Here is an 83,831-nt window from a genome sequence, read left to right as displayed (position 1 = left end):
TCGAATTTTCTTCTTGCCATAATAAACCTTTCCACGATTTCTCTTAACTTTGTGTCTAGTTTATTATAACCTTTCCATTATAACACACAATTTTCTGTCCACTTTTATAGTATAGCTCCAATATAGGTCATGTCTCCCAGCCATACTTTATTAGGAGCTGTTGCTTTAAAGATCTGATTAATTAAATTGGGTCTTGAAAGCGAAGCTCCTTTTCTGTTGTAATGTTTATATTTATAACGGCTTCCCTTAGCATAAAGTCCCATCAAGTGCATCAGTTTTCCAACACGTTTCGTGTTGGTCAAAATACCAGTATTCAGAGAGGATTTCTCGTTCCACTTGTTGTTTTGAAGGACGACGATGCATGTATTCATAGAAACCTGAGCGAGAAACCTTAAGAACTTTTACTGCATGCTTAATTTTTATCTTCCCATGATGTTTCAAGAGAAATTCAAAACGTTTTACTTGCTTCGCTTCAAGAAGACCCGGAACTTTTTTAGAAGTTCAAGTTCCTCCTGAAGATAACGATTTTCTTTCTCTAACAATTTAATCTTATGTTGGGCATCAGCTAGGGCTGTCCCATTGCCTGGAAAAGCACTTTCTCCATATTCTTCAACTTCTTGAACCCAGCGATAAAGACTATTGGCATGAACCTCAAGCTCTTGGCTGACTTCTTTAACAGAGTAACCCTCTTCAAGAATGAGTTTTACTGCAGAATTTTTAAATTGTTTATCGAATTTTCTTCTTGCCATAATAAACCTTTCCACGATTTCTCTTAACTTTGTGTCTAGTTTATTATAACCTTTCCAATTTCTACTTGGATAAAAAGTCTAACTTTTGGGGTGCACATCAAGTAACGGTTTTTTTATTTTTTTCTATTACAAAAACTTCTTTCTAACCAAATGCTCAGTTGCTGAAAAACGCTATTTTTGGTAAAAAAAGTATTTTTTAGGTATAATAGTCAGTAATAGTCAAAGATTATTTAGAAAATGGATAAAAGAAAGGATGGATCGATGGCAGGTCAAAAAAACACATCAGATATTATTGAAGCTTATCTGAGACAACTCCTAGAAGAAGCACAGGTTATTGAAATAAAACGGGCTGATTTAGCTAATCAATTTGACGTAGTTCCAAGTCAGATTAATTATGTTATTAAAACTCGTTTTACAGCCTCTAAAGGTTTTGATGTAGAATCAAAACGTGGTGGCGGTGGTTACATCAAAATTGTAAAATATCAATATTCCGCTCGTCATGAATTTTTAACGGCCCTTTATCAAAAGGTTCCAGCAAATCTCTCAAGTAAGGCTGCTCATGACATCGTTCAACTTCTTTTTGATGAAAAAGTACTGACAGAACGTGAAGGGAATTTACTATTGCTCGTAATCACTGACGGAGCCATCAGTCCCTTTACTCGTGGTATAATGATGAAAAGTATAATAAACAGATTGGATCGTGACGATGAAATTTGAAAATGTAAAATATACACCAACGCTGGACCGAATTTTCGAGAAAGCAGCAGAATATGCCCACCAATATCAATACGGTACGATTGAAAGTGCTCATTTATTGGCAGCAATGGCTACTACTTCAGGCTCAATTGCTTACAGTATTCTTGCTGGAATGAATGTTGATTCTTCAGACTTACTGATTGATTTGGAAGATTTATCTAGCCATGTCAAAGTGAAACGTTCTGAATTACGTTTCTCTCCTCGCGCAGAAGAAGTGGTTACTGTAGCTAGCTTTTTGGCAGTTCATAATAATGCAGAAGCAGTAGGAACAGAGCACTTGCTTTATGCATTACTTCAAGTCGAAGATGGTTTTGGTCTTCAACTTTTGAAGTTACAAAAAATCAACATTGTTTCTTTGCGAAAAGAAATTGAAAAAAGAACAGGACTTAAAGTTCCAGAAAACAAAAAAGCTGTAACACCAATGTCCAAACGTAAGATGGCAAAAGGGGTAGCAGAGAATTCAAGTACACCAACTTTGGATTCAGTTTCTTCAGATTTAACTGAAGCTGCTCGTTCAGGAAAGCTTGACCCAATGATTGGTCGGGAAGCAGAAGTTGACCGTTTGATTCATATTCTTAGTCGTAGAACAAAAAATAACCCTGTTTTAGTTGGTGAACCTGGTGTTGGTAAATCAGCAATAATCGAGGGATTGGCTCAAAGAATTGTCAACGGCCAAGTACCTATCGGTTTGATGAATAGCCGGATTATGGCCCTAAATATGGCAACTGTTGTTGCTGGTACAAAATTTAGAGGTGAATTTGAAGACCGCTTGACAGCAATTGTTGAAGAAGTAAGTGCTGACCCAGATGTCATCATTTTCATTGATGAATTGCATACAATTATTGGTGCTGGCGGGGGCATGGACTCGGTCAATGATGCAGCAAATATTTTAAAACCAGCCCTTGCACGTGGTGATTTTCAAATGGTTGGGGCAACGACTTATCATGAATACCAAAAATACATTGAAAAAGATGAAGCATTAGAACGTCGTTTGGCAAGAATCAATGTTGATGAGCCAAGCCCAGATGAAGCGATTGCTATCTTACAAGGGTTACGTGAAAAATTTGAAGATTATCATCAAGTAAAATTTACTGACCAAGCGATTAAAAGCGCTGTGACACTTAGTGTTCGGTACATGACCAGCCGCAAATTGCCTGATAAAGCCATCGACTTGCTTGATGAAGCAGCGGCAGCAGTTAAAATTTCTGTTAAAAACCAAGAAACAAAACGTCTTGAATTAGAGAAAGACTTAGTTAAAGCTCAAGAAGAGCTAGCGGAAGCTGTCATTAAACTTGATGTTAAAGCCTCTCGCATCAAAGAAAAAGCTGTTGAAAAAATTTCTGACAAAATTTATAAATTCTCAATAAAAGAGGAAAAACGTCAAGAAGTTACTGACCAAGCTGTTATTGCTGTTGCCTCAACGCTGACAGGTGTTCCAATTACTCAAATGACTAAATCTGAAAGCGACCGTTTGATTAATCTTGAAAAAGAATTGCACAAACGGGTCGTTGGTCAAGAAGAAGCAATTTCTGCGGTTTCAAGAGCCATTCGTCGGGCACGTTCTGGTGTGGCTGATAGTCGCCGTCCAATGGGTTCATTTATGTTTCTTGGACCAACTGGTGTTGGGAAAACCGAGCTAGCTAAGGCCTTAGCTGATAGCGTTTTTGGTAGTGAAGACAACATGATTCGAGTGGATATGAGTGAATTTATGGAAAAACACTCTACTTCACGATTGATTGGAGCACCTCCAGGATATGTTGGTTATGATGAAGGTGGTCAATTGACTGAACGTGTTCGTAATAAACCTTATTCTGTGGTTCTTTTAGATGAAGTTGAGAAAGCTCATCCAGACGTTTTCAATATCATGCTCCAAATTTTAGACGATGGATTTGTGACAGATACTAAAGGCCGCAAAGTTGATTTTAGAAATACAATTATTATCATGACTTCAAACTTGGGTGCAACGGCTCTTCGTGATGATAAAACAGTTGGTTTTGGTGCAAAAAATATCACGGCTGACTACTCAGCTATGCAATCAAGAATTTTGGAAGAACTTAAACGTCATTATCGTCCAGAGTTTCTCAATCGTATTGATGAAAACATTGTTTTCCATTCATTGGAAAGTCAAGAAATTGAACAAATTGTTAAGATTATGAGCAAATCTTTGATTAAACGTTTGGCGGAACAAGATATTCATGTGAAACTTACGCCATCAGCAATAAAACTAATCGCTGAAGTAGGATTTGACCCAGAATATGGGGCACGTCCATTGCGTAAAGCACTCCAAAAAGAAGTTGAAGATCTTTTAAGTGAACAATTGCTCTCGGGTGAGATTAAAGCAGGAAATCATATTTCCATTGGTGCTTCTAATAAAAAAATTAAAATCGCTCAAATTGTTTGAGATGAAAGCTGTTTCATGTTATAATTAAATTAGAAATAAAGGAAAGGACAGTTCGAAAAGATTCAGAAGTCCTGAAAATTCCAAAAGTTTAAGGGCTTCATTGAAACAAAAAGAACTGTTGAAGAGGTACTCTTATGATCAAATTTAATATCCGTGGCGAAAACGTCGAAGTGACTGATGCAATCCGCGCTTATGTTGAAGATAAAATCGGAAAACTTGATAAATATTTCAACGATGGTCATGAAGTAACAGCCTATGTTAATCTTAAAGTTTACACTGAAAAACGAGCTAAAGTTGAAGTAACTCTTCCAGCCAAAAATGTAACTCTACGTGCAGAAGACACTTCACAAGATATGTACTCATCAATTGATTTTGTTGAAGAAAAACTCGAACGTCAAATTCGTAAATACAAGACACGTATGAACCGTAAACCACGCAATGCTGTCCCAACTGGACAAGTTTTTGGTGATGAATTTGCTCCATTAGATAAAACTGATGAAGTTGCTGAGGATCACGTAGATATTGTACGGACTAAACATGTTGCTTTAAAACCGATGGATGCTGAAGAAGCAGTACTTCAAATGGATATGTTGGGACATGATTTCTATGTCTTTACTGATGCTGACAGTAATGGAACACATGTCGTTTACCGTCGTACAGATGGTCGTTATGGCTTAATTGAAACAGAATAAAAATTAAGGATAGATTTTTTCTATCCTTTTTCATTATTATTCAAATGATAAAATTTCAAAATGTAAGCGCAAAACCTTTTGAAGTTTAGGTTTGCGAAGATTTTCACTTGAAAAATCTTTCAAAAAATAGTAAAATCAAAGATGTATTAAGAGTGCAGACGCACTTAAAAATAATAAGGAGACTAAAATGTCAATTATTACTGATATTTATGCTCGCGAAGTCCTTGACTCACGCGGTAACCCAACACTTGAAGTTGAAGTTTACACTGAAGACGGTGCATTCGGTCGCGGTATGGTACCTTCAGGTGCTTCTACTGGTGAACACGAAGCGGTTGAACTTCGTGATGGCGACAAATCTCGCTACAACGGACTTGGTACTCAAAAAGCTGTTGACAACGTAAACAACATCATCGCTGAAGCTATCATCGGTTATGAAGTTACTGACCAACAAGCTATTGACCGTGCAATGATCGCTCTTGACGGTACTGAAAACAAAGGTAAATTGGGAGCTAACGCTATTCTTGGTGTTTCTATCGCTGCTGCTCGTGCTGCTGCTGATGAACTTGGTGTTCCACTTTACAACTACCTTGGCGGATTCAACGCTAAAGTATTGCCAACTCCAATGATGAACATCATCAATGGTGGTTCTCACTCAGACGCTCCAATCGCTTTCCAAGAATTCATGATCGTACCAGTTGGTGCACCTACATTCAAAGAAGCGCTTCGTTGGGGTGCTGAAATCTTCCACGCTCTTAAGAAAATTCTTAAAGCTCGTGGACTTGAAACAGCTGTCGGTGACGAAGGTGGATTCGCTCCTAAATTCGACGGAACTGAAGACGGTGTAGAAACTATCCTTAAAGCAATCGAAGCAGCTGGTTACAAAGCTGGTGAAGATGGCGTTATGATCGGTTTCGACTGTGCATCATCAGAATTCTACGAAAACGGTGTTTACGACTACACTAAATTCGAAGGCGAAGGCGGTAAAAAACTTTCAGCTTCTGAACAAGTTGACTACCTTGAAGAACTCGTTTCTAAATACCCAATCATCACTATTGAAGATGGTATGGACGAAAATGACTGGGATGGATGGAAAATCCTTACAGAACGTCTTGGTAAAAAAGTTCAACTCGTTGGTGACGACTTCTTCGTTACAAACACTAAATACCTTGAACGTGGTATCCGTGAAAATGCTTCAAACGCTATCTTGATCAAAGTTAACCAAATCGGTACTTTGACAGAAACTTTCGAAGCTATTGAAATGGCTAAAGAAGCTGGTTTCACAGCAATCGTATCTCACCGTTCAGGTGAAACTGAAGATTCAACAATCTCAGATATCGCTGTTGCAACTAACGCTGGTCAAATCAAAACTGGTTCACTTTCACGTACTGACCGTATGGCTAAATACAACCAATTGCTTCGTATCGAAGACCAATTGGCTGAAGTGGCTCAATACAAAGGTCTTAAAGCATTCTACAACCTTAAAAAATAAGGTTTAGATGGTTTTGATTATCAATATCAGAATTTAATAAATGTCTTTTCTATGTTTAATTATTAACGTAGAAAAGGCATTTTTTTACTTTATAAAAGGGAATCAAAAGAATATGTGTGAGAGATAATTTGAAAGAAGTGTTCAATAAGAACGATTGAATTGAAGAAAAATAGATAATAAAATTTTTTGAATTTTACATGGATAAAGATAGACTAGCTGATAATAATAGGTCATACTTTAAAAATTTAGATGATAAGTAAAAAAGGCGCTAGTCACTATGACTATGGCCTTTTTTATTTATTTATTTAAAATTTTAGAAAATCTTTCGTATATTTGCTTGTAGTTATTAATGACTACAAAAATGAAAAATGTTATAAAAAATATGATCAGACCATATATTATATTATCTCTAAGAAGGGAAGAAGTAGAGACAGTACTGTATTTATTACTTAATCCAAGATTTCCTGACAAACTGTACGAGGTGAAGAGAGCCGCAACAATGGAAATTGGAAGACGCAGATTGGGAAAGAGTATATAATTCCCACGTTCTTCTAAGCTTAATTTATTATAGAAAAATCGAGAACTAAAATAAATTGTAAATGTAAGCATAATGGTGATAACAACAAGAATTAACCAATAAAGACCAGAGTCAAATCTAGAAAACAAAGAGGAATCATAAACTCCATAATTTTGCTTATGAAAAATTGCATCAAATAAATCTAATAAATTTGTCTTGATTAATTCCAATCCAAATATAAATCCGATCAAAGATATTATTGCAGTAAACACTTGGCCGAATATTATCCCAGAAAAAAGTCCAACAAAATAATAGAAGATTGCCACTATGAGAAGACATAAATGATAAAAAATTATTTTGTTCAATGGGTAGTTGATATAATGCAATGGGATACTAGAATAGAGTATTGTTATATTAATACCAATGGCAATAATAGACAAAACTATTAATGGAACTAACGATGTCAATATACTACTTTTTAAAATATCACTTCTACGATAACCGGAAGAAAATAAGAGCAAAACAAAATTAGTCTTATAATCTAGGAAACTAATCAAAAATCCAACTATTAAAAATATTAAACTTATTAATGATAGTCCTCTATAGATATTGGTTGTACTAACGATATAGCCAGAATTAATCAAATTAGCAAGACCGTGATTATGGAAAAGTTTTGTACGAATATATCCATAAAAACTTTTAAAACTTTCATACTCAATTGAAAATTTTCCTGTTCTTTTATCAAAATGAATGAGTTGAGCTCCGTTATTATATCCATAATCAGAGGCCTTTTGATAATCTTTAGATGATTGATATTTTGTGTTAATTTTTTCTTCTAATGTCTTTTGTTCTTGAACAAATAAATTATAATTTTCTTTTGCTTTATTTGAGTGAATAAAGTTTTGATCTTTGTGCCAATTATTAGTTGAGTTATATCCAACGAAAACTGAAACGACCATTAAAAGTAAGCCTAAGCTTAAAATAATTGGTCTGGCTCTTTTCCAAGTGAGTTGATTTAATTTTTTTATGTCGATTCCTTGCTTACTCTCTTTCATTAATTGTTATTTGAAAATTTACTGATAAAAATATCTTCCAATGTTAAAGGTAACTCTTCTACTAATAGTGGTTCATAGCTAAGTAAGTGCTGTTTAATTTCTTCGGTATAGTTTTCAAATATTACAGTACTTACTCGACCCTCACTGTTAATATATTTAGCTTCCTCTTTTATAAATTGTGGTAACTCGAAATCTTTAAATGCCATTTGAATTTTACGTATTGACATTTTTACTGTCGAAAGGTTTATTGTCGAAATAATCGAATGGTCTTTTAGAAATGCGACTTGATCTGCAAGCTTTTCTAATTCATTTAGGTTATGCGAAGCTAAAATGATGCTCCGTTCTTGTTCACTGATAGCATCGATCATTAAATCAATCACTTGTTTACGTACAATGACATCAAGACCATCAAGCGGCTCATCTAAGATAATGTAGGAACAATTCGAGCAAAGAGCAAGAATCACCAGAATTAGGCATTGCATTCCTTTAGAATGCTTTTGAAATTGAGTATCAGGCAATTGATGTTCATTAATCAACTCCCAATATCTCGCTTTATCAAAAAGTGGATAAATTAAAGAGAAGTAGTTTTCAATTGTTTGCAAGGTCATTCTATTCAAGGGTTGGTATTGAATATCAAGATAAAAAATATCATTTTTAAGATGGGTTATTTTATTAATGTTCTGATTATCGATATGAATAGTTCCGCTGTCCATTAGATAATGACTGGCTATTGTACGAAATAGTGTCGTTTTACCAGAACCGTTTCTTCCTACAATTCCAAAGATGCTTCCTTTGGGAATTGATAGATTAATATCTTTTAATATGACAGCACCATCAATAGATTTACTTAAATTTTGAATTTCCAATTTTAATACTCCTCTTCCTTTATCCATTCATAAATTATATCTTTAGGTATCTTAGCGTAGCGTGCTTCTACCAACCATGATTGGAGTTCTTTTTTTAATTTTTTTTGAGTTTGAATATCAATTTCTGTATCTGATTCCTCAAATCTCTTAACGAAAGATCCTCTTCCTTTAATTGTCACGATTACATTTTGATACTCTAATTCTTTATAGGCTTTGGCAACTGTATTAGGATTAACTCCTAGTTTTTTTGACATTTCTCTAACCGATAAAATTTTATCCTCAGGACTGAGAATCCCTTGAAGGATATCTTTTTTTATATTGAATACAATTTGTTCATAGATTGCATCTTTATTATTGGGATCTATATACATAAGTCTCCTTTGTTATATGTGTACTATTATACACCATACACTTAAAATGTCAAATGTTTTATAAAACATAAAATTTAAAATGAAAGGTGAATAATTTTTGTATTATACAAGAGGTTCTTTATGCAATGGTTTAGTATATAATCGTGAGATATAAAAATACTTTAATTTTTATCTATAAAATTTCTTGTAATACTCATCCTTAATCATAAGTATTAAGGATAATTGTATGAAAAACATTTGTTCGCGAGGGATTCTTTAGAGTCGTTAGTGACTCGCTAAAAAAACAAAAACACCAACTCGACGTTAGTTGATGCTTTTATATTTTTATTTTTTACTTTGCTAAATAATTATTAATCTAAGTGAGAATTTAAACTTATTGAATAAAGAAAAATTGAAGAATAGAACAATAGGTGAATCTAGCTTATGAAAACATTCAGATATAAATATTAAGAGATTAGTTTCATTCAAATCTTAGGCAGATAGGAGTTTCATCAACAGGATCTTTTCCCATGAAAGCTTGAACATCAAAAAGTTCTTTTAAAATTTCTGCTTTCATAATGTCATTTGGAGTTCCATGATAGTGGACAGATCCAGACTTCATCCCGATCATATAATCAGAAAATCTTGCTGCTAAGTTTAGATCATGCAATACCATCACAATGGTTATCCCCTTGTTTATATTTAAATCTTTTAATAGATTCAATATTTCTATCTGATGTCCTAAGTCTAAATAGGTTGTGGGTTCATCTAATAAGATTATGTCTGTCTGTTGGCATAAAGCCATTGCAATCCAGACTCTTTGCTTTTGTCCACCAGATAATGTTTGAACACGCTCACCTGCAAGTGATGTTAAGCCGGTTTCATCTAAAACTTTATCAATAATATTCTCGCCCTCATCTGTTCTTTTCTGAAATATTCCTTGATAGGGATAACGTCCAAGACTGACAACCTCTCTAACGGTTGAATCTTCTGGGGATAGGGAGTTTTGAGGTAGAAAAGCTAACTGTTTAGCAATTTCTTTTGTAGATAGTTCGAGGATATTTTTATGATTTAGTAGTATTTCACCATCATGTTTTAAAACTCTTCCAAGTCCTTTTAGCAGAGTTGACTTTCCACATCCATTTGGACCTACAATAACTGACACCCGATGTTTTAAAAAAGAAATATCTAAAGAACTTACAACTATCTTTTTTTGATAGCTTAAGGTCAAATGATGTGTTATTAACGCTTCATCTTTCAACTTTATTCCCTCCTAAAACTTCAGAGGGAGCATTGGAGAACCAACGAAGATAGCGGCTTATCACTGTAAAAACAACAGACATGTGATTTTCATGTTTGATGGTATTATATTCGCATGCGTCAATGATAGAGTATGAAGTAATTAAATCAAAGGCATGATGTGATAGGTTTACCATATCCCCCTCATCAGAACCAACACTTATAATTGCTCTTTTATGAAGTGTTTTAGAATTATCAAAGGTGATAAGTTTATTAAAGTATTCTTCTTGATCCCACCATAATGAAGGACTAACTGCTAAAAAATCAGTTAAAAAATCTAGCTCATCTCTCAACATAGATTCTAACACACATAATCCACCTAATGAATGGCCAAAAATTCCGATATGATTTTTATCAATGGGAAAATCATCTATGATTAATTGGTGCATCTTAGCAAACATAACTAAAAATTGATCAATCCCTCCACCTTTAGGCATACCAAATCTGAAATCATTAGGATTATCTTCATGTATTTTTGTTGGTGTAAAATCAATAAATCTTTTTTTCTTATTAAAAGGGGAAGAATTATGATATCCGATACCAACAATAATCATTGGTTCAACACCAGTTTTGCGTGAATTCCTTGTTTGTAATTTAACAGCTTCTGAAATTGTTAATGCAAAAGCGTCACCATCTAAAACATACAAAACTGGCAGCTTACTTCTATCCGATATGTCAGGAGGGGAGTAGATATCTAAATAATACTCTCCTATTTTTTTAATAATTTGTTGCATTGTTTTTCTTCCTCACTTTGTTAGAGTTAGTAATAAAAATTAAAAATAGATAAGGAATACCGACTAATCCTATTATTGAATTTAGAGGTAATTCATTTGGTGCAAAGATATTTCTTACAAAAGTATCACATAAAGTGACTAAACTTATTCCGTTAATAAATATAGCAGGAATAAGCCATTTGGAACCATGATTAAAAAATTTCAGAGAGAGGTATGGAATAATGAGACCCACAAATGCTACGTTGCCAGCAGCTATGACACTAGAACATACCAGAATAGCCGCGAGTAGTATAAATAAGAGTCGCCAATAACTCATTGAAAATCCTATATTCTTCAATTGTGAATCTGAGTAACGTAGTAAGTTCAAATGTTTTTGAAATATCAATATTAAAGGAAAGGTGATTAATACCCAGGGGAAAATTTGGTTGATTGATATCCAATTCGCTTGACTGATTGATCCTTGTAACCAAGTATTGACACGTGAATAGTCATCATTATTTATTTTTAATGAAAAGTAAGTTGTCAGGGCCGAAAAACCAATATTGATTCCAATTCCATTTAAAATAAATCTAGACATATTTAACCCTGAAGTATTTAAAGATAGTGAAAAATTTAAAAGAAGTGCAAACAAAGCACCTAAAATACCAAAGATAATTAAGAATATACTTTGTATTTGGTTAGCTTCAGTATAGTAACTTCCAACAATAAAGTAATAAAGTACACTTCCAAATGCGGATCCAGAGTTTATTCCTAACAATCCAGCATCAGCAATAGGATTTCTAGTTAATGTTTGTAGAATATATCCAGCGATAGCTAAAGATCCACCGACTAGTGCAGATAGTATTAATCGAGGGATTCTAAATTCCCATAAAATCAACCAAGCTTGTGAGTTTACATTGTGCTCAAATAATATATTTATTAATTGAGAATTTGTAAGATTATAAGTTCCTGAAACAAGTGAATAGTAGCAAGAAATGAATAAAATAAATACAGTGGCAAAGAATAAGAGAGATTTTTTCATTCTAATGAGTTGTTGCTCCTTTCCGAATTAGATAGAGAAATATTGGGACCCCTATTAAAGCAATAACAACTCCTATTGGTGTTTCGAAAGGATAGTTTAGATACCTTGAAAAATAATCACTTATAACTACAAATATTCCTCCAGCGACTGGAACAAAAAGTACTGAGGAAGCATATTTTTTACCAATTGTTAATTTGACTATATGTGGAATTATCAGTCCTACAAAGGCAATTCGACCTACAATACCCACGCTTATACCTGTTAATGCTACAACACTTATACTAAAGAATTTTCCCCACTGTAAACGATTCATCCCGACAGAAGTTGCCAGCGAATGACCGAAAGCATAAACGTCCATCTGTTTTCTGAATAAAATTGTTAGGATTATTAGAAATGATAATACTGGCAAAAAGTAAATAACATCAGAAATAGAAACACGGTAAAGGCGGCTATTATACCAAGAATTTACTGACTGCGCTATATTATAATAGCTGACTAAAGATGTAGTTATACTATTCAAGAGCATGCTAATTACAATGCCGATTAGAGGAAAAGTTAGATAAGATTTCCTAAAAAAAAGTATTTTGTAAGTCCAAGATATCATTTTGTAGGCCAAAAATGAACCAATAATGGAGAAAATAATTCGTTCCAACATTGTTAAATTTGGAAAAAATATCATTCCTATGACTATAGAGAGTGCTGACCCATCACTTACACCCATCAAAGTAGGATCTGCTAGATCATTTTGATATTGTAATTGCATGATAAAGCCCCCAAGGGCTAAACTTGCACCGGCAAGAAGAGCGACTAAGACACGAGCGAGGTGTGAAATGAGGATGATGTGACTTTGATTGGTATTACTGTAATTAAATATCACTTCTACGAAAACTGATAGTGGATTTTTTAATTCAAAAGTAAGAGAAAGAAAGCTAAAGATTAAAAATAACATTAAAGCAACCATACTCCAAAATACATACTTAAACTTCATTGAATACTATCTTTCTATTTAAATACTTTTTCGTTTAGCGCTCTCAGCATTACTTCTTTACTAAGGTATGTTCCACCTTGATACCCTCCGTCAACAACATTATAAAATACCTTATGATTGGCTACTGCGGGTATATTTTTCCAAATTGTGTCATTTTTTAAATCATTTAAAGCATTTGGGAATGCTTTGTTTTCTGAGGTCATAAATTGAATAAGGATGATGTCACTCTCAATTTTTGAAAGCTGCTCTTTTGAAATCGTTGTTTGGCCTTTGACAGTTGAAAGTTCTTTAGGCATTGAAAAGCTTAAATCTTTATAAAGCATAGGATTGTAATAGAAGTCTTCACCATAAAGGCAAAGTTCACCTTCTCTTATTCGAATAATCATAATTTTTTTGTCATTAATTTGGGGATTATCTTTTTTGAAAAATTTAACATCATTCTCATAACTTGAAATAAGATTTTTGGCTTTTTCAATATGACCTGATAATGTTCCCATCAACAGTAAATTTTTATCCCAATCATTAGATTTGTGAGAAACATTAATGGTTGGTGCGATTTTTCTTAAATTGTTAGTGACTGAGTCATCAAACTTTGTACTCCCCAAGATAATATCAGGTTTTAATGAAGCAACTGATTCAACATTTGGGCCAAATTTGTCTCCAATATTAATGATATTGTTTCCTAACTTATTTTTAAGATAACTTGGCATTTCGCCAGATACTGTTACTCCTCCGATAGGGTGGATATTAAGTGCAACCGCATCTTCCATTGATTCAAAACTAGCTGTAATAATTTTTGAAGTCGGAAATTTAACCTTATAGGTTTTATTTAGATACTCAATATTACTTTTATTGATAGGCTTTGATTGAGAAGGGTTTTCAGATTCACTTGTAGAATTTCTGGTCGGAGAACAGCCAGATAAAAAAAGTGTGGGTAATAAAATACTAATTACTAAAAAAAATTTTTTCAAAGAAACCTCCTAATGTTTCCAATTTTGCAACTATTTAGTAGACAATAAGCTTACTAAGGAAAGCTGAATAGTTGATGAGAAGTGTGATGGTTGTAGGTAAGTGCAAATAATAAAAAAATTTAAGATGTGAAAAATGTTTTAATTTTATCATACTTCCCACATGATATTATTATATCTATTTAAGTATAGCTATTTTTTCGGAAAATGTAAATAGTTTTTTACATTTTGGCATAGAGCTAATAGTAATTTTGTTTATTAACAAGTAAAATATTAAATAATTATAATTAGATACTTATTGAAAGTTATAAAACTTGCAAAAAAGATCAAAATATTCTATTATATGACTTATCAATTATTGATTGGTCAAATGTTGTTTATATCATTTGGTTGATCAAAAAAGTAATATTAGTTTTAAAAAGGAATAAAAATTATGATTATTGTTAATGCTAAATTTTACATCAAAGAAGATAAAAAATTTCAATTTTTAAATGAAATCCAAGAATTGATATCTTCTTCAAAAAAAGAAGCAGGATGTATTGAGTACTCTCTTTATGAATCTATAAATGTTCAGAATGAATTTGTGATGATTGAAAATTGGGAATCTATGGAAACTATTGAGAAGCATAATTCTAATCCTCTTTTAGTGAAATTTGCCCAAAATATCGGTGATTATAGTTTGAAAAAACCAGTTTTACATATCGTAGAGATGAAAGAAGACTGAGTTTTTATCTAATTTAATTTAGTTTGCGTTATTTTAAATTGGATAAAAAGCTAAACAGATACTTATAATAGATCTTTAGAGGTATTCGTAAACTCTACTTTATTTTTTGGAGGCTACAGGTAAATAATAATAATTGGGGAATTTTAAAAGATGAAAATTTATATGGGCGAATAACTATAAAGATTCCTAATACTATTCCATAATAGCGGCTATTCTAATTGTAAAACAAGGACATAAAATACTCTGCAATCACAAAAAGGACTTCATTATAGATAACCTCAATAAAAAAACACTCTATATTTTTAAGTACAGAGCGTTTTTTTATTTTTGACATTATTTATTATATGAAAAAATCACTCACTTCCTAGTAGTTTTTTCTGTAATATTAAACTTTTGATAAGAGTCCATCTTCAATCTGATAGACGCTGTCACTATTTTTAATCATTCTTTGGTCATGGGTTACCATAATTGTCGCTTTATTCTTTAGATGAGCCTCCTGTCTTAATAATTCAACCACTTGATAAGCGTGTTCAGTATCCAAACTTGCTGTCGGTTCATCAGCTAATATTAGATTGGGTTCATTAAATAATGCACGGGCAATGGCTGCTCTTTGTCGTTCACCACCAGAAAGGTCACTAGGATACTTATTTTTTAAATCCAAAATATCAAGTGAGTCGAGAAGTTCAAGCCCTTTTTTAGAAGCTAACTTTTCATGATTAATTTTATCAATTAAAAGAAATTGTTCCTCAAGCGTCAAATATGGAATTAAGTTTGAACTTTGTAAGATAAATCCTATTTCTTTGAATCTGAGTTTAGAACGTTTTTTCTCTGAAAGTGGTGTAAAATCTAACCCATTAATCGTTATATTTCCAGAAGTAGGACTCTGTAATCCTCCTGCTATTGTAAGGAAAGTGCTTTTCCCAGAACCAGAAGGACCAATAATTGAAACAAATTCTCCTTGGTTCACTTCTAAGTTGATTCCTTTTAGAGCTTGAATCTTATTATGGCCACTCCCAAAGGATTTTGTAATATTATCCATTTTAAGTATTGCTTTCATTTTAACCTCCAATTGCTTTTGTTGGGTCAATCTTGCGAATTGTAATGATTGAAAAAAGTGACCCAATAATTGATACGATGATGAGAATGAGAGAGTAAAGTAACCAGTTTGTTATGCTAACTTCAAAAGGCATCGCTTCGGGTAGGATAAAGCTGGTACCATAGCTCGCAACAAAGGCAACTAAAACACCCAATAAGCTAAGAATGAAAGTTTGACCAAGTAAGGAGTTCATGATTGTAGTATTTGAAATTCCTTGTGCTTTCATGATTCCAAAAATTGGTACTTTTTGTAAGGTAATCACATACATAAATACTCCGATGATTAGTAGAACGATGAGGAATAAGAAATAAATCATAGCGCTTAGCGTCATATTTTGCGCAGAGTATCCAGGAATGTCGTTTATTAATTCAGGAATAGAAATTACTTTATATTGATTTGAAATTGCTGAATTGATATCAATTTTTCCTGATTTGACAACTAGAGCATTCACAGAAAAAGGTGTCTTACTATTCTTGCCATATTTTATTTGATTGAGGGCAGAAAAAGAGGTGTAAACGGTTGGGCTTGCAGAATACGAAGATGTTTTAGAAATACCGACAATTTTTAGCTTAATATTGTTATTACCAATGGAAACTTCTTGACCAATCTTATATCCTTGATTAGCCAATTTTTTCGAGATAATAATATCTAAACTATTGTCAGCAAATTTTTTCCCATCAAGGACTTTTGGCATGATATTTGAATCGCTTGGTAAAGCCATCACTGTGATATTGCTTCGTTCACTATTTGTCTTACGCATTGAAGTGGAAAACAATGATAATTCTGAGCCATTTTCCACCTTAATTTTTTCTAAATCACTAGAAGAAATTTGCGAAGCAGAAATAATATTGTTTGAACTGGTTGATAGAATTATTTTCTCGGCATTCCAATCAATAACCGACTGTTTAAATTGATTGGCAAGTCCAACGGAAAGGCCAGACAGTATAAAAACTACATAAGCGATTAAAAAAATAATGGCTCCGATTAAAGTGTAGCGAGCCTTATTATAACGAATTTCTCTAAGTGCTAAAAACATAAAATTCCTTTCTATTTTTTGCTTTCAGTAACATAATTAAGCAAGCCCTCTGTGAGCAATTTGATTTCTTTATCGTAAGTTTCAATAAACTTTTGTTCATTCCAATTTTCACTAAACATGCGATAAACTAGATTGTGAATGACTGATTTTAATACTTGGGAAATAGGATTATCAAGTTCACGAGCGGGAACAGTTACCTCGCCTTTAGGCTTCCAATCTCTTTCTAATTCATAAGTCCAATCTAAAAATCGATATTTATAAAGATTATATTGGGGCGAATTTACTAAATTTTCAAGAAGAAGATACTTGTATTTATTAAGAGAAACTTCTAGAGGATATTCTTTTAGTAAATTAAAAAATAAATCATGAATCTCGACAGTTTCCTGTGACAAGATATAATAATATGAATCCTTCAAATCTTCAAAGTATTGATAAAAACTTCCTCTTGGGATATCAAGTGCTTTTACGATGTGCATGATTTTAGCTTCATGGAAAGAGTGCGTTTGAAATTCTAGTAAACAGGCATCATAGACACGTTTTCGTTTTTCGTCAGAAAGACTAAAATAGGTTGATTTTGGCATTTTTTCTCCAATCATTCAATTTATGACACTGTGTCATTTATTTAATTCTAACAAATAAAATTCTTAACTTCAATAATTTGAATTTATATTGAAAAAACTACTGACAGACCTGTCAGTAGTTTTACTTTTAAGTTTTTTGATAAATTAATTTACTGACAGATTAGTCAGCAAAATATTTAGGATAATTTATTTGGCTAAGTCTCTTTCAAGAGCTAATCTTTGAACTTTCATTGTTGCAGTACGTGGAATTTCATCGTAAGCCATGAGAATAGGTTCATTTAAAAATGGTAAGTCAACAATTGAAGCCCACCAAGCTGACCAATCCATTTCCGCATTGTCAGCCAAGGCTAAGATAGGTTGTGGTTTTCCAGATTTATCGCGAATAATCACAACTTCATCTAAAAAATCATGTTGATCTAAAAGGAGGTCTTCAATTGCTAAATTTGATTCAATTTTATCAATTAAATCGACTTGACGGTCATGGAGGAAAAGATTTCCTTCTTCATTCATTAGGCCCCAATCGCCAGTATCCCACCAGTCGCCATAGACTTCTTTGTTGAAACGATCCTCTTCTTTGTAGTAAGTCAAAGCACGTCCTTTAGAAAGGAAATGAATTCTTCCAGGAATACCTGCAGGGCATTCATTTCCATTTTCGTCAGCAATACGTGCTTTAGAAAGACCAGGCATACCAATTCCCATTTCACGAGCATCAGTATCTGCTAGGGTTGATAAACGGTGCTTTTTCCAAATCATTGGGCCGCATTCTGACTGACCATAGATTTGTAAAAAGACTGGATTGTCGTGTTTAGAGGCTGATAAGAAAGTATGCATTGTTTCTTTATTAATCGCATCAAAAGTTGAATGAAGATAGCGAATCGAAGAAAAAATTTCAGGTTCCTGCTTCGCAAGATTCGCCAAGCGAACAAAGTCATTAGGGTGAGTTTCAAAAGCATAAGGCTGATGTTTAGAAAATAGATTGACAAGATTAGTTCTTGATAAATCATTAAGTGGCATTAGGCCAAAACCAAAGGTCATAGCAGATGAAACGCCAATATTGAAACGAGAATGAACGGGCGAAATGTGGAAAGCCAAAATTTCTTCCTTATCGGGCATCCAATCCATGACCGTTCTTTGAAGCACCCAACGCCAACCCATAGAATTGGCAGAGTGGGCAATCAATTTCGGAACACCAGTTGTTCCAGAAGTATGAGTGAGATAAGCAATCTCGTCATTATCCAGTTGCTGACTGTCAATAAGATGACTTGGTTTTTGCGAAGCAAATTCGCTGACAGAAAGTTTTTTAGAATTCTTAAGATTTTTCATCTCTGTCACAGTTTTGTCAGTCACTTGGTCATAAATGAGCCAAGGGTCATCTAAACGGCCAGCCAAAATATCCATTGTTTCAGCAGGGAGATGATAAGAAATCATTGCTGGAACAGCACCTAGATAAGATACAGCAACAGCTAAGAGATAGGTGTCAAAAGCGCTTGATTTAAAAATAATGACTTTGTCAGATTTTTTGATTCCTAGTTCCGATAAAAGACTTGCCTTATCAACAATTGCTTGATGGGTCTTTTGGTAAGTTGTTTCCAGAGCTAATTCAGGGAAGGCACCAACAGTTTGGTCAAAAATAATTGGGCTATCAGGAAATTGTTCCGCTGATTTTTTAAAGTTTAGATACAGGTTTAGGGGTTCATGTTTGAATTTCAAAAAAAGTCTCCTCAAGTTAATAAGTTTATTATATCACAAAGTATTATTTAGACCAACTTCCTTCAAAAAACTTTTCGTTAAGGCTTTGAAATAAAATAATGAGAAAAAAATAGGAAAATCTGCTACAATTAGAAGGAGAAGAAGAGGATTTAAATCCTTTTTTATTGGGAAAAGAAGGGATAGATAGGCCGATATGATAAAAAATTATGAACTATCCAATGAAAAAAAATTGATCTCAACTTCTGAGATGAAGAATTTCACTTATGTCCTCAATCCAACACGTGAAGAAATTGGGAATATCTCAGAACACTATGATTTTCCTTTTGACTATCTATCTGGAATTTTAGATGACTATGAAAATGCCCGTTTTGAAACAGATGATAATGACAACAATCTGATTCTTTTGCAATATCCCGCCTTGTCCAACTATGGAGAAGTGGCCACTTTTCCATATTCTTTGGTTTGGACTAAGAATGAATCGGTTATTTTGGCCCTTAACCATGAAATTGATAATGGTCTCATTTTTGAACGAGAATATGATTATAAACGCTATAAACACCAACTAATTTTTCAAGTGATGTACCAAATGACTCATACTTTTCATGATTATTTGAGAGACTTTAGAACAAGGCGCCGCCGGCTTGAAGTTGGTATCAAAAATTCAACAAAAAATGACCAAATTGTTGACTTAATTGCCATTCAAGCAAGTTTGATTTATTTTGAAGATGCGCTGCACAATAATATGCAAGTTCTTCAAAATTTTATTGATTACTTACGAGAAGATGATGAAGATGGTTTTGCCGAAAAAATCTATGATATTTTTGTCGAAACAGACCAAGCTTATACAGAAACCAAGATTCAGCTCAAGTTACTAGAAAATCTCCGAGATTTGTTCTCAAACATTGTCTCTAATAATTTGAATATCGTCATGAAAATTATGACCTCAGCAACATTTGTTCTAGGTATTCCGGCGGTTATTGTCGGCTTTTATGGAATGAATGTTCCGATTCCTGGTCAAAATTTTAATTGGATGGTCTGGCTCATTTTGGTGCTTGGAATTTTATTATGTGTTTGGGTTACTTGGTGGCTACACAAAAAAGATATGTTATGAATGGAGAAAATTTCTCCATTTTTTTCATCTTTGTGAAAAAATTAATTAGTGATAATAAATCATGAAGTTAGCAATGTTTGTCAAAGTTATTTTGTGAATTAATTATGAAAACGTTTTAAAAAAGTATAACAGATATTAAAATAATTGAAACTGTATTAGTAAAGAATCTGTAATTTCTCTTGAATTCTGTTTGCTATTATCAAACTGTATGATATAATGAAGTTGTAATTTGAAACAGAAAGAACAAAGGAGATTTCAAAATGAAAACCGAAGTTACGGAAAATATCTTTGAACAAGCTTGGGATGGTTTTAAAGGAACCAACTGGCGTGATAAAGCAAGCGTTACTCGCTTTGTACAAGAAAACTACAAACCATATGATGGTGATGAAAGCTTTCTTGCTGGGCCAACAGAACGTACACTTAAAGTAAAGAAAATTATTGAAGATACAAAAAATCACTACGAAGAAGTAGGATTTCCCTTTGATACTGACCGCGTAACCTCTATCGATAAAATTCCTGCTGGATATATTGATGCTAATGATAAAGAACTTGAACTCATCTATGGGATGCAAAATAGCGAACTTTTCCGCTTAAACTTCATGCCAAGAGGTGGTCTTCGTGTTGCTGAAAAGATTTTGACAGAACACGGTCTTTCAGTTGACCCAGGTTTGCATGATGTTTTGTCACAAACAATGACTTCTGTAAATGATGGAATCTTCCGTGCTTATACTTCAGCAATTCGTAAAGCACGTCACGCTCACACTGTAACAGGTTTGCCTGATGCATACTCTCGTGGACGTATCATCGGGGTATATGCACGTCTTGCTCTTTATGGAGCTGACTACCTTATGAAGGAAAAAGCAAAAGAATGGGATGCAATCACTGAAATTAATGATGATAACATTCGTCTTAAAGAAGAAATTAACATGCAATACCAAGCTTTGCAAGAAGTTGTAAACTTTGGTGCTTTGTATGGTCTTGACGTTTCTCGTCCAGCGATGAACGTAAAAGAAGCAATCCAATGGGTTAATATTGCATACATGGCAGTTTGTCGTGTTATCAATGGTGCTGCAACTTCACTTGGACGTGTGCCAATCGTTCTTGACATCTTTGCAGAACGTGACCTTGCTCGTGGAACATTTACTGAACAAGAAATCCAAGAATTTGTTGATGATTTCGTTTTGAAACTTCGTACAATGAAATTTGCTCGTGCTGCTGCTTATGATGAACTTTATTCTGGTGACCCAACGTTTATCACAACATCTATGGCTGGTATGGGTAATGACGGACGTCACCGTGTCACTAAAATGGACTACCGTTTCTTGAACACACTTGATACAATCGGAAATGCTCCAGAACCAAACTTGACAGTTCTTTGGGATTCTAAACTCCCATATTCATTCAAACGTTATTCAATGTCTATGAGTCACAAACACTCATCTATCCAATATGAAGGTGTTGAAACAATGGCTAAAGATGGATATGGCGAAATGTCATGTATCTCTTGTTGTGTCTCACCACTTGACCCAGAAAATGAAGAAGGACGTCATAATCTCCAATACTTTGGTGCGCGTGTAAACGTCTTGAAAGCAATGTTGACTGGTTTGAACGGTGGTTACGATGACGTTCATAAAGATTATAAAGTATTCGATATTGAACCTGTTCGTGATGAAATTCTTGACTATGATACAGTTATGGAAAACTTCGACAAATCACTCAACTGGTTGACAGATACTTATGTTGATGCAATGAATATCATTCACTACATGACTGACAAATATAACTATGAAGCAGTTCAAATGGCCTTCTTGCCTACTAAAGTTCGTGCTAACATGGGATTTGGTATCTGTGGTTTCGCAAATACAGTTGATTCACTTTCAGCAATTAAATATGCTAAAGTTAAAACTTTGCGTGATGAAAATGGCTACATCTACGATTATGAAGTAGAAGGTGACTTCCCACGTTATGGTGAAGATGATGACCGTGCTGATGATATCGCTAAACTTGTCATGAAAATGTATCATGAAAAATTAGCTTCACACAAACTTTACAAAAATGCTGAAGCTACTGTTTCACTTTTGACAATCACATCTAACGTTGCTTACTCTAAACAAACTGGTAACTCTCCAGTTCATAAAGGAGTATTCCTCAATGAAGATGGTACAGTCAACAAATCTAAACTTGAATTCTTCTCACCAGGTGCTAACCCATCTAACAAAGCTAAAGGTGGATGGTTGCAAAATCTTCGTTCATTAGCCAAATTGGAATTCAAAGATGCAAATGACGGTATTTCATTAACTACTCAAGTTTCTCCTCGTGCACTTGGTAAAACTCGTGATGAACAAGTAGATAACTTGGTTCAAATTCTTGATGGATACTTCACACCAGGAGCTTTGATTAACGGTACTGAATTTGCAGGTCAACACGTTAACTTGAACGTTATGGACCTTAAAGATGTTTACGATAAAATCATGCGTGGTGAAGATGTTATCGTTCGTATCTCTGGATACTGTGTTAACACTAAATACCTCACACCTGAACAAAAACAAGAATTGACTGAACGTGTCTTCCATGAAGTACTTTCAAACGATGATGAAGAAGTAATGCACACTTCAAATATCTAATTCTTAGTGTTAAAAAATATAAAGTCTGTCAGTTCTACTGACAGACTTTTTTTCTATAAATTAAAAATAATAGTTAAAAACTATTATTTTTAGTTTAAGAAAAATAAAATTTGTGCTAAAATAGATGAATGATAAAGGTAATTGGATTAACAGGCGGAATTGCGAGTGGGAAATCAACGGTGGTTGATTTTTTGATTTCTGAAGGTTATCAAGTAATTGATGCTGACAAAGTTGTCCGTCAGTTGCAAGAACCTGATGGGAAACTTTTTAATGCAATAATGGAAACTTTCGGTTCAGATTTTACTGATGAAAATGGGAAATTAAACCGAGCAAAATTGAGTGCTTTAGTTTTTTCTGACCCAAATCAACGTCAAAAATTGTCGAATTTACAAGACGAGATTATTCGTAAAGAATTATATGCTAGACGGGACCAGCTGATAAAAGAGCTCAGTGAAAAGTCTGTCAGTAACAGCTTTGATACGGAAGCGCAACCAAAAAATTCGTCAGTAAATCAAATCATATTTATGGATATTCCATTATTATTAGAATATCATTATGAAGGTTTTGATGAAATTTGGTTAGTTGCGATACCTGAAAATTTACAAATTGAAAGATTAATGGCAAGAAATAGCTTTACAGAAGAAGAAGCTAAAAAACGAATTTCTTCACAAATGTCATTGTCAGAAAAGAAAAAATATGCAGATATAATTTTAGATAATTCTGGAACTATTGATACACTAAAGAAACAAATCCAGCAAGAATTGGCTAGGATAATCAAAGAGAAATAGGGGTGAATCACACGAAAACAGTTAATTGGAAAAGGAATTTATTTATAACATGGATTGGCTGCTTTTTTGTAGGCTCTTCATTTTCATTAGTGATGCCCTTTTTGCCTTTGTACATACAAGGATTGGGCGTAAGTGGTGGGAATGTTGAACTTTACTCAGGGTTAGCTTTTTCTTTGCCAGCATTAGCTTCTGGTCTAGTTGCCCCGATTTGGGGACGTTTAGCTGATGAACATGGTCGTAAAGTGATGATGGTCAGAGCTAGTATCGTTATGACTTTGACCATGGGAGGAATCGCATTTGTTCCCAATGTTTGGTGGTTACTTGGCCTTCGCCTACTGATGGGGTTTTTCTCAGGCTATATTCCTAACTCGACTGCCATGATTGCCTCACAAGCTCCAAAAGATAAATCAGGCTATGCACTTGGAACCTTAGCTACTGCAATGGTTTCTGGAACATTGATTGGACCATCACTTGGTGGATTATTAGCCGAGTGGTTTGGAATGGCAAATGTCTTTTTGATTGTAGGGGCTTTATTAGCACTAGCAACTTTACTGACCATCTTTTTTGTTCATGAAAACTTTGAGCCGATTGCAAAAGGTGAAATGTTGTCTAGCAGGGAAATTATCAATAAAGTAAGTAATAAACAAATTCTTTTTGGTTTATTGGTTACAACATTTATTATTCAAATCACCTCACAATCTATTGAACCATTTGTTACTTTATATATTAAAACGCTGACAACAAGCACTAATAATCTGATGTTTATTTCAGGTCTAATTGTCTCTGCAGTGGGCTTATCAGCAATGATGTCCTCAAGTTTTTTGGGTCGTTTAGGTGATAAATATGGGTCACATCGATTGATCTTGATTGGTTTGGTTTTCACATTTGTTATTTACTTGCCAATGGCTTTTGTGCAAAGTCCATTACAACTTGGAATTTTAAGATTCCTTCTTGGCTTTGGTACGGGGGCTTTGATGCCATCAGTAAATTCTCTACTTTCAAAAATTACGCCAAAAGAAGGAGTTAGTCGAATTTTTGCTTATGCACAAATGTGCTCAAATCTCGGAATGGTCACCGGTCCCTTGGTTGGTTCAGCCATTGCTGGGTACATTAGTTATCGAGCAGCTATTGTCGGGACAAGCCTATTTGTCATTGTCAATATCATCTGGTCATTTATTAACTTCCGAAAATATTTACGGAAACGGAGTATTATGGAATGAGAGTTAAAATTACATTAATTTGTAGTTCTTGTGGAAATAAAAACTATATTAGCAGCAAAAATAAGGCCACACATCCAGAAAAAGTGGAAACTATGAAATTTTGTCCGAAAGAACGAATTGTTACACTTCATCGAGAAGGCTAAAAAGCAAGATATTTCTTGCTTTTTTTGTTTAAAATAAGCTTTAAGTATATACAGTCATTAAGAATTGTGATAATATTATATAATAAACTAAACAATATTTCATTAGAGGTATTTTATGCAAAAAAAGACATCTCTCCTTTTTATTCCTTTTAATAGTAGCTAAAAAGATTACCAGTAAATATATTTATTATAATTTTGTGACACTATCCAACAGAGTCACTGACAGAGCTGTAAATTAATAAATTTCCTCATACAAAAAAATAGAGTAAATGATAGTAAAAATTTCTCTTGCTGGTCATTAACTTATGGTAGCTTTGAATATCTTTATAAATTATTCAACTCATGCTATAATAATATGAATGAGGAAAAAAAGATAATGAATTTGAATAAGAATAATTTTTTAAACTACTCTATATTAATTCCATACCTAATTCTTGCAGGAATTGGGATAGTAATGGTATTTTCAACTACGGTTCCTGACCAATTGCAAAAAGGCTTAAATCCTTATAAATTAGTAATTAACCAAACGGCATTTGTACTGTTGAGTATTATTATGATTGCAGTGATTTACCGTCTGAAACTTAGGGCGCTCAAAAATAGAAAAATGATAGGAATAATTATGATTATTTTAATTCTGTCATTAATTTTCTGTAGAATAATGCCCTCGAGTTTTGCACTGACAGCTCCCGTTAATGGAGCCAGAGGCTGGATTCATATTCCAGGAATTGGGACGGTACAGCCGGCAGAATTTGCCAAGGTTTTCATTATTTGGTATTTAGCGTCAGTTTTTTCAACAAAGCAAGAAGAAATCGAAAAAAATGATATTAATGAAATTTTTAAAGGAAAAGCTCTAACTCAAAAGCTTTTTGGGGGTTGGAGATTACCAGTTGTTGCAATATTGCTAGTCGACCTTATTATGCCTGACCTCGGGAACACTATGATTATTGGTGCGGTTGCATTGATAATGATCGGTGCAAGTGGGATTTCTTGGCGTTGGTATTCTGGCTATTCCAGATTAATTTTATCTCTGATGGTCATTTTCCTAGGTTTTCTTTTTATTGTAGGTGGGGATATTATTCCTAGTTTTTTACCAATTGCCTATATCAATAAACGATTTGAAGCCTTTGTTAATCCCTTTACTGATTTGGCCAATTCAGGTCACCAGTTAGCTAATTCCTATTACGCTGTTGTAAATGGTGGTTGGACAGGACGTGGTCTAGGAAATTCGATTCAAAAAAATGGATTTTTACCAGAAGCTCAAACCGACTTTATTTTTCCAATTGTAGTAGAAGAATTGGGAATTATTGGTGGAATAATTATATTAGCAATTCTATTTTTCTTGATAAGCCGAATGTTAATCGTTGGAATCAAAGCCAAAAGTGCCTTTAATTCACTGATTATGATTGGCGTTTCTGGATTATTGCTAATTCAAGTTTTTGTCAATGTTGGTGGCGCGATTGGGATTATTCCAGAAACAGGGGTAACTTTCCCCTTCTTATCACAGGGAGGCTCCTCCTTCTTGGTCCTCTCGCTTGGGATTGCTTTTGCCTTGAATATCTCAGCTGATGAGAAACGTCGAGAAGTTTCTGAGCTTTCTAATCACTATAGTAGCAGTGTCCCAAATTATGAAAACGATTGACAAATGTCAGTCGTTTAAAAGTGTATAAAAGATTTTTATAATATATGGAAGAGTGAAAGGAATTAATAATTACCTTTCCAAACAAGCCTCATTAAGGAGTCAAAATGAAAAAACTACTCGTCGCCAATCGTGGAGAAATCGCCGTTCGTGTCTTTCGTGCCTGTAATGAACTCGGACTTTCTACAGTAGCCGTCTATGCAAGAGAAGATGAATATTCCGTTCATCGCTTTAAAGCAGATGAATCTTACCTTATCGGTCAAGGTAAAAAACCAATTGATGCTTATTTGGATATTGATGATATTATTCGTGTTGCTCTTGAATCAGGAGCAGATGCCATTCATCCAGGTTATGGTCTCTTATCTGAAAATCTTGAATTTGCTACAAAAGTTCGGGCAGCAGGCTTAGTTTTTGTTGGTCCGGAGCTTCATCACTTGGATATATTTGGTGATAAAATAAAAGCAAAAGCTGCGGCTGATGAAGCTCAAGTTCCCGGAATTCCCGGAACAAATGGTGCAGTAGATATTGACGGAGCTCTTGAATTTGCTCAAACTTACGGATATCCAGTCATGATTAAGGCAGCATTGGGCGGCGGCGGTCGTGGAATGCGTGTTGCGCGTAATGACGCTGAAATGCACGACGGATATGCTCGTGCGAAATCAGAAGCTATCGGTGCCTTTGGTTCTGGAGAAATCTATGTTGAAAAATACATTGAAAATCCTAAGCATATTGAAGTTCAAATTCTTGGGGATAGTCATGGAAATATTGTCCATTTGCACGAACGTGATTGCTCTGTCCAACGCCGAAATCAAAAAGTCATTGAAATTGCCCCAGCCGTAGGACTCTCACCAGAGTTCCGTAATGAAATTTGTGAAGCAGCAGTTAAACTTTGTAAAAATGTTGGCTATGTTAATGCTGGGACGGTTGAATTTTTAGTCAAAGATGATAAGTTCTACTTTATCGAAGTCAACCCACGTGTTCAAGTTGAACACACAATTACCGAGCTTATTACAGGTGTAGATATTGTTCAAGCACAAATTTTGATTGCTCAAGGCAAAGATTTACATACAGAAATTGGTCTCCCGGCACAAGCTGAAATACCACTTTTGGGCTCAGCCATTCAATGTCGAATTACTACAGAAGACCCGCAAAATGGCTTCTTGCCAGATACAGGTAAAATCGATACCTACCGCTCGCCCGGTGGTTTTGGCATTCGTTTGGACGTCGGAAATGCCTATGCTGGTTATGAAGTGACTCCCTATTTTGACTCGCTTTTAGTAAAAGTTTGTACCTTTGCTAATGAATTTAGCGATAGTGTACGTAAAATGGATCGTGTGCTTCATGAATTCCGTATTCGTGGGGTGAAAACTAATATTCCATTTTTGATTAATGTTATTGCCAATGAAAACTTTACGAGCGGACAAGCAACAACAACCTTTATTGACAATACTCCAAGTCTTTTCAATTTCCCACGCTTACGTGACCGTGGAACAAAGACCTTGCACTACTTATCAATGATTACAGTCAATGGTTTCCCAGGGATTGAAAATACAGAAAAACGCCATTTTGAAGAACCTCGTCAACCTCTACTTAACATTGAAAAGAAAAAGACAGCTAAAAATATCTTAGATGAACAAGGGGCTGATGCGGTAGTTGAATATGTGAAAAATACAAAAGAAGTATTATTGACAGATACAACTTTACGTGATGCTCACCAGTCTCTTCTTGCCACTCGTTTGCGCTTGCAAGATATGAAAGGAATTGCTCAAGCCATTGATCAAGGACTTCCAGAACTTTTCTCAGCTGAAATGTGGGGTGGGGCAACCTTTGATGTCGCTTATCGTTTCTTGAATGAGTCGCCTTGGTATCGTCTGCGTAAATTACGTAAACTCATGCCAAATACCATGTTCCAAATGCTTTTCCGTGGTTCAAATGCAGTTGGATATCAAAACTATCCTGATAATGTTATTGAAGAATTTATCCGCGTAGCTGCACATGAAGGAATCGATGTCTTTCGTATCTTTGATAGCCTCAACTGGTTACCACAAATGGAAAAATCAATCCAAGCAGTGCGTGACAATGGAAAAATTGCCGAAGCAACCATTTGTTATACAGGAGATATCCTTGACCCAAGTCGACCAAAATATAATATCCAATATTACAAAGATTTGGCAAAAGAGTTAGAAGCTACTGGGGCTCATATACTTGCCGTTAAAGATATGGCGGGCTTGTTGAAACCTCAAGCGGCATATCGCTTGATTTCAGAATTAAAAGATACGGTTGACTTACCAATTCACTTGCATACACATGATACTTCAGGAAATGGTATTATTACCTATTCTGGTGCAACTCAAGCAGGAGTAGATATTATTGATGTGGCAACTGCCAGTCTTGCTGGTGGAACTTCTCAACCTTCAATGCAATCAATTTATTATGCCCTTGAACATGGTCCCCGTCATGCTTCAATTAATGTGAAAAATGCAGAGCAAATTGACCACTATTGGGAAGATGTGCGTAAATATTATGCACCTTTTGAGGCAGGAATTACGAGCCCACAAACTGAAGTTTACATGCATGAAATGCCTGGCGGACAATATACTAACTTGAAATCTCAAGCAGCAGCTGTTGGACTTGGACATCGTTTTGATGAAATCAAACAAATGTATCGTAAAGTAAACATGATGTTTGGCGATATCATTAAAGTAACTCCTTCATCAAAAGTAATTGGTGATATGGCCCTATTTATGATTCAAAACGAATTGACAGAAGAAGAGGTCTATGCGCGAGGAAATGAGCTCAACTTCCCTGAATCAGTAGTTTCATTCTTCCGTGGTGATTTAGGTCAGCCTGTTGGCGGCTTTCCAGAAGAATTACAAAAAATTATTGTAAAAGACAAATCGGTCATTACGGATCGTCCAGGATTACATGCCGAAAAAGTTGATTTTGCAACTGTAAAAGCTGACTTGGAACAAAAAATTGGTTATGAACCAGGTGATCATGAAGTTATCTCTTACATTATGTATCCACAAGTTTTCCTTGATTATCAAAAAATGCAAAGAGAATTTGGAGCTGTCACACTACTTGATACGCCAACTTTCTTACACGGAATGCGTCTCAACGAAAAAATTGAAGTCCAAATTGAAAAAGGTAAAACGCTCAGCATTCGTTTAGATGAAATAGGAGAACCTGACCTCGCTGGAAATCGTGTGCTCTTCTTTAACTTGAACGGTCAGCGTCGTGAAGTTGTTATTAATGACCAATCCGTGCAAACTCAAATTGTAGCTAAACGTAAGGCCGAAACAGGTAATCCAAACCAAATTGGAGCAACTATGCCCGGTTCTGTTCTTGAAATCCTAGTTAAAGCTGGAGATAAAGTTAAAAAAGGACAAGCTTTGATGGTTACTGAAGCCATGAAGATGGAAACGACCATTGAAGCACCATTTGATGGTGAAATTGTTGCCCTTCATGTTGTCAAAGGTGAAGCCATTCAAACACAAGACTTATTGATTGAAATTGACTAACTTTAAATTAACCCTACCATTATGGTAGGATTTTTTATTTTCTAAAAAAAAAAGTAATTTTAATTTTCAGAAAATATATAATTTTCGGAATAAAAAGTGTATAATAATGAAATAGATGGAGGTATTTATGAATTTAATGAATAAAGAAGAAAAAATGATTAAAAATTCACAAATTCCTAGTGAATTTTACAAAAAGTACAACGTTAAAAAAGGTTTAAGAGATATTAATGGAAAAGGTGTTTTAGCGGGATTAACTAATATATCTGCGATCCATTCTTTTGATAAGGAAGGGAATCAAATTCCTGGTGTCTTAGAATATCGAGCCTATAATATTAAAGATATCGTTAGTGACTTGAGAAGTAAAAATCGTTTTGGCTTTGAAGAGATGACCTACCTTTTATTATTTGGAGAGTTACCTTCGGCAAATGAACTTCAAGAATTTCAAATTCTGTTAGCTAGCAAAAGAACTTTACCCGAGTTTTTTGTTCGCGAAACAATACTGACCAATCCTTCAAGTGATGTAATGAATTCTATGAGTCGCTGCCTACTTGCACTTGCTAGTTATGATAAAAAAGCTTCGGATATTTCAATTAAGAATGTCTTAGAGCAGTCACTAGCACTCATTGCAGATTTTCCTCTTCTTGCGATTTATAGTTATCAAGCTTATATTCATTATTTTAAGAAAGAAAGTCTTTATATTCATTTCCCAGATCCTGAATTGACAACGGCCGAAAATATTTTGCGTATGCTACGACCAGATTGTCATTATTCAGATATGGAAGCAAAAGTATTAGACATTGCTCTAATTCTACACATGGAACATGGCGGAGGGAATAATTCGACATTTACGACTCATGTGGTTACTTCCAGTGGAACAGATACTTATGCTACGATAGCTGCTGCTCTTTCGAGTTTAAAAGGGCCAAAACATGGTGGAGCAAACATCAAAGCGGCAAAAATGCTAGAAAATATTAAAGAAAATATCTCTGATTACAATAATGATGAAGAAATAAAAAAATATCTTCATCAAATATTAAATAAAGAAGTTTTTGATAAGCAAGGATTGATTTATGGCATTGGCCATGCAATCTATAGTGTGAGTGATCCACGTTTTGAGGTTTTTAAATCCTATGTTGAAAGTCTAGCAAAAGAAAAAGGATTAGAAGAAGAATTTAAACTTTATGAAAAAGTTGCTTTCCTTGCTCCTAAAGTGATATCCGAAAATAGAAAAATTTATAAAACAATTTGTCCAAATGTTGACTTTTATTCAGGCTTTGTCTATAAAATACTGGAAATCCCACAAGAATTATTTACTCCTTTATTTGCCATCGCTAGAATTGTAGGTTGGTTGGCTCATAGAATGGAAGAATTAATTAATATGAATAAAATCATAAGGCCTGCTTATGAGAGTATTTTAGAGTCTAAAGCTTATACAAGATTGGAGGAAAGATGAAAACTTTAAAAATTAATGATAAAGAGTATCACTATTTTGATATTAGTGAGACTGAGAGAATTGAAGACTTTCCATATAGTTTAAGAGTTCTTTTAGAGAGTTTGATTAGGCAGAAAAATGATAAAAATATTGATCAAGCTTATATTCAAGCCATTAAAGATTATTTAAAAAGAGAAGTCGGTCAAGAAACCGTTTTTTTACCAAGTCGTGTGGTTCTTCAAGATTTTACAGGAGTTCCAGCCATTGTTGATTTGGCAGCAATGCGTGATGCGATGCTTAAATTAGGAAAAAATCCTGAGTTAATTAACCCAGAAATTCCAGTAGATTTAGTTATTGACCATTCTGTTCAAGTAGATTTTCAAGGAAATGAACAAGCCTTCTTATTAAATTCAAAAAAAGAGTTTGAACGTAATCGTGAACGCTACGAATTTTTAAAATGGGCAGAGCAATCTTTTGAAAATTTTAGAGTGGTTCCTCCAGCAACAGGTATCATTCATCAAGTTAATATTGAATATTTAAGCGAAGTAATTAGCGAAAAAGATGGACTTTTATATCCAGATAGTGTTTTTGGTACAGATAGTCATACAACAATGATTAATGCTTTAGGCGTTCTGGGTTGGGGAGTCGGAGGGATTGAAGCTGAGGCTGTAATGTTAGGGGAGCCTAGCTCATTAACTGTTCCAGAAGTAGTAGGAGTAAGACTAATAGGAAAACTTGGAGTATTTGCAACCGCGACAGATTTAGCTTTAACAGTCACGAAAATTTTACGAGATGAAAAAGTGGTAGGGAAATTCGTTGAATTTTTTGGGGAAGGATTAAAAAATTTAAGTTTAGCCGATCGAGCAACAATTGCAAATATGGCTCCTGAGTATGGTGCCACCTGTGGATATTTTCCTATTGATAATGAAACATTGAAGTATCTTCGGGCGACAAATCGTTCTGAGGAAATAGTTGCGCGAGTAGAAGCATATGCAAAGGCAAATAAACTATTTTATGATGATAGTTACCAACCACACTATAGCAAAGTCATTGATATTAATTTAGAAAAAGTAGAAACACGACTATCAGGACCTTCACGCCCGCAAGATATGCTGGAATTAGGAGATTTATCTCATAATTTTGAAAAGTTCGTTGAACAACAAAAAAAATTGAAAGAAGAAGATGGGAAAATTGCTATTGCAGCTATTACGAGCTGTACCAATACGAGTAATCCCCATGTAATGATGATGGCAGGATTACTCGCAAAAAATGCAGTAGAACAAGGTCTTGAAGTTCCTAGCTGGGTCAAAACATCATTAGCTCCAGGTTCAAAGGTCGTTAGCTCTTACCTAGACAAGGCAGGTCTTCTTCCTTATCTTGAAACTTTAGGATTTAATGTAATTGGATATGGTTGTACAACATGTATTGGTAATTCAGGACCACTTTTAAGAGAAATGGAAAAAGAAATTACTGATAAGGAACTAGTTGCAACCAGTGTTTTAAGTGGAAATAGAAATTTTGAAGGAAGAATTCATCCATTGGTAAAAGCAAATTATCTTGCAAGCCCCCCTTTAATAGTTGCTTATGCACTAGCTGGTTCCGTTAGAAAAAATCTAACTAAAAATCCATTAGGTACGAATCTTAAAGGTGAAAAAGTATATCTGAAAGACATTTTACCTCCTTCTGATGAAGTGGACGATTTAGTTCAAAAGTATGTGACTAAAGATTTGTATGCCAAAACTTATGCAAAAATTTTTGATGAAAATACAATTTGGAACGATATTCAAACGAAAAAAAGTCAAGTCTACAATTGGGAAACTGACTCTACTTATATTTCTAATCCCCCTTATTTTGATGATATGACATTAGTAGCTACTAATAAAAATATCCTTTCAAGTTTGCAGGTTTTAGCAAAATTTGGAGATTCTATCACAACTGATCATATTAGTCCTGCCGGTAATATTCCTTTGAAGTCACCTGCTGGTGATTATTTAAGAAATTCAGGAATAACTTATAAAGACTTTAATAGTTTTGGTTCAAGACGAGGGAACGACAAAGTGATGACTCGAGGAACTTTTGCAAATATTCGTATCAAAAATCAACTTGTTGCACCACTTGAAGGTGGATATTCTAAATTTGCTGATGAAATTTTACCCATATATGAGGTAGCACAAAAATATAAAGAAAAAGGAGCAGGATTGATTGTTCTTGCTGGAAAAGATTATGGAATGGGTTCAAGTCGGGACTGGGCAGCTAAGGGAACAAAATTACTTGGAGTTAAGGCCGTAATTGCTGAAAGTTTTGAACGTATTCACCGGAGTAATCTTGTCATGATGGGGATTCTTCCTTTACAGTTTTTAGATGATCAAAATGCGAAAAGTCTTGGATTGACTGGAGATGAAGTTTTTTCTATCGATTTACCAGGCCATCCTAAAATTCATGAGAAAATCACAGTTCAGGCTGATGAGAAGAAGTTTCAAGTTCTCTTACGCTTTGATTCACAGGTAGATTTGGATTACTACACTAATGATGGAATCATGCCTTATGTGATTCGTAAAAAATAAAAATTAGGTGAAAATTATTATGAAAATTGAAATGAAGAACGGGAAATTAATTGTACCAGATTATCCAACAATTGGTTACATAAGAGGAGATGGTGTTGGTGAGGACATTTTTCCACAAGCTAAGCGTGTTTTTGATGCTGCTGTTCTAAAAATCTTTGGCGAAAAAAAAAAATAGATTGGCAAAAATTATTGGCAGGCGGAGAAGCTTTCGCAAGTAGGGGTGAATATCTTCCTGATGAAACACTTGAGCAGATTAAAGAAAATATGATCGCAATTAAGGGACCGTTAATGACTCCAGTTGGTGAGAGTTTTCGTTCTATTAATGTCACTTTGAGACAAAAGCTAGATTTGTATGCTTGCGTAAGACCTGTAGAATACTTTACAGGGATAAAATCTCCCGTAAGAGCACCAGAGAAAGTCAATATGACAATTTTTAGGGAAAATACAGAGGATATTTATGCAGGAATTGAATTTTCTTCTTCGTCAAAAGAATCTAAAAAGTTAATAAATTTTTTGGAAAGAGAGCTGTCTGTCCATTCGATTCGCTTTGCAGAAACTTCTGCGATTGGAATCAAACCCGTTAGCCCTGATGGAAGCAAACGTCTGGTTAGCGCAGCCTTTGATTATGCTATAAAGATGAATAAGAAGCGCGTGACATTTGTTCATAAGGGAAATATCATGAAATTTACAGAAGGAGGATTTAGAAAATGGGGCTATGAGGTAGCTAAAAATTATCCAACTTTTACAAAACTAGAATACGATAAGATAAAAGAAGAAAAAGGCACTGAACAGGCTGAAAAAGAGAAAAATATTGCACTAAAATCAGGTAAAATTTATGTTGATGATGTGATTGCTGATAATTTTCTTCAACAGATTATCCTTAATCCTGATAATTTTGAGGTTGTTGCCACTCTTAATTTAAATGGGGATTATATTTCTGATGCCCTTGCTGCCCAAGTTGGAGGTATTGGAATCGCACCTGGAGCAAATATTAACTATGAAAGTGGCCATGCTATTTTTGAAGCAACTCATGGAACAGCTCCGGATATCGCTGGTTTGAATCTTGCCAATCCCTCTAGCCTTTTATTATCAGGAGTCATGATGTTTGAATATATTGGATGGCAAGATGTGGCAAATATTATTAGAAGAGCTTTAGTTTCTACTTTTAAACTAAAAAAATACACTTCTGATTTAGGTGGGAATCTTTCAACATCTTCTTTTGGAGATCTTCTTATAGCTTATATTGAGAATGATTAAATAAAAAAAGCCCTAGCTTTACTAGGACTTTATTGCGTATTATTTTAATGAATTATTTTCCATAATTTCATCAATGAAACCATATTCTAAAGTTTCTTTGGCATCCATCCAATGGTCACGTTCAGCATCTTTGTGAATTTGTTCAAGTGAGCGATTAGAATTATCAGCAAGGATTTGTTCCAAACGTTTACGTGTTTTCAAAAGTTGTTCGGCGACGATTGCCATATCAGTTTGTTGAGTACCTTGACCTGCACCACCCATTGGTTGGTGAATGAGGTATTCAGCATTTGGTAACATGAATCGTTTACCCTTAGTACCGCTTGAGGCGATGATTGTTCCCATAGAAGCAGCCATTCCCATAACGATAGTTTGGACATCCGATTTGATAAAGTTCATTGTATCCACGATAGCGAGCCCAGCTGATACAGAACCACCAGGTGTGTTTACATAGAGATAAATGTCTTTAGTATTATCTTGTGCATCCAAGAAAAGAAGTTGGGCAATGATAGAATTTGCCATACCATCTTCAACAGGTCCTGTCAGCATGATAATACGGTCTTTTAAAAGTCGTGAATAAATATCATAAGCACGTTCACCACGGCTTGATTGTTCAATAACGGTAGGTACTAAATAACCCATAGAATGAATCTCCTTTATAAATAAGATATGGACTTAATTTAGGAATAAATTAAGTTCAATTGTTTATTTTTCTATATTATAACTCATTGGTCAAAAAAGGTCAAAGAAAATTGTTTTTTTTAGCAACTTTTACTAAAATTATTAAAAAAAGAGTTTAAACTTTCTTAACGCTTTCAAATTTGTTATAATTATGGCATGAATACAGAACTTATTATTGCGATGATTTTTGGCCTGATTATCGGCGCATGGTTGATGATTGCAGGCATCTACATTTATAAAATTTATGACGAAAATCGTTATAAGAAACGATTAACTATTGAAAAATTACTGCGTGAAATTGAGGTTCGAAACACACTTAATCAAAAAGTGATTGAGATTCTTAATCGTCCAATTACTGGGAATGATAAGGAATTGATTAATCCTCAGAGTGATGTAAAAGTCCCTTTTTATGATTATAATTTTTTGAAGAACTATACCTCAATGTATAATTTATACATTCCAACTTATTTTTTGAATACTTTTTTCAAAAAATTGTCACATCATTTAGCAGTATTTGACGATGAACAAGATTTGAAAAACGGCGGATATATTTTCAAAGAATCACGAACAATCTTTGAAAATTTTTCTGTTGAAATTACAGATGATATTGAAGCCAAAAAACGAGAGTTACAAAAGGCAAAAAATGTTTATCCTTCAATGTTGAAAAAGCAACATTATAATATTTAAGATGATAAAAAAAGCCACTATTTTAGGTGACTTTTTTTACTTTTGCTGTTTGAAAAAATTTGTGAAAAAACTTTGAAAAGGTCTTTTTTTAAGTCTATAAATATGGTATAATTGTACAATCATTGATGTTTAATACTATTAGATAAATAAATATACACGAAGGAGAGACGATGATCACAATCTATACAGCACCCTCTTGTACAAGCTGTAAGAAAGCTAAGACATGGCTTTCATATCACCATATCCCATTTAACGAAAGAAATCTCATCGCGGATCCTTTATCAACCACAGAGATTAGCCAAATTTTACAAAAATGTGATGATGGTGTTGAAGGATTGATTTCAAGCAGAAACCGTTTTGTGAAAACTTTAGGTGTTGATTTTGAAGACATTTCACTTTCACAAGCAATTAAAATTATTTCTGAAAATCCACAAATTATGCGTCGTCCAATAATCATGGACGAAAAACGTCTTCATGTAGGTTATAACGAAGAAGAAATTCGTGCATTTTTACCTCGTACCGTTCGTGTTTTAGAAAATGGTGGAGCTCGATTGCGTTCAGCAATTTAATAAAATATTCATTTTTGGAATTTTTATAGACGCGTTTGCGTCTTTTTTTTTTGTGAAAGATTGACCACAATCCATAATAAAAAGTAGATGTTCCGAAACGTAACTAATGTAATACATAGTGATGATATGTAATGAAATTATAAAAAAACACATATATATTTAATGTTTGTCAGAAAATATGATAATATAAAGTAAGCGAGTTCAAAGGAGAGGAACAATGGCAAGATATAGTATTGGATTGGATATTGGGATTGCTTCATGTGGTTGGAGCATTGTCGATATTGACACAAAAGAGATTGTGGATTTGGGCAGTCGGATTTTTCCGTCAGGAAATGCGGCTGGAAATCAAGACAGACGGGGATTTCGTGGGACACGGCGCTTAATTAGACGGCGTAAAAATCGTTTGTCAGATTTAATGAAGTTATTGGCGGAGAATAATTTTCCTGTCAAATTTGACGAGGATAAAAATCGGTATGTTTTGATTACTGAATTTAATAATGTTTATGAATTGCGTGTAAATGGATTGACTAAGCCGTTGTCAAAAGAAGAATTGGTGGCAGTGCTTTATCATGTTCTCAAACGGCGTGGGATTTCTCACAAACTGCATGATGTATCAGATACGGATAGCAAGGATACTGACTATGGTAAACGTGTAAAACAAAATATTCCAGAATTGCAAAAGGGTAAAACCGTCGGTCAAATTCAGCATGAACGACTGAGTGAATATGGACAAGTTCGTGGACAGGTCAAGGTTGATGATGAAACGACCTTACTCAATGTTTTTCCTGCGTCTGCTTATGCCGACGAGGCTCGCCAGATTTTGACAAAACAACAAGAATTTTATCCTGAAATTACTGATGAATTCATTGATAAAATATGTAAAAAGGATGATGAAAATCCTGAAAATAATGGATTAATTGTCCGCAAACGTGAATATTTCCATGGTCCAGGAAGTGAAAAATCGCCAACACCCTATGGACGTTTTCGTATAAAAAATGGGAAAGTAGAAAAAATTGGTGAAAATCTTTATGAAGCGCTTATTGGTACTGATAAAATCAATGGAAAAAAACGCGCGCCTGCTTCTAGCTATACCGCTCAGATGTATAATCTGCTTAATGATTTGAATAATTTGACCGTACTTGAACCTAATGATAAAACGGATGAAAATGGGAAGTTGACAAAACAGTCAAAAGAAGAAATCATAGCTTTAATTAAACCAAAAGATAAAGTTGGGGCTTCGGATATTATCAGATACATCTTTGGAACGACTTTAAAAAATGAAAATCTTGACGCTTATATTACTGGCTTTCGTGTTAAGCAAGTAAAAGAAAAATCAGAGAAAATTATTCACACACTCAAAGGTTATCGTAATATTAGGGATGCACTAAAAAAGCTTGATATAGAGATGAAAGACTTACCAGAGACATATTTTGAGGTCAACGGTTTCTTTGATAAACTTGCCTATTTTATCACGTTAAACAGTGAAACTGCCGAAGTTAGAAAACAACTTGAAAGAAATACAGAATTCAAGGATTATCAAGATTTTCTGAAATCTGGTAAAGTAGTGCTTGACGAAGAAACGGGAGAGGAAAAATTTGTCAGTGTACTTGATATTTTCGCTAAAGAAAGCAAAAAATTATTAGTCGATGGGAATGCAAAATGGCATAGTTTTTCCTATTCTACTTTGGATGAAATGAATAAGGAACTTCTGGAGTCCCCTCGTAATCAAATGCAAATTTTGCATGAGTCGGGCAAATCTGAACTTTCAACTTATGATTTTAAAAATAAGCGTAAAATACCTGTTAATGAAGTGATAAAAGACATTTATAATCCAGTTGTTGCTGCGAGTGTAAAAGAAAGCCTTAAAATTTTTAATAAAATTATTTCAAAATACAAAGTTAAAGATGAAAGCGGAAATATTATAGATACCATTACTCCTGATAAAATCAGTAATATTGTCATTGAACTTCCAAGAGATGAGGATATTGAAAGTTTTTATACAACCAAAAAAGGAGAAAGAATAACACTTACTGCTGAAAAAGCTAAGAAAAGACGTGTTGGCCAATATAATGACATTCAAGCAAAAATCAACAGCGAAAAGCAAATTGTAAAAGAAGAATTTGGCATTGAATATCATCACAATGTTACTTTAAAGGAACGGCTGTGGTACGAGCAAAAGGGAATTTGTCCTTACTGTGGTAAAAATATTCCTAAAAATGAGCAATCAAGACGTTTTGCTGGTTATGAAATAGACCATATCATTCCAATAAGTATTAGTGCTGATGATAGCAAATCAAATAAGGTGCTTGTCCATAGTATTTGTAATCAGGAGAAAAAAACACGCACGCCATTTGGTTGGGGAATGTTCTGGAGTTGGCAAAACTTTGAAAACTATATCAAAACAAATGAAAGATTTTCAAGGAGTAAAAAGAATAATTTACTAAGTAAAGTGGATTTGAACAGTATTGATACTCGGAAGCGTTTCGTTGCCCGTAATCTCAATGATACGCGTTATGCGTCAAAAGTTGTTTTGAATATTTTTGATGAATGGATTAGGCAAAATAACTTAGAAACAAAGCGCCCAAAAGTCGTTCGTGGTGGATGGACACATCAAATGAGAACAAAATGGAATGCGTTTGATGAAAATGCTGGAGAATATATTTTAAATAAAACTCGAGATACACATCATCATCATGCGATTGATGCGAGTATTATCGCAAGTTTTCCGCTTGTTCATGCTTTTTCAGATTATGTAACGGTGGTTGACAACGCTGACGAAGAAACTGGTGAAATAGGAGTTTCGACTGCTGAATGGAAAAATTTTGTTATTTCTAATGATGAATTTAAGGCAAAAATTGGCGAGTTAAAGAAATCAATGAAACGTTTTTCAGAACAACTTTATCTGGCAAATGATATTGGACATTTTGAAGTTGATAAAGGTGGTAAGAAGAAATTTATTGAGGACTCTGAAAAAATAAAGAATAATCCTATTAAAATTAGTCATCGTGTGGATAAAAAAACCAATCAAAAAATGGCGGATGCAACTATCTACTCTTCGAAAAAATTTAGTAAAGATGGCACGGTAAAATTTCTTGACGCCTCTTCTCAGGAAATTATTACTAAAAGTGAAGAAGGATTTTATACAATCAGCAAAATTGATATCTATGCTGAAGATAGTAAGAAGACAGCACCTAATACAGTCGGTTTTAAGGAATTTAAACAAATCGTTGAAGATGAGCAACAAAGTGGTATTTTACCACGATATTCTCGAATTTTGATGAAGCGAAATGATGAAAAAACATTTAAGAAACTTTTGGAAATTATGAATAATCCTGATTTTATAGCTTATGATAAAGATGGAAAGAAAACGAATACTTCTCCATTCCAAAAATTTAAAGAGGAATATGGCTATATTACCAAGTACACAAAAAAAGACAATGGTTTACTAGGAAAAGGACCAAAAGTTATTACTTTAAAATATCTATCTGGAAGTAAAGCTCTTGATAAATCAATCAAACTAGATGTTTCGAAAAAACAAAACAGTGAGGAAAAATTTGTTTATCTTGAAGGTTTAAATCATTGGCGAACAGATTTATATATCAATGAGAATGGTAAATATGAGTTTTTATATTTACGTTATTCAGATATAAAAGTCGATAAGAACGGTGAACGTATAGCAAAAAATATATATGAGGAGCGTAAAAAAGCAGGAAAAGTAAATGATAATTCACAATTTATCATGAGCTTGTATAAAAATGATATTGTGGAACTTGCGTTTAGTAAAGACACAACGAATAAACGTTTGAATTTTAGATTTTCTTCTGGTAGATTGGATGGGAGATTTGAATTAAAACCAGTTCACAAAGATAGTTTTGAAAAAGGAGAGATTGTTGGAGTTAATAAAGCAACACCACAATTTCTTGTATCGCCTAGCCAAATGGAAAATATTGTTAAAATCAACACCGACATCCTCGGCAATCCATATTACACCGAAAAAGAATCGGACCATCCAAAATTAAATTTATAAATAAAGAAAAGGCTTACGTAAAGCTTGCAGTATTTCAATATTTTTGCTACAATAAAAAGGTAGTCGACGGACTGCTATGCTTGACGGAGCATACTTCAATCTTTTTATTGATAGGAAAATGATTGAGAATCTGCAAAGATAAGGCTTTATGCCGAAATCATTACTCGCCTTTGGGCGAGTTTTTTTGTTTTATCAGGAGAAATAAAATGACTTGGAGAAATGTGATGATAAAAGATGGAGATTATCTTCGTCTGAAATTAGATAATTTAGAAATTGAGAAGGCAGGACAAAAATTTAGTATTCCGCTGACAGATATTGCGACAATCACGTTAGAAGGTAATATTTTAACCTTGACAACGAAATTAATGGCAAAATTGGCACAGCATAATATTGCAGTAATTATTTGTGATAATAAATATGTTCCTTGTGGAATTTTCATGGGATTTGGTCAATATCACAGAACTGCCAAAAGAAATATCGAGCAAGTAGCTTGGGAAGAAGAATTACGTCAGAAAGTTTGGAGTGAGATTATTCGTCAGAAATTGATGAATCAAAAATCGGTTCTTCTTGCACGGTGTATGGAGCAAGAACGTGTTGATAAAATACAAGAATTAATTGAAAATATCCAGCCGGGAGATGCAACGAATCGTGAAGGACATGCTGCAAAAGTGTATTTTAATAGTCTTTATGGGATGAAATTTACTCGTGAGCAGGATTCTCTGGAAAATGGTGCGATGAATTATGGTTATACGATTATTCGCGCTTATATGGCAAGATTGGTCACGAGTTTGGGGTTGATACCAACGCTCGGTGTTTTTCATCGTAATGAGTTTAATTCATTTAATTTGGTGGATGATTTGATGGAGCCTTTTCGTCCGTTGATGGATTGGTATATTTTGGAAAATATTTTGTCGCAAAATCCAAAATATCTGAGTTGGGAGCTTCGTTGTCAATTAATTGATTTCTTGAATCAGCCTTATATTCATAGCGGAAAGAAAACAACGCTTGACTTGGTGATGCTGGATTATGTTAATTCTTTTATTAAAACAATGCAAGAAAATGGTAATTTATTGGAGATAACGTTGGAGGGAATGCGAGGTGTATGAGAAATTGCGTTTGATGTGTTTTTTTGATTTGCCAATGGAAACAAAAAAGGAGCAGAAGTATTATCGTGTTTTTCGAAAAAAACTGATCGAGCTTGGTTTTGTGATGGTACAAGAATCAGTCTATGTTCGTACATTGCCCAATCGGAGTCAGCTTGCAAAATACGAGGAACAGCTTAAGCGGGTCACACCTTACAATGGTTTGGTTGAGCTGATGTACGTGTCTGAAAAGCAATTTAATGACAGACGGTTTTTGACGGGTGAAAAAGCACCGCAGGAAGTGGCGGTGGGCAATAAGAAAATGGTTATTATATGAAAATAGAAATTGAAGAGAATCAGTTTATTGAGTTTGACGAAAGGGCACGGTTATTCTTTTATGGTCCAAATCAGAAAGTGGCACACGAACTTGTTCGTAGTTTGAAACGATTTGCAAATAAGAAGAGTTTAAATGATTTAGAAGAAGTGGTTTATGGTGAGAACGGAATTGAGATATATCGAAATGAGCAGCGACTCAATGCCAAAAATATTGACTTTCATTTTTTACAAGATAATTTTTCATTATATAAAGAGGTAAGTTTTGATAAAAATAGTTTAATGACAGATTTTTTGTCAGTACTGACAGAAAATGTAGCCGTTACTCAAGAACTAGAAGCCATCAAAAATCATTTACTCAAGATTGAACTTTTATTTAATGATGAATTTCGACAAGTTTCAAATAATATTTTGTCAAATTTAACAGCGCTATCATTTGATGATTTGCTGAAAAATCATTTGTTTTTGTCCTACGCAGCGGAAAATCACGATTTCCCTTTGGAAATGATGGATGCCAATGAATTTGTGGATGAATATTTGGCACTGCTCAGTAAGAAATTGGAACATCAGCCTAAAGAAAGTTGGATTATTTTGGTCAATCCAGAGAGTTTTTTGACGTCTGAACGTCTTCAGTACTTGCTGACAGGGCTGTCAGTACTGACAGAAAAATCGGGACTTCTAAAAACGCTTATCATTAGCCAGAAGGCTTTGGGCTTGACTTATTGTCGCGAAGACATTCCGAGTACCATCATTTTGATGGATGAAAGTTGTCAGATGCCAGATTTTAATAGTTTTAGAAAAAGCATTGAAAATCATTATCCGACTTCTCTCAAACTAAAGGACGATGTACTCATTGAGAATTTCTATGAAATCGTTTCAAACATTGGCAGTAAGTCAAGAGTGGCTGGGAAATCTTATCAAAACATGTTATTATTGAAGGTATTAAATGAGATTTTAGGTTTTGAGACGCCAGAGTTTTCTAATAATTTTGATGAACTCTCCGAACTTGAACGCCTTTATCTCAATTCCTGAATACTGACGAATTTTCAGGAATGCCGAAAATTTACAGAAGCAAAAATCAAATTTTTTTAATTTGAGGTTTTTGCACTCTCAACATTTTCCTATCAGTAAAACTGAATATTTGATTTTGGTAAAAATCGAGGAGTTTTTGCACTCTCAACATTTTCCTATCAGTAAAACATGCAATCAAAACAGGGGCTACTGACTTAAGTTTTTGCACTCTCAACATTTTCCTATCAGTAAAACAGTGTGCTATTTAACATAATTTTTATTATAGTTTTTGCACTCTCAACATTTTCCTATCAGTAAAACTTTTCTGTCATAGAGTAGTGTACCTATGTTGTTTTTGTGTAAATGCTTTTTATAATCCAAATAATCAAAAACCCTTGCTTGTATATGACGAATTATTAGATGAATCTAATTTTAATTATTGATCTAAAATTTTTATATTAGGATTATATAAAAACTACTGTTTAATTATACAGTAGTTTTTATTTCATAATTTACTAATTTTTTTCTAAAATATTGAACAATTTCTATGTCGGTTTATTTTCAAGTTCAAAATCATCAAGAGTCGTTGCTGAAATAAAAATTGTGGGCAAGTATGGATCAACTGCGGAAACCGCAGCAAGTGAAAGGAGCAGTAAGCTTTTAAATTCCATGATGAACCTCCAGCAAAATTATATTTGTAAAAAGATTATAACACAATATTCAGAAAATTCAACCTTTTGATTTGTACCCTAAAAACTTAGAGTTTATCATTTTTGAAAAAGTCTTACTTTCCATTCACTTTCTTCTTGAACAACTCCTCTGAGCGAGTTGATAAACATAACGAGCCAGGTGAACGATATTGCAAAAGCAATGATTTCAAAGACTGTTAATGAGAGATAATGAATGCTCATAAAAGCGAAGGCAGACACAATTAGAGCAATCAACGCGGCCCATGATAAGGTAAGAAACTCTTTGGAAATAGAAGGAACTAACCATTTTAAAAAGATAATCATGAGAAGTACAACTCCTACTAAACCAAATGCGGAATTGTTATGAATAGGCATTGTCCAAGACTGAGCAGGAAATATCCCTACAAAGGCAATCAAGATTGAGATGATAATATAAAAAATACGAATTATTTTAAATTTATAATTGTAGAGCTTGCTTTTAGAAAATTCCGCAAAGAGAAAATCTGTGATAGTAAGAAGAATAAGAGCAGAGAAAATTAAAGTAATATTGAACTGCCAACGTTGTGTGGCTTCTCCAGTCCCTAAAAAGCTAAAATTATGTTGCCACCAATCTTTTTGATTATTAGTGGCCATTGAAACAAGAATACCTCCGATAAAGGTAGTAAAAAGTAGCAAAATAAGATTTGATAAAGTGACAGAAACAGCTGCTGAAATAAGAAAATAAAGGACTATCCCGACAAATACTAAAACAAGAAATCCAGCTGTGAAAGGGTCAAAAGTCACTCCGCTAAAAGTTTTACCGATAATATACCAGAAAATAATCTGAACGGCAAATGCAATACTGGTGTAGGCTACTGATAATGTTAAGCTTTCTCTAAAGATTTTAAATTTAGATTTTGATAAATCACAGCTTTTCTTTAAGTAAATCCATAAGAAACCAAAAAAACCTAATAATGTCGAGAGGATTATACTTAAACTTGCTACTGACAGGTGCCGACTTCCAGTAAATGCAATTTGAGAATGTTTAGCAAATAAAAAAATAACCATGGCAACTATGCCGGATAAAAGACTAGGGACGATAAAATAATGTAATGCTAGCGTCTGTTTATTAGGATGGGAGGCATCTGGATTTTCTAATAATATTCGCTGATTTTCCAAGCGTATTGATAATTGGTCATTTTGTGCATAATCACTTAATTTATTAAAAAGTTCATCGGGAATTTCCAAGTAATTTTTAGTCATGATATTCTTCCTAGTTTTAATATAGTGAATAAATTAAATTTATACAATAGATACTTTAATCTATTTACTCTGATTATATTTTACCATTTAAGTCCTTCGACTGTATACTAGAACGTAGTTCTTAGCCATAAAGAGTGGGTAAAAGAAATTATTTAAGAATCAAAAAATTATAAAATAGATTGACTTATTGTGAAAATCATGTTAGAATTAAGTTAATAAAATAAACGACTAGGTTGGGCGCAAGCTTCAAGACATTATCTCCAAGGGTGAGGAGATTGTTTTGAAGTTTGCGTCTTTTTTTGTCGTTTTTAATAGAAAGGGATGTTATGAAATTTTATCAACAATCCAAAGAAAAAATATTGAATAACTATAATGTCAAGATAAGCCAAGGTTTATCGGAAACTCAAGTTATTGCCAATCGTGAAAGATATGGTGAAAATAAACTTCCAGAAGAAAAAGAAGATAGCTATCTAAAAGTCTTTTTGAAAAGTTTTAAGGAACCAATAATTATTGTTTTGATGGGAGCAGTCGCTTTATCATTTTTTAGTTCATTTTATTCATTTCAAATCGTTGGAGATAGAAAACATGGTTTGGAATCATTATATGAAGCAATTGCCATTGCAATTTTGATTATTATAAATGCATTTTTAGGATTTTGGCAAGAAATTAGCGCCCGTAAAAATTTAAATTCATTAAAAGAAATGAATAATCGTTTTGTTTCTGTACTTAGAAATGGGAACTTAGAAAAAATCGCCTCAAATGAGTTAGTAGTTGGTGATATAGTAAAAGTAACAGTTGGTGACTTTGTAGAGGCAGATGTAAGATGGCTTCAACTCGATGAACTCCAATTAATTGAATCACATTTGACCGGGGAAGCTGATGCAGTAATTAAAACATCAGAGATAATTTCTGAGAAAGTTGAAATAGGTGATCAAAGGAATATGGGCTTTTCTGGTTCGGTTGTTTCAAGTGGACAAGGTACTGGAATCGTTGTTGCAACAGGAGAAAATACCGAGCTAGGGAAAATCTCTCAACTGATGAAAGAAGAAGGCGTAAGACAGTCTCCTTTACAAAAAACAGTTCAAAAATTGACTAAAACATTGATGAAAATATCAGCAGGAATTGTGGTCCTGACCTTTGTGTTTGGTCTCATAAGTTCTGGAGAGTTTTCAATCAATTCGATTACCTCAGTTTTCTCTACCTCTATTGCATTAGCGGTAGCTTCTATTCCGGATGCATTGCCAGTTGTTTTATCTATCGTTTTAACAATTGGGGCGGTTAAAATGTCAAAAAATAAAGGACTGATTAAAACGCTAAGTAGTGTAGAAACCTTGGGGAGTACTTCTTATATTTGTTCAGATAAAACTGGAACATTGACTCAAAATGAGATGACTGTTACAAAATTTTATGCTAATGGTCAATTATACACCGTGGAAGGGTTGGGTTACGATATTAAAGGTGGAGTCTCTTTAATCTCTCAAGAAAATAAAGAGAAGAACTTTGAGCAATTCATGGAAAGCATTGTATTATGTAATGACTCAAGCCTAAAGGAAGTTGAAGGTCAAATTAAGACTTTTGGTAATCCAACAGAAATTGCTCTCACAGTTCTTGGAGCCAAAACGGGTTACAAGAAAGATGATTTGTTAGAGAAGGTGAGGGTGGTACGCACGCTTCCCTTTAGCAGTAGCAGGAAAATGATGAGTGTTATTATCGAGAATGACAGGGGATATTTTCTCTACACTAAAGGGGCTCCTGATGTGTTGATAGAAAGATGTTCGGGTTTTCTAATTAATAATCAGATAGATAAATCCGAAAAAGAAAAAGATAATTTTGTCAAGATAGTTGATACTTATGCTGAAGAAGCACTCAGAACTTTGGCAGTAGCATACAAGAAGATTGATGAAAATGAAGCTCTTAATGGAAATACAGAAGAGTTAGAAAAAGATTTTATTTTGACTGGAGTAGCTGGTATCATTGACCCTCCTCGGGAAGAAGTAAAAGAGTCCATTAGACAACTTCATGAAGCGAATATTAATGTTATTATGATAACGGGAGATCATGAAAAAACGGCCCGAGCAATTGCTTATGATTTAGGAATTGTTAAATCCAAGGATGCTAAGGTACTAAAAGGAATAGACCTTGAAGAAATGTCAGACCAAGAACTTTATGAGGAAGTTAGAAATATAAATGTTTACGCAAGAGTTTCACCAGAACATAAACAACGCATTGTAAAACAACTCCAAAGTCATAAGCAAGTAGTAGCGATGACGGGAGATGGGGTAAATGATGCTCCAGCGTTAAGAGCTGCTGATATTGGGGTAGCAATGGGAATTACGGGTACGGAAGTAACCAAAGATTCGGCAGACCTCATTTTATTAGATGATAAATTTACAACTATTGAGAAGTCTGTTTATAGTGGTCGGACGATTTATGCTAATATAAAAAATTTCATGCGCCATGAGTTGACCACAAATGTTGCAGAGGTTTTAGCACTGATTTTAGGTTTAGTTTTATTCAGAAAAGCAGTGGGTGATGTAGCCGCAATGACTCCAACGTTGACTGCTTTGATGGTATTGTGGGTGAATATGGTAAGTGATGCTATTCCTTCTTTCTCGTTAGGATATGATGTTGCCGAAACAGATCTTATGAAGGAGAAACCACGGGATTCGAATCAATCCATTCTTGCTAATTATACTTGGTCAAGAGTTTTAATTAGAGGAACAATAATGGGAGGAATGGTATATTTAAGCTTTTTACTAGCAGCTCAAAATGGTTTAAGTGCTAGTGAAGCTCAAACGGTTGCTTTTCTAACGTTAGTCTATGGACAATTATGGCACGTATTTGATGCAAGAAGTTCACGGACCTTGTTTAGAAGAAATCCATTTGGGAATTTGAGACTTGTTGGAGCGGTCGTTTTTGCAGGAGTTTCTTCATTTTTGGTGACACTAATTCCTTTCTTTAATAGTGTCATGGGAACTGCTCAACTTACACTTCCTATTTATTTGATGGTTATATTTATTCCGGCTCTACCTACGTTAATCTTATCAGGAGTTAAAGAGATATTTAAAGTTAAAATATGGTAAATAAAGTACTGTCTAAAGAAAGTTCTTCAAAAATAAAAGGAGGGACTTTCTAAAATATTTAAAACCAGCAAGGGAATGTATGTTACGTATTACAACGTAATGTGTATAAAAAATATCTATGATTTCAAAAAAGAGTGTTACCTACTTTCTTATTTATAGATGAATAACCAACGAAAGCGATAAAAACTATGTTTTGTTGCTTTTTTATATTTTTTCGCCATATTAAAAAAAGAACTAAAATTACTGTTTTTTATAAAATAAATGAATTTTTGTAAGCTATATATTACATTATTTCTTTTTGTTATGTTATACTGTATAAAATCAGAGTTAAGAAATAAAATTTTAACATAATTTGCTTTATTAAGAGTTTTCAAACATCAGAATAAGGTTAAAGTGATGTTTTTGAAACTTTAAAGTTCCTAAAGAAATTATTTTGTATTATGATGATAAGCCAATTTTTCAAACAAAAGAAAGGATTTATGGTGGATAATATATTTTCCATTATGGATATGAAAAAATGAAACGTAATTCGTCAATAGATTTAATGAAAAGCAGCGCAATATTTTTTGTTGTCTCTGTTCATTTCTTATTAAATTCAGGATTTTATGATATGACAATTCATTCAACTTTAGGAATAATCTGGATTGGAATGAGAACAATCTTAATCACTTGTGTTCCTTTGTTCTTAGTGGCAACTGGATTTTTAATGAACCGTAAACAACTCAGTGCTCAATATGTACTGGGGATAGTGCCTGTGATTGTTTCATATTTAGGAATTTCTTTGTTGGTATGGGGGACTTTATCGGCAGTTGGAAAGGGAAGTGATTTTTCTACTGCAATCAATGGTATTTTTGATTACTCAACCGATTCTTATTCTTGGTATGTTGAAATGTATTTAGGACTGTATCTCTTTATTCCCTTGTTGAATATTATTTGGAATTATAAAAAAGAGATTAAAAATTATCATTTATATATTGTCTTTATTTCTAGCTTACTGACTTTTCTTCCCTCATTATTGAATAGTTTCGGGAAAGTTATTCCTGATTATTGGCAAATTTGCTATCCTGTTAGTTATTATTTTATTGGTGCTTATCTCTATACTTATCAAGAAGAAATAAAGAAAATTTCTAACATTAAAATTATCTCGCTTTTTACATTGGCACTTGCAACTTTCACTCTGACAGATACATTGGCAGGTTGGAATCGAGAATTCCAATGGTTAGATCACAAAGATTATTTCGGATATCAGACGGCAATAATGACTGTATTAATAATAATTATTATATGGAAAATTCCTGTTCCTAAGTGGAGTCAGAGACTATTGAAAAGTCTCTCAACGGCTACTTTAAGTATATATTTAATTTCTGATTTAACTGATCAGTTTGTATATGGCTTTTTTAAACATGAAATTCCTAATTTAAGTCAACGGGTGATGGCTGGGCCAATGATTATACCAGTCGCTTTTAGCAGCGCAGCTTTGGTAGGGATATTAGTCGGGAAAATTTTAGGCCTTCCTTTTAAAAAGAAGGAAAATAGAGGAAGTTAAAATTATGATTATTTCAAAAATGGTAGATATTTATGCTGTTTATTATCCAATTGTTTTATCATTTATTTGGGCAAGTGGTGCTTTCTTATCTCGCTGGAAAGATAAAAGTAGAGCTAGGGGATTAAGTGATAGAGAAAAAATTAGTATAGTCGTTTCTGCATATAATGAAGAAGAAACGATAGAAGAAGTATTATTATCTTTGAGAAATTTAAATTATCCTGCACTTGAAATTTTCGTTGTTGATGATAAGAGCAGTGACCGAACATTACAAAAACTTCATGCGTTCAAAAAGCGTTTCAATAATTGGGAAGCTTTAACAATTTTAGAGCAAAAAGAAAATAAAGGGAAAGCGACGGCCCTAAATGTTGCTTTGAATCAGGTTACGAGTAAATATATGCTTGTTATTGATGCAGATTCTTATCTTTCTGCGGATGCTTTAGATTATTTATTAGCAGAATTAGTTTCTGATTCTCGTAATGGTGCGGTTACAGGTCGTCCAATTGTGCGAAATAGAACCACTTTACTTGGTAAACTACAGACCGTAGAATATTTGAGTGTAATTGATGCAATTAAGCGGGCGCAAAGTCTATTTTTAGGTGCTATTATGACTGTATCTGGCGTTATTGTCATGTATCGTGTTGAAGCTTTGAAAGAAATAGGTGGTTTTGATACTGAGGTAATGACAGAGGACATTGATGTAACTTGGCGATTACACAAGCAAAATTGGAAGGTAAAATATGTTCCCAAAGCCTTGAGCTATATCCTTGTGCCAGAAAATTTAAAATCACTTGTGAAACAACGCCGAAGATGGGCAGTTGGAGGAGTAGAAGTTTTGATTTCAAATTTTTCTTGGGTCTTTAAAAGAGGGGATTTTAAACATCGATTTCTTTTATTTGAAATGATTTGTAGTCATATTTGGAGTTGGTTCTTTCTTATAGAGTCTTACCAATACTTTTTACAGATGCTATTAAATCAAGAATTTAAAGTATCAGGACAGATTATAGTAATTTTTGTTTTGATTTCGTTTGCTGTTTTCTTTTTGGGTTTGAACAACGATAGAGGTGAGAGTAAATTGTCTTTATCTGACAAAATGATTTTACCAGTCTATCTTGTTGCTTATTGGATTTTGAATCTTGTCAGCGCAATCTCGGCTGAAATTGTTGTCTTAAGTAATCGGACTAACAAAGGAAAATGGGAAAGTCCAGATAGGGGAATATAAAATGGAATTAGTTATACGTAAGAAAAAGAAAAAAAGACATTTTTTTGAATTTATGGCTGTCTTCATGTGTTGGGTCTTTATTTTAAGTATTTTTATATTCTTAGCACTTTCTATATTAGGAATCTATAGTGATGGAATTATCTCTATTTTCGTAATCATTGGTTTTCCAATAACAAATTGGGAAGATGTGATTTATTCATTATTTTGTATGCTTTCAATACTTACGATTCCATCTCTGTATATCCTAACAAAGGAGGACTAGAAGCAGATGAAATATAAGAAAAAAAATATTATTTTGCTAGTCATGTTTTTAATCATAGGGTTTTTAGTAATCATGTCTACTCGTGAAACAGAAGAATATGTGAAAGAGAGCAAAAAAGAACAACCTGATTTCGTTTATGAGAGTTTACTTCAGGATAATGATGGAATTATTGTCCTTTGTTATCATCGTGTTCTCAAAGACACACCTATCACAAGCTTTGCTTCAACAATTTCTCAAAATTCGCAGTTACATGAATACAATGTTTTTTTAGAGGATTTTGAAAAACAAATGGAATTTTTGAAAGAAAATCACATCTCGGTTTTAACATCTGAACAACTCATCTCTAAAATTAATAAAAAAGAGGTAATAGGCAAAGCGGTTGTCATTACTTTTGATGATATCGATAAATCTCTGCCAGAAAATGCTTATCCAGTAATGAAAGAGTTTGACTTACCTTTTACCCAATTTATTATTACCGGAAAAGTTGGTCAAACGATTGATGGTTCACAAATGTCTTCGTGGAAAGAAATAAAGGAGATGGATGAAAATCCTTTGGTGATATCTGGTTTGCACACAAACGACTTACATTATCAGGAAAATCTTGAACCAGTTTTATCGACAAATATTTCGAAAAAAGTAGTCCAAAAAGATTATTTAAAAAGTCAAAAAACTTTTCAAGAAGAATTAAATAAAAAGGGGAATGTTTTTGCTTATCCTTATGGGGCTCAAAATAAAGATTTAGAAAATTATATGCTCAAAGACGGAATCAGTGGAATATTTACGCTTTCCCCAGGAGTGGTTACTAATGAAACTAAGTATAGTAATATCCCTAGACTGATTGTTACGAAGGAAAATTGGAAAACGATTGAGCATTGGCTTGTAAAGAAATGAAAGATACATCACTAAATATAAAATAACTTCTTAGAAGTGCGGTCTTTAAAAATAAATAAAAGAGCTCCTAAATATTAGAAGCTCTTTTATTTATTTGTGATTCTTTTTAAAAAGTGGACTAAACAACCGATTATAAATCCAAGGACTGCTGGGAGAATCCAGCCCATTCCAAGAGAGAAGAAGGGGAGAGAGTCTTTGGCAAAATTGAGAATGGCCGCGATAGGCTTAAGTGATTTTAGCGGAGTTGGAAGTGCATTGAGTCCGTCGGCGATAGCAGCCAAAAGTGTGAAGGCGGTGGTTATTTGATAGACAAGTTTAGAATGTTGAAAAACTGGACTTAATAAGGCTAAAAGGATAAGTGTGATTGCTAATGGATATAAAAACATAAGCACTGGAACAGAAAGTTCTATGATTTTTGTTAAACCGATATTTGCAAAAATACAAGGGAGGATACTAACGATCATTAAGTAAAAGCGATATTCTCTTTTTGGAAATAATTCTACGAAGGTTTCAGAGAAGGCAGACATCAACCCAACAGCAGTTTTTAAACAGGCAATGATAACAATCAAAGCCAAGATAATCATTCCAAAAGTTCCAAGATAGTAATTGGAAATTTGGGCAAGGGTAATTCCACCATTTTCACTTATCGCAAATTTTCCTACGCTCATGGCTCCTAAGTAAGAGAGGCAAGTATAAATTATAGCCATAAGTCCTACGCTAATCAAACCGGCTTTAATGGTTTCCTTAGCAATAATTTTTGGATTTTTAACTCCCCGCTGACGAATCGTTGTGATAATAATAATTCCGAAAGCTAAGGCTGCTAATGCGTCAAGTGTATTGTAGCCCTGAGTAAAACCATTCATAAAAGCAGAACTTTGATAAAGTTTACCAACCTCTGCTTGGTGAACGGATCCAAGAGGGTGACTAAAAGCGATGATTAAGATTAATCCTAACAAGACTAGAAAGAGTGGATTTAAAAATTTGCCAATATAATCCAATAGTTTTGTGGGTTTTCTAGATAAAAACCAAGCAGTGCCAAAGAATAGGATACTAAAGAGTGCTAAAAGTGGGGTTTGAAGTTTGTTAGATAAAAATGGAGAAATTCCAATTTCGAACGAAGTTGTTGCTAGACGTGGCAGTGCAAAAAAGGGACCAATGACCAAATAAAGTAAAATCGTAAAGATATAGGCATAAATACGATTGACTCGGGTAGCTAACTCAAAGACGCCATTACTTTGTGATATTCCTAATGCAATAATTCCTAAAAATGGAAATCCAACTGCTGTAACTAAAAAACCAAAATTGGCTTGAGAGATAGCAGCACCTGCTTCTTGACCCATATGGATAGGGAAAATTAAATTTCCAGCACCGAAAAAAAGTCCAAATAACATTGATCCAATAAAAAGATAGTCTTTACCAGCTAGTTTCTCCTTCATAAGTTCTCCCTAATAATTTCATTTTCTATTTTGTGAATAAAATAATAAGTCATTATAGCAAAATAATTGTGAACTTACAACACAATTTAAGAATTTTTAATCAAAAATTAGTCTAAAAATAACAAAAAATTTAGAAAAATGGATAGAACTTTTACATAGAAGTAGTAAAAAAAAAGACCTTGATAGAGGCCTTAAGATTCATATTTCATCAATACTTTTATTTTAAAATATCAGTAAGTTCTTCTTTATGTTTTCTAAAATACTCGGCTGCATAGGGGCAAGTTGCACCCAATTTAATATTTTCATGTCGAGCTTTTTCAATTCCGGCAAGAACTAATTTTTCTGCCAAGCCTTGGCCTCGATAATCAAGTGCTACGCCTGTATGAGTGATAATTATTGAATTTTTCATATTCATATAATTCATTTCTCCGATGACTTCCCCATTATCTGAAAGTAGTTCGAATAAATTTTGCTTTTCGATAATTTCCATTTATTATTTCTCCTTGATTAGATATTTTAGGGCACCAGAAGGGCATCTATTGATTACTGTTTGATTAGAAGGGGTATCGCCATTGTCTGGAATAATCCAAGGTTTACGTCCAACCTCAAATACTAGCGGATTACCTCGGACACACTCACCTGCATGTTCACAAATTGTTGCATTATAATAAATATCCATGTTTTCACCATGATATTTACGATAATCATTTTTCAATAGCTCTTCTTCAGTTGCAACGTCGTCAAATAACTTTGAATTGTCCATCTTATTCCTCTTGTTTACAATTGTAAATCTTTAGATGACATTTGTCAAGAAGCTGCTAGGGAGTGTAATTTATGGAAATTAAGAAAGAGATTTTTAAGGATATAAGCAATAAAATTTTACTGACAGTGGTTTATAATTTAATTTGATAAAGTTAAAGGTTGCTGACAAGTTTTTTAGAGAATGAAATAAGAAAGCAATTTGAAAAAGTAATGAAAGAGCCTTACAGATATGATATAATATAAATGCCTATGGCTTCTTTTATTTTAAAAATGAGAAGAAGAATGATTTGATTTAAAAATTTACTGACAGAAGATATTTTCTTGTGAAAAGGAATAGGTCAGAACGAGTGCAATTTAAAAATATGAAAAGTGAAATTGGGAAAATAGAAGATTTTGTAATTTTAACGGATTAATGATTGATTTTTAAATAGTACATACAAGGATAGATAATAAAATGATAGAGATTTTTGATACACATACGCATCTTAATACTATTGAATTTGAAGGACGTGTCAAAGAAGAAATAAGTAAAGCTCAATCCTTTGGCGTCACAAAAATAAATAATGTAGGAAGTAATTATCAGTTAAACGATGCTGCGCTTTTATTGGCTGATAAATTTGAATCAGCTTATGCAACAATTGGTTGGCATCCTGATGATGCTGCTGAATTTGATACTGCTGCTGAGGAATATTTACTGACAAAAGGAAGAAGCAAAAAAGTAATTGCTGTTGGTGAAATTGGTTTGGACTATCATTGGATGGTCTCTCCTAAAGAGGTTCAGGAACGAGTTTTTAGAAGACAAATTCAAATCTCAAAAGAATTAGGAATTCCTTTTCAAGTTCATACACGGGATGCTCTTTCTGATACTTATGAAATTATTAAATCAGAAGGTGTCGGGACTGCTGGTGCGATTATGCATTCATTCTCAGGAACAGCTGAAGAAGCACTCAAGTTTGTTGAACTTGGCATGAATATTTCATTCTCAGGTGTGGTAACTTTCAAAAAAGCGTTGGATGTTCAAGAAGCGGCTCGTTTACTTCCGTTGGATAAGATTTTAGTTGAAACAGATGCTCCTTATTTGACACCAACTCCTTATCGGGGCAAAGAAAACACACCAGGATATACGAAGTATGTTGTTGAAAAAATAGCTGATTTACGTGGGATTTCAATGGAAGAAGTTGCTGAGGCAACAAACGAAAATGCTTTGAAAATTTTTGACCTGAAAAAGTAGAGTAATTACTTAGTTTTGCTAGGAGCTATTTTTATGAAAATTATTATTATCGGTAGTTCAGGTAGCGGAAAATCGACTTTAGCAAGAGAATTAGCAAAAAAGACGGATTATCCCGTCTTACACTTGGATAAAGTATTCCATAAATATCCAAGTGATCTTGGTAGAATAAAACTGCGTGAAGCCACAAGAGATTTCATTTCTCAAAATGAAAATGGAATTATTGACGGTAATTATGGTTCAAGTTTATCTGAACGACTCCCTTATATAGACGAGATTGTTTGGTTAAAAAGTTCAAGATTTAAGACTGTCTTTCGAGTCATAAAACGTTCAATTCTCGTGCGATTATTTCATAAAAATCGATCAGATATGGCTGAAGAGTTCAGAGAAAAATGGGATAAAGACTATCTGGAGTTTTTAAACTTTGTTTGGACTTTTCCAGAAAAAGAATTTCCTCAAATTGAGCAGAAAATAAGTGAATTTGATGTTTGGGACAAAGTTATTATCCTTAAAAATCGGAAAGATAAAGAGAAGTATTTAATAAAATATGATAGAAAAACCAAAAATTAATGAAGTGATTGTGGTGGAAGGGCGAGATGATACGGCAAATCTTAAACGTTATTTTGACTGCGATACCTATGAAACAGGGGGCTCTTCTATTGATGACAGAGATTTAGAACGTTTGAAAGTACTTGAAGAAAAACGGGGGATTATTGTATTTACTGACCCAGATTTTCAAGGAGAACGGATTCGAAAAATTATTATGCAAGCAATCCCGCAAGCTGGTCATGCATTTCTAAATCGTGAGGAAGCAAAACCCAAAGGAAAAGGCTCACTTGGTGTTGAACATGCAAATTTTGCGGCACTCAATCAAGCTTTGTCAGAGGTTTTTGGTGAAAAATCATCACTGACAGATTCGTCAGCAGATTTGACCCAAACTGATTTAATGAGATTTGGTTTAATTATGGCTGCTGACAGTAGAAAGCGTCGAGAATTTCTATGTGAACAATTAAGGATTGGCTATGCTAATGGTAAACAAATTAAGAAACGACTTAATATGTTTAAAATTACAATAGAACAGATTGAAAAAGTAATGAAAAATTACTGATGAAAATAACCATTTAAAGAAACAAAATACGATTATTAAGGCTGAACCTTAAATTAGTCAATTATAGATTACTTTCATTTCTAGACAGATTTGTCAGTAAAAAATTAGATATAAATAAAAGAAAGAAAAAATGACAGAAAATAATATAGACCGCATCTCAAATATCATTCGTACTCAAGACATTCTACGTCGTCATGATTTTAATTTTAAGAAAAAATTTGGTCAAAATTTCCTGACCGATCATAATATTTTGACCAAAATTACGGAGACGGCTGACTTGTCCAAAGAAGTGAATGTCATCGAAATTGGACCCGGAATTGGTTCATTAACACAGTATCTTTTAGAAGAAGCCGCTGAGGTTATGGCTTTTGAAATTGACAAATCTTTGATTCCAATTTTAGAAGAAACGATGGCGCCTTACGATAATTTTACTTTGGTATCGGCAGATATTTTGAAAGTTGATTTGCTTTCTGAAATTCAAAAATTTAAAAATCCAAATTTACCAATTAAAGTGGTTGCGAATTTGCCCTACTACATCACTACTCCGATTTTGATGCATTTGATTGAAAGCAAAATTCCTTTTTCTGAATTCGTTGTGATGATGCAAAAAGAAGTGGCAGACCGAATTGCTGCAAGACCTAAAACCAAGGCTTACGGCTCATTATCAATTGCCGTTCAATATTATATGGAGGCAAGTGTCGCCTTTATCGTCCCACGAACAGTCTTTATTCCTGCCCCAAATGTCGATTCGGCTATTTTGAAAATGGTTCGACGTGAAGAACCTTTAGTTGAAGTAGAAGATGAAGAATGGTTCTTTAAAACGATGCACAGTAGCTTTGTTCACCGTCGTAAAACCTTGATGAATAACATGCAAGCAGCATTTGGAAAAGAAAGTAAACCAGAAATAGAAAAATTATTGGCACAAGCAGAAATCTCGCCAACGATACGTGGAGAAGCTTTGTCCATTGAGGAATTCGCTAAATTGGCTGATGCGCTTTTACCTCTTAAAAAGTAAATAAAAATTAAAAGAAAACGTTAACTCATGTTAGCGTTTTTGTGTTATCATGGAAGAAAATGATGAGGTCATTCGATCATTTAATTTTATATTTAAAGGAGAGCAAAATGAGAATTGAAAAATTAAAAGCAAAAATGCTGACAGAAAATATTGATAGTTTATTGATTACTGATATGAAAAATATTTTTTATTTGACAGGATTTTCTGGAACCGCGGGTACAGTTTTTTTGACCCAAAAGCGCAATATTTTTATGACAGACAGTCGTTACAGTGAGATGGCGCGTGGCTTAATCAAAAATTTTGAAATTATTGAGACGAGAGACCCTATCAGTTTACTGACAGAATTATCAGCAAGTGAATCAGTTAAAAATATGGCTTTTGAGGAAACAGTCGATTATGCTTTCTTTAAAAGGTTATCCAAAGCGGCCACAAAATTAGACCTTTTTTCTACAAGCAATTTTGTTTTGGAACTTCGCCAAATCAAAGACGAATCAGAAATAAGTTTGATAAAAAAAGCCTGTGAAATTGCTGACGAAGCCTTTATGTCAGCTCTAAGATTTATTGAACCAGGCCGAACTGAAATCGAAGTTGCTAATTTTCTTGATTTTAAAATGCGTGATTTAGAGGCGAGCGGAATTTCTTTTGAAACCATTGTTGCCTCAGGCAAGAGAAGTAGCTTGCCTCATGGCGTTGCGACCAGTAAAATGATTCAATTTGGTGATCCAGTGACCATTGATTTTGGTTGTTATTATGAACATTATGCTAGCGATATGACCAGAACAATTTTCGTGGGTTCTGTCGATGACAAAATGCGAACAATTTATGAAACCGTGCGTAAGGCTAATGAAGCACTTATCAAAGAAGTCAAAGCGGGAATGACTTATGCCGAATATGATAAGGTTCCGCGTACCGTCATTGAAGAAGCCGATTTTGGGCAATATTTTACGCATGGAATTGGTCATGGTCTTGGTTTAGATGTTCATGAAATTCCTTATTTTAATCAGTCGATGACCGAAAACCAACTAAAATCCGGAATGGTAATTACTGATGAGCCGGGAATATATCTTCCTGAATTTGGGGGAGTTAGAATTGAAGATGACTTATTAGTGACAGAAAATGGCTGTGAAGTCCTGACAAAAGCGCCAAAAGAGCTTATCGTTATTTGAAAAAAGCAATAACTTATGATAAAATAAGATGTTAAATCCTGTCATTTCACTTCTTTTGTGTACAGAAAATTACTGACAAAAAGAAAAAAGGCAGAATATCTAAATTTATAAATACTAGGAGAAACATAAACATGGTTTTAGCAAAAGACCTTAAATCAGGCATGACATTTTTGAATGGGGAAAAACTTCTCCGCGTTATGGAAGCAAGTCATCACAAACCAGGTAAAGGAAATACAATCATGCGTATGAAGCTTAAAGACGTACGCTCAGGTTCAACATTTGATGACACTTACCGTCCTGAAGATAAGTTTGAACAAGCTGTGATTGAAACAGTGACAGCTCAATACCTTTATTCAATGGATGATATTGCTAACTTCATGAACAATGAAACTTACGAACAATATGAAATTCCAGTAGAACAAGTTAAAGATGAACTTCTTTACGTTCTTGAAAATACAGATGTTAAAATCCAATTTTACGGTACAGAAGTAATTGGTATTCAACTTCCAACAACAGTTGTTCTTGAAGTTACTGAAACACAACCATCAATTAAAGGTGCAACAGTAACAGGTTCAGGTAAACCAGCTACTATGGAAACAGGTCTTGTTGTTAACGTTCCTGACTTCGTTGAAGTTGGAACAAAACTTGAAATCAACACACAAACAGGTGAATACTTAAAACGTGCTTAAGTCAGCACGATTACTGAAAAAAGTTACTGACAGCGTTTTGTCAGTAACTTTATGAAGTTTTAAGACTTCGTCAGTAAAGAAAATTCATTTTGTAAGTGAAATTTTTCTAATTAGAAAAATTTGCAAAGACAAAAGGAGAAAGCAAAATGGCAGAAAAAACTGTACATTCTGAAGAACTTGGGGATATCGTCATTGCCCCTGAAGTTCTTGAAGTGATTATCGGTATCACAACAGCCAAAATTGAAGGCGTACATGCGCTTCGTAATAAACGTTTTTCAGACCGTTTAGGGAAGAAAAATGAAGGACGGGGCGTTTATATTGACTCAAAAGATGATAAAGTAGCAGTTGATATCTACGTTTATCTCACTTATGGTGTGAGCCTACCAGCGGTTGCTACAAAAATCCAAAAAGAAGTGAAAGAAGCAGTTGCTCAAGCTACTGAAATTGTTGTTGATGAAGTCAATATCCATGTTGTAGGAATTATGACTGAAAAACAACCAAAACCAGCGCTTGAAGACTTGTTTGATGAGGGATTTTTTGATGCCTAAAACGCTCACGCAACACCAAATTCGTCAACGAGCGGTCCAAGTATTGTTTTCTTACGCTGTACAAAAGGAAATGGCAACCAGTGTCGTAAGTTCTTTTCGTGAAAATGTTGAGAAGATAGAAACAGAACTTTCTCAAACGATTCGTTTTGACGTTGATTTTCGTGATGAACGAATTACTGTTCGTAAGTTTCCTAAGGGACTATCTCAACCTTTAGAAGCAATCTACGAAATTTACGAGATTCTCGGTGTTAAAGATATCGAAAAAACAAATGTCGCTAAAGCACTTGCTTTCATGCGTGATTTCGGTGGCTACGCTAAGAAAATGAATGAATACGAAGCAACAAATTTATTTTCAGGAATTATGGCTAACCTCAAACTTATTCGTTTGTTCCAAATTGAGCTTGATGAAGAGCCAGTTGCACCAAAAGTATTAGAATTTTTCAAAAATCTGCCAGAAAATGCAACAACCGAGCAGACTTTTGAAACTTTCCAAAAAACCTTCTCTTTCCTTCATGAAAATATTCTTGAAAAGTACACAAGCGATTTATTTGTTCCAAATACCTTAAAAGAAGAGCTTGATGAGCAGTTACAGCAGGCTGAAACGACTGCCGAATCTCACTTATCAGATCTTTTAAAAGAAACAAAACATTTCGTACTTAACTACGACAATGATAGAGCAGAAGACTTGGAAGCTCCAGAATATTTTACTCAACTTGTTGATGGAGTCTTAGAGAAAAAAGAAGATTTAGAAATAAATATTTCTAAATATCTAGCAAAAAATTGGTCGTTTTCACGATTAACACTTGTTGAACAAGCCATTCTTCAAGTTTCTACTTATGAAATATTATTTACAGATACACCAAATGTCGTGGCAGTCAATGAAGCTATCGAGCTTTCAAAAGACTTTAGCGATGAAAAATCTAGTCGATTTATTAATGGTGTCTTGACCAACTTCTTGAAAGAAGATTAATAAAAAAAGTTATTGGTAAATCCGCCAATAGCTTTTTTATTATACTCTTTATGTTTCTCTGTAATCAAAATAAAACAAATTATTAATATTAAGATTTTTTCATATTAATTTTCTGAAAAATCACACTAAATAGTGGTATATTTATTTTAAAAGATATATAATAAAAGAAAACGTTTTCTTTATTTTTTCTAAATCAATTTCAAAGAATTTAAGGAGCAAGAAAAGATGGTAACTAACAAATTTTCAATTGAACCCTATGGAGAAAAAGCTTACCATACCGGAATAGCAGTCCCAGTTTTTTCTCTTAGAACAGAAAACTCTAGTGGAGTAGGCCAGTTCTCAGACCTTAAGAAATTGGCTGATTTTACCTATCGCTCTGGCATGGATGTCATCCAATTACTACCAATTAATGACACGACGACTTTTATGGATTGGCGAGATTCCTATCCTTATCGGGCAATTTCCGTTTTTGCTTTGCATCCACTCTATTTAGATATTCATGAATTTTGGAAATCTTACACAAAAGAGCAACAAGAAAAACTTTTGATTTTAGAATCAGAATTAAATTCTTTAGAAAAGATAGATTATGAAAGATGTCTGGCACTAAAGTGGGAATATGCGCAAATTATTTATCAAAATTCAGCCGTAAAATATCAAAAAACCAAGGCTTATCAACAATTTTATAACCAAAATGAAGAATGGTTGAAGGCCTATGCCTGTTTTTCCTATCTGAGAGATATTAATAAGAGTGCTAACTTTTTAGCTTGGGGAAAAAATGCGAATTATGATAAAAATTTATTTGACAAATTAAAAAAAGAGACTAGCCAGTTAGATTTATATATTTTTGTGCAATATCTTCTCCATTCTCAACTTACTGAAGCAGTAGATTATTGTCATCAATTAGGAATTGCTTTAAAAGGAGACATAGCGATTGGAATTGCTCACGATTCTGTAGATGCGTGGACTCATCCCGAACTTTTCCATCTTGATAAACAAGCTGGTGCGCCTCCTGATGTTTTTGCCGTAAATGGACAAAACTGGGGATTCCCAACTTATAATTGGGGAAAGATGGCTGAAGATGGCTATGATTGGTGGAAAAAACGTCTAACCGCTATGTCAAATTACTTTGATGCTTATCGCCTCGATCATATTCTTGGATTCTTTAGAATATGGCAAATGCCAGAAAATTCGGTAAGAGGATTGCTAGGTCAATTTTCACCCGCACTGGCTTTGTCAGCAGAAGAAATTGAAAATAATTATGGAGTTCCATTCCGACAATGGGGGATTGAGCGCTTCATCTTACCTTTCATCAAAGATTGGGTGATAGACGAAGTTTTTGGTCGAGATAATCGTGATTGGATTATTCAAACATTTTTAGACTATATTGGTACTGGTAACTATCGTTTTAAAGCAGAATTCAACAACCAAAAAGCGATAGAGAATACTCAAATGGAGAACTGGGTTCGCGAAGGACTTTATAAATTACAAGAAAATGTAATTTTTTTAAAGGATGATGAAAATAGTGAAAAGTATCATCCACGAATTGGTCTACTATCCACAATAAGTTTTCGAGAATTTGGTAATGACTACAAAGGACGATTAGAGCGGCTTTACAATGACTATTTTTATGGTCGAAATTATGATTTTTGGAAAGAAAAAGCCTATGAAAAATTGCCAGCCTTAAAAAATGCGACCAAGATGTTGGCATGTGGTGAGGACTTAGGGATGGTGCCAGATAATGTGCCAGATGTGATGTATCATCTTGATATCTTACGACTGATTATTGAACGAATGCCTGCTGATGAACGTTTTGTCAGCTCATTAAATGAGGTTCCATATTTATCAGTAGTAACCACATCTAGCCATGATACCAGCCCTTTAAGAGCTTGGTGGGAAGAAAACCATGATTTAACTCAGCGTTATTACAACGAAGTTATGGGTTGGTATGGAGAAGCGCCAAACTATGCGAGTGTGGAAATTATCCAAGAAATAATTAAGAGAAATTTAAATTCTAATGCCAGGATGGTTATCTTACCTATTCAAGATTGGTTAGCGATGAGTGACCGTTTTAGAAAAGAAAATGCAAAATCTGAACAAATTAATATCCCTGCAAATCCTTATCATTACTGGAATTATCGACTCCATTGTAATCTTGAAGCATTGATTGAAAATCAAGAATGGACCGATTTTCTAAAAAACTTTATTAAAGAAAGCAAGCGAGCTTATTAAGTTTCAAAGTAAATCATTTTGAATTAGAAAGCATAAATTATAAAATAATAACAAATAAATAAAAAAACAAAAATTTTGTGAAAAAAATGGAGGTTCCATTATGGCAATTGAAATGCTTGGTCTTATCCTTGCTGGTGGTCAAGGTACACGTTTAGGAAAACTGACAAAAGATGTCGCTAAACCTGCGGTTCCTTTTGGCGGTCGCTATCGCATCATTGATTTTGCACTCTCTAACTGTGCAAATTCAAATGTAAAAAATGTTGGGGTCATTACACAATATCAACCCTTAACGCTGAATGCTCATATTGGAAACGGAGCGCCGTGGGGATTAAATGGGATAAATAGTGGCGTGACGATTCTTCAACCTTATTCTTCGCAAGAAGGTTCAAAGTGGTTTGAAGGGACTTCTCATGCTGTTTATCAAAACATTTCATACATTGATCAGCAAAATCCAGAGTATGTTTTAATTCTTTCAGGAGACCATATTTATAAAATGGATTATGAGGCAATGTTAGAAAGCCATAAGGAACGTGAAGCCAGTTTAACTGTTTCTGTAATGGAAGTTCCGCTTGAAGAAGCAAGTCGTTTCGGAATCATGAATACTGATGACAATGACCGAATCATTGAATTTGAAGAAAAACCTAAAGAACCAAAATCAAATCTCGCCTCAATGGGAATCTATATTTTCAATTGGAAGAGACTTCGTGAAGTTCTTGTGAATGGTTATTCTAAAGGAAATCCAATGGAAGATTTTGGCGGTGATGTTATTCCAGCTTATATTGAAGCTGGTGAAAATGTTTTTGCTTATCGTTTCAAAGGTTATTGGAAAGACGTTGGAACCATCGATTCCCTCCATCAATCTAGTATGGAATTTCTTGACTTAAATAATGAATTAAATATTACTGATAAGTCATGGCGAATTTATTCACATAATGATATTTCAGCTCCTCAATTTATTACCGAAAAATCAAAGGTGAAAAATGCTCTTGTTGGTGATGGTTGTTATGTTGATGGAACAGTCATTCACTCTATTTTGTCACAAAATGTTCATGTTCAGGAAGGAACAACTATCGAAGACAGTTTTATCATGTCGGGAACTTTTATCGGTGAAAATGTCACGATAAAAAATGCAATCATTGGTGAGAATGCGAAGATTGGTGATAATGTTGAAATTATCGGTGAAGATGAAGTCGCAGTGATTGGTCACGGAGAAATAAAAGGAGAAAATAAAAATGAACAATAGTAATAAAATGGCAGCCATCCTTTCTAATGTTTCTTCTAGTAAAAATTTAAAACCTTTAACAGATGTCCGCCCAATCGCTACTCTTCCTTTTGATTGTAAATATCGTTTGATTGATTTTCCACTTTCTTCGCTCTCGAATGCTCATGTGGATAATATTTTTATGACTTTTAATGAAGGAGAAACACAGTCCGTTTTTGATCATCTGGGTTCAGGAGGAGAATGGGGCTTAGATGGATTTAATAGTCGTTATTTTGTTTATATCCAACAGGATTTTGATCGTTTAAAGGAGCTAGGAAAAGATTATTTTGCTCAACAACTAAATTTTTTGCGCAAATCAAAAGCTCCTTATACAGTTCTGTTGGGAAGTAAATTTATTTGCAATGTAGATTTGACCGCTGTACTCAAAATTCACAAATTGGCCGGTAAAGAGATCACCACAGTTTATAAAAAGGTTTCTCCAGATTTAGCAAGTGAATATGATACAATTCTTCGTTTTGATGAAACAGGTAAAATGAGTAATTGCTATGTTAATCAATTAGAGGACCCACAAGAAAGAGAAGCACTTTGTTTAAATTTATTTATTGTTAATACTGATTGGTTGATTAATTTTATAAAAGAAATGCAAGATTTAGGAGAGTTGGCATCAATCGCTCGTTTGATTCGAGTTTATATGAAAAATTATGATGTGAACACTTATGAATATACTGGTTATATGAGCAATATCACAAATATTAAATCTTTTTATGATGCTAATATGGTTATGCTTGACCCCCAAAATTTCACTTCTCTTTTATACAGTAGTCAGCCAGTCTATACAAAGATAAAAAATGAAGTTCCAACTTATTTTTCGGAAAATAGTAAGGTCGAAAACTGTCAATTAGGTTCTGGTTGTATCATTAATGGACGAGTAAAAAATTCTCTTATTTCTCGGGGAGTCAAGATTCAAGATGATGCATTAATTGAAGAATCATTAATTTTTACAAATTCTGAGATAAAAAGTGGAGCTCAAGTAAAGTTTGCTATCATCGATAAAGGGGTAGTGGTTGAAAACAATGTTAAAATTATTGGTAGCTCAGAAAAACCAATAGTTATCCCTAAAGGCACCGTTGTGACTGCAGATATTTTATAAATATAAAAATAGCGCTGATATTCTTTATCGGCGCTCTTGAGTAAACGTAAAAAATGGCAATTAGAGAAATGAAAAGAGAAAAAATGAAAGTTTTATTTGCGTCAAGTGAGTGTGCTCCCTTTTTCAAAACGGGAGGACTTGGTGATGTAGCGGGAGCACTTCCAAAAGAGTTGGCTAAGAAAAGTGAGATTTCTTCAGTTGGTGTGATTTTACCTTATTTCAAAAATGAAATGAAAGAAGAATATCGTTCGCTACTCGTCGATGAATTTTATGATTTTGTTGATGTAGGTTGGCGGCATGAATATGTTGGAGTTAAATCTTTAGTAAAAGATAATGTTAAATATTATTTTTTAGATAATGAGCATTATTTTGGTCGAGGGCAGCTTTACGGTTATGGTGATGATGGAGAACGTTTTGCCTTTTTCGATTTAGCCGTTTGTCAGCTCTTAGAAAAATTAGATTTTATTCCTGACATTTTACATGTAAACGACTGGCAAACAGCCATGATTCCATTTTTACTTAAAGAAAAATATAAGTGGATTAACGCTTATTCCGATATACAGTCAGTTTTGACTATTCATAATATAGAATTTCAAGGTGTGATGCAAGGAGAGGTCCTGACAGAACTATTCGGAATGGGAATGGAACGGTATTTTGAAGGGGTTGTTCGCCATAATGGAATGCTAAATATGTTGAAAACAGGTATTTTGTATGCAGACCGGGTTAACACTGTCTCGCCTACGTATGCAAAGGAAATTCAAACGTCAGAATTTGGTGGTGGATTGGAAGGCGTTTTGCAATATGTGAAAGGAAAGATTTCAGGGATTTTAAATGGGATTGATTATGAGATTTATGACCCAGAAAAAGATAAACAAATCTCATATCATTTCAATTCACTGGACCTTACAGGCAAAGCAAAGATGAAGGCAGAATTACAAAAAAGAGCATTTTTACCGACAAATCCTGATATTCCAGTAATTGGTATGGTTTCACGATTAACCAATCAAAAAGGATTTGATTTAGTGTTAAGCCAATTGGAAGAGCTTTTGAAAGAAGAGGTTCAAATTGTCTTACTAGGAACAGGTTTTCTGGAAATAGAAGAAGGATTTAAATATTTCGCACAAAAGTATCCTGATAAACTGTCGGCGAATATTGCTTTTGATTTGCAATTTGCTCAAGAAATATATGCGGGTTCAGATTTATTTTTGATGCCATCGGCTTTTGAACCCTGTGGTTTATCTCAAATGATTGCTATGAGATATGGAACTTTACCGATTGTCCACGAGATTGGTGGACTAAGAGATACCGTGATCCCGTTCAATCCTGTTACGAAAGAGGGGACTGGTTTCGGTTTTATAGATTTTGATAGAGATATTTTATTAGAAACGATTAAACGTGCACTGGAAGTTTATGAAAAGGAGCCAAAGACTTTAAACCGGATAATTGTATCCGCCATGGAGCAAGATTTTTCATGGGAAACGAAAGCACAGCAATATATTGAACTTTATCAAACAATATTAAAATAACGCAAGCGTTTGCGTTAAATGTTAAAGTGTGATAAAATTCTTTTTAAAATAAATGATGTTTGATTTTAAAAAAGGAGCGACTAGTGAAACTTTCTAAAAAACAATTTAAGCAGGATTTCGAAGAGCGTCTAACTTCAAAATTTGCGACTGACCTGACTAAAGCAGGTTATCAGGAAATTTATGATACATTAGCATCTGTTGTGAAACACTACTATGCTAATATCTGGGTTTCCGATAATCAATATAAGGATGAAACTGGGAAAAAACAAGCTTATTATTTTTCAATTGAGTTTTTACCGGGGAAAATGCTTAAATCCAATTTACTTAATTTAGGTATTTTAAAAACCGTTCGCGAAGGTTTGGAAGATTTTGGTATTGAACTTGATGAAGTAGCCAAAATTGAACCAGACATGGCGATTGGGAATGGTGGTTTAGGGCGCTTGGCAAGTTGTTTTATGGATTCCTTAGCGTCTACGGGCCTACCAGGTAATGGAAATGGAATTCGTTATCGCTATGGACTGTTCAAACAAAAAATTATTGATGGCTATCAAGTAGAATTACCTGATTCTTGGCTGAATAATGGAAATCCTTGGGAAGTTCGCAGAGCTGACAAAGCGGTTGAGGTAACTTTTGGTGGTGACGTTTGGTTAGAAGATGATGGTAAGGGAAATCTCATTCCTCATTATAAAAATCAGGAACGTGTTTTAGCCGTACCTTATGACACACCAATGATAGGTTATGAAAATACTACAGTCAACAATATGTGTCTGTGGCGCTCAGAAGTTCCAGAAGAGTTAGATCCCAAATTTCAAAACTTAGAATATATGCGTCAAACCTCAATGTTATCAGCTGAACTTTATCCAGATGATTCAAATTATGATGGACGCCTCTTACGTTTGAAGCAGGAATATTTCTTTGTTTCCGCTGGTCTACAAAGGATTTTACACCATTACAAAGGAACACAAAAAAAAGATATTCGAAGAATTAGTGATTATATTGCAGTTCATATAAATGATACTCATCCTGCCCTTTGTGTACCAGAATTCATGCGACTTTTAGTTGATGATTATGGGGTAGGTTGGAATCGTGCTTGGGAGACAACGGTTAAGGTGATGTCATATACCAATCATACGATTTTATCTGAAGCTTTAGAAAAGTGGCCTGAGGAAATGGTGAAACAATTATTGCCTCGTATTTATCAAATTATTGTCGAGATTGACCGTCGACGTACGGCAGAGTTACTCCCTAAAATTGGAGCAAGCCTTGTTCATAACACGAGAATTATTAAAGATGGACAAATCCATATGGCAAATTTATCAATCATCGGTTCACACTCAACAAATGGTGTAGCCAAGTTACATTCTGATTTGTTAAAAGATGTTGAACTTCATGATTTTTATGAAATTTACCCTGAACGTTTTAATAACAAAACGAATGGAATTGCTGACCGTCGTTGGATTCAGATTGCAAATGAACGCTTATCAGGTATTATTGACGAGACAATTGGTAAATCATGGCGTCATGATTTGGATGAATTAAAATTGTTAAAAAATTTCAAGGATGATGAAAAAACGCTTGAAAAACTGCAAAAGGCCAAATATGATGATAAGCTTAGATTAGCAGCCTTAATCAAAGAGAAAAATGGGATTATTGTTAATCCTGATGCTATTTTTGATGTTCAGGTAAAAAGATTGCATGCTTATAAGCGTCAGTTGCTAAATGCTCTACATATTCTTAAATTGTATTTCGATTTAAAAGATAATCCAGAATTAGATAGGCTTCCAAGAGTATTTATCTTTGGGGCAAAAGCGGCACCTTCTTATCATTACGCGAAGTCCATTATCAAATGTATTAATGAAATCGCGAATATGATTAATAATGACAAAACAATTAATGAGAAGCTTAAAGTTGTTTTTATGGAAAACTATAATGTAAGTCTAGCAGAAATGATTATACCAGCAGCCAATGTAGGAGAACAAATTTCATTGGCTTCTAAGGAAGCCTCGGGGACTTCAAATATGAAATTTATGCTAAATGGTGCTCTAACAATTGGAACACTAGATGGGGCTAATATTGAAATTTTTGAAGCTGCCGGTGATGGGAATAACTTTGTTTTTGGTCTAACTAAAGATGAAGTTTATGAATACTATCGCAATGGTAATTATAATGCGCGTGATATTTTTGAGCAAAATCCAGTAGTTAATCGTATTTTGAATGCTCTAATTGATGGGACGATTCCCAATATAAAAAGTGAAGGACGCGAAATCTTTGGTTCACTGACCGTTTATAATGACGAATATTTTGTACTACGTGATTTTAATGATTATGTTCGAGCGCAAGCTGATCTTGAAAAACTTTATCGAGATCCTAAAGCATGGGCTCAAGCAAGTTTGATGAACATTGCAAATGTGGGGCGTTTTAGTTCTGACCGGACGGTAAAAGAATACGCCGACGATATTTGGTATATTAAAGCTAAAAAAGAATGATCAGATTTGCTGACAGAGCTGTCAGTAAATTAAGAAATCTTATAGTGAATAAAAAGTTCGCTCTATAGGATTGAGTAAGCCTTCTTAGATAGAGTAGTTTCAATGATTTACTGACAAACTTGTCGTTGGTCAAAAAACTCCTGACCGTTTGTGACAGGAGTTCTTGTTTTAATAGAAAGAACTCTCTAATTTTCTATCTTAAACTACTAAAAAATGAAATGAGAATCAGATGTATTACTATAATCCATGGAATTTAGATTATAAGCAACCTTTTGGTGCAGTAAAAGTAGGGCAAGCCATTTTATTGAAATTTGACGCAAATCAAACTCAAGTAGAAGTGAAGTGCATTATTCGACGTGATTTTGGAAAAAGATATGAATTCCTTATGAGCAAGGATGAGTCAGGTTTTTTTACAGTCACTATCCCATTTGATGAAAATGCTGGTCTTTATTTTTACTATTTTGAAATTTTGGAGGGCTCAGATTGGGAACAAAACAAGCGTTTTTATGGGAGTTCTGGAATAGGTGGGGAAGGGCTGCTCTATACTAACGAAAATGATATTAAACCCTATCAGCTGACAGTTTTTGAAAAAGAAGACAAGGCACCAGCTTGGTATCGTGACGCTGTTTTTTACCAGATTTTTCCTGATCGTTTCCATAATGGAAATGAGAATGGGCAAGTCAGCCATCCAAAACCGAATTCTTTTATTTATGGAACTAAATCTGATACCCCTTTTTATGTGAAAGAGGAAAATGGTGATATTGCTCGTTGGGATTTCTTTGGTGGAAACCTAAGAGGAATCATTAACAAAATTCCATATTTAAAAGAACTTGGAATCAATGCCATTTATCTTAATCCAGTTTTTTCTGGGACAAGTAACCATCGTTATGACACCAACGATTATCTAAAAATAGATTCCATGTTAGGAACTCAAGAAGATTTTCAAGAATTAATCAATTTACTTCATCAAGAACAAATGCATTTAGTTTTGGACGGTGTCTTTTCGCATGTAGGTAAAAATTCACTTTACTTCAATATCAATGGAGATTATGGAGATGATGAAGGAGCGGCGAAAAATCCTGACTCCCCTTATTTTGATTGGTTCAAGTTTGAAAATTATCCTTTTGATTATAAATCTTGGTGGGGAATTAAAGATTTACCTGAAATTGATAAAGATAATGAATCCTTTCGTGATTTTATTTATGGTAGGAAAAACTCTGTTTTATCAAAGTGGAATGACTTGGGAATAGATGGTTGGCGACTAGATGTTGCTGATGAATTGCCTGATTCATTTATTAAAGGGATTCGTGAGAATCTTGACCGTTATTCAGAAAAAATTCTAATAGGAGAAATTTGGGAGGATGCTTCTAATAAGATTTCTTATGGAACAAGACGCAAATATATTCTTGGCGGGAGCTTACAAGCTTGTATGAACTATCCGTTTCGTGAGTTAATCATCAATTTATTAAACGGAAATCGCTCATGTCAGGATGTAGCTCATCAATTGATGACTTTGCAGGAAAACTATCCCAAAGATATTTTTTATAATAACTTAAATAATTTGGGAACCCATGATACGGAACGTATTTTAACAATGGTCGGAAAAGAAAATCTGCCATTAGCTGTTTCACTCTTATTTGTTTTACCAGGAATCCCTTGTATTTATTATGGTGACGAAGCGGGACTTTCTGGAGGAAAGGATCCAGAAAATCGTAAATATTTTCCTTGGGATGATATTTCACCAGAAATATATGATTATTATAAGAGTTGGACGAAAAAGCGTCTATTAGAAAATAGTTTGAAAGAAGGAGAATTTTCTAGCTTTTATAGTGACAGACTACTAGGAATTTTGCGCTATACAGATTCAGAAGTTTTTGTCGAGGTGATTAATCCCAGTGAAGATGAAATCAGGATAGATTATTCAAAAATTACTTTTTTACAGAAGTTTGATTTTATACCAAAACTAAAACATTTACTGACAGAGCAAGTGATTAGTGGAAAATCAAACTTAGATTTGAAAATAGAAAGATAAAAATCTGCTTTAGCAGATTTTTTGATTTACTGAAAAGTCTGTCAGTGAAAAATAAAAAAAGCATAAGATTTAAGATAAATCTAATTTTTCACCATGATATAGAATAATATAATACATCGAAAAGTTTGTTATTGTCCCTCTTTTTCCCGCGTTTTTCAAAGAATCTGTATAGGCAAAATTGTTTGACAACTTGACAAGTTGTATAGAAAACTTTATAATATAATCTATGCAAAACTTAAACAAAACAGAAAAAACATTTTTCGGTCAACCTCGCGGCCTATTGACGCTTTTTCAGACTGAGTTCTGGGAGCGTTTTTCTTACTATGGGATGCGTGCCATTCTGGTTTATTACCTCTATGCATTGACAACTGCTGATAACGCAGGTCTAGGACTTCCTAAAGCTCAGGCAATGGCGATTGTAAGTATTTATGGTGCACTTGTCTATCTTTCAACGATTGTTGGGGGATGGGTTGCTGACCGTTTGTTGGGTGCTTCGCGCACAATCTTCTTGGGTGGTATTTTAATCACTTTAGGACACGTCGCTTTAGCAACACCATTTGGTTTATCTTCACTCTTCGTGGCATTATTCTTGATTATCTTAGGAACAGGGATGCTTAAACCCAATATTTCTAACATGGTTGGACATCTATATTCAAAAGATGACTCACGTCGTGATACTGGATTTAATATCTTTGTAGTCGGAATTAATATGGGTTCTCTGATTGCTCCATTGATTGTTGGGACAGTTGGACAAGGTGTGAACTACCACTTAGGTTTCTCACTTGCCGCAATCGGAATGATTTTTGCATTATTTGCTTATTGGTATGGACGTCTTCGTCATTTCCCAGAAATTGGACGTGAACCATCTAATCCAATGGATGCAAAAGCAAAACGTAATTTCATTATTACATTAACGATTGTTCTTATTGTTGCTCTAATCGGATTTTTCTTAATTTATCAAGCAAGTCCTGCGAATTTCATCAATAATTTCATTAACGTTTTATCAATTATCGGTATTGTTGTTCCAATTATTTATTTCGTAATGATGTTTACCTCTAAAAAGGTAGAATCAGACGAACGTCGTAAATTAACAGCTTATATTCCTTTGTTCCTTTCTGCGATTGTCTTTTGGGCAATTGAAGAACAAAGTTCTACGATTATTGCGGTTTGGGGAGAATCACGTTCTAACTTAAATCCTACTTGGTTTGGATTTACTTTCCATATTGACCCGTCTTGGTACCAATTGTTGAACCCACTCTTCATCGTTCTCTTGTCACCTATCTTTGTACGAATTTGGAACAAATTAGGAGATCGTCAACCATCAACCATCGTTAAATTTGGTCTTGGATTGATGTTGACCGGAGCTTCTTATTTGATTATGACACTTCCTGGACTCTTGAATGGGACTTCTGGACGTGCGAGTGCTCTTTGGTTAGTATTGATGTTTGCTGTTCAAATGGCAGGTGAATTACTTGTTTCACCAGTTGGTTTATCAGTTTCAACAAAATTAGCGCCAGTCGCATTCCAATCTCAAATGATGGCAATGTGGTTCTTGGCAGACTCAACTTCACAAGCGATTAATGCTCAAATTACACCAATCTTTAAAGCAGCAACAGAAGTTCACTTCTTTGCAATTACAGGGATTATCGGTATTATCGTCGGAATCATCCTCCTTATTATCAAAAAACCTATTTTGAAATTAATGGGAGATGTTCGTTAATTAGTAAAGGAATGAAACCTATCTTGAAAGATAGGTTTTTTGTATCTTAAAAACAACAAAAGTGTCTTTAAGACTACTATCATTAAAGTAAATTTACAAATCAATCGTTTTTATTCGCGCTTACATTGTGATAGAATGAAGTGTAACGTGGTTTTAAATTATTTGCAGATGTTAGTGCCTTTGTCCAAATGTTCAAAGACATTCACAAATGCCAACATAAATTTTAAAAATCACTTAGTAATTAGATAGAATAGAGGTGAAGCCTATTTTATTTGAGTTTTTTAACTAGTTTTATGAAATTGAAAAGCACGAATCTTCAAGAATGAATATGAATGAATCCTTAGAGAAAGTATAAAAAATCTCTAGGTCTTTTGGTTTTTGACTGCTTAATTAATAGACTAGTGGATAGAACTCAAGATGAAAATGATAAAGTTAATGAATAATTTGATAGGTGTGATAAAATTCTCAGGCTTTTAATTAAAACTGACATTGTTGATTATTAATTATTAATAAAAGGTCTAATAAATTTTATAAACTCTCTTATTTTATTTATTAATAATATCTAAATATTTTCAGAAATGGAAAATATTTTTAAAATAAGATTATATCTATTTGATATATATAGTAAATAAAAAATAAGGAGATAAACAATGCTAACCATTGAAAATCTCGCACGCTTTCAGTTTGCGATGACTACAATCTTCCACTTTTTCTTTGTACCGCTTTCTGTCGGAATGGTTCTCATGACGGCAATCATGGAGACAATCTATGTAAAAACTGGTGATGAAAAATGGAAAAAACGCACGAAATTTTTTGGATCTATTATGCTCTTATCCTTTGCAGTAGGGGTAGTAACCGGTATTATTCAAGAATTTCAATTTGGAATGAACTGGTCGGAATATTCTCGTTACGTTGGGGATATTTTTGGCGCGCCTTTGGCTGTTGAAGCCCTTCTGGCCTTCTTTTTGGAATCTACCTTCCTTGGAGTCTGGATGTTCGGTTGGGATAAGTTAGGAAAGAAACTGCATAATGCAACGCTATGGATTGTATTTGTTGGGACTTTCTTGTCTTCACTTTGGATTTTGGCAGCAAACTCATGGATGCAAAATCCAGTGGGTTATGAAGTAAAAGGTGGACGAGCAACTTTAACGAGTTTCTCGGCTCTTTTGACAAATCCTCAAACAATTTTAGAATTTAGTCACGTGGCAACAGGCTTCCTTGTAACTGGTGGTTTTGTTGTTGCTGGGATTGCAGCTTATCAAATTCTTAAAAATCGAGAAATTGATATGTTTAAACCAGTTTTGCGTTTAGGACTTTTGGTTGCTTTAATTGGTGCCGTAGGTAACTTTGTGGCTGGTGACCAACAAATGATTGAAGTTAAAAATTCTCAACCAATGAAATTTGCCGCAACTGAAGGTGTCTATGAAACGACTCCTGACCCTGCGGCTTGGGATATGGTTGCTTTCTTTAATGAAGCTGACCATAAAGAAGTGTTTGGAATTCAAATTCCTTATATGCTTTCAATTCTAACTTATCACCGTCCTAGTGGTTCTGTTGAAGGGATGAATGAAATTAATGCTCAACTTCAGAAGAAATATCCTGATGTAGCTAAAGAAATTGGAGGGAATTTCTTCCCACCAGTGACTGTACTTTTCTGGACTTTCCGGATTATGGCCGGTCTGTCAATGTTAATGATTCTACTTTCGGCACTGGGTCTCTTTTGGACAAGGAAGAAAAAACCAAGTCTATATAAAAATAAATTTGGTTTACAAGTGTATCGTTGGATGTTATTTGCACCATTTCTTGCGATTACCTCAGGTTGGTTAGTGACCGAACTTGGACGCTATCCTTGGACGGTGTATGGATTGTTCACGATGAAAGATTCAGTTTCACCAAATGTTTCTGTAGGTTCACTCTTGTTCTCAAACATCGTCTATTTCTTCCTTTTCTGCTTCCTTGGGGCTGTGATGGTCTACTTTACTCTTCAACGAATGAGAGAAGGAGTAGAAGGTGCGGAAACAGCTTATGTTTCTTTAGATTCATTTAGTCAAGAAAATTTTGATTCTTCATCTAAAGAAGAAAATGAAATTCAAAAAGAAACTAAAGAGAAAGGAGTGGATGAATAATGACTGGATTACAACTTTTTTGGTTTATTATTGTTGGAGTATTATTTAGTGGCTTTTTCTTCCTTGAAGGTTTTGACTACGGAGTAGGAATGAGTGCAATTACGGTTGCAAAGGATAAACGTGAAGTCGAGCAAGCTATAGGATCAATTGGTCCAGTTTGGGACTTGAATGAAGTTTGGCTTTTGACAGCCGGTGGAGCAATGTTTGCTTCATTTCCTTATTGGTATGCCTCTTTATTCTCAGGTTTCTATCTGATTCTATTCTTAATTTTGGTAGGTTTGATTTTCCGGGGAGTAACCTTTGAGTTTCGTCATCACTCACACACAGAAAAAGGGAAAATGATTTGGACCAAGGTCTTAGGAGTAGCTAGCTTTGCAATCCCATTTCTCTTTGGTTTGATGTTTACGGGTATGATTCAAGGCGTTCCAATGGATGCTAAAGGAAATGTAACTGCGACTTTTACCACTTATGTAAACTTCTTGTCAGTTGTGGGTGGTGTTGCCGTAATGCTCTTGGCTTGGCTTCATGGTTTAAACTATTTAGCTTTGAAAACAGAAGGAGATTTGCGTAAAAGAGCTGCAAAAGTAGCAAACTTCCTCTACTTTGTCCTCTATGCTGGAGAAGTAGTTTTTGCAATCTTACTGGCCGTCTTCACTGATTTCTTTGAAAAACATTTCATTGGAACTTTGCTTTTACTTGCTTTGATTGTGATTTTGACTCTTGTCGCTCATTTATCTGTTCGTTCAGGTAAAGAAATGTCAGCTTTCTTGGCGTCAGGATTGACTTTCATCGCTTTAGTTGCTCTAATCTTCCAAGGAATATTCCCACGAGTGATGATTGCAACCAATCCTGCTCATAGTATTTTGATAAAAAATGCTAGTTCAACAGGTTATACTTTGAAAACAATGACAATCATTACCTTAGCAATCTTGCCTTTTGTTCTTATTTACATGGGCTGGACCTATTATATTTTCAGAAAAAGAATTCAAAAATAAATTATGAGAATAACTGGTTAAGCCAGTTATTTTCAGATTAGTTTTTTAATTGATATAATTAATTAGAGGTAACCATTTATTCTGGTCAGAAAATTTTTCTGACCTAAATTTTTTAGAAAGGAACTGATGCTCTGTTTTTTTTACTGACAGAAATTTTCTTCAATTATTTTTAGATTTTTTCTGTTTGAACAATAAAAAATGTGCTTATCAGTAACTTTAAATATGATTGATAAATCACTTTTTGAACTGCCAGGAGTAAGAAAGATGTTTCCAATTCTTGGAATGTTGGCAGTTCTTCAGTTTATTGCTATCGCTGGGCAAGCCTTGTTTTTGGCTACTGCAATTACTAAACTTTGGCAAGGGCAATTATTTTCTCATGTTATTCCTTGGGTCATGGGCTTTTTAGTCTGCTTTTTGAGCCGAGAAATTATTAATTTTATACGTGCAAAATCTTTGGATAAACTTGCTTACAATTTAGCAACAAAATTGCGCGGAGATATGTTGGATAAATTTTTCCGTTTGGGACCTGTAGCTATTGCAAATCTTGGTTCTGGCTCTGCTGCGACGACAGTTATCACAGGAATTGACCAAGTTGAAAATTATATTAAACTGGTCTTATCTAAGGTTTTAAATATGATGATTGTCCCAATGTTAATTCTGATTCCAGTTTATTTTCTAGATTGGCAAAGTGGAATCGTGCTAACTTTAACTTTTCCTTTTGCAATCATTTTTATGATTTTATTGGGTTATGCTGCACAAGGGAGAGCCGAGCGTCAGTACAAAACATTCCAATATTTATCAAATCATTTCTTAGACTCATTACGTGGAATTTCTACTTTAAAATATTTTGGTCTGTCTAAAGATTATTCTAATTCAATTTATAAAACGTCTGAGGATTTTCGGAAAGAAACAATGGGAGCATTAAGAGTTGCTATGCTTTCAACTTTTGCTCTTGATTTCTTTGCCAGTCTTTCTGTTGCAATAGTTGCACTTTTTTTAGGCTTAAGATTGATGAGTGGAGATATTTTATTATTTCCAGCCCTCGCAGCTTTAATTTTAGCACCTGAGTATTTCTTACCTTTACGTGATTTTGCTAGCGATTATCATGCAACGCTTAACGGGAAAAATGCTTTGGCTGCAGTAAATGAAGTTCTTTCAACTGACGAAAATACCCTATCAGTGCTAAAAGACAGAGTGACTTGGACAGAGGATTCTAGCCTCCAACTGACAGATTTAGCAAAAATTTACGATACTGGACGCGGAATTTCAGAAGTGAATTTGACAGTAAAAGGATTTAAAAAAGTTGCCTTAGTTGGAAGTTCTGGCTCTGGTAAGTCAACCCTTCTTTCTATGTTAGCAGGATTTTTAGAACCTACAGCTGGAAAATTTAAGCTTAATGACCAAACATTGACAAGTTTGACTGATGAAAAGTATCGACAATCTGTTCAATTTATTCCTCAAAAAACTTACATTTTTGCAGGGACTTTTCGTCAAAACTTGGCCTTTTATGAGCCCGAATCAACTGACGAACAAATCAATCAAGCTGCAGAACTTGCTGGTCTAGGAAGTTTACTGAATGAGATTGGGCTTGATGGGCAAATTGGTGCTAGTGGACGGACAATTTCTGGAGGTCAGGCACAGCGTGTGGCTTTGGCTAGAGCTTTTTTGAGTCGCACACGTAATATTTTATTTCTTGATGAGCCAACGGCTCATTTAGATATTGAAACGGAATTAGAAATCAAGGCAAACATTTTACCTTTGCTTGAGAATAAACTCGTTTTTATTGCTACACATCGACTCCATTGGCTTTCATCAATGGATTTGGTCATCGTACTCAATGAAGGCCAAGTTGAAGGAATTGGCACCCATGAACAGCTATTGGCTGAGAATAGTTACTATCAAAAATTGCTCAGTCAAATGCGAGGTGTTGATGATGATAAAAAATTACTGACAGAAAATGGAGGCCATGAATAATGAAATTAAAAAACATTTTATTTGGAAATGATTGGATTTCTCCATTCTTGAAAAAAAATCGTTCGGGGTTTATATTGTCTATTTTCTTAGGAACGATTACAATTTCAATGGCAGGACTTTTAATGTTTAGTTCTGGTTATGTTATTTCAAAATCAGCGACAAAACCAGAAAATATCTTGATGATTTACGTTCCAGTTCTCTTTGTTCGGATTTTTGGGATTGGACGCCCTGTCATGCATTATGTGGAAAGACTAACTTCACATAATTGGATTTTAAAAATCACAAGTCTGCTGCGTAAAAAACTTTATTTACGATTGGAAAAAACAGCAGTGACCTTAGCAGACCGCTATCGTTTGGGAGATTTATTGGGGGTTCTAAATGAAGATATTGGAAACTTACAAGACCTTTTCTTAAGAACCTTGTTCCCAGTTTTGATTGCGGGGAGTCTATCAGTTGCTTTAATTATTGCCGGCGGATTTTTATCTCTGTGGTTTGCCTTTGGTTTAGCAATTTTTCTAGGTTTCTTGATTGTAATTCTTCCTTTAATTTCTCTAAAATTTACTGTAAAACTAGATGAAGAACTTAAAATTTATCGGAATCAACTTTTTTCTCATTTGACTGATGATATTTTAGGATTACAAGACTGGGTCCTTTCTGGTCGAAAAGAAGATTTTTTAACGACCTATCGGGGATCAGAATTATCTGCCAGAAAGATTCAAGCTAAATTATTAGCTTTTGGGCGAAGACGAAATCTCTTTTTACAAGTTGTTTATGGGGCTTTAGTAATATATTTGATGATTTGGTCTTCTGGAATTTTAAAATTAGGGGATGCTCCCAATTATATTGCAGCGGTTAGTTTAGCGGCCTTTCCACTATTTGATGCCTTTTCTCCTTTGTCTGATGCAGTGGTTGAAACAAATCGCTATGGTGATTCAATTAATCGCTTAAATGCACTACCAGACCAAGATGAAGAAATTAGGAGTGAGGAAATCACTAGGACTGATTTGGTCATCAATAATCTACAATTTTATTTTGAAAAAAATAAAAAAATATTCAATGATTTTGATTTAGAGGTTAAAAAGGGTGAACATATTGCGATTCTAGGTCGTTCAGGAGTTGGAAAATCAACCCTTGCCTCTTTGATTCGAGGAGATTTAATTCCGCAAAAGGGAGAAATTACATTTTCAGGTGTAGAACCTTCAAAAGCAAAAAATGTTGAAGAAAAGATAGGTGTGATTAACCAATCTCCATATCTCTTTGCAACAACGGTTCGTTCTAATTTAACTTTGGCAAAACTAGATGCTACTGATGAAGAAATCTGGGAGGCGCTTGAATTAGTCGGACTCCGTAAAATGGTTGAATCGTTGCCACAAAAATTGTTAACGCCAGTTGACGAAGCAGGAGAACGTTTTTCTGGAGGAGAGCGACAACGTTTAGCACTCGCAAGAGTTTTACTGTCAGATGTGGATGTGGTTATTCTTGATGAACCTACCGTCTCGCTTGATCCAATTACTGAAAATCAATTATTAACACTCTTTTTTGAAAGGTTAAGAGATAAATCAATTATCTTTATCACTCACCATTTATTAGGAGTTCACCAAATGGACCGTGTTCTATTTTTAGAAAATGGTTCGATTAAATTTGATGGAAAACCAGCAGTATTGCTGGAAAGTAACCCGACATTTAAGCAACTTTATCAGCTTGATTTAGGAAATGAATAAAATAAAAAATCAGTCTTTGGGCTGATTTTTTTAATTTAGTTAGTTTTATTGTTGACAAAACTAATTAAATGATTTATAATCATTTTTGTTAGTTAATAAATAAATAAACTAACTAATTTTAAAAATCTCTCTCTAAAATAAAAGTTCACTAAACAATAATAAGGGAACTTTTAAAGAGAATAAAAATCTTAAAGGAGAACCAATGCTTAAGATGATAAAAAAATTAATTCAGAAATTCAATTGGTTCATCAGGCTGATTGAACAACCAGATGCGTTACTCGTCTACGCTTTTGATGAACAACTACAACCAATCTAAACTAAGGAGAACAAATTATGTCAGAACAAACAAATAACTTATTAAATTTATTTTCAAAACTATTGCACAATCCAAGCGTTCTATTTGCTTTGCGAGCAGACGGAATTTCAAAACAGATGAAAAATCGAGGAAATCGTAATGGTGCCCAAGGATTACTTGTCGAATTATGGAACAAAGATGGCTTAACAAATGCTGAGATTGCTGAACTGCTTGATATTAAGCCTTCGAGTGTAACGGCTCAAGTTAAACAATTGGAAGAAGCAGAAATGGTTATTCGTAAACAAGATGAAAATGATAAACGGGTCAATCGTATCTTTTTAACAGAAAAAGGACGGGAAGCCCAAGAAACACGAGATACAATGCACAATGATATTTCCGAAACAATTTTTGGTAATTTGACAGATGAAGAACAAGAACAACTGGCAAATCTAATGGAAAAATTAGTAGAAATGAATGATGCACATGAAGATCGAGATTTCCAAAAAATGACACAATTTTTCGGAAACCCATTTATGGAAAATATGATGAATGCTCATGATCGTCATGCTTTTGGAAATCATATGCGCCGTGAAATGCAAAATTGGCAACGTGAAATGCGTCGTTCCTCTCAAGAAATGAAACGTGGTCAAAATCGGATGCGTCGTGATGATCGTTCACAAGCACCATTTGGTGAAGACTGGAAAATTTTTGGAAAACAAATAAAAGAAAATTTCCGCAATAGCTTTGGTAAACGAGATGAAGCAGAGTTTAATGAACATTGGGAACATTTCTCAGATGAAATGAAAAATCGTTTTGGTGATTTTGATGGACATCATCGTCCAGAATTTGATGAATTTGACCCTAGAGCAGGACACTCTGATAAACATGCAGAACCTAAAAAGCCAGAAAACTGGGATGATTTCTAAACAGTAAATAGATTAGGAAGTGAAAGATGAATACACTCATCGCCTACGCTGGAAAAACGGGAAATACAGCAAAATGTGCAAGAAGGTTAGCAATTCGTTTAAAAAATGTGACCCTTGTTGACTTGAATGTTGAAGAAGTTAGTCCCAAGGATTTTGATGCAGTCATTGTTGCTAGTCCAGTATATAGCCATAAATTCGAGCGCTCAGTTCAAATTTTTCTAAGAACTTATCAAAATATCTTAGAAAATAAACTTTTCGCTGTTTTTGTAACGATGGTAGAGTATGGTACTTTTAATAAAGTCATTGCAAAAGAAATTGCTGGACCTTTACGTAAAAATGCAGTAGCGATTGCAAATTTTGGTGGAGAAGTTAATAATTTAACTCCATTTGGTTGGCATGATAAAATCGTTGCAAAATCAATGATTAAGTTAGAATCTAAAAAACACCCCATTGAATTTTTACCAGGAGCTCCTCAAAAATTTATTGAAGAATTAAAAAAAGTAAATTGGGACTAAAAGGAGAAAAGGAAAATGTCAGAAGAAACTAAAGCACTTACGTTAAACCCTCAACTTGAAGCATTTCAAGAAAAACTCCTTGCCCAATATGACAAAGAAAATCTGTCAGCAAAAGAAGGTCAGACTTTATTTGTTGGTTCTTCACTGATGGAAATATTTCCTATTGAAAAGTGGGAAGAAGAGGGAAAGGTCAGATTTTCAAAATACATTTATAATCGTGCAGTTCGCGCTACCACGACCGCATTTTTATTAAAACATCTGGAGAGTCAGATTATTAACCTTGAGCCGTCAAAAATTTTTATCAATATTGGAACGAATGATATCGGATTTGAAGTCCCAGAAGCTGAATTTATGAGCAACTACAATGAAATTTTGACACAAATTGGGGAAAAATTACCGCAAGCACAAGTTTATGTCATGCGCTATTACCCAATCAATACCCTTGATTTTGGGCAAGATTCAGATGAAAAAACTTTGTTTGAAACGAGAAGTAATGAAAAATTTCAAAAAGCATCAGACAAAATTGAAAAACTTGCTCAAAAACATCATTTTCACTTTATTGATGTCAATGATGGCTTATCCGATAAAGATGGCAATTTAAAGAAAGAACTCACTTTCGATGGCGCTCATCTTAATCCAGCTGGTTATAGCATTGTGTTGGAAAACCTCAAAGTTTATTTGGAAGAATGAAAAATAAAAACTGATTTAAGGATAAAAGTGATTGAATTAAGTTCTTTTAGTCTTGAATTTCAATAATTAGAAAAAAGGAAGTAAACAAACAATGGAAAGAGGTCCACAAATGGCCAATCGCGTTGAAGGAAAAGCGGTTGACAAAACATCCATTAAACATTTCGTCAAATTAATTCGTGCAGCAAAACCACGTTATCTCTTCTTTGTGATTGGGATTGTGGCTGGTATCATTGGCACACTCATTCAATTGCAAGTTCCTAAAATGGTTCAGCCACTGGTTAATAGTTTTGGTCATGGTGTAAATGGCGGGAAAGTTGCTTTAGTCATTGCTCTTTATATTGGTTCAGCAGCCGTTTCAGCTATTGCGGCCATCGTTCTGGGGATATTTGGTGAGTCGGTCGTCAAAAATTTGCGAACTCGTGTCTGGGATAAAATGATTCATTTACCAGTAAAATATTTTGATGAAGTTAAAACAGGTGAAATGAGTTCTCGCTTAGCTAACGATACCACGCAAGTTAAAAACTTAATCGCAAATAGTATTCCTCAAGCTTTTACCTCTATTTTACTCTTGGTAGGTTCAATCGTATTCATGCTGCAAATGCAATGGCGTTTAACCCTTGCCATGATTATTGCGGTTCCGATTGTCATGCTTATC

Annotated in this window: 66 protein-coding genes, 2 pseudogenes, 1 CRISPR repeat array and 1 other annotated feature (1 of these 70 only partly in view); of the genes and pseudogenes, 49 read left to right on the top strand and 19 right to left on the bottom strand. The window is 34.1% G+C overall.

All coding sequences use genetic code 11. The features are described 5' to 3' along the window. Nucleotides 1–119: 119 nt before the first annotated feature. Nucleotides 120–749 (bottom strand): annotated as a pseudogene (locus tag RSC39_RS03520) (transposase); the annotation flags it as partial. Nucleotides 750–1,010: 261 nt separating this feature from the next. On the opposite strand from RSC39_RS03520, the gene RSC39_RS03515 reads away from it, so the two are divergent. From RSC39_RS03515 to eno, 4 genes are all read left to right on the top strand, one after another. After that, nucleotides 1,011–1,466: a CtsR family transcriptional regulator gene (locus RSC39_RS03515; protein ID WP_011834627.1), complete on the top strand. Its 456-nt coding sequence runs from the start codon at nt 1,011–1,013 to the stop codon at nt 1,464–1,466. Next, a complete protein-coding gene (locus RSC39_RS03510; RefSeq protein WP_063281437.1) occupies nt 1,456–3,906 on the top strand; it encodes an ATP-dependent Clp protease ATP-binding subunit in 2,451 nt (816 codons plus the stop codon). Before RSC39_RS03515 ends, RSC39_RS03510 begins: the two co-directional genes overlap by 11 nt. A gap of 134 nt (nt 3,907–4,040) precedes the next feature. Next, entirely contained in the window at nt 4,041–4,598 is a 558-nt protein-coding gene (gene raiA / locus RSC39_RS03505; RefSeq protein WP_063281436.1) for a ribosome-associated translation inhibitor RaiA, read from the top strand. 187 nt (nt 4,599–4,785) lie between these two features. After that, the gene (gene eno / locus RSC39_RS03500; protein ID WP_010905473.1) at nt 4,786–6,087 is read left to right on the top strand and encodes a surface-displayed alpha-enolase; all 1,302 of its coding nucleotides are present in this window, start codon (nt 4,786–4,788) and stop codon (nt 6,085–6,087) included. A 297-nt stretch (nt 6,088–6,384) separates the two neighbouring features. On the opposite strand, the gene RSC39_RS03495 is transcribed toward eno, so the two are convergent. From RSC39_RS03495 to RSC39_RS03460, 8 genes are all read right to left on the bottom strand, one after another. Then, the gene (locus tag RSC39_RS03495) at nt 6,385–7,659 is read right to left on the bottom strand and encodes a hypothetical protein (protein WP_332535130.1); all 1,275 of its coding nucleotides are present in this window, start codon (nt 7,657–7,659) and stop codon (nt 6,385–6,387) included. Continuing rightward, nucleotides 7,659–8,552 (bottom strand): ABC transporter ATP-binding protein, encoded by an 894-nt coding sequence (locus RSC39_RS03490; RefSeq protein WP_231105809.1) that lies wholly within the window; start codon nt 8,550–8,552, stop codon nt 7,659–7,661. The genes RSC39_RS03495 and RSC39_RS03490 overlap by 1 nt, the downstream gene beginning before the upstream one ends. Further along, nucleotides 8,528–8,896, bottom strand: coding sequence for a GntR family transcriptional regulator (locus RSC39_RS03485; protein ID WP_332535127.1), 369 nt, complete (start codon nt 8,894–8,896; stop codon nt 8,528–8,530). The genes RSC39_RS03490 and RSC39_RS03485 overlap by 25 nt, the downstream gene beginning before the upstream one ends. A 460-nt stretch (nt 8,897–9,356) precedes the next feature. Further along, a complete protein-coding gene (locus tag RSC39_RS03480) occupies nt 9,357–10,136 on the bottom strand; it encodes an ABC transporter ATP-binding protein (protein WP_063281432.1) in 780 nt (259 codons plus the stop codon). Beyond that, nucleotides 10,126–10,908: an alpha/beta hydrolase-fold protein gene (locus tag RSC39_RS03475; protein ID WP_332535124.1), complete on the bottom strand. Its 783-nt coding sequence runs from the start codon at nt 10,906–10,908 to the stop codon at nt 10,126–10,128. The genes RSC39_RS03480 and RSC39_RS03475 overlap by 11 nt, the downstream gene beginning before the upstream one ends. Further along, nucleotides 10,892–11,929 (bottom strand): iron ABC transporter permease, encoded by a 1,038-nt coding sequence (locus tag RSC39_RS03470; protein WP_063281430.1) that lies wholly within the window; start codon nt 11,927–11,929, stop codon nt 10,892–10,894. The genes RSC39_RS03475 and RSC39_RS03470 overlap by 17 nt, the downstream gene beginning before the upstream one ends. A gap of 1 nt (nt 11,930) precedes the next feature. Further along, on the bottom strand, nt 11,931–12,917 hold the full coding sequence (locus tag RSC39_RS03465; protein ID WP_332535122.1) for an iron ABC transporter permease: 987 nt from the start codon (nt 12,915–12,917) through the stop codon (nt 11,931–11,933). Nucleotides 12,918–12,931: 14 nt separating this feature from the next. After that, nucleotides 12,932–13,888, bottom strand: coding sequence for an ABC transporter substrate-binding protein (locus tag RSC39_RS03460; protein WP_063281428.1), 957 nt, complete (start codon nt 13,886–13,888; stop codon nt 12,932–12,934). A gap of 430 nt (nt 13,889–14,318) precedes the next feature. On the opposite strand from RSC39_RS03460, the gene RSC39_RS03455 reads away from it, so the two are divergent. Next, nucleotides 14,319–14,609: a putative quinol monooxygenase gene (locus tag RSC39_RS03455; protein ID WP_332535117.1), complete on the top strand. Its 291-nt coding sequence runs from the start codon at nt 14,319–14,321 to the stop codon at nt 14,607–14,609. 385 nt (nt 14,610–14,994) lie between these two features. On the opposite strand, the gene RSC39_RS03450 is transcribed toward RSC39_RS03455, so the two are convergent. The 4 genes from RSC39_RS03450 to RSC39_RS03435 all read right to left on the bottom strand — a co-directional run bounded on the left by RSC39_RS03450 (nt 14,995) and on the right by RSC39_RS03435 (nt 19,032). Further along, a complete protein-coding gene (locus RSC39_RS03450) occupies nt 14,995–15,666 on the bottom strand; it encodes an ABC transporter ATP-binding protein (RefSeq protein ID WP_063281426.1) in 672 nt (223 codons plus the stop codon). A 1-nt stretch (nt 15,667) separates the two neighbouring features. Continuing rightward, nucleotides 15,668–16,741 carry an ABC transporter permease gene (locus RSC39_RS03445; RefSeq protein WP_043736024.1) on the bottom strand — a complete coding sequence of 358 codons (1,074 nt, stop codon included), beginning with the start codon at nt 16,739–16,741 and terminating at the stop codon, nt 15,668–15,670. 11 nt (nt 16,742–16,752) lie between these two features. Next, nucleotides 16,753–17,322, bottom strand: coding sequence for a TetR/AcrR family transcriptional regulator (locus RSC39_RS03440; protein WP_063281424.1), 570 nt, complete (start codon nt 17,320–17,322; stop codon nt 16,753–16,755). A 186-nt stretch (nt 17,323–17,508) separates the two neighbouring features. After that, nucleotides 17,509–19,032, bottom strand: coding sequence for an acyl-CoA synthetase (locus tag RSC39_RS03435; RefSeq protein WP_332535111.1), 1,524 nt, complete (start codon nt 19,030–19,032; stop codon nt 17,509–17,511). A gap of 193 nt (nt 19,033–19,225) precedes the next feature. Between RSC39_RS03435 and RSC39_RS03430 the strand changes: the two genes are divergently transcribed. The 10 genes and pseudogenes from RSC39_RS03430 to icd all read left to right on the top strand — a co-directional run bounded on the left by RSC39_RS03430 (nt 19,226) and on the right by icd (nt 35,328). Further along, nucleotides 19,226–20,143, top strand: a complete 918-nt coding sequence (locus RSC39_RS03430; RefSeq protein ID WP_021036846.1) for a magnesium transporter CorA family protein — start codon at nt 19,226–19,228, stop codon at nt 20,141–20,143. Between the two features lie 260 nt (nt 20,144–20,403). Next, nucleotides 20,404–22,767 (top strand): formate C-acetyltransferase, encoded by a 2,364-nt coding sequence (gene pflB / locus RSC39_RS03425; protein WP_021036847.1) that lies wholly within the window; start codon nt 20,404–20,406, stop codon nt 22,765–22,767. 128 nt (nt 22,768–22,895) lie between these two features. Next, nucleotides 22,896–23,555, top strand: a complete 660-nt coding sequence (gene coaE, locus RSC39_RS03420) for a dephospho-CoA kinase (protein ID WP_332535108.1) — start codon at nt 22,896–22,898, stop codon at nt 23,553–23,555. A gap of 2 nt (nt 23,556–23,557) precedes the next feature. After that, complete coding sequence (locus RSC39_RS03415; RefSeq protein ID WP_021036849.1) at nt 23,558–24,775, top strand: multidrug efflux MFS transporter; 1,218 nt, start codon at nt 23,558–23,560, stop codon at nt 24,773–24,775. Next, nucleotides 24,772–24,918, top strand: coding sequence for a 50S ribosomal protein L33 (gene rpmG, locus RSC39_RS03410; protein WP_003129585.1), 147 nt, complete (start codon nt 24,772–24,774; stop codon nt 24,916–24,918). The genes RSC39_RS03415 and rpmG overlap by 4 nt, the downstream gene beginning before the upstream one ends. 376 nt (nt 24,919–25,294) lie before the next feature. Then, nucleotides 25,295–26,557 carry an FtsW/RodA/SpoVE family cell cycle protein gene (locus RSC39_RS03405; RefSeq protein ID WP_332535106.1) on the top strand — a complete coding sequence of 421 codons (1,263 nt, stop codon included), beginning with the start codon at nt 25,295–25,297 and terminating at the stop codon, nt 26,555–26,557. Between the two features lie 104 nt (nt 26,558–26,661). Further along, complete coding sequence (locus RSC39_RS03400; protein ID WP_332535104.1) at nt 26,662–30,075, top strand: pyruvate carboxylase; 3,414 nt, start codon at nt 26,662–26,664, stop codon at nt 30,073–30,075. 127 nt (nt 30,076–30,202) lie between these two features. Further along, nucleotides 30,203–31,528, top strand: a complete 1,326-nt coding sequence (locus RSC39_RS03395; RefSeq protein ID WP_332535102.1) for a citrate/2-methylcitrate synthase — start codon at nt 30,203–30,205, stop codon at nt 31,526–31,528. After that, the gene (gene acnA, locus RSC39_RS03390) at nt 31,525–34,071 is read left to right on the top strand and encodes an aconitate hydratase AcnA (RefSeq protein ID WP_332535100.1); all 2,547 of its coding nucleotides are present in this window, start codon (nt 31,525–31,527) and stop codon (nt 34,069–34,071) included. Before RSC39_RS03395 ends, acnA begins: the two co-directional genes overlap by 4 nt. Before the next feature lie 19 nt (nt 34,072–34,090). Further along, nucleotides 34,091–35,328: pseudogene (gene icd / locus RSC39_RS03385) on the top strand (NADP-dependent isocitrate dehydrogenase). Between the two features lie 39 nt (nt 35,329–35,367). On the opposite strand, the gene RSC39_RS03380 reads toward icd, so the two are convergent. Beyond that, nucleotides 35,368–35,967: an ATP-dependent Clp protease proteolytic subunit gene (locus RSC39_RS03380; protein ID WP_011834647.1), complete on the bottom strand. Its 600-nt coding sequence runs from the start codon at nt 35,965–35,967 to the stop codon at nt 35,368–35,370. 195 nt (nt 35,968–36,162) lie between these two features. On the opposite strand from RSC39_RS03380, the gene RSC39_RS03375 reads away from it, so the two are divergent. From RSC39_RS03375 to csn2-St, 6 genes are all read left to right on the top strand, one after another. After that, on the top strand, nt 36,163–36,693 hold the full coding sequence (locus RSC39_RS03375; RefSeq protein ID WP_011675638.1) for a hypothetical protein: 531 nt from the start codon (nt 36,163–36,165) through the stop codon (nt 36,691–36,693). Between the two features lie 170 nt (nt 36,694–36,863). Next, entirely contained in the window at nt 36,864–37,262 is a 399-nt protein-coding gene (spx, locus tag RSC39_RS03370; RefSeq protein WP_003129597.1) for a transcriptional regulator Spx, read from the top strand. Nucleotides 37,263–37,479: 217 nt separating this feature from the next. Then, complete coding sequence (cas9, locus tag RSC39_RS03365; RefSeq protein WP_332535098.1) at nt 37,480–41,289, top strand: type II CRISPR RNA-guided endonuclease Cas9; 3,810 nt, start codon at nt 37,480–37,482, stop codon at nt 41,287–41,289. Nucleotides 41,290–41,495: 206 nt separating this feature from the next. Then, nucleotides 41,496–42,395 (top strand): type II CRISPR-associated endonuclease Cas1, encoded by a 900-nt coding sequence (gene cas1 / locus RSC39_RS03360; RefSeq protein WP_332535096.1) that lies wholly within the window; start codon nt 41,496–41,498, stop codon nt 42,393–42,395. A gap of 13 nt (nt 42,396–42,408) precedes the next feature. Further along, a complete protein-coding gene (gene cas2, locus RSC39_RS03355; RefSeq protein ID WP_332535140.1) occupies nt 42,409–42,708 on the top strand; it encodes a CRISPR-associated endonuclease Cas2 in 300 nt (99 codons plus the stop codon). Further along, complete coding sequence (csn2-St, locus tag RSC39_RS03350; RefSeq protein ID WP_332535094.1) at nt 42,705–43,736, top strand: CRISPR-associated protein Csn2-St; 1,032 nt, start codon at nt 42,705–42,707, stop codon at nt 43,734–43,736. Before cas2 ends, csn2-St begins: the two co-directional genes overlap by 4 nt. 65 nt (nt 43,737–43,801) lie before the next feature. Continuing rightward, a CRISPR array of direct repeats spans nt 43,802–44,036; the repeat unit is 37 nt; unit sequence AGTTTTTGCACTCTCAACATTTTCCTATCAGTAAAAC. Nucleotides 44,037–44,260: 224 nt separating this feature from the next. Here the strand turns inward: csn2-St and RSC39_RS03345 are convergent. Next, a complete protein-coding gene (locus RSC39_RS03345) occupies nt 44,261–44,386 on the bottom strand; it encodes a hypothetical protein (RefSeq protein ID WP_332535092.1) in 126 nt (41 codons plus the stop codon). A 96-nt stretch (nt 44,387–44,482) separates the two neighbouring features. Further along, complete coding sequence (locus RSC39_RS03340; RefSeq protein WP_011834650.1) at nt 44,483–45,646, bottom strand: ABC transporter permease; 1,164 nt, start codon at nt 45,644–45,646, stop codon at nt 44,483–44,485. 231 nt (nt 45,647–45,877) lie between these two features. Continuing rightward, nucleotides 45,878–45,922: a sequence feature (sodium ion sensor (DUF1646 type); this cis-regulatory element may regulate processes involved in with the transportation of sodium ions), on the top strand. A 50-nt stretch (nt 45,923–45,972) separates the two neighbouring features. On the opposite strand from RSC39_RS03340, the gene RSC39_RS03335 reads away from it, so the two are divergent. From RSC39_RS03335 to RSC39_RS03315, 5 genes are all read left to right on the top strand, one after another. Then, the gene (locus RSC39_RS03335) at nt 45,973–48,729 is read left to right on the top strand and encodes a cation-transporting P-type ATPase (RefSeq protein WP_063281417.1); all 2,757 of its coding nucleotides are present in this window, start codon (nt 45,973–45,975) and stop codon (nt 48,727–48,729) included. Nucleotides 48,730–49,246: 517 nt separating this feature from the next. Further along, a complete protein-coding gene (locus tag RSC39_RS03330) occupies nt 49,247–50,275 on the top strand; it encodes an acyltransferase family protein (RefSeq protein WP_332535089.1) in 1,029 nt (342 codons plus the stop codon). A 4-nt stretch (nt 50,276–50,279) separates the two neighbouring features. Beyond that, on the top strand, nt 50,280–51,494 hold the full coding sequence (locus RSC39_RS03325) for a glycosyltransferase family 2 protein (RefSeq protein WP_332535087.1): 1,215 nt from the start codon (nt 50,280–50,282) through the stop codon (nt 51,492–51,494). 1 nt (nt 51,495) lies between these two features. Then, nucleotides 51,496–51,756, top strand: coding sequence for a hypothetical protein (locus RSC39_RS03320; RefSeq protein WP_014734952.1), 261 nt, complete (start codon nt 51,496–51,498; stop codon nt 51,754–51,756). Nucleotides 51,757–51,762: 6 nt separating this feature from the next. After that, a complete protein-coding gene (locus RSC39_RS03315; protein ID WP_332535084.1) occupies nt 51,763–52,647 on the top strand; it encodes a polysaccharide deacetylase family protein in 885 nt (294 codons plus the stop codon). 86 nt (nt 52,648–52,733) lie between these two features. On the opposite strand, the gene brnQ is transcribed toward RSC39_RS03315, so the two are convergent. From brnQ to RSC39_RS03300, 3 genes are all read right to left on the bottom strand, one after another. Further along, a complete protein-coding gene (gene brnQ, locus RSC39_RS03310; RefSeq protein ID WP_332535082.1) occupies nt 52,734–54,083 on the bottom strand; it encodes a branched-chain amino acid transport system II carrier protein in 1,350 nt (449 codons plus the stop codon). Between the two features lie 217 nt (nt 54,084–54,300). Then, a complete protein-coding gene (locus RSC39_RS03305; RefSeq protein WP_332535080.1) occupies nt 54,301–54,573 on the bottom strand; it encodes a GNAT family N-acetyltransferase in 273 nt (90 codons plus the stop codon). Nucleotides 54,574–54,576: 3 nt separating this feature from the next. After that, nucleotides 54,577–54,846, bottom strand: a complete 270-nt coding sequence (locus RSC39_RS03300) for a (4Fe-4S)-binding protein (protein ID WP_011675646.1) — start codon at nt 54,844–54,846, stop codon at nt 54,577–54,579. Between the two features lie 456 nt (nt 54,847–55,302). Between RSC39_RS03300 and RSC39_RS03295 the strand changes: the two genes are divergently transcribed. The 23 genes from RSC39_RS03295 to lmrA all read left to right on the top strand — a co-directional run. Then, a complete protein-coding gene (locus RSC39_RS03295) occupies nt 55,303–56,076 on the top strand; it encodes a TatD family hydrolase (protein WP_041168684.1) in 774 nt (257 codons plus the stop codon). 33 nt (nt 56,077–56,109) lie between these two features. Beyond that, entirely contained in the window at nt 56,110–56,643 is a 534-nt protein-coding gene (locus RSC39_RS03290; protein ID WP_332535078.1) for an AAA family ATPase, read from the top strand. Then, nucleotides 56,621–57,181 (top strand): ribonuclease M5, encoded by a 561-nt coding sequence (gene rnmV, locus RSC39_RS03285; protein WP_332535076.1) that lies wholly within the window; start codon nt 56,621–56,623, stop codon nt 57,179–57,181. Before RSC39_RS03290 ends, rnmV begins: the two co-directional genes overlap by 23 nt. 130 nt (nt 57,182–57,311) lie before the next feature. Continuing rightward, complete coding sequence (gene rsmA / locus RSC39_RS03280) at nt 57,312–58,196, top strand: 16S rRNA (adenine(1518)-N(6)/adenine(1519)-N(6))-dimethyltransferase RsmA (protein WP_021036865.1); 885 nt, start codon at nt 57,312–57,314, stop codon at nt 58,194–58,196. A gap of 107 nt (nt 58,197–58,303) precedes the next feature. Then, on the top strand, nt 58,304–59,362 hold the full coding sequence (locus RSC39_RS03275; protein ID WP_332535072.1) for an aminopeptidase P family protein: 1,059 nt from the start codon (nt 58,304–58,306) through the stop codon (nt 59,360–59,362). 131 nt (nt 59,363–59,493) lie between these two features. After that, nucleotides 59,494–60,051 carry an elongation factor P gene (gene efp / locus RSC39_RS03270; protein WP_011675652.1) on the top strand — a complete coding sequence of 186 codons (558 nt, stop codon included), beginning with the start codon at nt 59,494–59,496 and terminating at the stop codon, nt 60,049–60,051. A gap of 146 nt (nt 60,052–60,197) precedes the next feature. Next, nucleotides 60,198–60,599 (top strand): Asp23/Gls24 family envelope stress response protein, encoded by a 402-nt coding sequence (locus RSC39_RS03265; RefSeq protein ID WP_011675653.1) that lies wholly within the window; start codon nt 60,198–60,200, stop codon nt 60,597–60,599. Beyond that, on the top strand, nt 60,592–61,569 hold the full coding sequence (gene nusB, locus RSC39_RS03260; protein ID WP_021036867.1) for a transcription antitermination factor NusB: 978 nt from the start codon (nt 60,592–60,594) through the stop codon (nt 61,567–61,569). The genes RSC39_RS03265 and nusB overlap by 8 nt, the downstream gene beginning before the upstream one ends. A 225-nt stretch (nt 61,570–61,794) precedes the next feature. Next, the gene (locus RSC39_RS03255) at nt 61,795–63,798 is read left to right on the top strand and encodes a 4-alpha-glucanotransferase (protein WP_332535069.1); all 2,004 of its coding nucleotides are present in this window, start codon (nt 61,795–61,797) and stop codon (nt 63,796–63,798) included. Between the two features lie 100 nt (nt 63,799–63,898). Further along, nucleotides 63,899–65,041, top strand: a complete 1,143-nt coding sequence (locus RSC39_RS03250; RefSeq protein ID WP_021036869.1) for a glucose-1-phosphate adenylyltransferase — start codon at nt 63,899–63,901, stop codon at nt 65,039–65,041. After that, nucleotides 65,031–66,170, top strand: coding sequence for a glucose-1-phosphate adenylyltransferase subunit GlgD (glgD, locus tag RSC39_RS03245; RefSeq protein WP_011835637.1), 1,140 nt, complete (start codon nt 65,031–65,033; stop codon nt 66,168–66,170). The genes RSC39_RS03250 and glgD overlap by 11 nt, the downstream gene beginning before the upstream one ends. Nucleotides 66,171–66,253: 83 nt before the next feature. Next, nucleotides 66,254–67,696, top strand: coding sequence for a glycogen synthase GlgA (gene glgA / locus RSC39_RS03240; RefSeq protein WP_332535065.1), 1,443 nt, complete (start codon nt 66,254–66,256; stop codon nt 67,694–67,696). A gap of 83 nt (nt 67,697–67,779) precedes the next feature. Continuing rightward, on the top strand, nt 67,780–70,182 hold the full coding sequence (locus RSC39_RS03235) for a glycogen/starch/alpha-glucan phosphorylase (protein WP_332535063.1): 2,403 nt from the start codon (nt 67,780–67,782) through the stop codon (nt 70,180–70,182). A gap of 229 nt (nt 70,183–70,411) precedes the next feature. Then, nucleotides 70,412–72,214 carry a glycoside hydrolase family 13 protein gene (locus tag RSC39_RS03230; protein WP_332535061.1) on the top strand — a complete coding sequence of 601 codons (1,803 nt, stop codon included), beginning with the start codon at nt 70,412–70,414 and terminating at the stop codon, nt 72,212–72,214. Between the two features lie 226 nt (nt 72,215–72,440). Beyond that, the gene (locus tag RSC39_RS03225) at nt 72,441–73,934 is read left to right on the top strand and encodes a peptide MFS transporter (protein ID WP_011835629.1); all 1,494 of its coding nucleotides are present in this window, start codon (nt 72,441–72,443) and stop codon (nt 73,932–73,934) included. Between the two features lie 650 nt (nt 73,935–74,584). After that, on the top strand, nt 74,585–76,060 hold the full coding sequence (locus tag RSC39_RS03220; protein ID WP_011835628.1) for a cytochrome ubiquinol oxidase subunit I: 1,476 nt from the start codon (nt 74,585–74,587) through the stop codon (nt 76,058–76,060). After that, nucleotides 76,060–77,055, top strand: a complete 996-nt coding sequence (cydB, locus tag RSC39_RS03215; RefSeq protein ID WP_011675669.1) for a cytochrome d ubiquinol oxidase subunit II — start codon at nt 76,060–76,062, stop codon at nt 77,053–77,055. The genes RSC39_RS03220 and cydB overlap by 1 nt, the downstream gene beginning before the upstream one ends. 222 nt (nt 77,056–77,277) lie before the next feature. After that, the gene (gene cydD, locus RSC39_RS03210; protein ID WP_332535058.1) at nt 77,278–79,029 is read left to right on the top strand and encodes a thiol reductant ABC exporter subunit CydD; all 1,752 of its coding nucleotides are present in this window, start codon (nt 77,278–77,280) and stop codon (nt 79,027–79,029) included. Next, nucleotides 79,029–80,750 carry a thiol reductant ABC exporter subunit CydC gene (cydC, locus tag RSC39_RS03205; RefSeq protein WP_332535056.1) on the top strand — a complete coding sequence of 574 codons (1,722 nt, stop codon included), beginning with the start codon at nt 79,029–79,031 and terminating at the stop codon, nt 80,748–80,750. The genes cydD and cydC overlap by 1 nt, the downstream gene beginning before the upstream one ends. 333 nt (nt 80,751–81,083) lie before the next feature. Continuing rightward, a complete protein-coding gene (locus RSC39_RS03200) occupies nt 81,084–81,971 on the top strand; it encodes a MarR family transcriptional regulator (protein WP_332535054.1) in 888 nt (295 codons plus the stop codon). A 26-nt stretch (nt 81,972–81,997) separates the two neighbouring features. Then, entirely contained in the window at nt 81,998–82,486 is a 489-nt protein-coding gene (locus RSC39_RS03195) for a flavodoxin domain-containing protein (protein ID WP_332535052.1), read from the top strand. 15 nt (nt 82,487–82,501) lie between these two features. Continuing rightward, nucleotides 82,502–83,176, top strand: coding sequence for an SGNH/GDSL hydrolase family protein (locus RSC39_RS03190; RefSeq protein ID WP_332535050.1), 675 nt, complete (start codon nt 82,502–82,504; stop codon nt 83,174–83,176). A 109-nt stretch (nt 83,177–83,285) separates the two neighbouring features. Beyond that, nucleotides 83,286–83,831, top strand: the start of a protein-coding gene (gene lmrA, locus RSC39_RS03185; RefSeq protein ID WP_231722475.1) for a multidrug efflux ABC transporter LmrA. 1,209 nt of this gene lie beyond the right edge of the window; only the first 546 of its 1,755 coding nucleotides appear in the window; the start codon lies at nt 83,286–83,288; its stop codon lies beyond the right edge, outside the window.

This window comes from Lactococcus sp. (assembly GCF_036648155.1).
GTDB lineage: Bacteria > Bacillota > Bacilli > Lactobacillales > Streptococcaceae > Lactococcus > Lactococcus cremoris.
Note: the sequence above shows the minus strand (reverse complement) of the source record. Positions and strands in the feature narration are given on the sequence as shown.

Excerpts from the sequence above, each read along its gene's own strand:
- RSC39_RS03515 (WP_011834627.1), top strand. The coding sequence starts at position 1,011 with ATGGCAGGTCAAAAAAACACATCAGATATTATTGAAGCTTATCTGAGA.
- RSC39_RS03510 (WP_063281437.1), top strand. The coding sequence starts at position 1,456 with ATGAAATTTGAAAATGTAAAATATACACCAACGCTGGACCGAATTTTC.
- raiA (WP_063281436.1), top strand. The coding sequence starts at position 4,041 with ATGATCAAATTTAATATCCGTGGCGAAAACGTCGAAGTGACTGATGCA.
- eno (WP_010905473.1), top strand. The coding sequence starts at position 4,786 with ATGTCAATTATTACTGATATTTATGCTCGCGAAGTCCTTGACTCACGC.
- RSC39_RS03495 (WP_332535130.1), bottom strand. The coding sequence starts at position 7,659 with ATGAAAGAGAGTAAGCAAGGAATCGACATAAAAAAATTAAATCAACTC.
- RSC39_RS03490 (WP_231105809.1), bottom strand. The coding sequence starts at position 8,552 with ATGGATAAAGGAAGAGGAGTATTAAAATTGGAAATTCAAAATTTAAGT.
- RSC39_RS03485 (WP_332535127.1), bottom strand. The coding sequence starts at position 8,896 with ATGTATATAGATCCCAATAATAAAGATGCAATCTATGAACAAATTGTA.
- RSC39_RS03475 (WP_332535124.1), bottom strand. The coding sequence starts at position 10,908 with ATGCAACAAATTATTAAAAAAATAGGAGAGTATTATTTAGATATCTAC.
- RSC39_RS03470 (WP_063281430.1), bottom strand. The coding sequence starts at position 11,929 with ATGAAAAAATCTCTCTTATTCTTTGCCACTGTATTTATTTTATTCATT.
- RSC39_RS03465 (WP_332535122.1), bottom strand. The coding sequence starts at position 12,917 with ATGAAGTTTAAGTATGTATTTTGGAGTATGGTTGCTTTAATGTTATTT.
- RSC39_RS03455 (WP_332535117.1), top strand. The coding sequence starts at position 14,319 with ATGATTATTGTTAATGCTAAATTTTACATCAAAGAAGATAAAAAATTT.
- RSC39_RS03450 (WP_063281426.1), bottom strand. The coding sequence starts at position 15,666 with ATGAAAGCAATACTTAAAATGGATAATATTACAAAATCCTTTGGGAGT.
- RSC39_RS03445 (WP_043736024.1), bottom strand. The coding sequence starts at position 16,741 with ATGTTTTTAGCACTTAGAGAAATTCGTTATAATAAGGCTCGCTACACT.
- RSC39_RS03440 (WP_063281424.1), bottom strand. The coding sequence starts at position 17,322 with ATGCCAAAATCAACCTATTTTAGTCTTTCTGACGAAAAACGAAAACGT.
- RSC39_RS03430 (WP_021036846.1), top strand. The coding sequence starts at position 19,226 with ATGATAAAAAATTATGAACTATCCAATGAAAAAAAATTGATCTCAACT.
- pflB (WP_021036847.1), top strand. The coding sequence starts at position 20,404 with ATGAAAACCGAAGTTACGGAAAATATCTTTGAACAAGCTTGGGATGGT.
- coaE (WP_332535108.1), top strand. The coding sequence starts at position 22,896 with ATGATAAAGGTAATTGGATTAACAGGCGGAATTGCGAGTGGGAAATCA.
- rpmG (WP_003129585.1), top strand. The coding sequence starts at position 24,772 with ATGAGAGTTAAAATTACATTAATTTGTAGTTCTTGTGGAAATAAAAAC.
- RSC39_RS03405 (WP_332535106.1), top strand. The coding sequence starts at position 25,295 with ATGAATTTGAATAAGAATAATTTTTTAAACTACTCTATATTAATTCCA.
- RSC39_RS03400 (WP_332535104.1), top strand. The coding sequence starts at position 26,662 with ATGAAAAAACTACTCGTCGCCAATCGTGGAGAAATCGCCGTTCGTGTC.
- RSC39_RS03395 (WP_332535102.1), top strand. The coding sequence starts at position 30,203 with ATGAATTTAATGAATAAAGAAGAAAAAATGATTAAAAATTCACAAATT.
- acnA (WP_332535100.1), top strand. The coding sequence starts at position 31,525 with ATGAAAACTTTAAAAATTAATGATAAAGAGTATCACTATTTTGATATT.
- RSC39_RS03380 (WP_011834647.1), bottom strand. The coding sequence starts at position 35,967 with ATGGGTTATTTAGTACCTACCGTTATTGAACAATCAAGCCGTGGTGAA.
- RSC39_RS03375 (WP_011675638.1), top strand. The coding sequence starts at position 36,163 with ATGAATACAGAACTTATTATTGCGATGATTTTTGGCCTGATTATCGGC.
- spx (WP_003129597.1), top strand. The coding sequence starts at position 36,864 with ATGATCACAATCTATACAGCACCCTCTTGTACAAGCTGTAAGAAAGCT.
- cas9 (WP_332535098.1), top strand. The coding sequence starts at position 37,480 with ATGGCAAGATATAGTATTGGATTGGATATTGGGATTGCTTCATGTGGT.
- cas1 (WP_332535096.1), top strand. The coding sequence starts at position 41,496 with ATGACTTGGAGAAATGTGATGATAAAAGATGGAGATTATCTTCGTCTG.
- cas2 (WP_332535140.1), top strand. The coding sequence starts at position 42,409 with ATGTGTTTTTTTGATTTGCCAATGGAAACAAAAAAGGAGCAGAAGTAT.
- csn2-St (WP_332535094.1), top strand. The coding sequence starts at position 42,705 with ATGAAAATAGAAATTGAAGAGAATCAGTTTATTGAGTTTGACGAAAGG.
- RSC39_RS03345 (WP_332535092.1), bottom strand. The coding sequence starts at position 44,386 with ATGGAATTTAAAAGCTTACTGCTCCTTTCACTTGCTGCGGTTTCCGCA.
- RSC39_RS03340 (WP_011834650.1), bottom strand. The coding sequence starts at position 45,646 with ATGACTAAAAATTACTTGGAAATTCCCGATGAACTTTTTAATAAATTA.
- RSC39_RS03335 (WP_063281417.1), top strand. The coding sequence starts at position 45,973 with ATGAAATTTTATCAACAATCCAAAGAAAAAATATTGAATAACTATAAT.
- RSC39_RS03330 (WP_332535089.1), top strand. The coding sequence starts at position 49,247 with ATGAAACGTAATTCGTCAATAGATTTAATGAAAAGCAGCGCAATATTT.
- RSC39_RS03325 (WP_332535087.1), top strand. The coding sequence starts at position 50,280 with ATGATTATTTCAAAAATGGTAGATATTTATGCTGTTTATTATCCAATT.
- RSC39_RS03320 (WP_014734952.1), top strand. The coding sequence starts at position 51,496 with ATGGAATTAGTTATACGTAAGAAAAAGAAAAAAAGACATTTTTTTGAA.
- RSC39_RS03315 (WP_332535084.1), top strand. The coding sequence starts at position 51,763 with ATGAAATATAAGAAAAAAAATATTATTTTGCTAGTCATGTTTTTAATC.
- brnQ (WP_332535082.1), bottom strand. The coding sequence starts at position 54,083 with ATGAAGGAGAAACTAGCTGGTAAAGACTATCTTTTTATTGGATCAATG.
- RSC39_RS03305 (WP_332535080.1), bottom strand. The coding sequence starts at position 54,573 with ATGGAAATTATCGAAAAGCAAAATTTATTCGAACTACTTTCAGATAAT.
- RSC39_RS03300 (WP_011675646.1), bottom strand. The coding sequence starts at position 54,846 with ATGGACAATTCAAAGTTATTTGACGACGTTGCAACTGAAGAAGAGCTA.
- RSC39_RS03290 (WP_332535078.1), top strand. The coding sequence starts at position 56,110 with ATGAAAATTATTATTATCGGTAGTTCAGGTAGCGGAAAATCGACTTTA.
- rnmV (WP_332535076.1), top strand. The coding sequence starts at position 56,621 with ATGATAGAAAAACCAAAAATTAATGAAGTGATTGTGGTGGAAGGGCGA.
- rsmA (WP_021036865.1), top strand. The coding sequence starts at position 57,312 with ATGACAGAAAATAATATAGACCGCATCTCAAATATCATTCGTACTCAA.
- RSC39_RS03275 (WP_332535072.1), top strand. The coding sequence starts at position 58,304 with ATGAGAATTGAAAAATTAAAAGCAAAAATGCTGACAGAAAATATTGAT.
- efp (WP_011675652.1), top strand. The coding sequence starts at position 59,494 with ATGGTTTTAGCAAAAGACCTTAAATCAGGCATGACATTTTTGAATGGG.
- RSC39_RS03265 (WP_011675653.1), top strand. The coding sequence starts at position 60,198 with ATGGCAGAAAAAACTGTACATTCTGAAGAACTTGGGGATATCGTCATT.
- nusB (WP_021036867.1), top strand. The coding sequence starts at position 60,592 with ATGCCTAAAACGCTCACGCAACACCAAATTCGTCAACGAGCGGTCCAA.
- RSC39_RS03255 (WP_332535069.1), top strand. The coding sequence starts at position 61,795 with ATGGTAACTAACAAATTTTCAATTGAACCCTATGGAGAAAAAGCTTAC.
- RSC39_RS03250 (WP_021036869.1), top strand. The coding sequence starts at position 63,899 with ATGGCAATTGAAATGCTTGGTCTTATCCTTGCTGGTGGTCAAGGTACA.
- glgD (WP_011835637.1), top strand. The coding sequence starts at position 65,031 with ATGAACAATAGTAATAAAATGGCAGCCATCCTTTCTAATGTTTCTTCT.
- glgA (WP_332535065.1), top strand. The coding sequence starts at position 66,254 with ATGAAAGTTTTATTTGCGTCAAGTGAGTGTGCTCCCTTTTTCAAAACG.
- RSC39_RS03230 (WP_332535061.1), top strand. The coding sequence starts at position 70,412 with ATGTATTACTATAATCCATGGAATTTAGATTATAAGCAACCTTTTGGT.
- RSC39_RS03225 (WP_011835629.1), top strand. The coding sequence starts at position 72,441 with ATGCAAAACTTAAACAAAACAGAAAAAACATTTTTCGGTCAACCTCGC.
- RSC39_RS03220 (WP_011835628.1), top strand. The coding sequence starts at position 74,585 with ATGCTAACCATTGAAAATCTCGCACGCTTTCAGTTTGCGATGACTACA.
- cydB (WP_011675669.1), top strand. The coding sequence starts at position 76,060 with ATGACTGGATTACAACTTTTTTGGTTTATTATTGTTGGAGTATTATTT.
- cydD (WP_332535058.1), top strand. The coding sequence starts at position 77,278 with ATGATTGATAAATCACTTTTTGAACTGCCAGGAGTAAGAAAGATGTTT.
- cydC (WP_332535056.1), top strand. The coding sequence starts at position 79,029 with ATGAAATTAAAAAACATTTTATTTGGAAATGATTGGATTTCTCCATTC.
- RSC39_RS03200 (WP_332535054.1), top strand. The coding sequence starts at position 81,084 with ATGTCAGAACAAACAAATAACTTATTAAATTTATTTTCAAAACTATTG.
- RSC39_RS03195 (WP_332535052.1), top strand. The coding sequence starts at position 81,998 with ATGAATACACTCATCGCCTACGCTGGAAAAACGGGAAATACAGCAAAA.
- RSC39_RS03190 (WP_332535050.1), top strand. The coding sequence starts at position 82,502 with ATGTCAGAAGAAACTAAAGCACTTACGTTAAACCCTCAACTTGAAGCA.